Annotated in this window: 86 protein-coding genes (1 of these 86 running past the window's edge); 37 read left to right on the top strand and 49 right to left on the bottom strand. The window is 44.4% G+C overall.

The genetic code is table 11. The annotated features are described in order from the left end of the window. The 13 genes from D1614_RS17735 to D1614_RS17675 all read left to right on the top strand — a co-directional run. On the top strand, nt 1-274 hold the 3' portion of the coding sequence (locus D1614_RS17735) for a VWA domain-containing protein (protein WP_241558132.1). Its footprint begins 773 nt before the window's first position; the window shows 274 of its 1,047 coding nt (coding positions 774-1,047); its start codon lies off the left edge, out of view; the stop codon is at nt 272-274. A gap of 47 nt (nt 275-321) precedes the next feature. Beyond that, the gene (locus D1614_RS17730) at nt 322-1,122 is read left to right on the top strand and encodes a tetratricopeptide repeat protein (protein ID WP_119439340.1); all 801 of its coding nucleotides are present in this window, start codon (nt 322-324) and stop codon (nt 1,120-1,122) included. Nucleotides 1,123-1,279: 157 nt separating this feature from the next. Continuing rightward, nucleotides 1,280-3,112, top strand: a complete 1,833-nt coding sequence (locus D1614_RS17725; protein ID WP_119439309.1) for a BatD family protein — start codon at nt 1,280-1,282, stop codon at nt 3,110-3,112. Nucleotides 3,113-3,140: 28 nt separating this feature from the next. Continuing rightward, on the top strand, nt 3,141-3,896 hold the full coding sequence (locus D1614_RS17720; RefSeq protein WP_119439308.1) for a tetratricopeptide repeat protein: 756 nt from the start codon (nt 3,141-3,143) through the stop codon (nt 3,894-3,896). A 191-nt stretch (nt 3,897-4,087) separates the two neighbouring features. Further along, nucleotides 4,088-4,408: a hypothetical protein gene (locus D1614_RS17715; protein WP_119439307.1), complete on the top strand. Its 321-nt coding sequence runs from the start codon at nt 4,088-4,090 to the stop codon at nt 4,406-4,408. Between the two features lie 147 nt (nt 4,409-4,555). Next, nucleotides 4,556-5,701 (top strand): COG1470 family protein, encoded by a 1,146-nt coding sequence (locus tag D1614_RS17710; protein ID WP_119439306.1) that lies wholly within the window; start codon nt 4,556-4,558, stop codon nt 5,699-5,701. A gap of 3 nt (nt 5,702-5,704) precedes the next feature. Beyond that, the gene (locus D1614_RS17705) at nt 5,705-6,679 is read left to right on the top strand and encodes an ABC transporter ATP-binding protein (RefSeq protein WP_119439305.1); all 975 of its coding nucleotides are present in this window, start codon (nt 5,705-5,707) and stop codon (nt 6,677-6,679) included. Beyond that, nucleotides 6,669-7,634 carry an ABC transporter permease gene (locus D1614_RS17700; RefSeq protein WP_119439304.1) on the top strand — a complete coding sequence of 322 codons (966 nt, stop codon included), beginning with the start codon at nt 6,669-6,671 and terminating at the stop codon, nt 7,632-7,634. The genes D1614_RS17705 and D1614_RS17700 overlap by 11 nt, the downstream gene beginning before the upstream one ends. 583 nt (nt 7,635-8,217) lie before the next feature. Then, nucleotides 8,218-10,479, top strand: a complete 2,262-nt coding sequence (locus D1614_RS17695; RefSeq protein WP_119439303.1) for an aconitate hydratase — start codon at nt 8,218-8,220, stop codon at nt 10,477-10,479. 102 nt (nt 10,480-10,581) lie between these two features. After that, nucleotides 10,582-11,808 (top strand): isocitrate dehydrogenase (NADP(+)), encoded by a 1,227-nt coding sequence (locus D1614_RS17690; protein ID WP_119439302.1) that lies wholly within the window; start codon nt 10,582-10,584, stop codon nt 11,806-11,808. Nucleotides 11,809-11,885: 77 nt separating this feature from the next. Beyond that, complete coding sequence (locus tag D1614_RS17685; RefSeq protein WP_206610064.1) at nt 11,886-12,269, top strand: GxxExxY protein; 384 nt, start codon at nt 11,886-11,888, stop codon at nt 12,267-12,269. Between the two features lie 52 nt (nt 12,270-12,321). Beyond that, nucleotides 12,322-13,587 carry an NADP-dependent isocitrate dehydrogenase gene (gene icd / locus D1614_RS17680; protein ID WP_119439301.1) on the top strand — a complete coding sequence of 422 codons (1,266 nt, stop codon included), beginning with the start codon at nt 12,322-12,324 and terminating at the stop codon, nt 13,585-13,587. A gap of 31 nt (nt 13,588-13,618) precedes the next feature. Then, nucleotides 13,619-14,938 (top strand): citrate (Si)-synthase, encoded by a 1,320-nt coding sequence (locus D1614_RS17675; RefSeq protein ID WP_119439300.1) that lies wholly within the window; start codon nt 13,619-13,621, stop codon nt 14,936-14,938. A 129-nt stretch (nt 14,939-15,067) separates the two neighbouring features. Here D1614_RS17675 and D1614_RS17670 read toward each other — a convergent pair whose 3' ends face one another. From D1614_RS17670 to D1614_RS17655, 4 genes are all read right to left on the bottom strand, one after another. Next, on the bottom strand, nt 15,068-15,781 hold the full coding sequence (locus D1614_RS17670; protein ID WP_119439338.1) for a pirin family protein: 714 nt from the start codon (nt 15,779-15,781) through the stop codon (nt 15,068-15,070). Between the two features lie 188 nt (nt 15,782-15,969). Next, nucleotides 15,970-16,587 carry a YceI family protein gene (locus D1614_RS17665; RefSeq protein WP_119439299.1) on the bottom strand — a complete coding sequence of 206 codons (618 nt, stop codon included), beginning with the start codon at nt 16,585-16,587 and terminating at the stop codon, nt 15,970-15,972. Nucleotides 16,588-16,674: 87 nt separating this feature from the next. Next, the gene (locus D1614_RS17660; RefSeq protein WP_119439298.1) at nt 16,675-17,247 is read right to left on the bottom strand and encodes a Crp/Fnr family transcriptional regulator; all 573 of its coding nucleotides are present in this window, start codon (nt 17,245-17,247) and stop codon (nt 16,675-16,677) included. A gap of 240 nt (nt 17,248-17,487) precedes the next feature. Next, complete coding sequence (locus D1614_RS17655) at nt 17,488-18,363, bottom strand: creatininase family protein (protein WP_119439297.1); 876 nt, start codon at nt 18,361-18,363, stop codon at nt 17,488-17,490. A gap of 91 nt (nt 18,364-18,454) precedes the next feature. Here D1614_RS17655 and D1614_RS17650 point away from each other — a divergent pair, with 91 nt between their 5' ends. Further along, complete coding sequence (locus D1614_RS17650; protein WP_119439296.1) at nt 18,455-19,741, top strand: glycosyltransferase family protein; 1,287 nt, start codon at nt 18,455-18,457, stop codon at nt 19,739-19,741. Nucleotides 19,742-19,992: 251 nt separating this feature from the next. Beyond that, complete coding sequence (locus tag D1614_RS17645; protein ID WP_119439295.1) at nt 19,993-22,443, top strand: glycoside hydrolase family 9 protein; 2,451 nt, start codon at nt 19,993-19,995, stop codon at nt 22,441-22,443. 170 nt (nt 22,444-22,613) lie between these two features. On the opposite strand, the gene D1614_RS17640 is transcribed toward D1614_RS17645, so the two are convergent. The 3 genes from D1614_RS17640 to D1614_RS17630 form a co-directional block, all read right to left on the bottom strand. Further along, complete coding sequence (locus D1614_RS17640) at nt 22,614-24,284, bottom strand: ribulokinase (protein WP_119439294.1); 1,671 nt, start codon at nt 24,282-24,284, stop codon at nt 22,614-22,616. 54 nt (nt 24,285-24,338) lie between these two features. Next, nucleotides 24,339-25,022, bottom strand: a complete 684-nt coding sequence (locus tag D1614_RS17635) for an L-ribulose-5-phosphate 4-epimerase (RefSeq protein WP_119439293.1) — start codon at nt 25,020-25,022, stop codon at nt 24,339-24,341. Nucleotides 25,023-25,316: 294 nt separating this feature from the next. Continuing rightward, nucleotides 25,317-25,763, bottom strand: a complete 447-nt coding sequence (locus tag D1614_RS17630; protein ID WP_119439292.1) for an Hsp20/alpha crystallin family protein — start codon at nt 25,761-25,763, stop codon at nt 25,317-25,319. Between the two features lie 252 nt (nt 25,764-26,015). On the opposite strand from D1614_RS17630, the gene trmD reads away from it, so the two are divergent. Both trmD and D1614_RS17620 read left to right on the top strand, forming a co-directional pair. Further along, on the top strand, nt 26,016-26,705 hold the full coding sequence (gene trmD, locus D1614_RS17625; RefSeq protein WP_119439291.1) for a tRNA (guanosine(37)-N1)-methyltransferase TrmD: 690 nt from the start codon (nt 26,016-26,018) through the stop codon (nt 26,703-26,705). After that, nucleotides 26,698-27,348, top strand: coding sequence for a M14 family zinc carboxypeptidase (locus D1614_RS17620; protein ID WP_147384310.1), 651 nt, complete (start codon nt 26,698-26,700; stop codon nt 27,346-27,348). The genes trmD and D1614_RS17620 overlap by 8 nt, the downstream gene beginning before the upstream one ends. Nucleotides 27,349-27,495: 147 nt before the next feature. Here D1614_RS17620 and D1614_RS17615 read toward each other — a convergent pair whose 3' ends face one another. Continuing rightward, nucleotides 27,496-30,351, bottom strand: coding sequence for a PD-(D/E)XK nuclease family protein (locus D1614_RS17615; RefSeq protein ID WP_119439289.1), 2,856 nt, complete (start codon nt 30,349-30,351; stop codon nt 27,496-27,498). A gap of 114 nt (nt 30,352-30,465) precedes the next feature. On the opposite strand from D1614_RS17615, the gene ggt reads away from it, so the two are divergent. Then, nucleotides 30,466-32,157 carry a gamma-glutamyltransferase gene (gene ggt / locus D1614_RS17610; protein ID WP_119439288.1) on the top strand — a complete coding sequence of 564 codons (1,692 nt, stop codon included), beginning with the start codon at nt 30,466-30,468 and terminating at the stop codon, nt 32,155-32,157. A gap of 72 nt (nt 32,158-32,229) precedes the next feature. On the opposite strand, the gene D1614_RS17605 is transcribed toward ggt, so the two are convergent. The 4 genes from D1614_RS17605 to D1614_RS17590 form a co-directional block, all read right to left on the bottom strand. Then, complete coding sequence (locus D1614_RS17605) at nt 32,230-33,006, bottom strand: DUF5694 domain-containing protein (protein WP_147384308.1); 777 nt, start codon at nt 33,004-33,006, stop codon at nt 32,230-32,232. A gap of 172 nt (nt 33,007-33,178) precedes the next feature. After that, the gene (locus D1614_RS17600) at nt 33,179-33,886 is read right to left on the bottom strand and encodes a class I SAM-dependent methyltransferase (RefSeq protein WP_119439286.1); all 708 of its coding nucleotides are present in this window, start codon (nt 33,884-33,886) and stop codon (nt 33,179-33,181) included. Nucleotides 33,887-34,354: 468 nt separating this feature from the next. Further along, the gene (locus tag D1614_RS17595) at nt 34,355-34,966 is read right to left on the bottom strand and encodes a DUF4386 domain-containing protein (RefSeq protein WP_119439285.1); all 612 of its coding nucleotides are present in this window, start codon (nt 34,964-34,966) and stop codon (nt 34,355-34,357) included. A 254-nt stretch (nt 34,967-35,220) separates the two neighbouring features. Then, nucleotides 35,221-38,706, bottom strand: coding sequence for a PPi-type phosphoenolpyruvate carboxykinase family protein (locus D1614_RS17590; protein WP_119439284.1), 3,486 nt, complete (start codon nt 38,704-38,706; stop codon nt 35,221-35,223). A gap of 400 nt (nt 38,707-39,106) precedes the next feature. Between D1614_RS17590 and D1614_RS17585 the strand changes: the two genes are divergently transcribed. The 4 genes from D1614_RS17585 (at nt 39,107) to D1614_RS17570 (ending at nt 44,284) form a co-directional block, all read left to right on the top strand. Then, nucleotides 39,107-40,360: an OmpP1/FadL family transporter gene (locus tag D1614_RS17585; protein ID WP_119439283.1), complete on the top strand. Its 1,254-nt coding sequence runs from the start codon at nt 39,107-39,109 to the stop codon at nt 40,358-40,360. Between the two features lie 186 nt (nt 40,361-40,546). Next, nucleotides 40,547-41,419 carry a diacylglycerol/lipid kinase family protein gene (locus tag D1614_RS17580; RefSeq protein ID WP_119439282.1) on the top strand — a complete coding sequence of 291 codons (873 nt, stop codon included), beginning with the start codon at nt 40,547-40,549 and terminating at the stop codon, nt 41,417-41,419. Nucleotides 41,420-41,429: 10 nt separating this feature from the next. Continuing rightward, complete coding sequence (locus tag D1614_RS17575; RefSeq protein ID WP_119439281.1) at nt 41,430-43,415, top strand: LTA synthase family protein; 1,986 nt, start codon at nt 41,430-41,432, stop codon at nt 43,413-43,415. Between the two features lie 104 nt (nt 43,416-43,519). Then, complete coding sequence (locus D1614_RS17570) at nt 43,520-44,284, top strand: exodeoxyribonuclease III (RefSeq protein WP_119439280.1); 765 nt, start codon at nt 43,520-43,522, stop codon at nt 44,282-44,284. Between the two features lie 120 nt (nt 44,285-44,404). On the opposite strand, the gene D1614_RS17565 is transcribed toward D1614_RS17570, so the two are convergent. Continuing rightward, nucleotides 44,405-46,462, bottom strand: coding sequence for an acetate--CoA ligase family protein (locus D1614_RS17565; protein WP_119439337.1), 2,058 nt, complete (start codon nt 46,460-46,462; stop codon nt 44,405-44,407). Between the two features lie 159 nt (nt 46,463-46,621). Between D1614_RS17565 and D1614_RS17560 the strand changes: the two genes are divergently transcribed. Beyond that, nucleotides 46,622-47,431 (top strand): hypothetical protein, encoded by an 810-nt coding sequence (locus D1614_RS17560; RefSeq protein WP_119439279.1) that lies wholly within the window; start codon nt 46,622-46,624, stop codon nt 47,429-47,431. A 484-nt stretch (nt 47,432-47,915) separates the two neighbouring features. Next, nucleotides 47,916-48,893: a lipid A deacylase gene (locus D1614_RS17555; protein ID WP_119439278.1), complete on the top strand. Its 978-nt coding sequence runs from the start codon at nt 47,916-47,918 to the stop codon at nt 48,891-48,893. Between the two features lie 18 nt (nt 48,894-48,911). On the opposite strand, the gene D1614_RS17550 is transcribed toward D1614_RS17555, so the two are convergent. Together D1614_RS17550 and D1614_RS17545 are read right to left on the bottom strand one after the other, a co-directional pair. After that, complete coding sequence (locus D1614_RS17550; RefSeq protein ID WP_119439277.1) at nt 48,912-49,994, bottom strand: DUF4249 domain-containing protein; 1,083 nt, start codon at nt 49,992-49,994, stop codon at nt 48,912-48,914. A 4-nt stretch (nt 49,995-49,998) separates the two neighbouring features. Further along, complete coding sequence (locus D1614_RS17545) at nt 49,999-52,413, bottom strand: TonB-dependent receptor (protein ID WP_119439276.1); 2,415 nt, start codon at nt 52,411-52,413, stop codon at nt 49,999-50,001. Between the two features lie 909 nt (nt 52,414-53,322). On the opposite strand from D1614_RS17545, the gene D1614_RS17540 reads away from it, so the two are divergent. Together D1614_RS17540 and D1614_RS17535 are read left to right on the top strand one after the other, a co-directional pair. After that, a complete protein-coding gene (locus tag D1614_RS17540) occupies nt 53,323-53,595 on the top strand; it encodes a hypothetical protein (protein WP_119439275.1) in 273 nt (90 codons plus the stop codon). 301 nt (nt 53,596-53,896) lie between these two features. Further along, complete coding sequence (locus tag D1614_RS17535; RefSeq protein WP_119439274.1) at nt 53,897-54,613, top strand: hypothetical protein; 717 nt, start codon at nt 53,897-53,899, stop codon at nt 54,611-54,613. A gap of 183 nt (nt 54,614-54,796) precedes the next feature. Here the strand turns inward: D1614_RS17535 and D1614_RS17530 are convergent, their stop codons facing one another. The 4 genes from D1614_RS17530 to D1614_RS17515 all read right to left on the bottom strand — a co-directional run bounded on the left by D1614_RS17530 (nt 54,797) and on the right by D1614_RS17515 (nt 56,905). Then, nucleotides 54,797-55,279 carry a thioredoxin family protein gene (locus tag D1614_RS17530; RefSeq protein ID WP_119439273.1) on the bottom strand — a complete coding sequence of 161 codons (483 nt, stop codon included), beginning with the start codon at nt 55,277-55,279 and terminating at the stop codon, nt 54,797-54,799. Nucleotide 55,280: 1 nt separating this feature from the next. Beyond that, on the bottom strand, nt 55,281-56,306 hold the full coding sequence (locus D1614_RS17525; protein ID WP_119439272.1) for a permease: 1,026 nt from the start codon (nt 56,304-56,306) through the stop codon (nt 55,281-55,283). Continuing rightward, nucleotides 56,299-56,541: a thioredoxin family protein gene (locus D1614_RS17520; RefSeq protein ID WP_241558131.1), complete on the bottom strand. Its 243-nt coding sequence runs from the start codon at nt 56,539-56,541 to the stop codon at nt 56,299-56,301. Before D1614_RS17520 ends, D1614_RS17525 begins: the two co-directional genes overlap by 8 nt. A 67-nt stretch (nt 56,542-56,608) precedes the next feature. After that, nucleotides 56,609-56,905 (bottom strand): ArsR/SmtB family transcription factor, encoded by a 297-nt coding sequence (locus tag D1614_RS17515; RefSeq protein ID WP_119439271.1) that lies wholly within the window; start codon nt 56,903-56,905, stop codon nt 56,609-56,611. Nucleotides 56,906-57,097: 192 nt separating this feature from the next. On the opposite strand from D1614_RS17515, the gene D1614_RS17510 reads away from it, so the two are divergent. Continuing rightward, complete coding sequence (locus D1614_RS17510) at nt 57,098-57,580, top strand: glutathione peroxidase (RefSeq protein WP_119439270.1); 483 nt, start codon at nt 57,098-57,100, stop codon at nt 57,578-57,580. Nucleotides 57,581-57,601: 21 nt separating this feature from the next. On the opposite strand, the gene D1614_RS17505 is transcribed toward D1614_RS17510, so the two are convergent. The 3 genes from D1614_RS17505 to D1614_RS17495 all read right to left on the bottom strand — a co-directional run bounded on the left by D1614_RS17505 (nt 57,602) and on the right by D1614_RS17495 (nt 61,593). Continuing rightward, complete coding sequence (locus D1614_RS17505) at nt 57,602-58,825, bottom strand: class 1 isoprenoid biosynthesis enzyme (protein WP_119439269.1); 1,224 nt, start codon at nt 58,823-58,825, stop codon at nt 57,602-57,604. A gap of 370 nt (nt 58,826-59,195) precedes the next feature. Beyond that, nucleotides 59,196-59,906, bottom strand: coding sequence for a YebC/PmpR family DNA-binding transcriptional regulator (locus tag D1614_RS17500; protein ID WP_119439268.1), 711 nt, complete (start codon nt 59,904-59,906; stop codon nt 59,196-59,198). Between the two features lie 253 nt (nt 59,907-60,159). Next, on the bottom strand, nt 60,160-61,593 hold the full coding sequence (locus D1614_RS17495; RefSeq protein WP_241558130.1) for a RapZ C-terminal domain-containing protein: 1,434 nt from the start codon (nt 61,591-61,593) through the stop codon (nt 60,160-60,162). An 84-nt stretch (nt 61,594-61,677) separates the two neighbouring features. Here D1614_RS17495 and D1614_RS17490 point away from each other — a divergent pair, with 84 nt between their 5' ends. Next, nucleotides 61,678-62,367 (top strand): YdcF family protein, encoded by a 690-nt coding sequence (locus D1614_RS17490; protein WP_162304546.1) that lies wholly within the window; start codon nt 61,678-61,680, stop codon nt 62,365-62,367. A gap of 273 nt (nt 62,368-62,640) precedes the next feature. Here the strand turns inward: D1614_RS17490 and D1614_RS17485 are convergent, their stop codons facing one another. Continuing rightward, nucleotides 62,641-64,407, bottom strand: coding sequence for a M20/M25/M40 family metallo-hydrolase (locus tag D1614_RS17485; protein ID WP_119439266.1), 1,767 nt, complete (start codon nt 64,405-64,407; stop codon nt 62,641-62,643). Between the two features lie 274 nt (nt 64,408-64,681). On the opposite strand from D1614_RS17485, the gene D1614_RS17480 reads away from it, so the two are divergent. From D1614_RS17480 to D1614_RS17465, 4 genes are read left to right on the top strand one after another with little or no spacing between them, the layout of a single operon-like run. Beyond that, a complete protein-coding gene (locus D1614_RS17480) occupies nt 64,682-66,769 on the top strand; it encodes a hypothetical protein (protein ID WP_147384306.1) in 2,088 nt (695 codons plus the stop codon). Between the two features lie 26 nt (nt 66,770-66,795). Further along, complete coding sequence (locus tag D1614_RS17475) at nt 66,796-67,845, top strand: DUF6340 family protein (protein WP_147384304.1); 1,050 nt, start codon at nt 66,796-66,798, stop codon at nt 67,843-67,845. Beyond that, on the top strand, nt 67,845-68,864 hold the full coding sequence (locus D1614_RS17470; protein ID WP_119439263.1) for a DUF6340 family protein: 1,020 nt from the start codon (nt 67,845-67,847) through the stop codon (nt 68,862-68,864). Before D1614_RS17475 ends, D1614_RS17470 begins: the two co-directional genes overlap by 1 nt. A gap of 2 nt (nt 68,865-68,866) precedes the next feature. Further along, nucleotides 68,867-70,078, top strand: a complete 1,212-nt coding sequence (locus D1614_RS17465) for a DUF6340 family protein (RefSeq protein WP_147384302.1) — start codon at nt 68,867-68,869, stop codon at nt 70,076-70,078. Nucleotides 70,079-70,090: 12 nt separating this feature from the next. Here D1614_RS17465 and D1614_RS17460 read toward each other — a convergent pair whose 3' ends face one another. From D1614_RS17460 to D1614_RS17435, 6 genes are all read right to left on the bottom strand, one after another. Continuing rightward, the gene (locus D1614_RS17460) at nt 70,091-70,930 is read right to left on the bottom strand and encodes a CvfB family protein (RefSeq protein WP_119439261.1); all 840 of its coding nucleotides are present in this window, start codon (nt 70,928-70,930) and stop codon (nt 70,091-70,093) included. A 2-nt stretch (nt 70,931-70,932) separates the two neighbouring features. Beyond that, nucleotides 70,933-72,588: a DNA repair protein RecN gene (gene recN, locus D1614_RS17455; RefSeq protein ID WP_119439260.1), complete on the bottom strand. Its 1,656-nt coding sequence runs from the start codon at nt 72,586-72,588 to the stop codon at nt 70,933-70,935. 114 nt (nt 72,589-72,702) lie between these two features. Further along, the gene (gene porD / locus D1614_RS17450; RefSeq protein ID WP_119439259.1) at nt 72,703-73,614 is read right to left on the bottom strand and encodes a type IX secretion system protein PorD; all 912 of its coding nucleotides are present in this window, start codon (nt 73,612-73,614) and stop codon (nt 72,703-72,705) included. Between the two features lie 4 nt (nt 73,615-73,618). Continuing rightward, nucleotides 73,619-74,821: a bifunctional phosphopantothenoylcysteine decarboxylase/phosphopantothenate--cysteine ligase CoaBC gene (gene coaBC, locus D1614_RS17445; RefSeq protein WP_119439258.1), complete on the bottom strand. Its 1,203-nt coding sequence runs from the start codon at nt 74,819-74,821 to the stop codon at nt 73,619-73,621. Between the two features lie 12 nt (nt 74,822-74,833). Further along, nucleotides 74,834-75,169 (bottom strand): DNA-directed RNA polymerase subunit omega, encoded by a 336-nt coding sequence (locus D1614_RS17440; RefSeq protein WP_119439257.1) that lies wholly within the window; start codon nt 75,167-75,169, stop codon nt 74,834-74,836. Nucleotides 75,170-75,172: 3 nt separating this feature from the next. Continuing rightward, nucleotides 75,173-75,985 carry an outer membrane protein assembly factor BamD gene (locus D1614_RS17435; protein ID WP_119439334.1) on the bottom strand — a complete coding sequence of 271 codons (813 nt, stop codon included), beginning with the start codon at nt 75,983-75,985 and terminating at the stop codon, nt 75,173-75,175. Between the two features lie 269 nt (nt 75,986-76,254). Here D1614_RS17435 and D1614_RS17430 point away from each other — a divergent pair, with 269 nt between their 5' ends. Further along, nucleotides 76,255-77,517 carry an aminotransferase class I/II-fold pyridoxal phosphate-dependent enzyme gene (locus D1614_RS17430; RefSeq protein WP_119439256.1) on the top strand — a complete coding sequence of 421 codons (1,263 nt, stop codon included), beginning with the start codon at nt 76,255-76,257 and terminating at the stop codon, nt 77,515-77,517. A gap of 414 nt (nt 77,518-77,931) precedes the next feature. Here the strand turns inward: D1614_RS17430 and D1614_RS17420 are convergent, their stop codons facing one another. The 20 genes from D1614_RS17420 to D1614_RS17330 form a co-directional block, all read right to left on the bottom strand. Beyond that, complete coding sequence (locus D1614_RS17420; protein WP_119439254.1) at nt 77,932-78,648, bottom strand: 3-keto-disaccharide hydrolase; 717 nt, start codon at nt 78,646-78,648, stop codon at nt 77,932-77,934. Between the two features lie 29 nt (nt 78,649-78,677). Then, nucleotides 78,678-79,946 carry an alpha/beta hydrolase family protein gene (locus D1614_RS17415; RefSeq protein WP_175579291.1) on the bottom strand — a complete coding sequence of 423 codons (1,269 nt, stop codon included), beginning with the start codon at nt 79,944-79,946 and terminating at the stop codon, nt 78,678-78,680. A 102-nt stretch (nt 79,947-80,048) separates the two neighbouring features. Continuing rightward, the gene (locus D1614_RS17410; protein WP_119439332.1) at nt 80,049-81,377 is read right to left on the bottom strand and encodes an ATP-binding protein; all 1,329 of its coding nucleotides are present in this window, start codon (nt 81,375-81,377) and stop codon (nt 80,049-80,051) included. A gap of 27 nt (nt 81,378-81,404) precedes the next feature. Continuing rightward, nucleotides 81,405-82,268: a tetratricopeptide repeat protein gene (locus D1614_RS17405; protein WP_162304545.1), complete on the bottom strand. Its 864-nt coding sequence runs from the start codon at nt 82,266-82,268 to the stop codon at nt 81,405-81,407. A 10-nt stretch (nt 82,269-82,278) separates the two neighbouring features. Beyond that, on the bottom strand, nt 82,279-85,851 hold the full coding sequence (locus D1614_RS17400; protein ID WP_119439252.1) for an eCIS core domain-containing protein: 3,573 nt from the start codon (nt 85,849-85,851) through the stop codon (nt 82,279-82,281). 38 nt (nt 85,852-85,889) lie between these two features. Beyond that, nucleotides 85,890-87,794: an eCIS core domain-containing protein gene (locus tag D1614_RS17395; RefSeq protein ID WP_119439251.1), complete on the bottom strand. Its 1,905-nt coding sequence runs from the start codon at nt 87,792-87,794 to the stop codon at nt 85,890-85,892. Between the two features lie 3 nt (nt 87,795-87,797). Further along, nucleotides 87,798-89,348: a contractile injection system tape measure protein gene (locus D1614_RS17390; protein ID WP_119439250.1), complete on the bottom strand. Its 1,551-nt coding sequence runs from the start codon at nt 89,346-89,348 to the stop codon at nt 87,798-87,800. A 1-nt stretch (nt 89,349) separates the two neighbouring features. After that, complete coding sequence (locus D1614_RS26080; protein ID WP_206610063.1) at nt 89,350-93,573, bottom strand: PKD domain-containing protein; 4,224 nt, start codon at nt 93,571-93,573, stop codon at nt 89,350-89,352. Nucleotides 93,574-93,584: 11 nt separating this feature from the next. Then, entirely contained in the window at nt 93,585-96,338 is a 2,754-nt protein-coding gene (locus D1614_RS17380) for a baseplate wedge protein (RefSeq protein ID WP_119439249.1), read from the bottom strand. Continuing rightward, complete coding sequence (locus D1614_RS17375; protein WP_119439248.1) at nt 96,326-99,574, bottom strand: baseplate J/gp47 family protein; 3,249 nt, start codon at nt 99,572-99,574, stop codon at nt 96,326-96,328. Before D1614_RS17375 ends, D1614_RS17380 begins: the two co-directional genes overlap by 13 nt. Nucleotides 99,575-99,585: 11 nt before the next feature. Beyond that, on the bottom strand, nt 99,586-99,996 hold the full coding sequence (locus tag D1614_RS17370) for a GPW/gp25 family protein (RefSeq protein WP_119439330.1): 411 nt from the start codon (nt 99,994-99,996) through the stop codon (nt 99,586-99,588). Between the two features lie 2 nt (nt 99,997-99,998). After that, nucleotides 99,999-100,289 carry a PAAR domain-containing protein gene (locus D1614_RS17365; protein ID WP_119439247.1) on the bottom strand — a complete coding sequence of 97 codons (291 nt, stop codon included), beginning with the start codon at nt 100,287-100,289 and terminating at the stop codon, nt 99,999-100,001. Nucleotide 100,290: 1 nt separating this feature from the next. Continuing rightward, nucleotides 100,291-102,039 (bottom strand): type VI secretion system tip protein VgrG, encoded by a 1,749-nt coding sequence (gene vgrG, locus D1614_RS17360; RefSeq protein ID WP_119439246.1) that lies wholly within the window; start codon nt 102,037-102,039, stop codon nt 100,291-100,293. A gap of 1 nt (nt 102,040) precedes the next feature. Continuing rightward, nucleotides 102,041-102,760: a CIS tube protein gene (locus tag D1614_RS17355; protein ID WP_119439245.1), complete on the bottom strand. Its 720-nt coding sequence runs from the start codon at nt 102,758-102,760 to the stop codon at nt 102,041-102,043. Nucleotide 102,761: 1 nt separating this feature from the next. Then, complete coding sequence (locus tag D1614_RS25970; protein ID WP_175579290.1) at nt 102,762-102,920, bottom strand: DUF5908 family protein; 159 nt, start codon at nt 102,918-102,920, stop codon at nt 102,762-102,764. 2 nt (nt 102,921-102,922) lie between these two features. Beyond that, on the bottom strand, nt 102,923-103,363 hold the full coding sequence (locus D1614_RS17350) for a phage tail protein (protein ID WP_119439244.1): 441 nt from the start codon (nt 103,361-103,363) through the stop codon (nt 102,923-102,925). Next, a complete protein-coding gene (locus D1614_RS17345) occupies nt 103,360-103,806 on the bottom strand; it encodes a phage tail protein (protein WP_119439243.1) in 447 nt (148 codons plus the stop codon). The genes D1614_RS17350 and D1614_RS17345 overlap by 4 nt, the downstream gene beginning before the upstream one ends. A 29-nt stretch (nt 103,807-103,835) precedes the next feature. Further along, the gene (locus tag D1614_RS17340; RefSeq protein WP_119439242.1) at nt 103,836-105,767 is read right to left on the bottom strand and encodes a phage tail sheath C-terminal domain-containing protein; all 1,932 of its coding nucleotides are present in this window, start codon (nt 105,765-105,767) and stop codon (nt 103,836-103,838) included. Nucleotides 105,768-105,786: 19 nt separating this feature from the next. Beyond that, nucleotides 105,787-106,665, bottom strand: a complete 879-nt coding sequence (locus tag D1614_RS17335) for a hypothetical protein (RefSeq protein ID WP_119439241.1) — start codon at nt 106,663-106,665, stop codon at nt 105,787-105,789. A gap of 1 nt (nt 106,666) precedes the next feature. Further along, the gene (locus D1614_RS17330; RefSeq protein ID WP_119439240.1) at nt 106,667-107,260 is read right to left on the bottom strand and encodes a Pvc16 family protein; all 594 of its coding nucleotides are present in this window, start codon (nt 107,258-107,260) and stop codon (nt 106,667-106,669) included. Nucleotides 107,261-107,784: 524 nt separating this feature from the next. On the opposite strand from D1614_RS17330, the gene D1614_RS17325 reads away from it, so the two are divergent. The 4 genes from D1614_RS17325 to D1614_RS17310 all read left to right on the top strand — a co-directional run. Next, a complete protein-coding gene (locus D1614_RS17325; RefSeq protein WP_119439239.1) occupies nt 107,785-109,011 on the top strand; it encodes an ABC transporter substrate-binding protein in 1,227 nt (408 codons plus the stop codon). 34 nt (nt 109,012-109,045) lie between these two features. Further along, nucleotides 109,046-109,618: a phage tail protein gene (locus tag D1614_RS17320; protein ID WP_119439238.1), complete on the top strand. Its 573-nt coding sequence runs from the start codon at nt 109,046-109,048 to the stop codon at nt 109,616-109,618. A 79-nt stretch (nt 109,619-109,697) separates the two neighbouring features. Then, nucleotides 109,698-110,861, top strand: coding sequence for a type 1 periplasmic-binding domain-containing protein (locus D1614_RS17315; RefSeq protein WP_119439237.1), 1,164 nt, complete (start codon nt 109,698-109,700; stop codon nt 110,859-110,861). Nucleotides 110,862-110,880: 19 nt separating this feature from the next. Then, nucleotides 110,881-115,343: choice-of-anchor D domain-containing protein (locus D1614_RS17310; RefSeq protein ID WP_119439236.1), on the top strand; the 4,463-nt coding region annotated here is incomplete at its 3' end.

Raw genomic sequence — 115,343 nt, 5'->3', positions numbered from 1 at the left:
GAACGAACAGATGCTGGAGCAGATATCGGCAGCCGGCAGTGGAATTTACATCCGCGCCAACAATGCCCAGGTGGGTTTGAATACGCTTTTTGACGAGATCAATAAAATGGAAAAACAGGAAATGGAATCGCGTACCTACTCGGAATACGACGACCAGTTCCAGTTCTTTTTTGCGATAGGACTTTTCCTCCTGTTACTCGAATTTGTTATTCTGGAACGAAAAAACAAGTACCTGAAAAACATTCATTTATTCAAAGTAAAAGAGCAAAGGTAAAAGTGGGAAATGCGGTTTACCGCGTGAGAACAAAAGAAACGATAAAGATGAAACGAATATATCTCATACTACTGATTACGACAATTTCGCTTAGTGCATTTGCGCAAAACGAACGCAAATTTGTCCGCAACGGCAACAAGCTGTTTATGGAAGCTGTGCGGGATACTACCCAAATAGATTCGGTAAAATTCAGCAATGCCGAAACCGAATACCGCAAAGCGCTGAACAAACGCCCGAACGACCTGAAGTGGAACTACAACCTGGCAGATGCCATGTACAAACAACAGCGTTTTGAGGATGCCGAAGGGAAATTCAGCGAACTGGCCGAAAAAATGGAAGAGCCAATAGAACGAGCTTTTGCCAACCACAACCTGGGAAATACCCAGCTGATGCAAAACAAACTGGACGAAAGCATTGAATCGTACAAAAAAGCCCTGCGCGAAAATCCTTCCGACCTGGAAACAAAGTACAACCTTGCCTATGCGCAAATGCTGAAAAAACAACAGGAGCAGCAGCAACAACAAAATCAGCAAAACCAGGATCAGAACAAAGATCAAAACAAAGACCAGCAGGACCAGAACAAGGATCAGCAAAACAAAGATCAGAACAAGGATCAAAACAAAGATCAGCAGGATCAGAATAAAAACCAGGATCAAAACAAGCAGAACCAGGATCAGCAAAACAAAGATCAGCAACAGCAGCAACAACCGCAGCAAAACAAGATCTCGAAACAGGATGCTGAACAGCTGCTGCAGGCTTTGCAAAACGACGAACGCAAGATCCAAGACAAGGTAAAAAAAGAAAAAGCCGCCAAAGCCAAGCGGATGCAGACAGAGAAAGAGTGGTAGAAGAGAAAGGCGGAGGCTAAGGCAAAGGCTAAGGCTGAGGCGGAGGCGGAGGTTAGGAACGTAACGAAAATTGCGGCTGTATTAAATAAAAAAGCTCGTAGCTCATAGCTTGAGGCTCGTAGCTAAAAAATAATAATTTTGTAGGCTTTACAAGACAATGAGGACACTGATAACATACATTTTTCTGGTAAGCATACTTGGAATTGCCCATGCGCAGGACACCCGATTTACGATGTCGGCTCCGAATGCCGTGGAAAACGGACAGCAATTCAGATTAAGTTTTACACTCAACGACCGGGGCAACAAACTCCAGCTTCCCCCGGGATTAAGTGACAACTTTCAGATTCTGATGGGGCCCAGCACCGGGCAGTCGACCAGTATTCAAAGTATTAACGGGCGTACCACCTCTGAAACCACTTATTCGTACACCTACATTTTGCGCTCTAAAAAGGAAGGTACCTTTGAAATAAGGCCGGCCTCGATCGAAGTGGATGGCAAAGTAATTGAATCCAACTCACTAACAATCCAGGTGGTAAAATCGCAGTCGCAGCCTTCTCAGCAGCAGCAACAGCCAAGCGGAGGCGGACAGACACAGCAGGGCGCCACAGAAACGCTGAACCTCAGCAAAGACAACCTCTTTGTTCGTGTGGATTTAAGCAAAAGAAACGTGTTCCGTGGCGAACAAATCATTTCCACCGTAAAACTGTATGTGGATCCGAACATCCCGATCTACGGCTTTGACGAAGTAAACCTCCCTACTTACGAGGGATTTTACACCCAGGATATAGAGATTCCGCAGCAGATCAATTTCACCCGCGAAGTATACAACGACAAAATTTACCAGGTCGGCATCCTAAAAAAAACAATCCTGTTCCCGCAACAAAACGGGAGCATACAAATAAAGCCGTTTAGCTTGTCGCTGGTGGTTCGGCAGCGGGTAAAACCGCGTAGTTTCTTCGACGACTTTTTTGACAGCTACCGCAATGTGAAAGCAAACGTTACCAGCGACCAGGTTTCGGTAAATGTAAAAGACCTGCCTGCGGCCCCCAAAGATTTTATGGGCGGCGTAGGGAACTTCAGCGTCAGTTCACAAATCAGCAGCGAGAATGTAACCACCAACGATGCGGTAACCCTTACTTTAAAAATAAACGGCAACGGGAACATTCGCCTGGTGCGCACACCGGAGCTTCAGTTGCCCAGCGATTTTGAAGTTTACGACCCGCGTGCTACCGATAATGTAAAAGCAAGCGATAACGGCGTATCGGGTACCAAAACCATCGAGTACCTGTTCCAGCCGCGTTTCGAAGGCGATTATACCATTCCTTCGATTAAATTCTCGTGGTTCAATCCGTCATCGGGAAGGTACGAATCGGCTGCCACGCCCGAGTACACGCTGCATGTAACAAAAGGAACCGAAGAGCAATCTGCCACCGTGGTGAGCTCGCTGAGAAAAGAAGACCTGCAGCTGATTGGAAAAGACATTCGCTACATCCAACAGGGAAATCCTTCGTTGCGCGCCAAGGGAGATACCTTCTACGGAAGTGTATTGTTTTACCTTTTGTATGCAGGAAGTGCATTGCTGTTTGTGATCTTATACATCGTTTACCGGAAGAAAGCACGCGAAAATGCCAACATTGCCCTGATGCGTAACAAAAAGGCCAACCGTGTTGCTACAAAACGCCTGAAAGCAGCCGCCGGCTTTATGAAGCAAAATAACAACGAAGCTTTCCACGACGCCATTCTGAAAGCTTTCTGGGGATACCTGAGCGATAAACTGGGAATTCCGGTGGCCGACCTGAACCGGGAAAGTGCCGTGGCCGGACTGCACAGCAAAAATGTGGATCAGCAGGTGATCACCGACTTCGAAGATGTGATCGGTCAGTGTGAATTTGCCCGCTATGCACCTGCCGGAGGCTCCGAAGCGCGTCATGAGCTCTATAAAAAGGCTGAAGCAACCATGAGCCGCTTCGAGAAACAGATTAAGAAATAGTGTTCATTCACCGTTTACAACAGAAGAAATGAAGAAGTTATTTGCAATTATATTATTTGCCCTCCCCTTTTTCCTGAATGCCCAGGAAAACAATACCGCTTTGTGGGAGCAGGCCAACAACCACTATACGGCCGAAGAATACCAACAGGCCATTTCAGCTTACGAACAGATACTGACCAATGGGCAGGAATCGGCTAAACTGTATTTTAATTTGGGAAATGCGTATTACAAAGCCGGTGATGTTAACAATGCCATTCTGAATTACGAGCGGGCGCAAAAGCTGGCTCCGCAGGATGAAGACATCGCTTTTAACCTGCAAATTGCCAACCAGTTTGTCGTCACCAAAATCGAAGAATTGCCCAAACCTTTCTTTCTGCGCTGGAAAACATCGGTTATCAATAAATACCCAACCGATACCTGGGCAGCCATAAGTGTAGGCGCTTTTATTCTTTTCCTGCTGCTGCTGGGCTTGTTTTTATTTAGCAAGAACTCAACAGCCAAACGTTTTGCTTTCTGGTTTGGGATCCTCGCTGTTGTATTTTCAGGCTTCACTTTTTCGTGGGCGGCCCATCAGAAAGCGGTCATTAACAAACACGACCAGGCCATTGTATTTTGCCCGAGGGTAACCGTGAAGAGTTCGCCCGCAGAAACAGGCACCGATTTGTTTTTGATTTACGAAGGTGTAAAAGTGGATATAACCGACCGCCTCGACAGCTGGAGAGAAATCAGGTTGGCCGACGGAAACAAAGGCTGGTTACCCGATTCGTGCATTGTGACGATTTAGCATTGCCCAAAATTACCCGTAAACCATTTTCACCGTAGTTTTGAGATGCTTGTTTCTATTAAACATATTCAAGATTTTTTAACGCGCGTTAACTTTGTTTTACACTTTTCAGTATAAAATGTAAATAAATTTGTACCACTTCAAAAAGTTAATTATTACGTTCAACCGTGGATTTAATAAAGAGATTTTGAATGGAAAAACTGGTTTTAATATTTCTTGCTTTAGGCTTTCTGCTAAGGCCGGAGACAAACACCGGCACAATACTCAGGGATAACAGATCAGCAGTTTATGTAGGCATCTACACGGGTCATATTTTCTCCGACAACATTGATACTCCTACTTTCCGAAGCGATGATTACGATCATCCGGATATCGCACTTACCGAAAGTCCGGTAAAAAGATACACCGAAACCACAAAAAATGAATTAAAAGATACTGGTCCTGTTGACAAAACAAGGACAATGTACCACCTGTATATTTACGATCTTCCGCCTCCAAACAGTCACTGTTAAACATTTTCGATTACCTCCCTTCACCCAAAAATTCTAAAAACGAATTGCAATTTATTAACGCAGTAATACAGGTTGCTTGTAAGCAATTATCGGCCATCGGAAAACTATTATTGAATCAATAAATATGTAAAACTAAAAATCAGTGACATGAACAAATTACTACTTATCAAATCTTTTATTGTTACCACATTTCTGGTGTTGTTTTCGTTTAATCAAAGTAAGGCACAAACCGACAGCCTGGTTCTTTATACGCCTTACACAAAAGTTTCAGTCTCTCCAGGAAATTCGGTTAGCTACTCGATTGATGTGATCAACAAAGGATCAAAGATCCGGAACGAAGACATCTCGGCGAGTAACATTCCCCGTTCCTGGGATCACAGCATCACCGCCGGAGGTTACAACATCGACAAACTGGCTACTTTGCCGGGCGAAAAGAAAACACTCACGTTGAAAGTGGATGTTCCTTACCAGATAAAGAAAGGCAATTACACTTTTTATGCGAAAGCAGGCAGTGTTTCTTTGCCCTTAACCATCAATGTTTCATCGGCGGGTTCGAGCGTAACAGAATTTACCTGCGACCAGAAAAACATGGAGGGAACGTCGAGTTCGTCCTTTACATTTAACACCACACTCAAAAACAAAACCGCCACTAACCAGCAATATGCTTTAATGGCAGATGCACCGCGTGGCTGGAGTGTAGTTATAAAACCCAATTACAAGCAGGCCACCTCCACCGAGGTAGAGGCCAACGGTACCAAAAGCATCAGCTACGAAGTAAAACCGTCGCCCTCGGTAAAAGCCGGCACCTACAAAATTCCAGTAAAAGCGGTTTCGGGTTCCACCTCTGCCGACCTGGAGTTTGAAGTGGTGATCACCGGCACCTACGAAATGAGCCTGAGTACACCGTCGGGTTTATTAAGTACGCACATTACTGCAGGCTCGGAAAAGAAAATAGAACTGACGGTAAAAAACAGTGGCACAACCGATCTGGAAAATGTGGAACTGAAAGCATCGAAACCCAAAGACTGGAGCGTTACTTTTGAGCCAGCCAAAATCAGCAAAATCGGCCCCGGTCAAACCGAAACGGTTTATGCGACCATCACCGCTGCTAAAAAAGCTATTCCGGGCGATTATGTGGTTCAAATGGACGCCAAAACACCCGAAGTAAATTCATCCGCTTCATTCCGGCTTTCGGTCAGAACTCCCATAACCGTTGGATTGGTCGGAATTGTAATCGTGGTGCTGGTACTGCTGGGAATTGTTTTTCTGTTCAAAAAATACGGAAGGAGGTAAGCCGTGGCCGAACCAATTATCCAATTACAAAACATTAGCAAGAAATACGGCGACTTTACCGCAGTTGACGATCTCAGCCTGACCATCGAAAAAGGTGAAATATTTGGATTGCTCGGACCCAACGGTTCGGGAAAATCAACCACCATTTTGATGATGCTGGGATTGACCGAACCAAGCGCCGGCGAAGTGAAAGTGTGCGGGATCGATTCAACCAGTCACCCCATCGAAGTAAAAAGAAAAGTGGGTTATCTGGCCGAAGATGTTGGTTTTTATGATGATCAGACAGCACTCGAAAACCTGGTTTATTCAGCCATGTTAAATGGTATTCCCAAAAAAGAGGCCACCCAAAAAGCAGAAGACCTGATCGAGCGCGTAGGCTTAACCGGGGTTAAAAACAAAAAGACCGGGAAATTCTCGAAAGGAATGCGGCAACGACTGGGACTCGCCGATGTGCTGGTCAAAGATCCCGAAGTGATTATTCTGGATGAGCCTACTTCCGGCATCGACCCAAAGGGAGTACAGGACTTTTTAAACCTGATCATTGAACTTCGTGACGAACACGGGATCAGCATTCTCTTCTCTTCGCACGACCTGCAGCATGTGCAGCAGGTTTGCGACCGTATTGGCATTTTTTTGGAAGGAAAACTAATGGCTGTTGGCGACATTCGTTCACTATCGGCCAAACTTCTGACAAGCGGAAGATACCTGATCGAACTGGGAGCCGACAATTCATCCGAAGCGGGCAAAAAACTGACGCTCGGGTGGTTTCAAAAACTGGCCAGCAGCATGAACGAAATTGATTCGGTAAGCGAAGAAAATGGATTGTTTAAAGTTCTATCGTCACAAGATATTTCGCTCGTGCTTTCAAAAAAGATCATGGAAGAAGGCTACAACCTGAATTTTCTGAATAAAAAGGAATTTGGCATTGAAGCCATTTACAATCATTTAATGGAAGGAGGAACGGCTTATGCAAACTAACCATTCAATCGTTCATCCGTTCTGGGTGATCGTAAACAAAGAGATTTCTGACATCATTAAAAGCTGGCGGTTCATTATTATGCTGGCCATTGTGCTGCTTACCTGTACCGGCTCGCTTTACACTGCTTTTACAGGTTTTGCTACGGCCAAACCAACCAACGATCCCGAAGAATCCTTTTTCTTCCTGAAACTGTTTACGATTTCTGACGGGACACTTCCGCCATTTATCGTCTTTATCAGCTTTCTGGGACCTTTGCTCGGAATCAGTATGGGGTTTGACGCGATTAACTCAGAACAAAACAAGGGAACACTCAGCCGCGTTTTATCGCAGCCCATTTACCGCGATTATGTATTGAATGCCAAATTCCTGGCGTCTCTCATCGTGTTGAGCATCCTGTTTTTTTCGTTGAACCTTCTGGTGTTGGGATTCGGACTCGTCATCATAGGCATTCCGCCCACTGCCGAAGAAGTTCTCAGAATACTGATGTTCTCGGTTGTCAGCATTGTTTACGTCGCTTTCTGGCTAAACCTGTCTATCCTGTTTTCGGTCAGGTTCCGGCAGGCAACAACCTCTGCGTTGGCAGGCATTTCCATTTGGTTATTCTTCAGTATATTTTATAATATGATCGTCAACGTAATCGCCAAAGGAATTTCGCCCCGGCAAATGATAAGCGAATACCAGCTGGTTTCGTTGCAAAAACTGATTCAAAACATTATGCGCCTCAACCCGGGGCAGCTGTTCGACGATGCCACCACTACCCTGCTTGTTCCCAGTGTACGGAGTCTCGGCCCCCTTACCATGGAACAAATGAGTGGTGCCATTCCCAGTCCACTGCCACTGGGGCAAAGTATGATGCTGGTATGGCCACAGGTAACCGCCTTATTTGCAGGAACGCTGGTTTTCTTTGGGCTGGCCTATCTGTTGTTTATGCGTCGGGAAATACGCTCCAGATAACATCACCGGTTTCAAAATCCAGATTTTAAAAAACCAGAACTATTCTCCAAAGGCTGCCACTAGAATCGGCAGCCTTTTTCTTTCTGAAAGTCAATTTTTTAAAATATCCAACAAAATCCGGAAAATTGAATATTGGGAATTCTGCATAAAAAACAAATCCCAAATAGAAGTATCCATCTTAACTTTCATTTCTGTTGGTGATTCCCCGAAATCATGATGGTTTTACGCCAAACTTCTTTCCGCTAAAACTTTTCCCCTCCAATTTCACATTTCAACATCTCTTTCAAAACAACAGAACGCTTCAAAATTTAGTTTTGGATTGACTTCGCGAAAAGGGAAGAAATTAGTATATTAAAACCCTTTAAAGCTGAAAAGACAGCATACATAAAAAGCCGAAAAGAACTGTGACCAACATTACAAACCTTTGTTTACAAAACAACTTAATTTAAAGGGCCAGTCAATCGATTTAACTAAAATATTATAGTAAAATTCTATCGGTTTTTCATCAACATTTAAAGCGTATTGTTGTTAAGAAATTGCGACAGAATAATTCAAGGAAACATTCAAAAAAACTAAATATCTTATGTTTGATTCAGACCTTATCAAAAAAGTTTATTCAAAGCTACCGGAGAGAGTTCAGAAAGCAAAAGAATTATTAAACCGGCCCATGACCTATGCCGAGAAGATTTTATATGCGCATCTTTTTGAAACACAGGAACTGGCAGCCTTTGAAAGAGGTACAGACTACGTAGATTTTGCACCCGACAGAGTGGCCATGCAGGATGCAACTGCACAAATGGCGCTGCTTCAATTTATAAATTCAGGAAAGAAAAGAACTGCGGTTCCTTCTACGGTTCACTGCGATCACCTTATTCAGGCGCAGGTGGAAGGAAAAACCGACCTCTCGGTAGCCAAAGATACCAACAAGGAGGTTTTTGACTTTCTGGAATCGGTATCCAACAAATACGGAATCGGTTTCTGGAAACCGGGTGCCGGTATTATTCACCAGGTAGTACTGGAGAATTATGCTTTCCCGGGAGGAATGATGATCGGAACCGACTCACACACCGTAAATGCCGGTGGACTCGGAATGGTTGCCATTGGAGTTGGCGGTGCCGACGCGGTAGATGTGATGGCCGGAATGGCCTGGGAACTGAAAATGCCGAAAATGATCGGGGTGAAACTTACCGGCAAACTAAGCGGTTGGACTTCACCAAAAGACATTATATTAAAGGTAGCCGGAATTCTTACCGTAAAAGGAGGAACCGGAGCCATTATCGAATATTTCGGAGAAGGCGCCAAATCGCTTTCAGCAACCGGAAAAGGCACCATTTGTAACATGGGTGCCGAAGTGGGCGCTACCACCAGTATTTTTGCTTACGACGAAAGCATGGAGCGCTACCTGAATGCTACCGGAAGATCGGAAGTGGCAGAAATAGCCAACCAGATGAAAGACGTGCTGGATGCCGACCCGGAAGTATATGCAAATCCGGAAAAGTATTACGACCAGTTGATCGAGATCAACCTTTCGGAACTGGCGCCGCATTTGAACGGGCCGTTCACCCCTGACCGTGCAACACCGGTTTCGGAAATGAAAGAGGTGGCCAAAGAAAACGGCTGGCCGGTTGAAGTTTCGGTTGGTTTGATCGGAAGTTGTACCAACTCGTCGTATGAAGATATTTCAAGAGCAGCATCGATTGCCAAACAGGCCGAAGAAAAAGGTTTGATCACCAAAGCCGAATTTACGATCACTCCGGGTTCGGAGCAGGTCCGTTTTACCATCGAACGAGACGGATTTATCGATACGTTTGAAAAAATTGGCGGAAAAGTATTTGCCAACGCCTGTGGCCCGTGTATTGGTCAGTGGGCGCGCGAAGGAGCCGATAAGCAGGAAAAGAACACCATCGTTCACTCCTTTAACCGGAACTTCTCGAAACGTGCCGACGGCAATCCTAATACCCACGCTTTTGTTACCTCACCCGAGATGGTAACGGCGCTGGCTATTGCCGGTCGTCTCGACTTTAATCCGCAAACCGATACGTTGACCAACAAAAACGGTGAAGAGGTAAAACTGGATGAACCTACGGGTTTTGAACTTCCACCAAAAGGCTTTGATGTGGAAGACGCAGGATTTCAGGCTCCGGCAGAAGATGGTTCGCACGTGGTGGTAAACGTAGCGCTTGATTCAAACCGTCTTCAGTTGCTGTCGCCTTTCGAAGCATGGGACGGAAAAAACATTACAGGTGCCAAACTGCTGATCAAAGCATTTGGGAAATGTACCACCGACCATATTTCGATGGCAGGGCCCTGGTTGCGCTACCGCGGACACCTCGACAATATTTCGAATAATATGCTGATTGGTGCCGTCAATGCATTTAACGACGAAACCAACAAGGTAAAGAACCAGCTGACCGGTGCTTACGAAGAAGTTCCGAAAGTTCAGCGTCAGTACAAAGCTGCGGGTATTCCAACCGTTGTGATTGGCGACCAGAACTATGGTGAAGGATCTTCGCGCGAACACGCCGCGATGGAACCACGTCACCTGGGCGTTCGGGCAGTAATTGTGAAGTCTTTCGCTCGTATTCATGAAACCAACCTTAAAAAGCAGGGAATGCTCGGATTGACTTTCGCCAATGAGAACGATTACGATCTGATTCAGGAAGACGATACCTTCAACTTTGTTGATTTGGTTGATTTTGCTCCCGGTAAGCAGCTGACACTTGAAGTCGTTCACGCCGATGGTTCAAAAGACACCATCCAATTGAATCATACCTACAATCAGCAACAAATTGAATGGTTCAAAGCAGGATCAGCGCTTAACCTGATAAAACAACAAAACGCATAAAAATTTCTCGCTAAATCGCTAAGCCGCAAAATTTTACTCTTTGCGTCTTTGCGACTCTGCGAGAAGTTCAAAAATTAAATAACCAGTAAATTCAAAAGAAACATGCAAAAGATCAAGGTTCACAACCCGGTAGTAGAGCTCGACGGAGATGAAATGACCAGGGTTATTTGGGATTTCATCAAACAAAAATTAATTCTTCCCTATCTCGATATCGATTTAAAATATTACGACCTGGGAATTGAAAGTCGTGACGCTACCGACGACCAAATTACAGTGGATGCAGCCAATGCCATCAAAAAATACGGTGTGGGCGTAAAATGTGCCACCATTACACCCGATGAAGCCCGCGTGGACGAATTCGGGTTAAAGCACATGTGGAAATCGCCCAATGGCACCATTCGTAACATTTTGGGAGGAACCGTGTTTCGTGAACCGATTATGATCTCGAATATTCCGCGCCTGGTTCCGGGATGGAAACAGCCCATTTGCATCGGGCGTCACGCTTTTGGCGACCAGTACAAAGCCACTGATTTTGTAACAAAAGGAAGAGGTAAACTGACCATCACCTTTACGCCAGAAGACGGTGGTGAAACCGTTTCGCACGAGGTATATGATTTTGAAGGCGACGGAGTGGCCATGGCCATGTACAACACTGACGAATCGATTACCGGATTTGCCCGTTCGTGTATGAACCAGGCACTTGATAAAGGCTGGCCTTTGTACATGTCAACCAAAAACACCATCCTGAAAAAGTACGACGGTCGTTTTAAAGATATTTTCCAGAAAATTTACGAAGAGGAATTCAAAGATAAATTTGCTACGGCCGGAATTACCTACGAACATCGCTTGATCGACGACATGGTAGCTGCTGCATTGAAATGGGAAGGAGGCTTTGTTTGGGCCTGTAAAAATTACGACGGCGACGTACAAAGCGACACCGTTGCGCAGGGATTTGGATCGTTAGGTTTGATGACTTCGACTCTGGTTACTCCCGACGGGAAAACCATGGAAGCCGAAGCAGCTCACGGAACGGTTACACGCCACTACCGTCAGCACCAGCAGGGAAAACCAACTTCGACCAACCCGATTGCTTCAATCTTTGCATGGACACGTGGACTGGCCTTCCGTGGAAAGCTGGATGAAAACCAGCCATTGATCGATTTTGCGAATGCTTTGGAAGAAGTTTGTATTCAAACCGTGGAATCAGGAAAAATGACCAAGGACCTGGCATTGATCGTTCACGGTGCTGAATTAAAGTCGGAACACTATCTGACCACTGAACAATTCCTGGAAGCCCTGGATGAAAATCTCCGCGCTAAATTGAATTAGATAATTATGCACGCTGATTTTGCAGATATGCGCAGACTGGAACCTTGAGTATCTCGTAACTTAAATAAAAAGTAGTTATGGAAATTAGTGAAAATCAAATATCTTACGACATCAGAGGAGCAATATTTGAAGTTTACAATACACTTGGACCAGGTCTGTTGGAGTCGGTTTATGAGGCAGCTTTAATCTATGAACTTCAGGAAATGGGGTATAACATAGACAATCAGGTTGAAGTACCGGTGAACTATAAAGGTAAAAACCTGGAAAAAGGATATCGTATCGATATTTTGGTTGAGAACAAAGTAATAATTGAAATAAAATCGGTTGAAACGATGAACAAGCTGTACTTTAAACAAACAGTTTCGTACCTGAAATTAGCCGACAAAAAATTAGGCATATTGGTTAATTTCAACACCGAAAATATCTCAGGATCGATACAACGAATAGCTAACAATATATAAGTCTGCGTTTTTCTGTGTAATCTGCGTGAAAAAGTAATTTAAAAGAAATGAAATGACAAATAAAACCAAAATAATCAACGGGAAGCTTTTTGTGCCTGACCAGCCGGTGATTCCGTTTATTGAAGGAGACGGTATTGGCAAAGACATTACAGGCCCCTCGCAACGGGTACTGGATGCAGCGGTTGCCAAAGCCTATGGCGACGAAAAACGACTGATCTGGAAAGAGGTGCTGGCCGGCGAAAAAGCCTACAAGGAAACCGGAAATTATCTTCCGCAGGAAACACTAGATGCTTTTAAGGAGCACCTGGTTGGGATTAAAGGACCGCTTCAGACTCCGGTCGGAGAAGGAATTCGTTCGCTAAACGTTGCCCTTCGCCAAACACTGGATTTGTACGTTTGTCTGCGCCCCGTGCGTTGGTTCAAAGGCGTTCCCTCTCCCATTCGTTACCCGTCGATGGTTGACATGCATATTTTCCGTGAAAACACCGAGGATATTTATGCCGGTATCGAATATATGGCGGGAAACGATAAGAGCAAAAAATTTCGTGATTTCCTGATCAACGAAATGGGTGTGGACAAAATCCGTTTTCCTGAAAGTTCTTCTTTTGGGGTAAAACCTATCTCAAAAGACGGTTCGGTGCGTTTAACCAAAGCAGCCATAGAATACGCCATTCTGCGGAAACTGCCTTCGGTGACGATCGTTCACAAAGGAAACATTATGAAGTTTACGGAGGGAGCCTTCAAAAACTGGAGTTACGATTTGGCTGAAACGGAATTCAAATTACAGACTTTTACCTGGCGTCAGTACGAAAAGATCAGGGAAGAAAAAGGTCAGCTGGATGCCGACAAAGCGCTGGATGAAGCCAAGAAAGACGGAAAAGTAATCGTAAAAGATTGCATCACCGATGCCTTTTTGCAGGAGTCGTTGCTACATCCATGGGATCACTCGGTAATTGCCACCATGAACCTGAACGGAGATTATATTTCTGATCAGTTAGCTGCAATGGTAGGCGGCATCGGAATTTCTCCCGGTGCGAACATCAACTACCAAAGTGGATATGCCATTTTTGAAGCCACTCACGGAACAGCGCCCAATATCGCAGGTACAGGAAAAGCCAATCCCGGTTCGTTGATTCTTTCCGGAGTAATGATGTTGGAATACCTTGGCTGGGACGAAGCTGCCGAACATGTTTACGATGCCATGGAGCACGTGTTTGCCAAACGAAAGGTAACATCCGACCTGCATTCTCAGATGGAAGGAGCCACGCTGCTTACCACTTCCGAGTTTGCGGATGAAATCATTAAAAATATGCATTGATCAATAATAATCAAACAAATACAATAAACAGATGGAATACATTAAGTACAGATTTTACCAGAAAGCAAGCAAATGTTCCGCCGAGTTCCAACGCTTAAAAAAAGAACATGCCGATGTGGTGCTCGGTCAGGTTACGCTTGGCCAGGTATTGACAGGGATGAAAGGAATACCTCTGTTGGTAACCGACACATCGAAACTTGACCCGGAAGAAGGTATCCGTTTCAAAGGATACTCCATTCCTGAATTACAGCAGAAGCTGCCCAAAATCAATCCGGAAGGCGAACCACTACCCGAAGGCTTGTTTTACCTGATGTTGATTGGCGAAATTCCTTCGCAGGAAGATGCCCTCAACCTTTCGATCGACTGGGCAACCCGGGCACACGTGCCACAACACGTTTTCGACGTGATTGATGCGCTGCCTAAAACATCGAAACCGATGACCCAGTTCAGCGCCGCCATTTTATCGATGGCCACGGAATCTATTTTCCAGAAAGCTTACAGGGCCGGCGTAAACAAGAAATTTTACTGGGATGCCACTTACGAAGACGTGATGAACCTGATTGCCCGTCTTCCGCGTATTGCAGCCTACATTTACCGCCGCCAGTTCCATAACAGCGATCACATTGAACCCAACCCACGTCTCGACTGGGCAGGTAACCTGGCGCATATGATGGGATTTAACTCGGAGGATATTCGCCGCTTGTTCCGTCTGTATATGATCATTCATGCTGATCACGAAGGAGGAAACGTATCAGCACATACTGCACACCTGGTAGGGTCTGCACTTAGCAACCCGTATTATGCCTACGCAGCCGCAATGACCGGATTGGCCGGCCCCCTGCATGGTTTTGCCAACCAGGATGTGATTTTCTGGATTTTTGAAATGATTGAAGCTTTGGGTACCGATGCTCCTACCGATGAACAGGTTTCTGATTATTGCAAGAGAACGCTCGAAGAAGGCCGTGTAATTCCGGGATACGGACACGCTGTATTGCGTAAAACAGACCCGCGTTTTACCGCCCAGGAAGAATTTGCCAACAAGTACATCAAAAACGATCCGTTGGTAAACCTGGTCAACCAGTTGTACCGTGTGGTTCCGCCGATTCTCGGGTCAGTTGGAAAAATCAAAAATCCATGGCCAAATGTAGATGCTTACAGTGGCTCGCTGCTGTATCATTATGGTATTAAAGAATATACATTCTATACGGTAATGTTTGGAGTATCTCGTGCACTCGGAGTTTTGGCTTCGTTGGTTAACGACCGCATTTACGGTATGCCAATTGAGCGCCCGACTTCTCACCCGCTAAGCTGGTTCAAAGAGCAAGCTGAAGGAAAAGGAAGCGATTGTTAAAAGACATTGCACCATAAAAAAGAAAGCCGGTTTAAGCCGGCTTTCTTTTTGGATACAACCACTTTGTATCTTCACTGAAATTTGATTTCTTATGATTCCCGGATACTCCGGGGTTCACTCAAAGTACCTCTAATTTAGCATGGGTACCTCCATTAGCAAAACCCGTGCATCGGTGTCTGCCACTAATTCTAGTTCGCTTACCTCCCAGATTCCAAGTCCGTCTCTCCGGTTAAGAGCCTGCCCGTTGAGGGTAACATCTCCTTCAATTACAAAAGCATAAACTCCGTTTCCGTCTTTCTTTACTTGATAAGAAACGGTTTTACCTTTGTCAAAAGAACCAAGACTAAACCAGGCATCCTGGTGTATCCAAACTCCCTGGTCTTCTGAATCGGGAGACAGAACCTGGTAAAATTCGTTGCTTTTGAATATGTCACGAATCGAAATCTGATCGTAGCGCGGCTGAACGTTTTTCTTGTTGGGGAAAACCCAGATTTGCAGAAGTTCTACTTTTTTCTCCTGGCTGTGGTTGAATTCGCTGTGAAAAACGCCCGTTCCGGCACTCATTACCTGAACATCGCCTTCGCGAATTACCTCTTCGTTCCCCATATTGTCACGATGACGCAAATCGCCTTCGAGCGGAATGGTGATAATTTCCATGTTATCGTGCGGGTGCATGCCAAATCCACCACCACCAGCGATCGAATCATCGTTTAAAACTCTTAATGCACCAAAATGAACACGCTCCGGATCGTAGTAATTGGCAAAACTAAACGTATGGTACGTGTCCAACCAACCGTGATTGGCGCTTCCCCTCGTTTCTGCCTTGTGTAACATTGTTTTCATGATCTGTATTTTATGGCTTTTCTGTAACAATCCTTCTGCGAAATAAAAGTCGTTCCCTTTTGGTTTTCCTCGGCCGGTTTCGGCGATCGCTGCATTTGCGATCACCACTTACCGGTAAGGAACCATTTTCTAATCTGCATTCCCGGAAACCAACTGAGTCGCCGACTCAGAACATGGTTTCTGCTGAATTAAGGCTTGGAAATTTCTGCTGAAGAAGAAGCAACCAGTTCGAAACGAATGTCAAAAGTATCGTAGATCATTTTATCGCCCAAACCTTCGAAGAATTTACCCGAACCGTAACGAATGTCGTATTTGGTACGATCAACGGTAGCTGTTCCGTTGGCAGTAAGTTTATCTCCTTCCACTTTTACTTCAGCCGGGAACGAAATTTCGTGTTTGATACCTTTGATTGTCAAGTCTCCCACAACTTTATGCTGAGCTCCGTCTTTCGTTACCGATTTAATCGCAAAGGTTGCTTTCGGATGTTTTTCTACTGAAAAGAAGTCATCTGATTTCAGGTGGCCGATCAGTTTGTCTTTCCATTCACCTTCCAGGTCAGTACAGTCAATCGTGTTCATATCCAGGTTAATGCTTGCTCCTGTAATTTTCTCATCCTGTACATAAACAGTTCCGCCAGCAACCGAAAGAAGCCCTGAATGCTCACCTGTCACCTTCTTGGCATTCCAGTAAACCTTACTGGTTTTGGTATCTACTTTTAATGCTGACTGCGCAACAGCTTTCTGTCCTGTTACCGCCACTAAAACAATTACTAATGCTATTCCTAAAAGTCCACTAATTTTTTTCATTTTTCTTAAATTTTAGTTTCTAATTTCACTGCAAACATACTACCGGTGTTGGTGTAAAAAAATAAACTAGTTTAAGAAAAATACCTTTTAGTCTTTTTTTGATCGTTTTGCGAGTATTTTACTCAAAAAAACAGGTGTTACTCCCAGATAAGATGAAATTTGGTACTGCGGAAGACGTTGAATCAGCTCGGGATGTTCGTTCACCAGTTCTTCGTAATTCTCCTCCGCCGTTTTTGATAAAATGGAAACAAATCGCTTTTGCAGGAAAACATAGGATTTCCGGATATAATTGGCAAGGCTGATATACCTTTTGTACAGAATATGGAAATTGTCTTCGGAAATGGAATAAACCGTGCTGTTCTCCAGCGTTTCAATAAAATAGGGCGTTTCGGCAGGCGTTCCCAGGTCACCGATCCACTGACGTTCGCGGGCAAAAAGGATGTTGAATTCCTTCCCGCTCTGATCGATAATGTACATTCGCAACAGCCCCTTTTCGATGTAGTAATGCAGGGTATTGGCCTCCCCTGCCTTCATGATCATCGTTTTTTTCCGAAAAGTACTTTTTCTGAAAAAGCGGGTAATTTCCTCCCGTTCCTCCTCCATCAGAGGCTTTCGGTTGATGTGTTCGAAATAGGAATATAATATTGAATAATCTACCATTTATCAATCTCCTTCATGTGTAAAAGTAACAATTTCCCGTCACCGGAGAATGTAAATGTTATTGGTCGCTCTAAAAGCAGAAGAAAGCATAAGATCTCAAAACAATTAAACTTAAAGATCACTGATTATTAGCGTGCAGAATAATACTGTCATTGGCCAAATCAAATTCGATCAAATCTCAGAAATCTCTTCAGCCTACGCGTTAAGCTCATCGCCCACATTCCAAGCTTGCAGCTCCAATTACTGTTTTGTATCCAGCGGGTTCTCAGCTTTCCGGAAAAATTCCTGCTGTAAAGCGGGAACCACTGTGTCTGCTTTTACCAGCTGGATCATTTCCACCAGCTGTTTTACGGTTTCATCAACCAGCAATTCGCCGGCCTCGGCATTGGCTTTTGATCCGTCGCCGCCGTAATGGTTCGGATAGCTGGCATACCACCAAATTCCGGAGTAAACATATTGAAGGCTTTTCATCCGCTCAAGATTCGCACCCGACTGCTGCCCTGCCCTATTCGTATGGGTAAGCTGTGGTTGTGACGCCGCCATTTCGGATGTTTCACTGTTTCCGGCATGCGCATCAAAAGGATCATGTTGCGTTAAATCTGCTGCCTTCTTTTCTACTTCACGATTCGCCTCGGGACGAAACCAGTAAAGCGAGTAATTGCGTGGTTCTGAGAGCTGTGCCATTCCGAAAAAATTCAGAAACGCATTGTTGCCGCCATGCCCGTTTACGATGATGATTTTCTCGAAACCATTGCGATTTAACTCGTCCAGCGTTTCCTGAAGCATAAGCCAAATCAATTCGGGGGAATACGAAATCGTTCCCGGCTGATGGCGCGCTTCGTTTATCTGGCTGAAATAATACCAGGGAAAAACGACGGCATATTCTTTTTCAGCTGCCCGAAGAGCGTATTCGCGCGACAAAAAAAGATCGGTTCCCAATGGCAAATGCGGTCCGTGCTTTTCCATCACACCTATCGGAATGATACACGTTTTGGAGCTTTTTTCCACTGCTTTTATGAAATCCGGCGCGGTTAATTCTTCCAACCTGAAAGGAAGTTCTTGCGACGACCCACAAAATGATGAAAATAAAAAGACAATCAGGATTAGCTTTTTCATGGAAAGTAGGTTTTAGTTAAATCCGGATTAAAAATAAATTGTTTCTTTAACTTTAGCTACGAATTCATAATTTTAACTTCAAACAAACAGCATGCAGGTAGTCATTGCACACAGCCACCTCAACCCGGGCAGGGTTAGCAGAATCATCGCATCTCAAACAGAGGTACTTCGGGGAACTCCGGTAAAAATACTAACAGGCGCATGCCCTGATCCTGAAAGGTTTACCTCAAAAGGCGCAGAGCTGATGATCATCGGGGAGTTGAATTACCTGGAAAAGAAAAAATATGCAGCCTCCGAAGCTAAGCAATTGCTCGACCTGGTTTATCAAAAAATAAGGGAACATATTACGCCCGACACCGTTTTGCATTTTCACAATTTAAACCTGGGCAAAAACCCGGTTGTAACCTATGCCGTTTACCAGCTGGCAAAAGAAGGTGTAAAAGTTTTTAGCCATGTGCACGATTTCGCGGAAGACCGTCCTTCCTACCTTACTTTTTTGAAGGAAATTCTAACCGATATTTTTTTGCAGGATGTAAATGAGGTGCTTTACCCAAAGCTGCCTAATTACCAATTTGGAGTTCTCAATTCGGCCGATCTCGAACGGTTGGTTTCCTATGGAGCAGATCCGGAAAGAATTGTTTGGCTACCAAAACCGGTGAATGTAAAAACATCGCCTGAGAATCTGGATAAAGCAGAAGCCAAAAGCACCGTCTGCCAAACGCTGAAACGAGATGAAAGCAAGCTGCTGGTTACCTATCCGGTAAAAGTCATTCAGCGGAAAAATATTGGCGAGCTTATTTTGCTTTCCATTTTATTCGACCACATTGCCAGTTTTGTGGTAACACAGGCACCGCAAAATCCGGTAGAAATTGAAATGTATCAACAATGGGTGAAGTTTTGTTCCGATCATGAAATCGATGTGATTTTTGAAGCCGGAATGAAAACGGATTTTGAAACCCTGCTGACCGGAAGTGATTTTTGCATTACCACCAGTTACCGCGAAAGTTTCGGGATGGTGTACCTTGAGCCCTGGTTGCTCGACACCCCGATTGTTGGCCGCGATATAGATTACATAACCCGGGATTTTAAAGAAGATGGTTTTGAATTTCCGGCCTTGTACTACAAGCTGAATATTCCGGGTATCAAAGTAGATTTCAAAGACCTGAACATGAAAATGCAGATGGAAATTATTTCTGACCTGAAATCCGGAAGGTTATCCAAACAACAGGTGTTTGAACAAAACCCCATCCTCAATACCTTGTTTAAAAAAGTCGCGGACTCAGTGACGGAAAAAAACAAAACAATCATCCAGAATAACTATTCGCTAAAAGCGTATGGAAATAAACTTCAGGAGCAATATCGTAAGTTGATCGGATAAGCCGGGCAGCATTTATCCTCTCCAAATTAGCGCCAAAACTGAAAACAGAATCATTTCAGCCTGCAACAAAGGTCATCTTCTAGTAATTCAAACCACCAAAATCTTGCCGGGATTCTCTCATCCGGGATAATATTTTCCGGGGTGTTATCATTGCCCCACTGCTTAATTTTCTCAAAATGATGATCTTAAACATATACAAAACTTCAGCTTATTCGTAAATTTAGTTTCATCATAAATAAATCAGCTAAACCATGAATAAGCTTATTACCACCGCCGTTGTGTTTCTGATCCTGTTTCCTTCCTCTTTTGTTCTCGCTCAGGTTGACCAACAACTCAGGGAGGATATAATTAGCACAGGCTATGTACATCGTCCACTGCCTTTGGACTACAGTAAATCGTACGAATCGTTTGGCCTGACCAAAAAAGTGCTTCAATCCGATATGCTTTGCGATATGGAGAACCTTATTGGCTGGTCGCACAAAGGAATTGGCAATATGACGATTACAGACGAACGGTGTATTAACGGTACCCACAGCATGCACCTGGCTGCACCCACCACTTATCCGCAGTTTTTAGGCTGGGGACTTGGCTTTGGGACTTCGCTGGCCAGCTTTGATGTGGGAGGCGTTAACTGGGGAAAATACAACCGGATTAAGGTGTATGTTTACCCCGAATGCGAAGGTGCGCGAAGTATCTACCTGAATCTTTATGTTGAAAACGACGGCATGGTAAAAGTGCCCGATAAATACGGTCGTGAAGGCTACCATGAAATAAACCTGATTAACGGCCAGTGGAACGAGTGTTTTGTTGAAATGACCGAACTTCCCCGGGATAAAGTAACCAAGCTTTCGTTTGCGATCGAGGTATTTGGGAAAGAACGCACCATGGGCGATTCACTGAAATTTGACATTGATGCCGTTGCGCTTGAAACGGTTGAAAACCCGGAAGTGGTAAGTGGCTGGCAACCCGCTCCCAACAGAATCATCTTTTCCACCACCGGCTACCGTCCCGACAGCCGAAAAACCGCCATTTCAACTGTCCACAGCAACAACGGACGTTTTCAGCTTGTCGACTACCAAACATCAGGCGTTGTTTATAAAGGTGACATTCAAAAAGAAAAAACGAAAACCGGAGACTTTGAAACCCTTGATTTTAGCGACTTCAAACACACCGGCCGCTATTTTATCCGGATAGGAAATTCTGAGAGTCAGCCATTTTACATCGATCCGAACGTTTGGGAAGATTCGGCGTGGCGGGTGCTGAATTTTGTGTTTTGTGAACGCTGCGGCTACCCCGTTCCGGGGAAACACGGTGTTTGCCACACCGACCTGAACGGCACACACAATGGGCAACTCTTTGCCTTAAACGGCGGCTGGCACGATGCGGCTGATATGTCGCAACAGGTTTTACAGTCGGGAGAATTAGCATTGGCACTCATTGAAATGGCTCAAACTGCGAAAGAAAAAAACAATACCGATCTATACCTGCGCCTGATGGAAGAAGCCGAATGGGGAATAGATTTTATCCTCAAAACACGGTTGGGTGATGGTTACCGAGCACAAACCTGGGGAACCAATTTATGGACCGACGGTTTTATTAATACCAAAGACGATTCCACCAAACGCCGAAGGGTACGCGTGCACAACCGTGCCTTCGAGAACTTCCTTTTTTCGGGAATAGAGGCAGCTGCTGCAATGGCTATTAACGACGACCCGATGTTAAAACAACATCTCCGGAAAGTTGCCATTGAAGATTACGCGTTTGCCAAAAAACGTTTCGACGAACTGGGGTTTGACGAACTCAGCGGAGGTGGTGGCGGAGATCATGCAGCAATGGCTTCCAACAGCCAGTACATAGCCAATATTTCCTACACCGCCAGCCAGCTTTATCGCTTAACCGGTGATAAGCACTATGCCAACGAAGCCGCTAATTCCATTCAATACACTCTTGATTGCCAGCGGGTCATTCCGATTAATGACAAGGACAAACTGTGTGGATTCTTTTACCGCGACCTCAACAAAAAATCGATTGTGCATTACACCCATCAATCACGCGATCATGTTTACATGCAGGCGCTCACAACCCTTTGTGAAACGCAGCCCGATCATCCCGATTATCAAAAATGGAAACAGTCGATTGAGCTTTACGCCAATTACCTGAAAACCATCATGCAATATGTTGCCCCGTACGGAATGCTCCCAAGCGGCGTGTACCACATTGACGAAGTAAAAGATTCGCTTAATTTTTACAAGGTACAGGTTGGAATTTCGAAAGGAGCGGCAAAAGATTACAAAGAGCAACTCGAAAACGGGGTAAAACTGGACGAACAACATTATCTGCGAGCTTTTCCTGTATGGTTTTCGTTTAAAGGAAATGCTGCGGTTCACTTATCTACCGGCAAAGCAGCTGCCTTGTGTGGCCGATTTCTGAACGACCCGGAATTAATGGACATCGCCGAACAACAGTTGTTCTGGATTGTTGGCAAAAATCCCTTTGGGCAATCGCTTATCTGGGGCGAAGGCAGTAACTACCCGCAGCTTTATACCGCTTTGCCGGGTGAAACAGTAGGAGCCATTCCGGTGGGTATGCAATCGAAATTCAATGAGGACACTCCCTACTGGCCGCAATTTAATACGGCAACCTACAAAGAAGTCTGGAATTCTTCAGCCACCAAATGGCTGTCGTTAATAGCTGAATTTTGAATGAACAAAGAAGGGCTTGTCCAAAAAGTTGGTAAAATCAATTTCACGCAAAGGCACAAAAGAAGCGCAAAGGTCGCAGAATCCTCATAATCGGCTTCTCCTTTTGCGTACTTTTGAGTAAATCTTGGCGCGCTTTGCGTGACATTTACTTTCTGGACAGCCCCTTCTTTTTATGCTGTAAAATCGAACTCGATAAACTTTCCGAATTTCCTGTACTTTTCGTACAACACCTTGTACTTCTCTACATTTTCCGGAATAGGGTGATATTCTGTTTCAATTCCACCTCCCATTTTTTGCTGAGCTTCAGCCATACTGGGGTAAACACCGGCAACAACTGCGGCAGCCATAGCCGATCCCAATGCACAAGCCTGTTCCGAACGAGCCACCTTAATTGGCATGTTTAGTACATCGGCTACAATTTGCATCACCAGCGGCGATTTTTTAGCAACGCCCCCCAAAGCAATCACACCATCAATGCGAACTCCTTCCGAAATAAAGCGATCGTTGATTGCTTTTGAACCAAAAGCAGTCGCCTCCACAAGTGCCCTGAAAATGCGGGGTGCATCCGAACCGAGATTCAACCCGGCGATCGCTCCTTTCAATGCCTGGTTGGCATCCGGTGTACGACGGCCGTTCATCCAGTCGAGCGCCACAATACCACTTTCCGAAATAGGAACTTTTGCCGCTTCTTCGCTTAACTTGGCGATGATCTTATCCGAAGTCTCATCCAGCAGCTTTTGTTTGGTGGCTTCATCCACCAGCGAAGTTTCAGCCAGAATATTCTTCAGCGGCCACTCCAACACACGCTTAAACCAGGCATAAATATCCCCAAACGCCGATTGTCCGGCTTCCAGTCCCAGCATTCCGGGAACGATCGAACCATCCACCTGACCACAAATTCCGGCCACCACCTTGCTACCGACTTCATCCATGGGTGTAATCAACATATCACAGGTGGAAGTTCCCATCACTTTCGAGACGTAATAAGGTTCAATCTCAGCACCAACAGCACCCAGGTGTGCATCAAAAGCGCCAACACCGACTACAACATCGGTTGACAACCCAAGCTTTTCAGCCCATTCTTTGGTAAGTGTGCCCGCTGAAACATCGCAAGTAAATGTATCCTTGTACAGGCGGTCTCTTAAACCGGCCAGCATCGGGTCGAGCGCCACCAAAAACTCTTCCGATGGAAGTCCGCCAAAAGCCTCGTGCCACATGGCTTTGTGCCCTGCAGCACAACGACTCCGTTTCAATGTTTTGGGATGGGTATTGCCGGTTAACAGCGCCGGGATCCAATCGCAATGCTCCACCCAGGAATACGCTGCGCGGTAAACTCCGGCATCTTCGCGGATTACGTGCAACAGTTTCGCCCAAAACCATTCCGACGAATAGATTCCACCTTCATATTTGGTAAAGTCTACTTCCCATTCTTTTGCCAGTTTATTGATTTCATCGGCTTCTTTTACCGCTGTGTGGTCTTTCCAAAGCACAAACATGGCATTTGGATTTTCCTCAAAACCCGGAGTCAGGGAAAGTGGCGTTCCTTTTTCATCCACTGCCACCGGGGTAGATCCGGTTGTGTCAACCGAAATGCCCACAATGTTTTCGGCAACTCCCTGAGGCGCCTGTTTCAGGGCTTCCACAATTGTATATTCCAATCCTTCCAGGTAATCTTTCGGATGCTGACGGAAGCGGTTATCATGCGCATTGCAGTATTCCTGCTTTTGCCAGCGCGGATAATTAAAAACAACACTTGCCACTTCTTCTCCCGTTTCAACATTTACGATCAGCGATCGCACCGAGTCTGAGCCATAATCCAATCCAATAGTGTATTTTGCCATTGAGTTTTAATTTGATTTTATTATTGATTTTTTGTGTTTTAATTGAAGTCTCAGTCATTGTCCGTAATAAGCATCTTTTCCGTGCTTGCGAAGAAAATGTTTATCGAGCAATACCTGATCCATGGTAGTTTCCGGGTTAAGAACAAAACTACGGAAAGCCATTTTCGCGACCTCTTCCATTACTACCGCATTATGAACTGCGTTGTGCACATCGGCCCCCCAGGAGAAAGGCCCGTGATTATTCACCAACACTCCCGGAATGGAATCGGGATTAAGCCCTTTGAAACGTTCAACAATCACTTTCCCGGTTTCCAGTTCATATTCTTTTTCAATTTCTTCTTTTCTCATTTTGCGAGTGCAGGGAATTTCCCCGTCAAAATAATCGGCATGCGTTGTTCCAATCGCCGGAATGTCTTTCCCGGCCTGTGCCCAGCTGGTAGCCCATTCGGAATGCGTGTGCACTACCCCGCCAATATTCCCAAACTGACGATAAAGTACCAGGTGCGTCGGAGCATCGCTCGAAGCTTTGAATTTTCCCTCTATCACCTTGCCATACAAATTAAGGACGACCATATCTTTGGGTCTCATTTTTTCGTACGAAATGCCACTCGGTTTGATCACGACCAAGCCATTTTCACGGCTGATTCCGCTTGCATTTCCCCAGGTAAAAATCACCAATCCGTACTTCACCAGATCTAGATTTGCCTGAAACACTTCTTCTTTTAACTTTTCAAGCATATCAACTCCTTTTTATTTCCTGTCCGTTGCATTCCGCAACCGCTCTGAAAAACGCTTCCGTTTTGCTTCCTAAGATAACAGAAATCAGCAGGTAGTGAGCATTCATAACAGTTCAGTTTTATTCATCCATGTCGGTTGCCAGCCAACTTAAGCGTAAATATAACACTTAAGTATGAAGTATGAAATAAGTATGCAGCTAAGTATTCCAAGTAATTGTTTACGGGTTTAAAACAAAAAACCCGTTCATCGATGATGAACGGGCCTACTTAAATCAACCTATCCCAAATAAACCAATTATGAAATCTTAATTTCGATCGGAGCTTTTTCCAGCGCTTCTTCCTTTTTTGGAAGTCCAATTACTAAAATTCCGTTCTCGAAACGTGCCGCAATCTTTTCAGCATCAACCGATTTGGGCACACGGTACTGTTTCTCGAAATTGTAAACTCCGAATTCGCGGTGTGCGTATTTATACTCTTCCTTTGTTTCTTGTTCTTCCTTCTTCTCCACTTTAATGGATAAGAGGTTATTCTGATAGTTCAGTTGCAAATCTTCTTTTGAGAAGCCCGGTAACTGAATTTCAATTTTGAATTCTTTTTCCGTTTCAAAAACGTTGGTAGCTGGTGAAGCACAATTTTTCACATAGTTTTCGTGGTAATCGTTTTTGAAAAAATTATTGAACAACTCGTCAACCAATACTCTGTTTGTGCTGTAACGTGGGTTTTGAAATCTTACTAAATTCATGACTTACTCTCCTATTCTTTAAATTATTTTTTTGTTTTCCGTTCGATAACCGAATCTGCCCTATTTAAATCAACTCTTATTCCAAAGCCAATTTTCAAGTCAAATCCGACAAAATCATCAAAAAACAAATGACACATAGTCATCTTTAAGTAAAAACAAATGACTCATTGACATATTATCTAGTTTTCTGGATGTATCTATTAAGCGATTGAGACGCTGAATTTATTTTTACCTTTGGGCAAAATTTGAAAAATGCGTATCGACATTATAACCGTTTTGCCTGAAATTCTGGAAAGCCCCTTCAGCCATTCCATCATCAAAAGGGCTCAGGAAAAAGGACTGGCTGAAATACACCTGCACAACCTGCGGGATTACTCCGAGGATAAACACCGCCGGGTAGATGATTATTCGTTTGGGAAAGGTGCCGGAATGGTAATGGCCATTCAACCCATAGAAAAGGCAATTGAAACACTGAAGGCACAACGCGAATACGACGAGATCATTTTTACCACTCCCGACGGGAAGCTGTTTGACCAGCGCGAAGCCAATTCTCTCTCGCTTTACGAAAACATTATCATCCTTTGCGGGCACTACAAAGGAATTGACCAGCGTATCCGGGATACCTATGTTACCAAAGAAATTTCGGTAGGTGACTATGTGCTGACCGGCGGCGAACTGGCAGCGGCAATTATCACCGACAGCGTTGTTCGCCTGATTCCCGGCGTACTTTCGGACGAAACCTCTGCCCTCACCGATTCTTTCCAAGATTATTTGCTGAGTCCTCCCATTTATACCCGCCCGGCCGAATACAAGGGAATGAAAGTGCCCGAAATTCTGCTAAGCGGAAACGATCAGCTGGTGGATGACTGGAAACACGAGCAGGCAGTGGAGCGAACCAAAAAACTGCGACCCGATCTGTACAAAAAATATTTAGGTGAATAAACAGCACGCAAACATGGACGCAAATACCTATCCGGAAATCGAATGTATTGAACGATCAACGGAAAGCCTTCCATCAAAGAAAATTCTGATTATCGGTGTTTTCCACGGCGACGAACAACAGGGAGAATACATTATCAACCGCTATTTAGAAGAAGGCGATTTTAGTGAAATTAAGAATGCGCTTTATTTTATTCCTTGTTTGAATCATTCGGGAAAGAGCCTCAATACCCGCCAGAACATCAACAAAGTGGACCTAAACCGGAATTACCCGACTAAAAACTGGGAAAAAACCGAGCAAAACGAATATTTCTCTGGAGAAAGCGCGGCCAGCGAAGAGGAAACGCGCTACATGGTTCAAATCCTTGAACGCATCAAACCTGATGTGATTATGACCATCCATGCTCCTTTTAAAGTGGTAAACTACGATGGTCCGGCTCGGGAAATTGCCGAAAAGATTTCGGAACTCTGTGGCTATCCGGTTTTAGGTGATATTGGCTACCCTACTCCCGGCTCTTTTGGAACCTATTGCGGCGTGGAAAGAAACATTCCAACCATCACACTCGAGCTCGACGAAGAGGAAAGCAATGAAGAAGCCTATATTCGAACGCTCCCGGTATTGGAATACCTCGCCAACCTGACCTAGAACCTTTTAATTCACTTTTACCTTTTTGATGCAAGGTATTTTATCTTGATTCAGATTGAAGAGATTGAAGGGATTGTATCAATCCTCATCCATCTGTTTTCAATCTAATTTCAATCATTTATGCTTCTTAATGCTATATGCTAAGGGTTAATGCCGCCGGCAGATACCGTTATACGGACAATATTTGCATTTATCGGCGTGCTCTGTTTGGTAAAATACGTTCTTTTCCGAATAAATTTCTGTAACAAGATCCTGCAACTGCTCTTCAAACTCCTCTCTCAATTCATCAAAAGTAACTACCGCTTTGTCCTTTTTCAAGGTAATATCAGGAGAAAAGTTCTCTTCGAAAATCTTATGCAAACCGTATATGGCCGGATAGACTTCCTTATCAGCTCCATTTCCTTCCAGCCCCCACACGTAAACCAAAGCCTGAAGAATTGTTTTTTTAGGTTCTTTTGCATCGCGTTCAAAAAGCTCGTTCACATCGTTTAAAACCAGGTTTTCCACTTTCCCGGTTTTGTAATCGATCACCCGGTATTTACCCTTGAGCTGGTCTACCCGGTCGATGGTTCCACCTACCCAAACCGGCCTTCCCTGCACCTGAAGAGTTCGCTTATATTTGGTTTCAAGGCTGATAATCGTAAACGGAGCAATTTCCTTGTCGCGCTTTATTAACTGCCGCAAATAGGTCTTTATATTTTCGAAAATCAGCAAAGTGGCGCCTTCCAGTTTCACCGGTCCCTTCAGTGGCTCTTTTAATTTCAGGTAGTGAATAGCGATTTGGCGCGTAATTTCATTGTTAAGATTTACCTTGTCAGCCAGAATCCGGTCCAGATCCGGTTTATCTATCACCTTTCCGACAAACGGCGCATACAAAGCCTCCATGGTATCATGAAAAATGTTCCCAAAAACCACCCCGTCAATTTCTTCCTTCACCTCATCAGGCTCGGGCAGGCCAGCTACATAGCGGAAATAGAACTTTAACCGGCAATTCAAATAGGTGTTGATCGCACTTGGCGAAAGCGGATGATCCTCTGTATTCTTATCCAACAAACGTTGCGCAATTTCGGACGAGCTTTCCATCTGAATGCCTTCCACCGGATCGTTGGCAAAAGCAAAATCGAGGTTTAGCATTTCGGGTTTATGTACCGTATCGTATTGGAGCTGATATCCGTAACGACTGAGTTCTCCCGTATTAATCCCTTCTTTTACCACGCTATAGGTGGCCGTTACATTCTTCGCGCGTTGCACCAGCCGGTAGAAATAATAGGCATACATCGCATCCTGTTCGTCGATGCCGGGCAAGCCAAAACCAAGGCGAATATTGAAAGGGATAAACGAAGGAGCCGTAAATTTTCTCGGCCATTTGTTTTCGTTCAACCCAAGTATAATCAGGTTTTCAAAATCAAGACAGCGGGTTTCCAGAATTCCCATTACCTGAAGCCCACTCAGCGGCTCTCCTTCAAACGAAACCGAAACCTGCCCCAGATACTGCGAGAAAAGCCGAAAGTAAACTGCTTCGCTGATTTCGCGCTGTTGATTTTCGAGGGTACTTTTCACCACTGCACCCAGCTTTTCAATGGCCTGATAGATCGAATAAATCAACTCGAGCAGCATTGAATCTGCATTTTCAGCCTTTTTAAATTGCTGATAAAACATTCCCAATACCCCCAAAAAATAAGGGCTGTATTCGCTGGTCTTATTGGGCAGGGAAAATATCTCTTTGTGCAAAGGTGAAAAATCAATACCCGCCAGCTCCAGTGTAATCCGGTTCCTGAGCTTCAGATCGGCAACAAAAGCCTTTGCTTTGGCAGGCTCAGTCTCGCACAACAACTGGTGGTTCAGAATATCGGTGACATAACGATGATAAGCCGAAAATCCCTTCTCCCCTTTTCGTTTGTTCTTTAACAGGGCAACCAGGAGCATCAGAAAACCATACACTACCGAATTCCGCACCGGGTAGCCCATGGTAATGTTTACCTTCCCTATTTCGTCAGGAATAGCTCCGAGGGCCGAAAACAACAGCGATTCATCGGCCAGCACCACAGCAGTGTTGTCAAAAACCGGACGGTAATCGTTGGTAGTTTCTTTCAGAAAATTTGGAATTTGCTGCGACTGTCCGTATACCGAAGAAACAGCTACCAGTTTCATATTTTTGCGATGATTGAACAACTCCGGATTTAGCTCAAAATCTTCGGGCGCCGGAAATCGTCGTAGGTTTTCGCGCATAAAAAATCCGGCTTCGTTGTTTTCATCCTTTAAATAAGCATCGTCGTAATCCCACAAAAAAGCAGCCCTTCCTTGTTTTTGCAAATATGAAAAAAACTCGATCTCACATTTGTTCAGGGCATTCAATCCAACGATGTAATATTTTTGGAACGGGAATTCAAGTGTTTCCTCTTTTAAACGCTCCACCACTCTCCGGTCGATCATTCCGGGAAAAGCCAGCTGCTGTTTCTGCAATTCCTGTTTAAAACCGGCATACACCGGGTACAACTTATCCCATATAGAAATGTATTTTTCCTTAAAACCTTTTTTATCTGCCACGGCCATACTTCCCCAAAAATGCTCCAGCGCCTTTTTCTGCTCGGGCGTGAGATAGTCAAAAATCGATTCAATTTCTTTCAGGTCCGAAATGTTGGTAAACAGATCTTTGGCGTTTACCAGGTAGCGGTCGATGTCGTTAAAATCCGACAGCAGAATTTCGCCCCAGAAATAGAATTCATCAAAGGTTTCGGTGGTTTTCGTGTGTTTGCAAAACACATCATACAAGAGCGAAATCAATTGCAACTTGTCGCCGGTGTGCCATTCAGAGTACGTACCCATCCACTCGTTCACCGTAATTACTTTTGGTGCAATTACCGGAGTTTCGATACACTTCTGAAGATAGGCAGTAAAAAACACACCCGACCGGCGGTTCGGAAAAACCACACAAACCTCCTTTAATTCTTCAGAATGCTTTTTGTATATGTATTGCGCACATTGCGAGAGAAAACGTTCCATACGATAGTTAAGTGTTCAATGCTCAAAGTTCAAAGTTTCGGTCGAATTAACAAGAAATGGCTGCCAGATTTTTTCTACTTTTATTGATCCACGTGAATTATAAAATTCTATCCTATGAAAAAATATTTACTGATTCTTACGGGCCTTATCCTTTCTCATATTTCCTATTCACAAGACCGGATCACCGGCAAAACATTCGCTACCCGCAGCGAAGTAATTGCCCAACATGGAATGGCCTGTACCAGTCAGCCACTGGCGACACAGGCAGCGCTCGACATACTAAAAGCTGGCGGAAATGCCATTGATGCAGCCATTGCAGCCAACGCAGTTCTCGGACTAGTAGAACCCACTGGCAACGGAATGGGTGGCGATCTTTTTGCGATTGTGTGGGATGCCAAGACAAAAAAACTTTACGGATTAAATGCCAGTGGCCGCTCGCCCTACGACCTGACGCTTGACTATTTCAAGGAAAACGGCTACACGAAAATACCGGCGTTGGGGCCATTGCCGGTTTCGGTGCCCGGCTGTGTGGACGGCTGGTTCGAGCTCCACAACAAATTTGGCAAACTACCTATGAAAGAAGTACTGAATCCAGCCATTTCATATGCTGAAAACGGATTTCCATTAAGTGAGTTGATTGCCTATTACTGGGGCCGGAATGCGCAGAGCCTGAAAAAATATCCCGGGTTTGAAGAAATTTTCATGCCCGATGGCAAAGCGCCAGAGAAAGGTGAAATTTTTAAAAATCCGTACCTCGCCAATACGCTGAAGTTGCTTGCAGAAAAAGGCCGCGATGAGTTCTATAAAGGTGAAATCGCGCAAAAGATTGTAAGTTATATTCGTGAACAGGGTGGTTTTCTCAGCATGAGAGATTTTGAAGACCACCGTTCGGAATGGGTGGAACCGATTTCGGTGAATTACCGCGGTTACGATGTGTGGGAACTCCCGCCCAACGGACAGGGAACTGCCGCACTGGAAATGCTCAACATCCTGAAAAACTTCGATGTGCCTTCGATGGGCTTTGGTTCGCCTGAGTACATCCACTATTTTGTAGAAGCCAAAAAACTGGCATTTGAAGACCGTGCCCAATATTACTCCGATCCCGATTTCAACGACCTGCCCGTAGAAGAGCTGATCTCGGATGCATACGGAAAGAAACAGGCTTCCATGATCAATCCGAAGCGGGCTGCACGCAGCTATCCCGCGTGGGGCATGGAACATGGAAATACCATTTACCTGACCACTGCCGACGAAGAAGGAAACATGGTTTCGCTCATCCAAAGTAACTTCCGCGGAATGGGCTCGGGTATGACACCCGGTAAACTCGGTTTTATATTACAGGACCGCGGTGAGTTGTTTTCGCTCGAAGAAGGGCATATGAATGTTTACGAACCACACAAACGGCCGTTTCACACCATTATTCCGGCTTTTGTCACAAAAGACGGCGAGCCTTTCCTGAGTTTTGGAGTAATGGGCGGCGACATGCAACCGCAGGGCCATGTACAGATCATTTGCAACATCATCGATTTTGGGATGAACATACAGGAAGCCGGCGACGCACCACGCATCCAGCACACGGGCTCGAGCGATCCGACGGGAGGAGAACAGATGACCGACGGCGGGCAGCTAACACTCGAAAGCGGCATTCCTTACGAAACCATTCGAACACTGATGCAGATGGGCCATAAAATTGGTTTCGACTTTGGCCCTTACGGCGGCTACCAGGCCATTCTATGGGACAGCAAAAACCAGGTGTATTACGGCGCTTCCGAATCGCGAAAAGACGGACAGGCGGCGGGGTATTAGAAAAAGCGGGAAACAAGAACAAGGCGGAGGCGAAGGCTGAGGCGAAGATTGCAGCCAGTATAATTGCCGCTGCTATTTCAGATAGTCCAGGGTATTAGCCATCTCGAACTTGGGACTCCTTTTTATAAACTCCCGCAGAAAAGCGGTATGAGCAGCTCCCATCAGGATAAACACCCGGTCTTCCTTTGTCATGGGTATCCGGTTCAGGTTCGAATAAATCCGCATGTTTCGTTGGTAAAACAAAGCGGCATTATCCGCTCCTTCAAATCCATCATCTATTCCTACGTACAGCAATTTGTCAGCGTTGGTATTGATTGAATAATCCAGGTACAAAGGCTCATTTATCAGTTTTAATTTCTCCAGCAACGAAAGTTTGTCGTAATTTTTTTCGCGTTCCGCCATTTCAGGATAATCCTTAAACGGATCGTTGGTGAGCTGCAAATACGTTTCAGGGTCAATCGAGTTGGTATAATCGGGGCTGTTTTCGATAAAATCGCCAAGGCTGTAATTGTAGCCCATGTGATGATCGATCCCATAAAGTTTTTCAACCTTGCTCAATCGCGCCACGTCAAACGCAATCATGCTTATTTCTCCATCCTTGGTGCTTAACTCTGAAGGATTTTCCAGGAACGCCCGGTAAGCTGCATTCAGTTCATCATTTTTCTCCGGAAGTTTCTCCACACAAATGATGGTTGGACGGAATTTAGCGATCATCTCCGAAATTTCGCGCACCTCTTTTTGGGCTTCTTTGCTCTCTTCATCAAACTCGGTTTTGTGTGCATCAGATGTATAGCCAAAGTGAAAAATACCCATATTGAGTACCTTAATTTTATCACACTTTGTTTCCACGGTTTCTTCTTTACCGGGCTGCGTTTCTTTTGTTTGAACGGAACACGCGGAAAATAATAGGAATAAAAGGAAAAGTATTTGCTTCATTGTATGCTCTCGAATTAGTTATTGCAAATTTTACCGAACAACCGATTGGCTTTCCATTCACAGTCTGAGGAGTCAAGTAACACCATTACTTGATTCCGCCAAATGCACCAAAGCACAAGTTTTTATGCAAAATTTCAACCTTTCTGAATCCAACTTGCTTCATAAGATCTAATTGATAGTTCATTGACCTCGGAGAGTCTTCTTTCTCAACATAGTCCAAAACCTTTTCCCGGTAGTCTTTTCCACCCGCCGACTCTAAATAATCGCCGTATTTTTCCCATGTATAGTTATTCAGAACTTCGGTGTCCTGAGCAATCAGGTCCGAAATCATTAAGCAACCACCTGGTTTGAGTACCTTAAACAGTTTTGCAAAAGTTGTTTCCCAGTCTTTATCATCCCGCAAATGGTGTAAAACGGCTCCGGCCAAAATAATATCAAAATGATTTTCGGGCAGCTCAACATCCCGTATATCGCCTTGCAGAATTGTAACTTCGTTATCCGTTTGCTGCAACACCCTTTCATATGCCTTGTCGAGCATCGTTTTACTCAAATCAACCAAGGTACAGTTTAGCCTTGCCATTTTTTCGAGCATCATCAAGGTATAGTTTCCTCCGCCGCAACCAACGTCCAATAAATTTTCGGCATTAGGCACTATTCGCTTCGAAGCTTCTGTAATAAGCTCCAACGAAATTTTTGCATCTATGGTCGAGACCTGTCCTGTATCAAGGTTTGAGAACCTTTCCACATCGTTATCGAAACGCTGTTTGATTTCTTCTACTGTCGATTTCTTCATTGGACCATCTGTTATTTTAATCACACTGAAATTCTGTTATCCGATTCAAAGCCACCTCGTTTACACGAAATGCAAAGTCACCGGCCGGGTGTTTCTATCTGTTTATTGGATTAAACTAAAGTTCTTCGTTTAACATTCAAGTCTTACAACAGATTGCATCTCTCTTTGTTTCAAAGAACAGCGTGAAACATTGTAAGAATATATGCAATGTCTCTGGAAAAGTAGCCAAGGCGCTTCCTCTTTCTAGCTCGGGTTCTGAACTATTGACGTTGATGAATTTCTGTTGCAATAAGGCCTGGGCTCTTATGTGTTTTTTAAAAATCACCAGATATTACGGTTTAGTTAGTGGAGTGCAATAAAACGAGAGTCTGAGTATCCGACCTAAACTGAAGATTCGACTTGTTAAATCTGCGCAAACCCAACCACAACCTATACCCGGTATGCCTATTGCATAACACAACCACGACTTCATTCCTTCCCCCCTTTTACCAGCAACCAAACCGTGAACGCCATTTCACCCAAAATACTGGGAACGGCTACCAGAGCCAAGAAAATTCCGGCCAAACGGTCATACTCGGGCAATACAAAATGGGCGGTGGTATCCACCATGTACATGATTCCGGATACCAGCAGGAAAAAGGCGATCCATTTGGGTTTCGGAATGATGGCAGACAGCAGGATCAGATGAACGCCAAAGAAAAACAATCCGATCAGCCAGATGATGTTGAAAGTATCCACATGGCTTGCGATCTCGGGTGCAGAGTCCGAACTCAGCGTAAGTACCAGCGAAAAAACAGCGCCTCCCATAAGTACTGCGTGGAGTATCCTGAAATAAGTGCTTAGGCGGGTAAGCTGATGTTTGCTGTACAATTCGAAAAGCCCCCAGGCCACTACCACATCAAATACAGCAGTTATTAAAAAGGCCATGATCCCCCAGCGCACCATCATGTTTTGCTCCGCGATGGTTTCCAGCGGGTTTTGTTTGAGCGATTCGAGCACAAAGAAATTGGCAAAAATAGCGGCAAAAAATATGATCAGGTAGCTGGCACCCGTAATGATGGAGATACGTCTTACATTCATAATAAAAAGGTTTTTCTGTTACGTTTTAATGGAATACATAACCCGATTTTGCCCTGTTTTGTTTACCTGACCACGTGCAGGTTATCAATGGAGAATGAATTGGAGGAGGTTGATTACCTGCAGAAATAAGCGCTTAGCGGCATCCTTCCGCTAAGCGCATAAAAATCAGGGACAGACCACATCCCCTAAAAAGAAAAAGTTCCATCTGTCATCCGACAAATGGAACCTTTCTGTATTCGTTAAATAAAATCTTGCTATTTCCTAAACAGCGGATCGGCACCGATCGTCCCCACCAGCTCGGCAAGGTATTGTTCCGATTCGGCATGCGCCAGCATCTGCTCGGCATACTTCAAGCGTGCCGCAACATTCAATTCGTCTACGAGCTGTGCATTTTGCTCGTCTGCAATAAATTCTTTCAGGTATTCGATCTGCGACCGGTGGAAAGCCACGTCCTTTTGCTGTTTTAGCGCCAAACGCTCCTTGTACCAGTCAGCTTTCAGCACTTCTTCGCGCTCAAATAACTTCCGCAGTTCCGGATCGTTCATATCCTTTCCTTCGTAATTACCGTAGGCCATTACATGCAACAGTACTTTTAACGGCGGAATAGCCGCGTCCACACTTCCGTCTTCGAAATACGGAAGCGCTGCACGCTGCATGGCTTCAGTAATGTTGTTAATACCGTCTACATATTCATCCATTCCCTGTAATTCGGGTTTCAGCATGCGCTCGTTGAATACTGCCAGCGGCTCGTCGAACAAACGGTTCATACAGCGGAAAGCAAAATTTGGCGTAATACGGTAGCCCAAACGACTGGCCAGCACTTTTTTCCCGTTGTACTCAAAATCTTCGAGTTTTTCCAGACAGCCATTCTCAATCAGTTTCTTCGGATCGCGGTCTTCGGGTACCAAACGTGCCCAAATCTCCGGGATCAGGATACTGATGTCGTGGTCGAAGCGGTTTTCGGTGCCAATGTAACCGGCAGCCGAGCTAAAACCATTGTATTCGGTCAGAATATAGGAAAGCAAAGCGTTGTTCAAATCGGTAGTGGGTACCAGCATATTAAACGGCCCCTTGGTAAGGGCTCCTTCCAAACCTGCGCCGGTTGTTGAAGGCGACTTTCCGGTAATGCTGGCGATAAAATCCATAAACAACTCGGGCAACTCCTGATAGTGAATCGGGTTGTACACGGCAAGCGGGCGGATACCCGAAACTTTATCAGCAGGATTGTTTCTTCTCCCCGGCAAAACAGCGTTCACCGGCCAATGTACCGGGTCCTGCGGCTGAATCTTGCGGAACAAACGAACGCCGATATCGGCCAGGTACGAATCCTGTGTTTCTTCCTTGAAAATATTCCGTTGCAGGTAACGCGGGTTGTTGGTGGGTACACCATCCACAATGCGCGTATGAGAAGGTGTAACAAAATAGTGGCTGCTATCGCTGTTGGCCACCGATGTAATAAACTCCTTCACCGGATCGGTATATTTTTCAAAGCTGATGGCGTTATCGATCAGTTCCTGTGCATTCTGACGGGTAAGCGGCTCGTAGTTGGTCAGGAAAGTATTGTTGTCCACAATTTCCCGCTCGGCTTCTTTGTCGTACCCCCGAATAACCGCCTCATCCGGGCGCTGGAACAGGTAACTTTCGCAGTTGGCTACCAGTTTCACACTGTGGTTCGAATATTCCTTGTTCAGGTTACTCAACCGCCCGGCCGGAACGGTAATCGTAGCCGAAATATCGTCTTCGGTCTGAATTTTCATCGACGGAACAAAGTCGGAACGCAGTTTATGCAAGTACCATCTTCCTTCGGGATTAAAACCAATGCGAACGTAACTGGCGGTAATGGGGTTGTGTTTGTAACGCAACACATTGCCCGGGCGCCCGTTCACAATTTCTACGTTAAACAACTCGCGCCATTTAATATCCCGTTCTTCGTTTCCGCGGTAATGCCTTTTTACAAAGAAGGCTAAAGTACGCACGTGTTCGGGTATTTCAGTCAGAAAACGATTGTACTCGTCGCTATACTGATCCGACGGGGTAAGCAGTTTCACTGCCGATCCCAGGGTCCGCTCCTTGCTGAGGAAAGATCTGGAAGGTGCGGCATCCGGACGAATATTTTCCCAGCGGTTGGAATAGTTATAGTTGATGATTTCATCCACTTTGTCTTCAGCTTCCTCCAGGTTATCGATGTAGAAAGATCCAAATTTAATCGCATTTTGCATCGATTTGGAAATCTCGGATTTTCCGCCACCCGAAACCGTGCTGGGCTTGTGGCAGAACACTCCTTCAGGGGCTGTGTCGATAATGCGCCACAGGGCCTGGGTTGGGTGTTTTACCAGCTGGAATTTATGCCCGGTTGGATGCACATATACTTTTCCCGGAGAAAGTTTTAAACTGTAATCCTGGTTTTTGTAGCTCCAACTCACCGAACTTTTTTCCACTTCTATATCCGCATTCTCCGGAATGTAAACAATATCGGGGTATTTTTTATCAATGGCGTAGTTGCCCTTTTGCAGGTCGATTCTCTCAGCCAGCAGTTTTTTTACCTCATCAAACGAATAAGGCTGATCGAATTTTTTGGTGAAATTAGTTCCAAACACGCTGTCGCTCATGTTTCCACGCGGGAAAGCAATGGCGCCACCTGCATGTTCTTCTTCCACCAAGCCGAAAAGGTTGGCCGAGTAGCTGATCTGTGTTTTGATCTCCTTCTTGGAATATCCGTAATAGTTATCGGCAATCAGCGTAATCACCACCCCGCGGTCGTCGCGGCAGGTAATTTTAAACGCTCCCCCGTCGTTGTAAAGTTCGTTCTCCTCTTTCCAGCACATGCCTTCCCGGCGTTGGCGCGCCGAAGCATCGTCGTAATGCGGCAGTCCCACATCTTTCTTCTTCAGTGTGATAAGCTGCGGAGCCAGAATAATACAACCGGTGGTTCCGGTCCAGTGCTCCACATCCAAAGCTGCATCGTTTACTGCCAGGTTGTGGTCGCCGGCATTGCCAAAAATCGTTTCCACAAAGTCGAGGTTACTCACCAGGCTACCCGGGGCAAAAAAACGAATCTCCATGCTTTTCCGGCTGATCACCCCTTTTACTTCGGGACAAACCACCGGGCGCAGCAACAGCGACACCATTACTTTCGCCTGTTTTTCCTGGCTCGAAGTAAAAGGCAGCACCTTCAATTCGTCCGAAGGGTTCAAAGCTGCGTGCAACAAATGCGCGAACGTAATTTTTGGAACTTCTTTCTTATCGAGCGGAACAGGCAGGCCACCTCTTACAATGTGAAAAGTACCTTTGGTAGTACGTTTGTCGTGCGCCGGGTTGTTCAGAATCCCCTGTTTCAAACGGTACGAGCTCAAAAGGCTGCTTTTGAATTCCTCGCCATCAGGCGGCAAACTTAACTCGCGCGCCATTCCCTTTTGGTTCAGCACCAGCGTATCGTTGGGTAAACGGTTGTTTTTATTGAAATCCACCTCTTTCAGGTAATCATCAATAAAATTCTGAATCCGGGTATCAACCGGAGAAAGATGCCCGCTCAGCAATCTCGATTTTTGACGAAAGCTGTTGATCAATCCTTCGGTAAGTCCCAGGAACTTGGCGTTGGCATATTTTTTATCCGAGTCTGAGTCGTCGTTAAACACCGGCTGTCCGAGCGAAGCCAGTTGCAGATTGATGAACTGAATCATGTCGCGCCTGTCGCGAAGAATCTGCTTCCGTGATTTATTTAAAAACTGAGAATTTTCCATATTTCTAATTTTACATTTATCCTAACTGTTTATTGTCTCCTTTTAACCAGGCTACTTACAATTTCCGTTGGCGAACGGGGAACATGTTCTTCTGATTATTCACTCTGTTGAAATTCATGTTTTTCTGTCTATCTGCTACTTCCTGGCTTAAAGGAAAAGAACACTTTTATCTGCTTCAAAAACCCGTTACAGGATAAGCTTTGTTCTTTAAACACTAAAATTACACAATTCAGAACGATTATAGATAAAAGCAAATGCCCGTAATTAAAGATTTAACGGAATCTTCTTTAGTGATATTATCTAGCTATTGACATATATCAATAAATTTAACCGATTGATTAAAAAACTTTTTGACTTCTTTTTCTACTTTAGCAAGCCGAAAAACCATAATAAATTAACTATGAAAAAAGCAACTTACAGGCTATTCAGCCTTCTTCTCGTATTTCAGCTTGTGGCACTATATTCTTCTGCAACCGACGGTTATTTTTCAACCGGGTACGGAACCATCAACAAAGGTTTTGCGGGAGCAGGTGTTGCCTTTTACCAGGGATCTTTGATTAACGGCAACCCGGCTGCAACCGTTTTCCTGGGGCAACAATACCAGGTTGGAATCGATTTTTTTAACCCCAACAGACAATATACAATTGGAGGAAGCCCTGCGGCAGATGCCATGTTTCCCCTGGCTCCGGGAACGATTAAAAGCGACAGTAAATTGTTTTTACTTCCTTCGGCAGGTGCCAACTGGATGTTAAATGAGAAATCAAGTATTTCAGCGGCATTGTTTGGCAACGGTGGAATGAATACCGATTATCCCACAATGACTTTTGGCGATCCGTCATCCAAATCTACAGGTGTTAACCTGGCTCAGTTATTTGGAAACATTACCTATTCTCATAAGTTGGGAGAAAAACACAGCATTGGTGTAACCGGAGTTATTTCGTACCAGTATTTTGAAGCAAAAGGCCTGGCTTCGTTTGCCGGATTTTCATCGGATGCAAGCGCACTGTCAGGAAACGGTAAAGACAACGGATTTGGTTATGGATTCAAAATTGGCTACCTCGGACATTTAACCGAAAACTTTGCCATCGGTCTTACTTACCAGTCGAAAGAGTACATGAGCGAATTTAAAGACTACGCCGGTTTGTTTGCCGAACAAGGCGATTTCGACATTCCGTCGAGCTGGACAGCCGGTATTTCATGGGAATTTGTCTCGGATCTGACCTTGATAGCCGATGCGAAAGCCATTCATTACAACGAAGTAAAATCGATTGGCAACCCCATGCTTCCCAACCTGATGCAAGGTCCTTTGGGTGGCGATGCAGGTGCCGGTTTTGGATGGGAAAACATTATGGTTTATAAAGTGGGGCTGAACTATGCCGGACTGGACACATGGGAATTCAGGTGTGGAGCTTCTTTTGGTAAGAACCCTGTTCCTGAATCGGAAGTGTTGTTTAACATTCTGGCCCCGGGAGTAATTGAAAATCAGCTTGCCCTTGGTCTTTCCAAAGCGGTTGGCAGCAAAGGAAACAAAATTCATTTCGCTGTTAACTATGCCATGAACAGCAGTGTAAAAGGAGACAATCCCATGGCTCAGGGGCAAACCATTGAAGTGGAGATGAATCAGCTGGAACTGGAACTCGGATTTTCGTTTTAGACTACGTACTTGAGAAATACGACTACAGTGAAAACTGTAAAAAGAAAGCCCGGGCATTGGTCCGGGTTTTTATTTGAACTATTTACCGCATCAGTCGTTAATGATCTGATTCAAATTCAAAAGGGATGAATCGTTTTTGTAAAAAAAGTTTTGTCATCTTTGCGCAAATTTTTCGGGACAAGGGAAATGTCATTCAATTCTGACCAAATTATATTTCTTATCAATCCGTCATCCGGGAATGGGGATTATCTCAGAATTATCAAAGCCATTCAGCAGTGCGATGATGCGATAGACCATTTTATAACCGGAAGCAAGGAAGAAACGAAAACCTTTCTGGAAACCATCGACCCAAAATACAAGGTACTGGTAATTTGCGGAGGAGACGGTACCATAAACAGTGTACTTAACTACGCGGTAAAATCGAAGCTTGTATTTGCCGTATTACCCAATGGTTCGGGAAACGGGTTTGCACGCGAACTGGGCTACCGAAAGGATGTTGCTTTCACGATCGACCGGATAAAAAAAGGCAATACGCACGAAATTGATGTGCTAAAAGTGAACGACAATTATTGCTGCAATGTGGCCGGTATTGGCTTCGACAGTTTTATTGCCAAACAATTTGAAGAGAATTCAAAACGAGGCCTGCTAACCTATGTCGTTGAAACCATCAAAGGGTTTAGGAACTATCAGGGAATAGATGCTTCTTTAACCATTAATAATACTACCGAAGAAGGCAGCTATTTTATGATCTGTTTTGCCAACACAAGGCAATTTGGCAACAACACAGTAATAGCTCCCAATGCCGATCCGCACGACGGGTTGATCGATGTTGTGCTCATCCGGAAATTTCACAAGGCATTGATACCGTTCATAGCCCTTAAATTGCTTTCAAGGAAAGGCAAAAACTCCAAATACATTCGGTATTACAAAACCGACACGATCAAGGTTGACACCCGGTATTCTCTTTTCCACACCGACGGAGAGCCGCTGGTTAAGACAGGCACGATTCTGAATGTAAAAATTTCGGACACGATCCAACTAATACAAACACAAAATTAAAACAACGAAGATGGGGGAAAATAAAATTAAAACACTGATAAACAACCGATATGCACTTGGCTTTGCATTTATTGCCATTTATTTGAGTATTTCATTTATCACCCGAAGTATCTTTTACATTTTATCGGTGCACAACATCGACTTTTCGCTTGTTAACCTGCTGAAAATATATGCTTTCGGGTTGTTCTTTGACCTGGGAACCGCCTCCTTTTTTATTTTTCCTTACATTTTGTATGTTCTGTTTGTTCCCCAGAAATTAGTCGGCTCGACACCGGATAAAGTGCTGACTTATTTTATTTTATCCCTCACCATTTTTCTTTCATTGTTTGGCTTTCTGGGCGAATTTCCTTTTTGGGAAGAATTCAATACTCGTTACAATTTTATCGCTGTTGACTACCTCATTTATACCTATGAAGTGGTGGAAAATATTAATCAGTCTTATCCCCTTCCCTTGCTGATAAGCGGATTGGTGTTATTGTCGGCTTCCCTGTTCTTTTTGTTTCACAAACTGGGAGCCATCAAGGCAGCCTTTTCGGGGCAAACTGCGTTTAAAGCAAGACTGGCTTACTTTAGCCTGTTCCTGGTTATTCCGCTTTTTTTCACCGGATTTATCACCAACAAACAGGCAGAGTTTAGCGACAACACCTATGTCAACGAATTGTCGAAAAACGGGGTTTATTCGCTATTTGCAGCCTATCGGTCCAACGAACTGGATTACGATCGTTTTTACAAAACACGGCCGGTAAACGAATCATTTGAAACCATTAAAAGTGAACTGCGACAAGACAACCAGACATTTGATGAGCCTGCCAATACCTACAGTCTGGAACGCAATACACTTTCAAGTGGTCAGGAACAAGAACCAAACATAATACTGGTATGTGTGGAAAGTTTGAGTGCTGATTTCCTGGGGATTTTTGGAAATAAAAAGCAACTTACGCCCAACATTGACCAAATCAGTCAGCAAAGTGTTTTGTTTACCGAAATGTACGCTACCGGAACACGCACTGTCAGAGGAATGGAAGCCCTGGTCCTGAGTGTACCGCCCACTCCCGGTCACAGCATTGTGCGCAGGCTTAACAACCAGCACCTGAGTTCTATTGCTAGTATTTTAAGGCAGAAAGACTACGAGCTCAACTTTTTTTATGGCGGCGATGGCTACTTCGACAATATGAACAGCTTTTTTGGAGGCCAGGGATTTAATATTTACGACCGTAACCGCGGAAATCTACTGTCAGATAAAATTGAAACCACCCGTAACAATATTGCGGACGACGAAGTGAGTTTTGAAAATGCCTGGGGAGTTTGCGATGGCGATATGTACAACAAATTGATGAAAGTAGCCGATGAAAATTATGAGAAAGGGAAACGGACTTTCTCGTTCCTGATGACCACTTCGAACCATCGTCCCTATTCATTTCCGGAAGGAAAAATTGATTTGCCCAACGGAACCCGCGAAGCAGCCGTTACTTATACCGATTACGCATTGGGAGAATTCATAAAACAAGCCCAAAGCAAACCGTGGTTTGACAACACTGTTTTTGTGCTGGTGGCCGACCATTGCGCCAGTAGTGCAGGGAAATGGGAAATTACGGTGGATAAACACCACATTCCGGCGCTGATCTACAACCTGCCCCATGTGGCACCTCAAAAAGTGGACAAGCTGTGCTCGCAAATCGATGTAATGCCCACTCTCTTTGGCTATCTGAACTGGGATTACAGCACATCGCTTTACGGGAAAGACATTGCGAAAATGACCCCTGAAGAGGAAAGATCGCTGATTGGAAACTACCGCACCGTTGGCTTATTAAAGGGCGCTGTTTTTACCGAACTTACCGACAAAAAGAACGCGAATCAGTATTCGTGGTTAGCCGATAAAAAGGAGATGAGCAAATTAAAGAATCAGGATACAAAACTGGTTGATTTAACAATAGCCTATTACGAAAGTGCTGCCTACCGTTACAAAGAAGGTTTAATGAAGGAACAAATTCAGTAAAACCCTCAAAACTTTTTTTATTTATTTACATTTGTTTTTACCGACCGGCAGTCAACATCCGTTCATGTTTTCTGTTGTAATAACATTGTTTTAGAAATAGCACTATGAAGATTATCTCCTGGAATGTAAACGGCATCAGAGCCGTAGCTCAGAAAAACTTTTTCAACGATCTCCGGCTTATGAATCCTGACATATTGTGTCTTCAGGAAACCAAAGCACAAGACGACCAGGTAGCTGAAACCCTGGCCGGAATCAACGATTACCACATTTATTCCAATTCGGCCGAAAAGAAAGGCTATTCAGGAACAGCCATTTTGAGCAAAACAGAACCAATTGCCGTAACCCGCGATATGGGAATCGACGATCACGACCAGGAAGGCAGAATTCTTTGCCTGGAATACGAAAAATTCTATATGGTAACTGTTTATGTTCCCAACTCGGGCAGCGAATTAAAACGACTGGATTACCGGCAGGATTGGGACAAAGCGTTTTTTGATTACCTGAAGAACCTGGAGAAAACAAAGCCGGTAGTTGTTTGCGGCGATTTTAACGTGGCGCACAAAGCTGTTGACCTGGCCCGCCCAAAACAAAACTACAACAAATCGGCCGGCTACATGCAGGAAGAAATCGACGGAATGGACCGTTTTACACAAGGCGGACTGACCGATACTTTCCGGCATTTTTACCCCGATGTTACCGATAAATATTCGTGGTGGAGTTACCGCGCCGGAGCACGTGGCAAGAACATCGGCTGGAGAATCGATTACTTTTTGGTAAGCGAAAGTTTCCTTCCCGAAGTAAAAGACGCCTTCATCCTCGACCAGGTTATGGGCTCGGACCATTGCCCCGTAGGAATTGAGCTGGTGTAAAAATCCGGAATTCATCAATAAGAAATTCACACAAAGACCGCAAAGTCTAAATTTGCGGTCTTTGTGCTACTTTGTTGCTTTGCGAGAACTTTGACAGTTCTATTGAAATAGCTTTTCTTCTTATTTCTCAACACGAATACGTGCATCCACCGCCAGAATCTCACTGGCATTTCCGAGTAAGGGATTGATGTCGATTTCCTTGATTTCGGTGGCATACCGAAGCAACCACGACAAGCGGACAATAATTTCGGCATAACGGTCGATGTCAATTCCCGGCTGTTTCCGATAGCCTTTCAGCAATTTGTACGACTTCAGACTCCGGATCATCGAATGCGCTTCGGAAAGTGTTAAGGGCGCCAGCCCCGAAGCAACATCTTTCATTACTTCCACATAAATTCCGCCCATACCGCAAAGAATCACGTGCCCGAATGTATCTTCGTAAGTAGCCCCCAGGAAAAGTTCCATTCCCGATGCCATTTGTGCAATCAACACTCCTTCTGCGCCCTCTATTCCGGCCAGATGATGAAACTCTTTTCGCACATCGCCCACATTCCGGATGTTTAAAACCACTCCTCCAACTTCGGTTTTATGCACCGGTCCAACCACTTTCATTACCACCGGGAAACCAATATTCATGGCCGCCAGCACTGCTTCGGTTTCGTTGGTGGCCACCAGTTCTTTCACGCGCGGAATTCCGGCCAGGTCGAACAAATTATGAATCACTTCGGGCGCCTGGTAGCCGTTGTGTGTTTGCGCAATTATTTCCCTGACTTTGGCCGGATCAACATAAGGATTTGTAGCAGAAACTAAAGCCGGAGGAGAAGTGTGCATCACTTTGGTGAGTGCCCGCCCCAGCAAAACTTCATCGGGAAAATTCACGTTACCGCGTGCAATAAAATGCGCCACGTCTTCTTTCACATTAATGATGGAAGGCAAAATCGGATAGATCGGCTTTTGGCAAACCTTCATTTTTTCAGACAGCAAATCGTACACATCACCTATCGGAAACAAACCCGGGCTACCAAAAATAACGGCCATCCCGTCCACATCAAAGTCATTTTCGCAGGCGTCGATGATTTCGCCCAGCTGTTCGGCGGTTCCGGTTGCCAGAAAGTCGATGGGGTTCTCGACCGAAGAGCCCGGGAAAAGCTTCTGCAACAAAGCGTCTTTGGTGGGCGAATCTTCAATGGCCGGAATTTTCAAACCTCCGTCCTCCAGCGCATCAGTCAGCATTACGCCCGGTCCGCCGGCATGTGTAACAATCGCCAGTTTTCTGCCGGTCAGCGGTTTGCACATAAAAACACTGGCCACGGTGGTTAGTTCCTCGCGGCCATAACACCTTACAATCCCGGCTTTTCGGAAAAGCGCGTCCACAGCGGCATCGGAGCTGGTCAGTGCACCCGTGTGCGACGAAGCAGCCCGGCTTCCGGCATCGGAACTACCGGCTTTTATGGCCGCTATTTTGCAGCCTTTGTTGATCAGCGACGAGGCGTGAAACAACAATTTATCGGGATCATTGATATTTTCGACATACAATAATTTCACTTTCGAACTTACGCCTTCCTCGTAATTTTCATCGAGATAAGCCAGCACATCTTCCACACCGGTTTGGGCACTGTTTCCCACCGAGAAAATATTGGCAAAACGAAGGCCTTTCGGAATACCGGATTCGATAATAAAAACCGCCGTGGCTCCCGAACCCGAAATAAAATCGCAGCCCTCGGGCGTTAGCGGAGGAACCGGCGTGGTAAATACACTCGCATGATAAGGCGTCATCACCCCAATACAGTTAGGGCCAATCAAACACGCCCCGTTTTTATTCACCACCTCCACAATCTGCTTTTCCAGCTCTTTGCCTTTGGCGTCCTGTTCACCAAAACCGGCAGAAATAATGATGAAGGCTTTGGTATCGTGTTCTTCGGCAAGTTCAGTAACGGCATCGAGGCAGAACCGCGCAGGAATGGCCAAAATAGCCAGGTCGATATCCGGCAAGTCGGATACATCTGTAAACGAAGGAATCCCCTGAATACTGTTTTCTTTGGGATTAACGGCAAACAGGTCGCCTTTGTATTGATGATCAAGCAGGTTTTTTATGACCTTACCGCCCGGTTTGGTTACATTGTTTGAAGCTCCCACCACAACAATACTTCGGGGTCTCAACAGTTTCTCATGAATCATTTTCAATGTTTTAATTTTGACCGTTTCCCTTCGCTCAAAGGAATTCGAGTTACAGATTTATTCGATAAAAGTAGGTAAAAGCCCTTGAATGGTTCCTGATTTTTTTCAACATCTACCGCTTCTGCACCACGAAATTTTTACATTTGAAACAAAAACCGCATGCCGGAACACAAGGAACAGAAAATTATCGCTTTGCTGGAGTTAAATGCCAACGATCAGGCACTGATCCGGCACAGCCTTAAAATTGCCTATATTTTTAAGAAGGAGTTGTGCCTCACATTTAACGCTCCGAAAAGAAGCAACCACCAGGCTGCACACCGCGAAAAAATAAGTGATTATGCGCGGGTGGTAAAACAGGAACTCCCGGGTATGAAAGTTTCAACGCTGCTCCTTTCTGAAAATACATCCCGACTACCCGATGTGCTGGCTGAAAACCACGAAGGCATTATCATTGTAGCCAATTCGGAAAAGTTCCGGAAACATTCGGGTTCGGTGACCGAAAGCTCCATCCCGTGGTTGTTTATTCACCCTGAATCTACGATTGAAGATTATAACAGGATTGTTCAAACCCTTGACCTGCGCAAAGAAAACAGCGACAACTCGCTTTGGTGTTCGTATTTCGGACGTTTTAACCAGGCCCAGATTGTTGCGGTTGCCGCCAACGATTCGTCAAAAGAAGGCAAAACAAATGTAGCCCGGAATGTAAAGCTGAGCACCAAACTTTACCGCGAATTTGGCATTGTGCATAAAATTTACAAAGGCGGCAGATCCAGTTTACGCAATGTATTTGAAGCGCTCGAAATGGCCCTTGTATCCGACTGTAACCTGTTTGTAATGCTTGGGAGTTCGAGCATTACACCGCTTGACTATTTGATCGGCCTTCCTGAAAAAAAGATCATAAAACAGGCCGGCAAATTACCGGTAATGGTGATCAACCCGCGAAGGGACAATTATATTTTGTGTGACTAAGAGCCAAATGGTCAGATTGAAAAACGGATAAATTGCAGATGATTAATTGCGGCAAGTTGCAGCCACTTGCGCTCGTCCGAAATAGCACTATCTGCTCAATATTCTGGTTCATTGCTGCTGGTGAAAAACTAACTATCCGACAATTAAATTTATTTCGCTGCGCTGCAGCTTATCGGTTTTTCATATCCCTCTGCCTATAAATATTATGCTGCTCCGCAGCTTTTTTTTTTGAGCAACAGCGTTGCGATAATATCTATAGAAAATTCTCTGGATGAGAAAAAATAAGCCCCTTCGGGGCGGAACATTCAGGAATAACGAGATCAGTTCGACTTCATAATTTCAGTTCACTATCACTCCTGAAATCAGAGTCTCACTGATTTAACCCGACAGTAGTGATTTTGCTTATCAAAAAACATAGGTAAAAACGATATCCGGCCACATCCCTCTGAACTATTTGCTATTTTTGAGACGAAATACCAATCGTATGAAGAAGACACTAACATTGATTTTGCTCCTTTTTGCCGTAATTGTAAAAGCCCAGGATTTTGAATACCAGGTTCTTTTTGAAGGAATTGGCGACAACCGCGAATTCACGCAGCCTTATGCCAACCCGCAAACCATTATCGGAACGAGGGGGGCCTTCGAACTGGGTGTTTCGATGGACAATCACCGTTTGCGCGGCGGGTTAAGCCACTTGTTTGAATTTGGGAGCGAAATAGATGCGCAAAAACCCAAACTTACCCTGTACTACCAATACCTCGACGACCGGACAGAATTTGTGTTTGGAGCTTTTCCCCGCCGTGATAAAATTGACTTTCCGCTGGCCATGTTGAGCGACACGCTTTTGTATTACCGCCCCAACGTGGAAGGCCTGTTTGGAAACGTAAAGTGGGATTGGGGGCACCAAAACGGCTTTGTAGATTGGGTGGGTCGTCAAACCGAAACCCAACGCGAGCAATTTATGGCGGGCTTTTCGGGCGAAATCTTTCATAAAAACCTGTTTTTACAGAATTACATGCTGATGTTTCACAATGCGCACACCCTGCACAACACCCCGCCCCTGCACATTAAAGACTACCTGGGCTTTGCGGTTCAGGCAGGACTGCGAACAGCAGAAACAGCCACCGTTACAGGCTATATTAAAGCCGGTGTATTAAATTCGACCTACCGCGAGCGCGGTGTTACCGATGGCTACGACACAAGTACCAGCTTTTTTGCCGAAGCTAAGGGACGCTACCGGAATTTTGGCGTAAAATCGGTTTTGAATGCGGGCGGAGGTCATAAATTTGCGATGGGCGACAGCTATTACCGGGCAGAAAACTACTGGCGTACCGACCTGATCTGGTATTTTATCAATTACAAAAACGTTCGCGGCACCTTCAATATTTCCATGCATGTGGCCGACTGGGATACCTTCGACAACCAGCAACAGCTATCACTCATCTATGTTTTTGGGAAGTAGTCAATTTATCACGAGTCCTTAATATCCGTAACCATAACCGCCGTACCTGTAGTCTTTTACATAAACCTTTCCTTCCATTGGGTAAGTTCCGGATATAAAGGAACAACTTACCGAGTCTAGTGCTGCAAATACCCCCATTCCTCCACGAACATTCGAGTAAACAGGCACCGGTTCAGAAAAATAATCATCAGCGTAATAAAAATGATTGGTAGCCGATTTTAGGTATTCATAATATTCGGGGCTTAAGGCGTAGAAAACGATTTTTCGTTCAAGAAAGTTACCGTTGTCTTCATCTAAAGGATATGGACGATAAGGATTATAATTATGAGGTAACCCCACTTTTACGGTATATTCTCTTCCGCCAATTTGCGTATCGTCAAAAAGTGCATATTCATTGTCGGGCGTTCCGGTAACTATTTCATTCGCTTCATCAGTACTGCCAAAAACCGGATCAACCAAATCGAGATACAATGCAAGTTGTTCTCCCAATATTATGGTATCCGAATTTTCCTTTTCTCCCAGATAATGGTTTTTGTTCACACCGGTAATCTGATCAACCTGTACCCGGTAAAAATTCTCGTTCTCTGCGTTATCGTTAAATTTGATTTTTATCGCCCATAATTCCTGCGTTCCATGATTTACGGGGATTAATTCTGTCGCTGTATCAACCGCTAGCAACTCTACTTCATCCGGTACAGTAGTTTCGCAACTAACGGATTGCAATCCTTCACGGGCAACCTCCAAACGGTACGTTTTCCCGTTTTCGGCAATAGTTTGCCCCCGAAAGGCCCATTCACTATAATCAGGATAATAATGACTGATAATTTCAGAGCTTTCAACTTCCACAAGGTCCAGTGTTTCGGCAAACTCTCCGTCAACATACAAATCAACTTTGGCATCGGTTAAAACTTCAAAAAGATAGGCATCCGCTAAAAAGCTCTGGCTTTTGGTTACGCTTACCTCTACAGGTTTTCCGGGAACTACCAGCCCGTTAACAACAATCATTGGAGCAGTACCATCACCCTTAAAATCAATGGTTTTTTCGCAGGCAGAAAGCAACGCTGCACAAAGTACTGTAAATAGTAAAATATGTTTTTGCATGGGTTTAGAATTTATACGTGTAACTAATGGAAGGAATCACGGGAAAAAGGCTCACCTGTTTTAAGGCGGGTTTGGAAGTTTGGTAATATTTCCCGTTCTGGTCGTAGGCCCCTACGCTTTCGCTGCCCCAATACAGGTAGAATGGGTTTTGCCGGCTGTAGGCATTGTACAGAGAAACCGACCAGGTTCGAATACCGTGTTTCTTTTGTTTATGAAAATTCATGCTCAAATCCATCCGGTGGTAAGAAGGCATCCGGTAACTATTCCGTTCACCGTAATAAACAATATCGTAATCACTGTACCCATACCCGCCCCGTGCCGGCAGCATTGCTTCGTAACGTTGCTTACCAATTGTTGCTGCATTCCCGGTACCGTAAACCCACACCATTCCGATGTCGAATTTCTTCGAAAATTCGTGGGTCAATACTAAACTAACGTCGTGCCGGCGATCGTATTTTGCCGGGAATTTCTTTCCAAAATTCAGGTTATCAAATTTGCGGTCGGCCCACGAAAGTGTGTAGCCAAGCCAGCCCGTAGTTTTGCCGGTTTTCTTTTCAAGCATTACTTCGGCCCCATACGACCATCCCTTCCCCATTTCAATTTTCGATTCCCAGTCTTTGCTAACGCCGGTGAACGAAGCGCCTTCTTTGTATTCAATCAGGTTATCCATTGTTTTATAGAATCCCTCAATTGTCAGGTCATAACCCTTGCCTGTTTTTAAGGCAGCCCCCAAAGCTATCTGATGCGATTTTTGCGGCTTCACATCTTTGGTTACCGGAAGCCACAAATCGGTTGGCAAACTAATGGTGGAAGAGCTCAGTAAATGAATGTACTGACTCATTTTTGTATAGGACGCTTTTAACGAAAGGTTATCCGAGAGAAGATACCTCAACGACAAACGCGGCTCCAGCGAGGTATAGGTTGTATTTTGAACATTAAACAACGAAAAATGTACCCCTAGATTGGCCCGTAACCTGGAAGTAATGTCGTAATTATCTTCAACAAAGGCGCTGAATTCTACTGCAGAAACATTCTTGTTCCCATAAATCGTATCATTTTTTTCAGAAGGAGTTTCCGAATAATCTCCCACTGTGCGTTCGTGATTCACCCCGGGTTTAAATTTATGCCAGATATTGGAGGCCCCAAATTTAATGGAGTGCCCGCCTCCCGGGTAATAATCGAAATCGACTTTGGCCGTTAAATCGTTTATGCCCGAATAGTAGCGAAAATAATCTTCGTCGTAAGTATTGTCTTTGTTATTGGTTCGTTTGTATTCTTCACTTACATCAAACTTGTAATCGCTGTAGGTAAGCGTAACATTGCTAAACAACTTGGGGTTGTACACATAGTTCCACCGAAGCGCCGAGGTAATATTTCCCCATTCGATCCCCATGTTATTGCTATCGGTGTAACGCACTCCATAATCACGATTGTAATGCTCTTTGTCGCGCCCGTATGCTTTGTCGCGCCCCGCATAGGTAGAAAGAAACAACCTGCTTTTGTCTGAAAACTTATGGTTGATTTTTGCATTCAAATCATAGAAATAATATCCGGCGCTTGTCTTTACATCATTATCTCTGTTATTGGCCATAACAATAAAAGGTTGAGCCAACACATCGGCATACGTTCTTCTTCCGGAGAAAATAAACGATGTTTTGTCTTTCTTGATCGGTCCTTCGATGGAAAAGCGCGAAGAAATCAGTCCGATGGAAAATTCACCTTTAAACTCCTGGTCGTTTCCTTCTTTCATACGGATGTCGACCACCGAAGAAAGCCGCCCCCCGAAACGTGCCGGGAAACCACCTTTGTACAACGTAACCGTTTTAACGGCTGCCGGGTTGAAAACCGAAAAGAAACCAAACAAATGACTTGCATTGTAAACCGGCACACCGTCCAACAAAAAGAGGTTCTGATCGGGTCCTCCTCCCCTCACGTAAATGCCGCTCGTTCCTTCGGCTCCCGACTGCACCCCCGGCAATAACTGAATCACTTTCAGCACATCGGGTTCGCCCAACATCAACGGCAGCTTATCCAGTTTTTCGGTGGGTAATTCCACCATGCTCATCTGGCTGCGTTCCACGTTCGATTTGTTGGCCCGCACCGTCACTTCGTCCAGCTCGCCCATCAATTTCAGTTTTATGTTTATTACCGTGTCTTTTTTCAGGTCCAGTTCCAGCACTTGTTTTTCGTATCCCACAAATGAATACTGAATCTGCGCTTTCCCGGCAGGCACCGTTAAACTGTAAAAGCCATAAACATTGCTGACATTCCCCGTTTCTTTTTGAAGGTCGTAAACATTGGCATTAATCAGACCTTCTCCGGTTGAGAGGTCTGTTACATAACCACTGATCGTAACTTTTTGCGCATTTGATAAAAAGAAAAAAAACACAAATGCGTTACAGAGGTAAAACTGTTTCATAGATTTTTTTGAGTTGTTTTATGGATCAAGGTTCAACTTACTGGGGGCAAAAATAGAGACTTATTATGTTAGCAATCATTAACAGTGGTGAACAATTACTAACAAAACTTAATGAAACTTTATTTACGTCAGTACCTACCCCTTCGGTTGAACTTATAGGCATCTTTGCAAGGCAGAGGGAGTGATCAGTTGAAGGACTGAAGGATGGAAGGATTGAATGCAAGAATAAGCTGCAAGCCACGAGCCACGAGCTACGAGTACAAAACTGCAACACAGCAACGCAGCAACACAGAACTTCAGGCTATTGCTAAATTGAGAAACGGTTAAATTGCAAAACGAGCTGCGAGCTGTGAGCTGCAAGCTTCGAGCTTCGAGTTTTTCCCACGTACTATCCTTTAACTGAATACTGCGACTGTAAACTGCGACTGCAGCACCCCCTCCGTCATTCCGTCGTCAAAGCCTTCGGAATTCCTCGTCCCCCTGAATGGGGACAAAATGGTAGAGTTGCGAGCTGTGCTAAATTGTAAAACTGCAAAACTGTTAAATTGCAAAGGGCATGGAGCATGGAGCGAAGGGCGAAGAGCTCAACTCTGAACACTGAACATTGAACTCTGAACTACTAGCTTCGAGCAAGATACAGCATCACAGCAATACGGCAACACTGAACCCTGAACTCTGAACTCTGAACTACAAGCTTCGAGTAAAATACAGCAGCGGTGCATCACCGAATTTTACAGCGAATACGAATGGGCCCGAACAATTGTGGATTAATGCCACGAAAACAAAAACCTCACGGCCGGAAACAAATCCGGCTGCGGGGATTTTTTACCCAGCAAGCGTGAAAAGCAGGTAGCAATTACCGGAAAGTAAAACAAAGGTTGTGAAAACTTGAACAGGAGCAGCGAAAACATGACGAGCATTCGTGAAAACATCCAGGGGATGAGCGAAAAAAACACCGTGGTTTGTGAAAACATGATGATCCTTACTGAAATCGACATTAAATGCAAAGAAAACATCACCGGATGCAGTGAAATAAACTCCGAAGACAGCGAATACATCTTCACGATGAGTGAAAAGGTGTCCGGAAGCAATGAAAACATAAAACAAGGTAGTGAAAACAACTTCGCACTCAATGGAAAGAACACCCACAGAGCAAGTTACAACCGCATAACAGCGGGCTAAAAAACAGCACTAAAGAGGACCACGTATCCGTATTATGTTTATATTTATTGAGCTAAAAACCAAAACCTTTTGACTACACACCCGCAAATAAAGCCCATACAGGAACAACACCGCCAGCCGTGCAATCAGTTGCCCATGCATAGTTGTGACCCCCGCTTTTCGGAACAGGGAACCAGCTTACGATATATGCACGCGTTACCGGGGCATAAACCGGGCAAAAGCACCGAAAAAAATGAGATAATGAAAATAACATGACTAGTGATGTTATACGCTAGTTACCAACCATATTGAAAAAGACAAAATGAAATTATTCGATAAAATAATATTTGCCTCATTTATCGTTAATCTGATTTTTATAATTTCAATATTATTTCTACCAGCATTTGCAATTCTCTCACCTGAAATTTTTGATAAAATATTTTTTAGTGATGATAGAGCGATGTTTAATTTAATTGCGATGCCTTTGAATTTTATAATCGTATTCTTCTGGGGATATTGTATTTGGTTCTTGTTTAAATATGACAAATATTCAAAATCTATATTTCCACTATTCTTTTTCAATATGTTTTATGCGCCTATTTATTATTACAGGGTGAAAATTAAAAAGAGACCATTAAGAAATACAATTAACAAACCTGAAAGCAAAACTCCTTCAGCTAATTTAATTGAAGAAAGCGATTTCGAAAAAATGACAAGAGAAAGCATCATGGGGATTCTTGAATTATGGTCTTCGAAAGTTGAACAAATTAAATATCAAGAATCTCAAGCAGATATCAATGTTACGGAGGAACTCTTCCAGCAATGGAATGATTTGTTTATTGTTGACTCAAAAGAAATTCGAGAAACTTTCTCAAATCAAGAATTTGCATTACTAGTTCAATTTGATAAGCAGATTCATGACAATTATGAAAAGCTCAATCAGAACTTTATTGAATTAAATGACTTTGTAGAAACTGACGAGTGGAAAGAGTTGAATTTATTAGCGACAAAAATATTTAAAGAATTAAATGAAAAATGAAAATACGGTTGGTAACAAATTGCAAATTGCATTGCGGGTGCAGTGGTGTGCGTTGTCTCTGCTCCTTTCTTGACCGTCATGTACTGCCGGAAAAAAACGCCCGCCTGAACGCTCCCTCTTCGTTACTGAAAACGTTACACGAATAAGCTCATTTGCGCGAACCAAGCATTGCAATCTTCCCCGTCAATTGGTATCACTTCCTTTATTTTCCTGAAAACGGGATTTCAGGTCATTGACCGAAATAAAGCCATAGTTGCGTGAAAATTCCTCTCCGTTTTTATTGAGTAAAATGTGCATCGGAACCGCCGAAACACCAAAATATTTCATCATTTCCTGGCTGTCGGGATTCATAATTTGAATAAGCTGAACGTTCACTTTTGCCCCGTTCCAATTCCTTATTTCATCCAAAACAGGCTCCATCTGTTTACAAATGGCACAGCCGGACGATTTAAACTGAAGCAGCGTGAACTCAAAATCCTTTCCGTTTTCAGCGTAGTTGTAGTTCGATTCCACAAATTGTTTGGCCACAAAGTTTTCCTGCTCCGAGTTCTGCTGCTGCATCTGCCCCGAGATATAGTCATACAGCTTGTCTCTGTTGAAAAGCAGGATCAAAAGAGCCCCCACCAACAGGATCAGGATAACGAGAAAACCGTTCTTTTTAACCATTTTACAGCTGCAAGAAATTAAATAAAAATCCTACGATCGTAATTCCAGTGGCTACAATCGAAACAAAAATGACAATAAATTGCCACTTCAGCACCTTCTTCAGGATAATTATTTCTGGAAGAGACAAGCCGATTACCGACATCATAAACGCCAGTGCCGTGCCCAGGCTAACTCCCTTTTCCATTAAAACCGCCACAATGGGAATAATCCCGGCAGCGTTGGAATAAAGCGGAATACCCATTGCAATTGCCAGCGGAACCGCGTACCAGCTTCCGTCTCCCATTATCCGGGCGAGGTAATCTTCCGGAACGTAACCGTGAGCGCCTGCTCCAACCGCAATTCCAATCAACACATAAATCCAGATCTTTCCGACAATTTCTTTTACAGTGTCGAAACCGGTCTGAATCCGGTCAGCCAAAGTCAGTTTCTGTTCCTCTACCGAAGCCTGGTTGGCTTTTACCTGGAACACCCAGTCGGCCACGTATTTTTGCAGCTTTAGCTTTTCAATCAAAAAGCCCGAAATGGTAGCAATTACCAAACCGGTAACCACATAAATCACGGCCACTTTCCAGCCAAACAAGCCTGCCAAAAGGATAAGCGCCACTTCGTTGATCAGAGGCGCCGCTATTAAAAACGAAAAGGTAACACCAATCGGAATACCGGCTTCCACAAAGCCCAAAAACAGGGGAATGGCAGAACACGAGCAAAACGGGGTCAGAATTCCCAGCCCCGATGCCATTACATTGCCGGCAAACAGTGATTTTCCTTCGAGTGCTTTTCGTGTTTTCTCGGGTGAGAACCAACTCCGGATCACTCCTACCAAAAACACAATTAAAACAAGGAGGAGCAGTACCTTGGGAACTTCAAAAATGAAAAACCAAATGGATTCGGCCAGATGTGTCCCCTCTTTCAATCCGATCAGCCGGTAAACAACCAGGTCGGCCATTTCGTGCAGGTTGTTGTAAAGCAGCAGCCACACGAGCAAAAGCACCAACGGCCGGACCAGTATTTTTAAACGATCACGCATTCTCCAGCAATTCTTTTATTTCGCTTGTTTTCGGCAGTCTTCCCGACATCACCACTTTTCCGTTCACCACCAGCCCCGGAGTGCGCATTACCCCAAACTGCATAATTTTGTAAATGTCTTCCACTTTTTCGATGGTAGCCTTAATTCCGAGCTCCGAAACCGCATCGCGGGTAAGCTGCTCCAGTTTTTTACATTTAGGACAACCGGTACCCAATACTTTTATTTCCATTGTCATTTGTATTGTTAATTTTTAATTGTGATTCGTAAAAGCACGAACAATCCGTCTAAATTTTTTTGAAGATTCAGATTCTAAAAAATGTTTTGAATAATTCCTGTGCTTCGCTCCAGTTCTCTTTGTTTACACAGTATTTAATCCGGGGAGCTTCAATTTCGCCCTGTATCAATCCCGCGTCTTTCAATTCTTTCAGATGTTGCGAAAGGGTTGATTTGGCAATGGGCAACTCTTCGCTCAAATCGCCACTGTAGCAGCACGACTGCTGCCCCAGCAACTGCATAACATACACACGCACCGGATGTCCCAACGCCTTGGCATAACGTGCCAGCTTCTGTTGTTCGTCCGACATGATTTTTACTTCCATAATCTTCTATCGTTCGTTGTTCGCAAAAATACGAACAATTTTGAATTTGTATTCGGTATCCTGCATATTTTTAACGATCAATTATTCATCAAGATGTATCAACATCGGGTTGTATCGAACACGACATAAAATAAATCCGTTATACTTGCATCGTGTGCAATATAGTCTGCAAAAACATAACGCAGTTCAACAATGGAAAACAACTTTTATCAGTTCAGCGCTATAAGTATTCAGGGCAAAGAAGTTTCGATGGAAGATTTTAAAGGGAAAATCATTTTAGTAGTCAATACCGCCAGCAAGTGTGGTTTTACTCCACAATACGCTGGTTTGGAAGATTTGTACCGCAAATACAGCGATGCCGGACTGGTAATTCTCGGCTTTCCCTGTAACCAGTTTGGGAATCAGGAACCGGGAGATGAAAAATCAATATCAGAAGCTTGTCAGATTAACTATGGTGTTTCTTTTCCGATGTTCTCAAAAGTTGAGGTAAACGGAGAACAAGCCCATCCTATTTTTAAATACCTTAAAAAGCAACTAAGCGGTTTGCTCGGCAGTAAAATCAAATGGAATTTTACCAAGTTTTTAATCGACAAACACGGGAAACCGGTCAAACGCTTTGCTCCCATTACAAGACCAGAGAAGCTGGAACCTTATATCGAAAAACTGATAAAGTAGTGAGGTTGAAGCCATCAGGCACTAAACTGCGGCAGGCCTGGCCGACTCAAAATATTTTTGAAACAGGGCGAAGCGTTGCGATTTGGACTGGGCTCTTTTTTCGCGAACAAAGCCAAAATGCAAGGGAGAATAACGCTCCAGTTCATTCAGGTATTCCGGTGTAAACGAGCCGTTGTTGAGGCCAGCAGATTCAATGATCATGGTTTCGATGCTGTGATTCATCAGGTCGATAAAATCATCGTTCTCCATACCCGGGAAACATTTCATTTCCTCCATCGAAGTTCGGCCAAAGTGAACGGTTTTGTTGACAAAAATCCCAAGGTCGTTTTCGGGGAGACAGGAAAAAAGAGTTTTCGTAGATGCCTGCGCATCTTCCTTTACATCCTGAATATCGTCGAGCAACTGCAGGTAAACACCGTAGCCAAACAAGGCCTGTTCCTGCTCCTGAGTTAACCTGCCCGCCACCAAATAGCCATCCGCTAAAACCGAAGCACCGCCTTTTTCAAAGCAAATTTCCAGTATCTGCTTGTCCGACAAACCACTTTCAGTACACATTTTTAAGCTGTTGGTTTGCCCTTGCTGAATGGCATACAAACTTTCGTAAACCAGCGGGAAATCAGTTCTCGGAAACTCGGACTCAAACATTTCCACCAGCCTGAACAACTGGCTTTCGGTAAAAGAGACCGGCTGAACCTCCTCTCCGTGCAAACGGCGGTTAAAACGCTCTGAAAACTCCTCTTTTTCGCGGTCGCTTATTGCCGGGTCGTCCAACAGGTTATCGCTGTACGGATAGATCATCGAATAGGCAAACACCGACGGGGTGATCTTTACCGGCAGTTTCATCATCAGCTGCAGCCCGTTCATGATCCACACATTGCGCATTCCCTGGTAAATATCGCTTGGCTTCAACTCCGGACCAAACTCGCGGGCTTTGTAAAAAAAGTCTTTTGAAACATTTTTGAACTCATCCGACAAAATCACTTTCAAATGATCTTTCTCGAAATCAAAAACCGTTTCCAGAAAGGCTTTGAACATGGGAAAGAAAGAAGCGCCCGGATCGCTTTTGATTGCCTTTATCTCCTTTCGGTTTTGCAGCGATTTTATCTTCTCCTGGAAAAGCTCGTAATTGGCTTCCCGGCTCCGTTTTTCCTGGGTTGAATATTCTTTTGAAAAGGCGGGAAAATCACTGGGGCTGTTTTCCCATATTTCGGCAAAATGTTGGATGTAATTCCGGACAGGTAGCATAAGATAAGTTTTTCCCGAATATAGGATAAAAGAAAAACTGTGCTGCCATTTATTAGATGAGTGAAGTGTTTTTTGGGGTTAATACAGCAAATCGGGTGATAAAACAAAAACCCAAATGCTTTCCGAAAAGCACCAACAAGAATAAGAAATCAGGAAAATTTGGCTCAACTTAATCAGTTTTCGACACTTTTTATTTGTTATTCCTTATTATCTGTTTCTTACTTTTTTCTGGTTCACATTTGTGTTTAAAGAGTAGTTGCTCGCAGGGAAGGTCTGGAGGATGGGTACAGGCTAAACTATTAAAACAAAAAAACGCACTCAATCAGATGAATGCGTTTTCTAAATATCATTGAAATATTGGAATCAACTACTAGGCAATGTTGGTATAAACTGCCTGAACATCGTCGTCCTCTTCCAGTTTATCCAGCATTTTTTCAATTTCTTCGAGTTGCTCTTCGGTAAATTCAACCGGCGTGGTTGGAATACGTCTCAGTTCAGCTTTAGTGGGCTCGATATTAAGCCGCTCAAAAGCCGAAGCCAAATCGCCAAAACTGGTGTAATCGCCCGATGCATAATATTTGCCTTCGTTTTCCTCGATTTCGTCCAAACCGGCGTCGATCAGTTCCAGTTCCATTTCTTCCAACTCCATTCCTTCGGGCAGGTCGAATTCGAAAACAGCTTTACGCGAAAACATAAATTCCAGCGAACCGTTGGGCACCTGGCCGCCACCGGCTTTATTAAAATAGCTTTTTACGTTGGCAACCGTACGCGTTGTATTATCGGTGGCACATTCCACAAACACCAGCACTCCGTGCGGGCCTTTTCCTTCGTAACTCACCTCAATGTAATCAGCAGCATCTTTGCCTGAGGCACGTTTAATCGCCGAATCGATGTTGGCTTTCGGCATATTCTCGTGCTTCGCATTTAAAATGGCTGTTCGCAAGGCCGGGTTCATATCCGGGTCAGCCCCTCCTTCTTTAGCTGCAATTGTGATTTTTTTCGAAAGTTTCGGAAAAACCCTCGACATCTTATCCCAGCGTTTTTCTTTCGCTGCCCTGCGGTATTCAAATGCTCTTCCCATGGATGATTTTAAATTTTGAAATTTGCTGCGAAAATAAAAACTCGGCTTTTAATAACCAAGTTATGAAATGCAAAACTGCTACATTTTTGATTTTTGCCACTTACCTGATCCCCAATAATGAAGAATAGTCATCAGCTAATCTTTTTGGGCTTACAAACCCTGTCTTCTTTTTTTACTTTGGCTCCGCATTTTTTACACTCAAAACGCGGGTCGTTTTTATCTTCAAAATCCTTTTTTTTACATGCTTTTTTGCTCATCGCCAATTATCCCTTTCACGGTGAACAACAACAACATTCACCGGATAATTGTTCTGAAGAAACTCTGCCAGTTTATCCGCCGAATAAACCGACCGGTGTTGTCCGCCCGTGCAGCCAAAGCTTACCGACAAATCAGTAAACCCTCGCTCAAGGTACACCTTCACCGACTGTTCCACCAGGTTTTTAGCAGATTCAAGGAAAAGCCCCATTTCTGATTTTTGTTCCAGAAACTCCTGAACCGCCACATCTTTCCCGCTCAGCTTTTTGTATTCCTCATATCTTCCGGGGTTATGAATGGCCCGGCAGTCGAAAACATAACCACCGCCATTCCCCGAAGGATCTTCCGGAATACCTTTTTTGTAAGAGAAACTTGTAATCCGGATCGTCAGATCAGATTTTGATTGACCGATCTCTTTCAGAACTTCAGATTTGCTCAGTTGCTTCAAAACATTTACCAACTCGGGCAATTCTACCGGAAGTTTCAGGTCTTTCAACAACAACTCCAGGTTTTTGAGCGCAAACGGAATGCTTTTCAGGAAATGTTCCTTTTTCTCGTAAAAGCCCCGGAAACCGTAGGCTCCCATTGCCTGCATAATCCGAATCAGGACAAAACCTTTGAAGTAGGCGGTGAATCGTTCCTCGTCTACTTTCATGTATTTTTTAAGCTCGCTGATGTAAAAATCGAACAGCTGCTGCCGAACGCTTTCCGGAATGTCCGCCTTTCCATCGTAAAGCAGCGATGCCAAATCGTATTGCAAAGCGCCCAAACGTCCGCCCTGATAATCGATAAAATAAACATCGTCGTCTTTCAACATCACATTGCGCGACTGAAAATCGCGGTACAGGAAGTATTTGGAACTGGCACTCAACAAATAGTTACTAAACTGCTGGAAATCATCTTCCAGCGCCTGCTCGTCAAACGAAATCTTGGCCAGTTTCAGAAAATAATACTTGAAATAATTCAGGTCCCACATCATCGACTGCTTATCGAAAGCTTCGCGCGGATAGCAAACCGAATAATCGATGTCTTTTCCGGCAATGATCTGGATCTTTGGCAAAGCGCTCAGCACTTTTTTATACTGGCTGATGATGTTTTCAGAGAAACCTTCTTTTTCCCTGACTTGAGTGAGGTAGCCAAACAGAGTTGTATCTCCCAGGTCCTGTACCAGGTATTTCTTTAAGTCAGAACTTACGGCGTAAACCTTCGGAACTTTTATCCCTTTGTTGTACAAATGATTGGAGAACGAAAGAAAAGCCGTGTTCTCTTTCACGTCGTTGTTGAAAGCCCCAATCACTGTCCGGGTTGCATTTCCCATTCGCGCATATTCGCGGTAAGAACCGGATTGCGGCAACATCTCAAATCGTTCAACTTTCTCACTGAACTGATGCTCAAAAAGTTCTATCAGCTCGTTTTTAACTGTTGTATTCAAAAGTCAGCGTATTTATTTTTAATGTAATTTTACTTCTCAATTTCGATGGTTATGATGAAAACCAAAGTCAAAAGTATCTTTTTTTTGAGACTCCTGCGAACGATCCTGATGTTCACCGGCATATTTTTCCTGCTTTGTGTGCTTACCGCGCTCACTTCTGCACCATTTTGGGCTTATCACTGGCTTGGAACCAGTAAATCGGAACTGGAGCAAAAGCCACAGTACATCGTGCTTCTAGGTGGTGGTGGCATGCCCAGCCAGTCGAACCTGATGCGCAGTTGGTACACTGCCCATGCAGCCAAAAGTTTTCCGGATGCCAAGATAATCATTGCCATGCCCGGTGAATTGGACGACAGTCTGAGCACTCCGCAAAAAATGAAAGCGGAACTGGAAGTAAGAAATATTCCCGCAGAACAAATTCTTTTTGAAGCTGAAGGCACCAACACCCGCTCACAGGCTTTGAATTGTGCCGGCTTAATTGCTTACAAAACCTCGGTGCTTCTCGTAACTTCACCGGAACACATGCGAAGAGCAGTTCTGTGTTTTCAGAAAGTGGGTTTTGAAAAAGTAAATGCTTTGCCGGCTTTTGAAAATGCAGCCGAAGCCGACTTTTCTTTCAAAGACGACGAGCTGGGGGGAAACAAAGTGCTACTGCCCGATGTAGGTCAAAACATCAACATGCGTTACCAGCTGTGGAACCATCTGAAATACGAGATCCTGGTTGCGCGCGAAATGTTTGCGCTGACGTATTACAAACTACGGGGATGGATATAAAAACACACAGTAGTGTCTACTAAATCCGAACAGATTCCTCACTACGTTCGGAATGACAGCACTTTTAAGAATATCTGCAAATAGAAGGCTTGTTTTTATTTTTTAATGCAGAATATCCAATGCAGAATTCCCAATATCCAATTTCCCGGATTTTGTTGGATATTTTACGTTCAAAATTGAGAATTGGATATTTTTTAAATTGACTTTCAAAAAAACAGGGATGTACTCCATTTCAAAACGGCATCCCTGGTTATAAAAAAACTATTACGCTTGCTACAATTGAACGATAAGTACCGTCTCTTTATTGTCGCGAATGATATCAACTGAAATTCTTTGTCCGGCTTCGAGCGTTTGCAGGCGGCTCATGTAATCGTAAATATTGCTTACTTTTTTGCCTTCAATTGCCGTAATAATATCGCCCCGCTGCATACCCGCCTTGTCTGCCGGTTTTCCTTTTGTAACAGCATCAATACGCATTCCGCGTTTTTCGAGCCCGGCATAATCCGGCATAATTCCGAAAGTAACTTTGAAACGTCCTCCCCTGCTCCGCTGAAATTTACTACCGGCTTCCTGAAAGGTAAGTTTCCGGTCGCGGTTGGTTACTTCTGCTATCACTTTTACAGCATAATCGAGCACCTTTTTCTCGCCTTCGTAATTGATCAGCTCTGCATCGTCTTTTGGGGTATGATAATCAGGGTGCGCCCCGGTTGAAAAGAAAAATACGGGGACGTTCTGTAAATAAAACGAAGCGTGGTCCGACGGGCCAATTCCTTCTTCAGAAAAAGCCAATTCAAAATCCGTATTCAGATTGTTTAGTATCTCCTCCGTTTCTTTCGATGTTTTTGTTCCGCTGATGCTAAGTGCATTTGTAGTGGTATCCAAACGGCCCACCATGTCGAAATTAAACATGACTACCATCTTTTCAGTGGCAACCGGGGGATCGTTTACAAATGCCTTGGAGCCTATCAATCCCATTTCTTCGGCTCCAAAAGCAACAAAAATCAAGCTTCGCTTATTTGCTTTTTCAACGGCCAGTTTCTCTGCAAGCTGAATAACTGCCGCTACACCCGATGCATTGTCATCGGCCCCGTTATGAACAGCTGTTGTATCCACGGCGCGCGAATCCGAGCCGGGACCACCCATCCCCAAATGATCGTAATGAGCGCCGATCACTACGGCCTCGTCCTTCAATGTTTCATCCAGACCGGGCAGCATCGCCACCACATTTCGGGTTTCCTTCTCTTTTAGCTGAACATTCACCGTAGCTTTTACCGAAGTAGTAACTTCCAGGTTAAATCCACGGTGTTCTTCCTTCATCCTATTTTCGAGCGATTCAATGGTTTCACCGGCTCCGGCAAGCATTTCATCGGCTACTTTCCGCGTAACCTGCAGAACGGGCATATCAAAACGGCTGCTGTTTTTATCAAAAAAGAGCGAAGAAAGTTCATCTTTCTCATTAAAATCAGGACCAGCTACCAGAATGATTCCGGCTGCATTTTTATCGGAAGCAGTAAGCGCTTTAGCACGTTCGGTTGAGAATTCGAGATAAGGGCTGTTGGGATTCTCCAAATCAGGATCGCCCTGAAGCACCAACATCCATTTTCCGGCAACATCCACTCCCTCAAAATCGTTCCATTTCAACGAATCGCGGTCAACTTCCATTCCGTAACCTGCAAAAACAAGCGTTGCTTCAACCGTAGAATTGGCAGAAAAAGCGTAGGGTAGAAAATCTGTTTTAGCTTCGAATGATTTGTTTCCCACGGAGAGTGAGTTTCCCTCTCCCAGCTCAGCGTCAGCAACCAGGCTAAACGGCTGAAAACCGCTATCGTACAACAATTGCAAGCCAGCAGTTTCAAACTTCTGCCGGATGTATTCAGCAGCCAGCAAGCCGCCCGGCTCGCCTGATTTTCGTCCCTGCAACGAATCGGAAGCCAGGTAATAAATATTTTCTTTCAGATCGTCAACTGTAATTTCGGGATTGAATTTCGGGCCGCAGGCTGTCAGCGCCAAAACCCAAAGAAGCAGTATCGTATTTTTCATAAGAATATAGTTTGGTCAATATTTTCGGTTTAGCTTGACAAAAGATTCCTGCAAAAATACTCCGTTTCTGAAATGGAATCCGCTCTCTTTCAGGCGGCACCCCTGAACTCCTTTCGTTTCTCTGCTTCTCCCCTCTTAAAACAGCTAATCTACCTCTTATTCCAATGCTCCAGTCAGGTTCACCGCAACCTTCGTTTACTATGTAATAATACTCATAAATCCTTATTTTAAAAAAGGAGTTACGTATATTTACGACTTTCAAAATTCAATCGATTTGATCTCATTCGGAACAAAATATTGGTTTATCCTCTTGCTCGCAGTTGTGGTGGCTGCGCTGGGCATTGTAATTTTACTGTATTTCAGAAACAAGGCAAACAGCGAACTCAGCAAAACGCAGGTCAGAATATTAACGGCACTTCGCTTTGTTTCGTTTTTTCTGATGGCCGTATTGCTTTTGTCGCCCTTTTTGCGCAACCTGAAAAAAATTACACAAAACCCGCTGATCATCGCTGCCTGGGATAATTCATCATCAATGATATCAGGCCCCGATTCCACTGCGCTTGCCACACAGTTAAGACAGCTAAAAAAAGAGCTGAATGAAGCACTGGGGGCCGACTTTGAAGTTGTGAATTACCAGTTCGGGGAAGAGACCAGCGTTGGTGATGAGCTTTCATTTACGGCCAAACGATCGGATTACAATGATGTACTGACAACGGTCAGCAACAATCATTTTAACCAGAACATAGGCGCGCTGATTCTTGTGGGCGATGGAATTTACAACCAGGGAAGAAATCCGGTAAATCAACTCAGCGACATTAACTTTCCTGTTTATTCCGTTGGGTTTGGAGATACCACCATTGTGGCGGACTCAAGGATCCAAAACATCCGTGTGAACCGCACCGCCTTCTCCGGCAATAAATTCCCGGTAGAAGTGGATGTGCACTTTTCAAAGGTAAAAGGCAAAGCGCTGAAATTATCGATTGTAAAAGATGGTGAAGAACTTCAAAGTATCATGATCACACCACCCAACGACAATTATTTTGTAAGCCGCGAATTTATTCTGGATGCCGAAAAAACAGGCCTGCAACATTACACTGCTCGTATTGAAACCGTTGAAAATGAACGAAACACCAAAAACAACACGTCCGGTTTTGTGATCAACGTACTGGAAAACAAACAAAAAATATTGATTCTTTCCGATGGTTCGCATCCCGATATCGGAGCCATAAAAAACACGCTGGAAGATCAAAAAACATACGATGTAAGCGTATTTACTGAAGAACCGTACCCAGCCAACCTGAACGACTATAACCTGATTATTCTGAACCAACTGCCGACGTCAGGAAAATCGATGGCGAAGGTGATCGAGAAAGCCCAGGCCGGAAGACTGCCGGTTCTTTTTATTGTGGGCAGCGAAACTTTTCTGCCGCAGCTAAACACTTTCGACCAGGGTGCTCAGATAACACCGCTCGCAGGTTCGGGAGAAGAAGCCCAGCCTGTAATCAACCCGGTTTATGCGACTTTCCGCTTATCGGAAGATTTTGTGGAGGCCCTGCCAAAATTTCCTCCGCTAAATGTCGCTTTTGCCGATTATGAGTTAGATGCTGAATTTACTCCTCTCCTGTATCAAAAACTAAAAAACATTGAAACCGGGAAACCGCTGCTGGCCACCGGAAAAAAGAACGGTCGTAAAGTCGGCTTTATTTTAGGTGAAGGAATCTGGCGGTGGCGGCTTTTCGACTATTACCAGCACCAAAGCCACGACCGCTTTAACGAGCTTATCAACCAGCTGATTCAATACCTTGCCTTGCGCGAAAACGAAGATAATTTTATTGTAGAATTTACCCCGGTTTACTCCGAAACCGACGATGTGATCCTGAATGCAGAAGTGTACAACGATGCCTTTGAAAGGATTACAACAGGCGAAGTAAACATCGCACTCAAAAACTCGAACGACGAAGATTTTAACTTTACGTTTGACGTTCAGGGAGAAGATTATTATTTGAATGCAGGCCACCTGCCGCTGGGAGATTACACATTCGAGGCAAAGGTAAATATCGGTTCCGAAGAATACACCGAAACCGGAAGTTTCACGGTTGTGCCGGTGAACCTGGAAAATGTGGTTACCCGGGCCGACCACCAAACACTTTATCAGCTGGCTTCGCTTAGTGGAGGTACGTTTTACCTGCCGGTCAATGCCAATCAGTTGATTGATGAACTCAAAACCGGGAACAAACCCAAGGCTGTAAACTATTACCAGGAAATGGTGAATGAATTGCTCAACCTTAAATGGCTGTTTTTTGTTTTGTTGTTGCTGTTGAGTGTGGAATGGTTTTTGAGAAAATACTGGGGAATTTATTAAATTGGGGTGTAACTGAAACGCGCTGTATGAATACCAACTTCAGAAAATTTATATGGTTTTTACCGCTGATCCTTTTAACGGCTGTATCTTGTTCTTCGTCGAAGTACATTACCATTGAGATACCGCGCAAAGCCAGGCAGGAACTCCCCGAAAGGATACAAAGCCTGGTGTTGGTAAACCGAACTGTTGACGACTCGTACACCGACACTCCGTCGGACACACTTCAGAATATATTTTTCAAAAAAGCGTTTGACGTAGATACCGTCATTCACGACCTGCAATCGGCCGACACCATGTTGCAGGCGCTGGGTAAATTGCTGTTTGAATCGGGCAGGTACGACTATGTAATTCCTGAAAACCGTTTTATTGATCACAAAGAAAATTCGTTTCTAAGCGAAACCATGCAGTGGGACGAGGTAAAAGACCTCTGTGAAACCTTTCAAACCGATGCTGTTTTGTCGGTTGATATGTTTCAGACCAGCGTGGTTACCAAATACCAGAGAGAAAGTTATTACAACCCGGCTGACGATGCTTTTTACGAAATTGCAAGAGCGCAAATGGCGGTTGTTTACGAAGCGCTTTTCCGGATTTATGACCCGTTGGAGGAAAAGGTGATCATGCGCGAGTTTATGCGCGATACTATTTACTGGGAAGACGGAGCTGGATCGGCCCGCGAATTATTTTCGCATTTCACAACGGTAAAACAAGGCCTTTCGGAAGCTGGAATTGCCCTTGCCCTTGATTTCTCGGAAAAAATAAGCACGGTATGGAACCGCGAACAACGGCTTATTCTAAGTGATAAGGACGACCGGATGACACAAGCTGAAAACCTGGTGAACGAAAACGACTGGGCCTCTGCCATGGAGCTGTGGAAAAAAGTTGCCGCAGAAAGCAGTTCAAAGGCAACCAAAAGCAAAGCTGCCTTTAACCTGGCAGTGGGGTACGAACTTCAGGGAAATGTTGACGAGGCGATAAAATGGGGGCTGGAGTCGTACAACACCATGTTCAGACAAACAACTTACGATTACCTGGAGCGTCTGAAACTGCGAAGACAGGAACTTGAAAAACTAAAATAATGAACCGCATCCTAACACTGGCGGTCTTACTGGCACTGTTCAGTTCGTGCACCGTCTACAAAGAATACCAGATTGAGGTATATCAACCCGGCAAAATTGCTGTGCCTTCCGAAACCAAAAACGCAGCCATTGTATACCGGAACTTCAAGTACACCAACGATACCCTCCTTCACTATTACAAAGATGACTACAGGTTGAAAAAAGCAAAAGATGATCCGGCCAACCTCGATTCGGTGCTGGTTAACCTGACCATGCAGGAGCTGGCAGGCAATCTCAAAAGTCATCAAACTTTTGAAACCATTCATATTTTTCCAGAACTGTTTAAAACGCACAGGGGAGACAAACTTCCGGCACTTGATTTTGATCTGATCCGGAACATCACCGAAAAGACACAAAGCGATCTGCTTATATCGCTGGAAACCTACTCCTGTTTCTACAACGAATATTCGTCAACTGCCGAAATGCCCACCAAATCGAACGAAGTAATAACCGCAGCAGTATGGGCCGTATACAATCCTGTGGAAGAAAAAATCATCGACCGCAAAACCATGATTGATACCATTTTCTGGAATGGTTACGACGACCAGGGAAACTACCAGCGCAAAACACTGCTTCCGCCACGAATAACGGCTTTAAAAATTGCCTCTCAAATGGCAGGTGAAAACTATGCCAAACGTTTCTTTGCATCGTGGCAAAATGTTAACCGTATGTATTCGGTACCTCCCCTCCCCGATTTTGCTTCTGCCGAAACCTTTCTTCAAAAAGGGGAATGGGATAACGCCATCTTACTTTGGAAACGCTATGTGGGAGATGATAACGGTAAGATCGCCATTCAGGCGCGGTACAACATGGCTTTGGCTTATGAAATGAAAGATGACCTTGATACCGCTTACAAATGGCTCTCGGCAGCCATGCAACTTGCTACAAAATACCGCAGCAAGGAAGATATCAAACGAATCATGCATTACCAAAATGCGCTTCGAAAACGGATGAAGGACATTACCCTACTAAACCAATAACAATGAGCCGTTTCCCTCTTATCCTCTTTCTAAGCCTGTTCATACCAGTGCTTTTCCAGGGGTGCAGCACTTTTTACAATGTAAGCTTGGTGAAAATTGAAGTCATTCAACCTTCGGAAATCATTCTTCCAAGCGAATACCGCAAGCTGGCCGTACGTTACAACAATACGAATATTGCCTTTAATCAGGAACTTATTAACTACAACGTTCTGGGGAAAGCCGTGAGCGATACCAGTAATCTCGACAGTGTTGCCTCCAGAATCTATTACGAGTATTTTCTGGCAGCACTTCGTGATCAGGATTTTTTGGATACAATTATTGAACTCCGGGCTGCCGACTATTCAGAAACCAGCATAAAAGATACGCTTTCATTTTCCCATGCCTCCGAAATAGACACTTCTGACTACGATTCCTATGTGGGGGTTGTTAATTCCTACGTGCTTTCGCAGTACTTAAAAATGTATCCCACCGCAACCAAAAACAAAACTTCGGAAAAGATACTTGATACCGAATTCGGGCTTTATACAGCTGCAGAACTCAAAGCAATTGCTGATTCAACCGGAGCCGATTTTCTTTTGTCGCTGGATCATTTTTATACCCGCAATGAAATTGACACCAATGAGATATTTGCCGAACGCTATTACATTGCAACAGAGCTGGCAGAAGTAAATGCCCTTTGGAATATCTATGATTTAAATAAAAACCTCTTCCATTATCATTATTTACATAAGAATCCAATTACCTGGGAAGGAGAATGCATCCTTCCGGAGAAAGCATTAAAGGTTGTTCCGCCACGCAGAGATGCGGTGTTGAATTCGGCTGATATTTCCGGTACTGAATTCGCGCACATGCTGATTCCGCATTGGATGGAAGTGGAGCGGATGTACTATAAATCGGGTCACGTAGACCTGAAACAGACCAACGAGCTTATAAAAGATGGCCAGTGGCTAGAAGCTGCCAAACACTGGAAAAAGAACATCAGCAATCCCAATAAGCGCATTGCTGCCAAGTGTATGTTCAATATGGCGCTGGTTTGTGAGATGCAGAACGATATTGAAGCAGCCATCGATTGGGTGGTTCAGTCGTATCACGTATTTAAAGAAAAGGACGAAATGCATGCCTACAACTGCAAAAGCTACCTGAATATTTTAGCTGCGCGGAAATTGGATTTCAAAATATTGGACAAACAGATGCAGCTTGTAGAACAGCAATAACCCAAAAGACGCTTATTCGTCTTCCAGTAAACGAATTCCGTCGGATTCAAAAGATATAAGCCGCTTTTTGTACAGTCCGCCAATAGCCTGTTTAAACGTTTTCTTGCTGATTCCGAACAAGGCCTGAATCATATCGGGCGACGACTTATCAGACACCGCCAGAAACCCCCGGTTATTTTTCAGTTCCTTTAAAATTTTATCCGAAACAGGATCGACTTTGGCATACCCGGGTTTGTCCAGAATTAGATCGATCTTTTCATCTTTTCTTACCTTGGTAATGAAGCCCCTGGTTTTATCGCCAATCTTCAGCTCACGAAATATTTGGTTTTTGTACAACATTCCGGAGTGTTCGCGATTTACAATGGCTTTATACCCCAGTTCTGTTTCATCAAAAACAATCAGGTCCACTTCCTGCCCAGGCTTGTAATCGGGAGGTGTGTTGTCAAGGTACTTCTGGAATTTTGTGGTTGCCGCTACCCGGTTCGAAAGCAGATCGAGAAATACATACACCCAGTAACTTTTCCCCACCTCCATTCTTTCTCTTTGTTCGCGATAAGGCACCAGCAGGTCTTTGGGAAGCCCCCAATCAAGAAAAGCTCCCACCTGGGTTACCTCTTTTACTTCAAGGCACGCAAAGTCACCCACCTTGGCAAGCGGCTTTTCGGTGGTTGCCACCAGGCGGTCTTCCGAGTCGGTGTAAACAAAAACTTCGGCCTCTTCAGCCGCTTTCATTTCGGGTGTTACAAACTTTTGGGGCATCAGGATTTCGCCATGATCACCACCGTCAAGATATACTCCGTTGGCTGTTTCGCGAACAATGCCAAGCGTATTTATTTTTCCTATTTCTGCCATAATTAATTTGCTAAAAGTTCGCGAGCTGCACTAATGGTTGTATCAGTGAGTTTATCGCCACCTACCATTTTTGCCAGTTCTTCTATACGTTCGTTTTCAGTAAGTTGTTTGATGGACGTGATCGTCCGGTCGTTTTCTTCGAGTTTATAAACCCTGAAATGGGCATCGCCACGCGCCGCAATTTGCGGGAGATGCGTGATGTTAATGATTTGTGTTGTTGAAGAGAAGGATTTGATAATAGTTCCCATTTTCATAGCCACTTCCCCGGAAATTCCGGAGTCTATCTCGTCAAAAATAATGGTTGGCAATGCTTTGGAACTGCGTAACAGGTTTTTAATGGCCAGCATAAGCCGCGACATTTCTCCTCCTGATGCGATGCGGGATATCTCATCGGGCGCCGAGTCAGCATTGGCACTGAACAAAAAAGCAACTTCGTCTTTTCCTTCTGAACCAAAATCGGCCATCAGGCTGTGTTCCACTACAAAACGGATTTTGCTCATTCCCAGTTGCTGCAAATCCTCTACCACCGATTTTTCGATCACCGGAAATGCCTTTTTACGAATGGAACTAAGCATGGCTGCCTTTTCTTCCAGAATTTTGCTATGCCCGGCCAATTCGTTTTCCTTTCCACGAATTTCGTCGTCGTAACCGGTTACTTTGCTGATTTTCTGATCCAGCTCGTTACGCAGCTCAATCAGGGCAGCCACATTATCGGCATTGTGTTTTTGCAGCAAACTGTAAATCAGGTTCAGCCGATCGTTTACTTCCTGAATACGTGCCGGATCATGCTCGATCTTTTCGGCCAAGGTATCCGCTTCGTCAGCGATATCGCGCAGTTCCAGCATGACACTCTCCAGCCGGCTTTCCAAACCCGCCGCTTCGGCCATGTAGTTTCTTATTTTCTCCAGCGCTTTTCTGCCGTCTTTTACATTCTGAATCACCGAAAAACGTTCATCGTCCAAAAGCTGAACAACCGTTGTAAAACCTGTTTTTATTTCTTCGGCATGTGTTAAACGCTCCAGTTCTTCTTCCAGTTCTTCCTGTTCGTTCTCTTTCAGTGCCGCTTCTTCCAGCTGGTTAAACTGAAACTGGTAGTAATCCAGGTCAGCCTGTTCTTTTTCAGCCTGTTCTTTTAAGGCTGCCAGTTCTTTGGCCGTTTTCCGGTACAAACGAAACTGCTTTTTATAGGCTTCCAGCGCCTCGCCTGCCCCTGCGACTGCATCCACCAAATCAAGCTGAAATTTCTGGTTCCCCAGCTCCAGGTTTTGATGCTGTGAATGAATATCAATTAATTTCAATCCCAGATCCCGCAGCGTTTTCAGGTTTACGGGCGTGTCGTTTATAAAAGCTCTCGATTTTCCGGCCGGCGTTATTTCTCTTCTCAGAATAGTAAGATCGTCGTAGTCCAGGTCGTTCTCCTCAAAAAAAGCCTTCAGCTGGTAGTTCTTCACTTCAAACTGCCCTTCCACCACGCACTTCTCTTCCTTTTCCTTTAAAACCGACAGGTCGGCCCGGTTGCCAATAATCAATCCAAGTGCGCCCAAAATAATGGATTTACCGGCACCGGTTTCCCCGGTAACGGTATTCAGGTTTCGGCTAAAATCAACCTGTAATTCCTGTATCAAAGCATAATTGGATATGTATAACCTGGCAAGCATGTTCAAATCGTATTTCGGAATAAAAATACCAAAAATAGGACAACTGACTTTTTCTTTTCAGTTATTTCAAAAAAGAATTACAAACGTAAAGAATTAAAGGGTACTTCAGCCAAATCAAAGCTCTTCGCTTTCTTTGATCTTTTCGTACTTACTGCCGTTCGAAGGGTCCACCTCGTTTAAGATAGCCAGCACACGACTACGTTCGTCGGGAAACGACTTGGAAAAAACATTCACCAGTTCATCGGCTTTGGCGTCAAAAAATATCTGCAGGATATAAGTAGACGGGCGACGGCGAAACACTTTCTGAATATCGCGCAAGGAATTGGCAATGTTGGCACGTCCTTCTTCTACCCTGTCCGACATGATATCGAGTCCCGTGCGGTGATAATTGTACATGCAACTACGGAACGAAGAATACGATTTGTTCAGAATATTCTCGGTCAACCAATAGCGGTTGCGCTCACTTTCAAACGATTTCCAGCCTCTTTCTCGCGCATTTTGCGAGTTATTGACGATCGACTGTGCTTTCTGAAAATATTCATTTCCGCCTTCCGGGGAAAACGTATCGTAGTCAAAACCAAGAATGATATAAGCGTAATACGCCAAAATATTGGTCAGGTTGTCGCGGTTCGATGTTTCATTAAATTCAAGTGGCTGAAACTCCACATAATTACAATGAAAATCGTTGTCTTTGATATTCAATACGGTGGAAGTATAACTCGAATTAAATACCGGCCGGGTTAGCTGAACCTGAATGGATCCTTTAAACTCGTCAGCAGAAACTTGTTCGTCCAGCCGGATAAGAATGTTGCAGCGGATTTTTTCGTCGTAACCATACACATGCTCCGTCCATTTACGGTTGTTCATAAAATCGTAAATATCCGATTGCATGGTCCGGAAAAGGTTTTGGTTGGCCCCCTGAATTCCACGAGCAGAGACCGTAACATTACAACGCAGTTCCTGCGCAAAGGCAGTGAACACCACAAAAGCTGTAATCAATAAGGTACTTGCAATTTTTCTGATCATGTTATCAAGCTTTCAATTCAATAATTTTGTTAACAATATCGCGGGCAACTTCTTTCTTAGACTTTAACTCAAAAACCTGTGGTTTATTGTCTTTGGTTACCAAGGTAATTTTATTGGTATCCACACCAAAGCCGGCACCCGAATCGTTCAGAGAATTCAACACAATAAAATCAAGATTCTTTTTATCCAGCTTTTTCTGCGCATTTTCCAACTCGTCATTGGTTTCGAGCGCAAAGCCCACCAGCAGTTGGTTGCCTTTTTTGAGTTTTCCAAGTTCGGCGGCAATGTCTTTTGTTGGTTCCAACTCGATAGACCAGTTTTCCTTCCCTCTTTTTGTCTTCTGGGCAGCTTTATCTACCGGCGTAAAATCAGCCACGGCAGCACACATCACAGCACCATCGCAAGTGGCAAACCGCGAAACACACTGTTCGTACATTTCCTGTGCCGACTCCACTTCTACCACGTTTATATGCCTGTTGGAAGTGGAAACAGATACAGGTCCGGACACGAGCGTGACTTCGGCTCCCTGATCAGCCAGTTCTTCGGCAATGGCATAACCCATTTTGCCTGAAGAGTAATTACCAATAAAGCGAACGGGATCAATTTTTTCGAAAGTAGGCCCGGCAGTTACCAGGAACTTATGATTCAGAAGTTTTTTTTTTGCTGAAAAGTGTTCCACCACCAGCTCCAGAATTTTTTCGGGTTCTTCCATTCTGCCTTTTCCTTCCAGGCCACTGGCCAACTCTCCGGAAGCGGGTTCAACAATACTGTTTCCGTATTCTTTGAGAATGGAAAGATTGCGTTGCGTAGAAGGATGGGCAAACATATCGAGGTCCATTGCCGGAGCGATAAATACCGGGCACTTGGCCGACAGATAAGTAGTTACCAACATGTTGTCAGCAATCCCGTTGGCCATTTTCCCCAAAGTTGAGGCGGTTGCCGGTGCCACCAGCATAAGATCGGCCCACAAGCCAAGATCTACATGGCTGTTCCACGAACCATCGTTGGCACCAAAGAACTCGCTCACTACCGGTTTATTCGACAATGCTGATAAAGTAACCGGGGTAATAAACTCTTTCCCGGCCGGGGTAATCACGACCTGAACCTCGGCTCCTTCCTTTATTAAAAGCCGAAGAAGTATTGCTGCCTTGTAAGCTGCAATACTTCCCGTAATTCCAAGTATAATATTTTTGCCTTTCAGCCGCATAAGGGCGTGAAATTAGATTCTCTGTTTGTTCTCCCGTGCAGGGTTGCGGTGGTAGATTTCATTGTTTTTCAGTTCTTCGAAAGCGATCAATGTTGGTTTTGGCAAACGCTCGTAGAACTTCGAAATTTCAATCTGCTCACGGTTCTCAAAAATCTCCTCCAGATTATCAGTGTAAGAAGCAAACTCCTGAAGTTTTTGGTTCAACTCCTCTTTTAATTCCGAAGAAATCTGGTTTGCTCTTTTAGCCAATACCATCACTGTTTCGTAAATGTTACCTGTTTCCTGTGTCAACACGTCAAGGTCACGCGAAATAGTCGACGGTGCAGCTTTTGTTTTTTTGTAATCCATTTTCTAATTGATATTAGTTTCTTGTTCTTTATAATTTAACACTTCAGATGCTTTTTCGTAGAATTTATCTACTTCTTTTCGGTATTTACTTTCCGGATACTCGTCGATAAAAGAGAAGTACTCATCCAATGCGTTGGAATAGCGTTCCTCTTGTTTATCGACCACACTTTTGTAGGCCAGTAAATACTTCGATTTTAAAAGCATGTATTTTAATTCTTCGCGGTACTTGCTGTCAGGAAATTTTTCCAGACTGTTGTTAAGCGCTACAACCGCGGCTTTGTAAATTTCAAAATCGTAGTACAATTTAGCATTTAAATACGACTTGTAGGTCAATTTATCGGTCAGTTCGTCAATTAAACGGTTTGCCTCTGCCACCCGGTCGCTGTACGGATACAGGTTGATGTACAGTTGCAAGGCATCGATTGCCTCGAGTGTAACCTGCTGGTCAAGCCTTGCCTTTGGCGACATCAGGTACGAGCAGTAACCGATCATAAACTGCGATTCCTCGGAGTATTCGCTCATCGGAAACTCTTTTACCAACGATTTAAAATAGTGTCCCGCCATCAGGTAATCTTTTTGCCCAATCATACACTTGGCATAATAATAGTAAATTTTATCCGCACGGCTTGTCCCGCGGTAAATATTTACCAACTCCCTGAAAAGCGTTCCGGCCCTTACATACTCACCATCGTCGTAATACTCAACGGCCTTCTTATATTTAAATTCGTAATCGGTACTTTTTACAATCTTGTTGTAATCTCCGCAAGATGTCAGCAACAGGGTTGCCAATACCAATGATACCCACAAAAATCTCATTTTCATAAACATGGCGCAAAAATATACTTTTTTTAATTAACTGGAACTAAAAGAATATCAAATTTTTATTGTTTGTAACTAATTGAAGCTCACATCTACCCTCTTCATTTTTAATACGATAGAAGTTTAGCTTCGTATTTAGTTTGCGCTAATTTAACATTGTATTGAATGTGGAAGCTAAGCGCTTAGAATTATTTAACACATTTGCTGAGATTTTAAAAAAGTTTACATTTGCACCCTTGTAATCGAACTTTTAATAACGAATTATCATGGATATTTTCGCAAAATTCAGAAACAATAAAGGTGACATTGGTAAGTGGATGGACCAAATTCACGGTTATTTTGCTTTCCCAAAGCTGGAAGGTGAAATCGCAGCCAGAATGAACTTCCGGGGAAAAGAAGTTTTAACCTGGAGTTTGAACAACTACCTGGGACTGGCGAACCACCCTGAAGTAAGAAAAGCGGATGCCGAAGCTGCTGCCCAATATGGGATGGCGTACCCGATGGGAGCTCGAATGATGTCGGGGCAAACCGTTAAACACGAGCAGTTGGAACGTGAATTGGCCGCATTTGTTGGAAAACCGGATGCCTTCCTTTTGAACTACGGTTACCAGGGAATGGTTTCTGCCATTGATGTCCTTGCCAGCCGAAAAGACGTGATCGTTTACGATTCGGAGTCACACGCCTGTATTATGGATGGTGTTTTTCTGCACAAAGCAAAAGGCGGAAAAAGCTTTGTTTACCAGCACAACAATATGGAGAAGCTGCGTAAAATGCTGAATTTTGCCACTAAACGTGCAGCAGAATCAGGCGGCGGTATCCTGGTTATTACCGAAGGTGTGTTTGGGATGACCGGACAGGTTGGTAAACTCGACGAAATTGTAGCCCTGAAAAAAGAGTTCGATTTCCGTTTGTTTGTTGACGATGCACACGGTTTTGGAACAATGGGACCGACAGGTGCCGGTTCGGGCGAACATTTTGGCGTACAGGATGGTATCGACCTTTATTTCGGAACCTTTGCCAAAGCGATGGCTGGTATTGGCGGCTTTATTGCCTGCGAAACCGACATTTGCTACATTTTACGTTACAACATGCGTTCGCAAACTTTTGCCAAGTCGTTACCAATGGCTATGACAATGGGTGCACTGAAACGTTTGGATATGATCCGTACCATGCCTGAGTTGCGCGAAAAACTGTGGACAGTTGTGAACGCACTGCAAAACGGATTAAAAGAAGCCGGTTTCGATTTGGGCAAAACTAATACCCAGGTTACCCCGGTTTATATGAAAGGTGGCGAGGAAGAAGCTACTCAAATGATCTACGACCTGCGTGAGAATTACGGAATTTTCTGCTCAATTGTAGTTTACCCGGTAATTCCTAAAGGCGAGATCTTGCTGCGTTTAATTCCAACAGCTATGCATACGCTCGAAGATGTTGAAATGACTCTGGCAGCTTTCAAAGAAACCAGAAAGAAATTGTTGGCAGGCGAATACCGCACCGGTAAAATTGCCAAAGTGGAAGTTGATATGTAATCAATCAATACAACAACATACAAAAGGGAGCTCATGGCTCCCTTTTTTTATAAGAGTCAAATCCGTTCCTGAATATATTGATCCCCATCTTCATTTCCTTCCCTGCGAGCGACTCACCTCTATACACATCTTTTCCTTTCTGGAATCTGAAGAAAATAGGAACGATTTTTAATAAAAAACATGAAATAAGGAATAAGAAAATATTGGTTCAAATTATTTCGTTTTCGATATTTTTTATTCATTATTCCTTATTCGCTGTTTCTTATTTTCCAGCTTTTTTCAATTTGGGCATAAAGGCTACTCGGCACAGGAAAATCCGCCCTGACGACCTGGTCGGACGTGGACAGGAGAAAGGCTAACAAGCTGTTATAAATCAACATCCCTTCTATTAATCATTCCTAAAAAATCATGAATCTATAGTTGTATCGGCGTGGTTTTCTCTATCGGTTTTAAATCTATTTTCCGGAATTCCACTTCCGATCCTTCGGCCTGAACAGCGATTTGTCCTTTTTGTGCGGTACAGTTGTAACCGTAATTCACCAGGTCGTCGTTCACCCAAACCTTGATAGTATCTGCCACACATTCAATTACCATGTGGTTCCATTCGCCTACCGGGTTTTCAGAGCCATCCGTAAGATTCAAAATCCGCCGTTTTTTACCTTCGGTTATTCCCCAGCTTTCTTCGGAGCCGCGTCGTTCAACCATGTCGGGAACGGTAATATCTTCTACAATGCACCAAAAGTCGCCTGCCTGACCATCCTGCATTTGCACTTCCAGCGATTTAGGAAACATCTGGTACAGAGCCCGCGGTGTTGATGCATGCACCAAAACGCCGCAGTTCCCGGGCGTTCCGGCAAAACGGTATTCCACATCCAGCCGGTAATTACTGTAAACTGAATCGGTGATCAAATGTCCGCGCGGGTCGCCCATACTCACTAACAATGAATCCCGAACAATAAAGGATTTCACAGTATCCGGATTTTGGTCGGCAGCCGGAACATCGGCGTGCCATCCCGAAAGATCGTTCCCGTTAAAAAGGTGAACGATTGGATCTTTAGGTTCCGATTTTTTCGAAAGATTACATGCCGTAAACAAAACGGCTATCAGGAAAAATAAAAAAGGTGCTCTCATAATATGTAGGTGTTAAGTTATGATCGGTGTTATTTCACAAACATGTCGGCCCAGCGAATGTACTGTTCCCAGTCGTAGTCCTTTACATTGTGCTCCCCGGTTCGGATATGATAGGAAACGGTATTCAAAAGAGGCTGATTTACCGGCGGCATTTCCTGCTGCGAAATTCCTTTTTTTCCGTACAATTCAAACACGGGTGTGGCATAAAGCGCAGAAAGAAATTCGCCCTTCGGATCGGCCCATCGGTCTTCTTCGGCACTGGCCACATACACCGGACGGGGAGCGATCAAGGCAATCAACTCGTGCTGGTCAACCGGCAAAGTTTGTTCGTTGTTACTATAATTCTTGAAGTTGTTACAAAACCAATGCGGAAAACTGCGGTTAATACGGGCAATGGTTTCTCCAAACCGGCGTTTGGAAAGAGCTGCTCCACCACAACCCGAGTTATTGGAAATAACAGCGGCAAAACGCTGGTCGGTAGCCCCTGCCCACAAAGCGGTTTTTCCCAAACGCGAATGCCCAAACACAATCACTTTCGAAGCATCAACGTCTGCATCTGTTTCCAAATAATCCAGGGCTCTTCCCAGTCCCCAAGACCAGGCGGCAATTGCCCCCCATTCGTTATTGGCAGGCTGTTCCTGATCGTCGACATAAAAGAATGGGTGAATACCATCAGTCATATCGTTTTTATCGGGATCCACTTCGCCGTAATAAATCACCGCAAGCCCGTAACCGGCTTCCACGATTTTTTCGACCGGCCAACGGTCGCAACGCACTCCCCTCGACTGCTCCGTCAACTGGTTGTTGATAATTCCCAGCGAAGGTTTATCGGCCACCCAGGCTTCCGAAATAACAATCTCCGGGTCTTTGGTGATGGTATGATTTCCCAAAAAATCGTATGCTAAAAACAGCGGAGCTTTTTCTACATTTTTGGGTAAATAAATGAGCATCGTGTAATCGAGTGTATGATTGTCCTTTTTAAAGGATAGCACCACCTGTTTGCGGTGCGCTTTACCATTCAATGCGTTTTCACTTTCTTCAATCAAATGAACATCATCGATTTTGAGTTCCCCGGGAACTTCTCCATAAAAATTTTCGGTAAAAAAATGGAGCAACTCGGGCCGTCGCTTCTTTTCCCATTGTTTTACATTTTTGATTTTTTTCCCGTTGAAGGTCACCAAAGGATCGGGCAACTTGAACTCGGGAACTTTGCTTTCGTCATAATTGGCCTCCGCTTGTGCCATGCTCCAAACCGGAAACAAAAGAATTAAAACAAACGCTGAAATCAGGATCTTCATTTTTGAGTATTTAATTGGTCGTAGTTGGCTAAAATACTTCTTTATGTTTATTTCAACAAATGACCAAAAGATACATTGAAAGCGAGAATGAAAATGAGAGCCTCAGTTCTTTCTGAGCATTTTTCCTTCTTTCAGATATTCTTTCTCCACCCCTTTCAGGAGATCCTCCAGCTGAAGCTGCCGCTTGTCTTTTTGCAGGGTTTGAAGTCCGGCGTATTGAATAACATTGACGATATTGGCACCCGATAATTCATAAAGACGAGCTAGCTCTTTCGCCTGAATTTCTTTTCCCAGCTTTTTCGAATCCGGAAGATAGGTTTCCCACAAACGGCGACGCTCTTCGACTCCGGGATTATCGAACTCCACAAAGGTATTAAAACGGCGGGTAAACGAGGGATCGATATTGGCTTTCATATTGGTAGCCAGAATAACCAGCCCCTCGTGCGATTCGATTCGCTGCAATAAATACGAAACCTCCTGGTTGGCATATTTATCGTGCGCATCCCGCACATTGGTACGTTTCCCGAAAATCGAATCGGCCTCATCAAAAAACAGAATCCAGTCTTTGTTGGCTGCCTTGTCGAACAACTTCGAAAGGTTTTTTTCGGTTTCGCCAATGTACTTCGACACCACCATCGACAGGTCGATTCGGAAAACATCCCGCCCCGTATATTTTCCAAGCAGGCAGGCTGTCATTGTTTTTCCGGTTCCGGGCGGTCCGTGAAACAAAACCCGGTAGCCGGGCTTTACCTTTCCGTGAAGTTTCCAGTCCTGCATCAGCCGGGCATTGAACTTTAGCCAGGTTTCGATCTCCCGAATATCCTCAATTGTTTTTTCATGCAAAACCAAGTCGTTCCATTCCAAATCTGTAGTAATCAACTGTGCCGGAAAATCGCTGCTCAGTTTTGGTTTCGAAATTTTGCCTGCAATAAAAAGATCGACGTATTCTTCATCCATAATCAGACGGCCACTCATTTTGGGCTCTCCCAACGGAACCTGATCCAGAAAAAGTACGTTCTTCCGCGAAAACAGGTGATCCTCTTCAAACATCCGGATCATTGCTGCTCTTTTTGCCAGGTCTTTTCCGGCCAGCAGGTAAAGAACCGTTTCACCGGTTGGAATGATTCCCCGGTGATTTTTGCCTTTCACGCCGCCAAACTCCGGAAATTCGCCACCGTTGGGAAGGTACGCCCCTACTACACCCGAAATAAATCCGGGCGACAAATGCGGCATGAGCGCCATGCACAGACAAAAAATTTCTTCGCTGCTTAACTTATTTTCAGCAATGAACTTTCCCAAAGTTGTATCCGCTGAAAACGAGAAATCCGGGATGACAGAACTTGAATTGGGTTCCTTTTTGAAATCCTGGTTTAGCCGGTGCTGAATTCCCTGCCGGACAAAAGCAAACACTTGCTGGTAAATACTTTCCATCTTATTTGTTGCCGATACATGCATACTCTATTTTTCCTCACCGTTTATCAAAGTAAGATATTTATCCGCCTTTTTATTTCCGGGGTCCCGTTGCAAAACCTGATCGATCAACTCTTTTGCTTCTCCGGTTCGCTGAAGCGCCAACAACACCGATGCCTTGTCCAAACGAAATTTTATACTTTCAGGTTCCATTTTCAGAAGAAAGTCGAATTCATCCAAAGCCTTTTCATACTCTCCGGCCGACAGCAAGGTCACCGCCAGGTAATGACGTGTGGCCAGATTATCGGGAGAGAGCCCAAGACTGTTTCGAAAAGCCAGCAACGCGAGCCCGTAATTCCTTAAATTCAACTCGCAAACACCGATCTGGAGATAAACCACCGCAGCGTCTTTCTGGTCTGTCAGATTTGAAAGAATGGCCAATGCTTCTTCAAACTGCCCCATTGCCATTTTGTTTCCGGCCAGATTTATTTTGTATTCGGTTTCATTGGTTTGCATGATCAGGCTGAACCAAACATCAGCGGCTTTCGAAAACAATCGTTGCGCTTCGTAAAAACGAGCCAGACTAATTCTAGCTTTCACGTTTTTGGGATCCAGCTCACAGGCTTTGATATAATTTTTTTCAGCCGTTGCCCATTTTTTCAGGAATACCTGCACATTCGCAAGGTTGAGAAAATAGGAAGGTCTTGGATTGGCTTCAATCGCCTCTTCAAAGCTTTTCTCAGCATTGTCATAATGCTTTTGCTGATGATACAACAATCCCAGGTTGTTCAATGCCGTTGCATTGTGTGCATCCATTTCCAACACTTGATTATACGAATCTTCCGCTTCCTTAAACCGCTGATTCAGAAAATGTGTAACTCCCTGGTTATTTAGTTCAATCAATTTGTTCATGTCAAAATTATTAATCAAAAATGTCATCTTTTACGTCGCGTGCCAATCCTTTGGCCATGTCAATCACATCCAAATCCGGATAGATCACTTCAATATCGTCAAATGAAATATCAAAAGGCTGATCTTCCTGGTAATGAACCGGGAACACCAATCCAAACTGAATATCGGGTCCCCAGCTAAACGAGGCCAGGTTGTACCTCCATGTTTCTGAAATCGAGAACCAGCCAATGCCAAGGCTCGCACGGGCAAAGGCATTGACGTCGAACACAAATTTTGGGTTCACCGTGATTCGTCCTTCTGCATCGAGCACCACTCCTGTTTGCGGGCTCCACGATAAATCAACCATGGCCGATGCTTCGCCTTCCAGACCAAGCGTTCCGGCCAGTTCGATACCGCCAGACAAACTGGCGATGGCAATGCTAACTCCCAGTCCGAGATCGCCGCGGAGTGTAAGTCCGGCATCTGCAGGGATCGCAAATTCACCGTGACCATGAATTTCTGTTTCATCTTCCCGGTCCGGATTGTAGGTAACCTCGGCGTACACTTCGCGCAACTGCCCCGGACCAAAACCAGCGGAGAAATCGAGTCCGCCACTTATTTGTGCTACCAAACCAATACTGCGAGGTCCGAGCGGAATGGCAAAAATCGGAATCTCGACTGTTGGCACTGTAAACAGGCTTCTGCGGAATTCGCGCCGGTCAAAAACATCCACCGCACTGGGCAAACCAATTCGGCCGGTCACTTCCATCTCGCCGTTGGGCAAAAACTGAACACCTGCCGTTGCTTCCAGCCAAGGTGTAAGTTGCAGCGTGAGATCGCCGCCACCGTAAACCCTCATGGTATCATCGGGCTCTCCTGTAGGCTGACCGTCTTCGCCGATGGTGCGGTTGGTGGCCCCCACGCGTACATTTCCGCTGAGCATTCCGCGTTCGTAGGCTGCCTGTCCTTCAATGGTAAGTGCACCATTCTCGTAACTAACGGTCAGCGTTGAGTCGATTCCGGGAATATCCGGCTGAGCTGTGCCGGAAATCATAATATCATAACCTTCTGCACCTTCCTGTTTGCCAACGCGTGCAGACACTGTACCGCCCTGTATGCCGGGGATTTCAGAACTCAGGTTAAAATCGCCGGAAATCGAAAAGCCTTCATCTCCATAGTTGATCGACAAAGTTCCCTGGTCAATTCCCGGAATATCAAGTTCGGCATCGCCTGAGGCAGATAACCCCGATTCTTCTGAAAAATCAACACTTATAGTGGCTGTTTTTACTCCCGGCACTTTGTTTCGGGGAATCGTTAAGGTACCGCCAATACTCCACAAACCATTTTCATAAGCCATTCTGGCACTCGCCTCACTCCGCCCAAAAAGTCGTTCATCAAATGTAATATCGCCTCGTAATCTCAGTCCATTCTCCTGGTTAAACCCGGCTTCAATGGCGCCACTTCCGATCGGGTCCATCTGAAACTCAATGTTTCCATCTACTCCAAATCCGTCAACGGTACTATACCCAACCGATAAACTTGAACTGTCAATGGTTAATCCCGGCACCGGTATATTCAGATCAGAAGGAGAATATTCGGCTGCAAAATAGGCTTCAGTACCCCGCACTCCAACCACCAATGCGGCTCCCCGCAAAAATTCTACAGAAGGAGTCAGTCTTCCTTCAGCAAAAAAGCCGTCCTCGTTAATTCCAAATTCACCGGACAATTCGATGGGGCTCAGGTACTCAAAATCCATCCCCATTGATGGTACGTCTCCCACTTTTCCGGCATACTGGCTAATCGACTTTTTTACAGGAATTGTAAACGGTCCTTCCGGGGCATTAAAATCGGATGGAAGATCCCAATTTGCGGTAATTTGCCCCATGGGCAGATCGGCAGCAACTGAATCATAACCGGAATTGAGTGAAATATTGGAGATTTTCATACCGGCCACCGCTTTGCTTTTGGCATTATCGGGTCCCAGTTGAATCGACAAACTATTTTCTTCGTGCGGAAATAATTCCATTAAGTAACCGTCGTCGGGTGTCATCAAGGCAAATTCAGTGGGCGATCCCGGTTCGCCGATATTTCCCAGATCCTCCAAATCGTTCAAATGCAAGCCCTGTTCAATTTCTTCCCGGGTCCAATACTGACTCTCCCCTCTTTGTCCTGCAAAATCACCTTGACCAAGCTCCACCTGTTCAAAATTAATGGTATTGGCCGCCATATAGGTTTCTGCATCGGATTGAGTATTCGATTCGCCGGAAGCTTCCAGATAATTTCGGACAATAGCCACAATGTTCGATTTGGTTTTGGCCCCTGCAGTGGCATTGGAGCTTTTGTCGAGCAGCTCCATGTTTTCAATTTCGTTGGGCGTGGTAGAATTGGGCCAGCCTCCGGTTTGAAGTTCAATAATGTGATCGACTTCCATGGTATTATCTAGTACGCGGCCACGTTTGTCCCAATTGGCGATGGTGAGCTTTTTTAACAAAGTCGCCCGCCGTCCCCGTATTTCTTTATCGCCCGGAGTTTTTATCTTTTTAACGCCCGAAAATTCTTCGTGAAGCCCGAGTCTTTCGGTATTTTGCATTTTATCCCAAAAATGATTTTTCCAAACACTGATTTGATTTGGTCTTCCCCGGCTGTAGCCCTGAAAACGCTTCAATTTTCCCTGTGATGCCCAGGTTTGATAGAGCGATAAATGTCGGGCTTTTACTGCCGGGAGATAAAATTTCTTTAGTATATCTTCCGGGTTTTCAGCTGTTGTATCATTTTCCTGCTTCTGGATCATTTTACGCTGGACTGAAGCTCCCTGCTGAACCGTGTGCGTCAGCTCGTGCGCCAGCAAATGTTTTCCCGATTCGGTTCCCGGGTTATAGTTTCCTTCGTTGAAATAAATATCGTTGCCGTGTGTAAAGGCCTGTGCATTGAGGTTTTCACTCATTTGCACCGCATCGCTTCCGGTGTGAATTCGGACACTGCCAAAATCCGCCCCGAAACCCGATTCCATCTCACTTTTTGTATCGCCGCTCATCGGACTTCCACCGCCTTTAGAACTCTCAAGAGATGACTCTACCGAACTGGCATTGTTGGGAGAATCCGACTTGGTTTGTAATTCCGGTTCTTCTTCGGGGATATCCGTACTTCTTTGAACCAGTGATTCAGTTTGAAGAACCTCTTCCTCTTCCGGTTCGTTTACTTGCTCTTCCTCTGCCGAACCGATTGAACTGGCCTGTAACGCGGGAATGGATGAAACAACATCGTTGTCAACTGAGTTCTGAACCAGCAAATCGTTTTGCCTGTCTTCGGCTTTCATTTGCACCTCTTCTTCTTCCGATTTTTCAGCACTTGTTCCCGCACCAAAAAATCCCCCGGAGGAATTCAACGACTTGGCATTTACGCTATCGGATACAGAAAAAAATGTGTCTTGGGAGGTATTTTGTGCCCTGCCTTGCTGTACAATCTGATCGGCCATCTGATCAGCTTCCACCTCGTATTTGTCGCCCGGTTGTCCAACCTTTAAACTGGGCTGGATAAAAGGCTCGTTCCGGTTTGCAGCGGAAGAGTGAGTACTACTTTTTTGTGCCGATTTTGATTCGTACATAAATCATTGGTTCCTTTTATCAATTCAAAATTTGCCGTTTATATCGTAAAGTTGTTCAGCGTCCTAAAAATAAATGCTCCTGCTTTGGCCACCATAAAACTGCCTCCCGGGGTTACGAAGAACGACTGTGTTACATTGGTAAAAAGCCTTCCCTGAGCATCCGATTCTCCGTCAATCTTGTATTTGTTTGGAATCACCCATTCGTGATACCCCCTGCTGAACGGTGGATTCCCTCCTCTCCAGGCCGCCTCATCGGTTAGCCCGGTATTCATGTCATCAAATGGTAAATAATCCGGGTTTGGGTCGTGGTGAAGATCTGCCGCTGAAAACTGGTTAAAATAGCCGCTTACACTTGTTGCCGGACCGGGCTCCTCGAACCACTGTGTGCGGCCAAAGTTTACGTTTAACGGATGAACGGTAATAGCAGCTTCCATTGCTGCGCCAAGCGTTCCGGCGGGTATGGGTAGAATTGCCGACCGTTCTAAGGTAATTGAGTCGGGTGCTTTGGTTGACATGATCATGGATGCTAAACCTGCCTGATTGGTAAGTGTAATGATGCTGACCATCGGAACAGGCGGAGCTTCCCACACCATGTTCTGTCCCGTATTTAATCCGATAATCCTTCCTCCGGTGACCGTCCAGGTGCCTTCCGTATTTCCGGTAAAGCGAACAAATTCCCCCACTCCCACCAAGGTACGTTCATCGGCTGTTCCGTCGGGTGCAATGCTGATCGTTGAAGAAGTGATGGAAGGAGCTTCTGTGGCCGGAGTTCCGGTGGGCAAAGTTGGCGCGCCCCACGAGAATAATCCGTCGAGCGAGGCCATGGTCCGGGCATCAATTATTCCCGTTACCGGTAAAGAAGACGAACGCTGAAAACTTTCCACAGCAGCTTTGGTTTCATTTTTAAAAATCCCGTCAACGCCATACACTGGCAATGGAAATCCGGCATCCACCAAAGCCTGTTGTATCAACGAAACCGGCCGGCCAGTGCTTCCATAGCCAAGCGTTCGTTCTCCATCCAAACAGGCTTCCAAGCGTAAATTACCACTAAACCGATCCGAAACAAGGTCCCGGTTATCGTCCATCGTGGTCTGCACATCGGCCTTTACAAATCCTTTTTGCTGAATGGTATGTGTAAGTTCGTGCGCCAGCAAGTGCTTTCCTTTTTCCGAGTTTGGATCGTATTTTCCTTCGTTAAAATAAATATCGTTACCATGTGCAAAAGCCTGTGCTCCCATTTGGCGGTTCATGTTTACAGCGTCGTGCCCGGTGTGAATCCGAACCTGGCTAAAATCGGCTCCAAAGCCGCTTTCCATTTCCGAACGAATGTTGTTGTCCATTTTTGATCCGCTTCCCGGACTCGAAGCCAAAGTGCTTTCCACACTTGATGCAGGTTGAGCACTTCCCTCGGCTTTTGGCATTATTTCTTCTTCCTCTTCCTCCGCTTGCATTTGCAACTCCTCCTCTTCTTCCTCAGCCTTACCTTGTATTGCCTCTTCTTCCTCCTGCATCTGCAATTCTTCGCCTTCCTCTTTGGCCTGAACCGGTTCCTCCTCTTCTTCTGCCTGCGCTTGAACCGGCTCCTCCTCTTCCTGCAGTTTTGGTTGTGCGATTTCCTCCTCTTCTTCCTTTGGCTGGCGTTGTGCAATGCCAACTTCTTCCATTTCCTGCTGAACAAGCGGTGTTATTCCTTCTGAAATACTTTCTCCGGTATTCCTGAATCCATTGCTATCCAATCCGTTTAACGAGCTATCCGGTGCATTTTGATTAACGACCGCATCTGCCGCACGATCCGCTTCCTGTTCAAAACGATCTCCTGGCTGGCCTACCGTAAGTTTGGCCTGTGCCGGAAAAAAAGATGACTCCCCGGATTGTGAAAACAGCGGCGAATGATTTCTTCGGCCACTGTAATTCGATCTGTAAATTCTGTTTCCTCGTCTCATCGCTTACCATTCAACAAATAACAATTGCTCTCTCCACGGTAATTTAATGATGGACACGCCCCAGGGCAACTTGTCCAGCAAAATATCCTGTGCTTTGCGTTCCACAATCAGTTTGAAATGCTGATCCGTCCGAACCAGTTTCCCATCCCGCTGAAAAAACATCTCGCGCATTCCCTCCACCGAAGTATTTTTTAGTGCTTTCCAGTTGTCAACTACCTGTTGCAACATCTCGTTGGCTTCGCTTTTAATTTCCGGCGTTAGCAAACTATAAGCAGGAACGGGTGTTTCCAGCGAAACTCCGCAAAGAAACTTCTCCAGTATCATTTCTTCTTCCCATAAAGTTTCTGCGCCGGTCGCACAAAAATGTACCGCCTGCAAAGCCAGCATCCGGTATTCCTCTTTGATTTTGTTTTCTTCGTTTAGCCACTCAAAGTGTTCAAAAAAGTAAAGCAAAAAAGGATGAAAAAGAACCTGGCCTGCATTTCGAACGGTGATTTCACCAGCGTCATTTTCGAAAAACAGCGGTTCCTTTTCATTTTCAGTATGCACTGATCCTTTTGAAATAACGGTTGGGTCATTTTCAACGATTGACCCCTTGCCTTGAGTAGACCCCCTTTTTGTGTGTTCGAACGGGTGATGCCCTTCAAACATCACAGTTTCCTTAAGTTCTTCCTTCCCAATTTGAAAATGCCGATGAACAACATTGTCCTTCAAGTATTTCCCGATTTTTTTATGAAATTCTTTATTTATATCATCTGAATTTTCTGAAACAGAAATTATTCCCTCTTTCCAAAAAGTACGTAACAGCTGCAAAAACCTACTTCCGGAAATTTCTTTTCCGGAGGACACCGAAATCCGCAGTAAATACTCGATGAGTAATCTTTGACTTGCTGTGGAAAGTGTTTGCAGAAACTTCTCAAACCCGGTACGATTAGTAAAAACAGGATTAACGCCATCTATAACAGAGAGAACCTGCGAATGCGAAAACTGAAAAACGAAGCGTTTTAATGCACTGTCCATATTCATAAAAAGTGAAATCAGCTGAACAGAAAAAGAATTGTCACTTACCAGTTTCTCCCATGCCTTTTCCTCCAGTAGTTCCTCCAAATTCGGTCGTTTCCCGTACCAGGGTAAATAGCCATGCTCCAGAAAAAACAGGAGCGTTTTGCGATTTTTCTGTTCAGGACTTACAAATTCACCGTGCAAACCGGCGTGGGCAATTTTACCGGTCCCATCCAGTCGCCACCGTTCCCCTTTTGCAGGGACCTTTATTCCCAACGACTCAACAATGTTTTGCCGAAGTTTTTGCACCAGCTCTTTTTTGACCCGATGACGTTGCTCCCAATTCTCGATTTTCAGGTCAAAAACAAGTTGGTTGTATCGAACGATCTGATTTCCTGCATTCAATTCATCCAACAGACTTTCCAACTCAGGAAATACTTCGTTTTGCAAGAATCCACTGATGTCATCTTTAATCTGATGGGCTGTCTTTTCGTTCTGAAGATTTACGTCCACCAAGACCCTGTTTATAATATGGTTGCCAAATGTTGCCAAATCAGATTAATACATTATCGACTATAAATTTTGTCTGCTCGGCCAGGAAAAGCCGGTCGGCGACTTTTTCTGCATAGTTTTTTATAAAAGCTTTCATTGTTTCACTGAATGAAATCTTACGTTCCTTCAGTTCTTTAAAGTATTTTACCAGCTGGGAGAGTAAGTTGTTCAGAATATCGCCAAACGCTTTGAGCGCTTCGTTGCTCTGACAACCCATTACATTGTAGAACAGCCGGATCTGAAGTTCGAACAAGATCATCAGTAGTTTCTGAATTTCGGGCTGCGTGCTTGTTTTAATGATCATGTTGAATGTTTCAAACCAAAGTTTTTCAAACATAACCTGAACCTCGCTGTTGGCTTTTCCGCTCAGAAAATCATCGATCCGGTCGATTACTCCTTTGTTAAAACCACTTGTACCACCATAAATACTTTGTGTTTGAACCAGAATGTTTCCAATCACTCCGGCTTCGTCAGGCTTCGTCGCCAACAGAATTTTCAAATCCCTGAGAATCGCTGTTTTGGCTTCATCCACACAGTTGCTTACCGGCGGCTCTTCCACATATTTGGTAGTTATTCCAACAGAAGTCCTGCTCACCGGGCAAACCGCTGCCCCCGTTGCTACCTGTGTTATTCGCCATTCAGTAGGACTGTTTGGAGTAAGGTTGATCACAATCGGATTAAGATTCGTGGTGGTTTGCGGTGTACCATTGATCGACCAGTCGAACTTGTTCGCGTTCTTCGAAGTATTGGAAATAACCAATTGATTGCCGACCTGTTTTGGCGAAATACCGGCCACAGGAGGGGCGAATAATGTAACATTAAAACCGGCGTCTTCCCCGTTTACCAGGAACCCAAAGGTTCCGACGGTAGCCGCAGCCGGGATAAAACTAAATCCTCCGGCATTGTTTGGGATCACACCCGGCCCGGAGATTACAACCTGGGCATTTTCGGGACTTACCGCAAATGCGTATTCGTTTTTATCGTTGGCACAATACTCGGTAGTATCCAACTGAACGGTCGGCTTAATTTCCACAAAGGCGATATCGTGCTCAACAGTATATTTGCAAATTCCGTTTGAAGCCGTAACAGTGAGGCTAACGGTCACTTTGTTTTCTGCGTTTACCGGCAATTTGTAGGTATGCGAAGGTGTAGTTTCGTTAGAGGTAGCTCCGTCTCCGAATTCCCATAAATAGGATGCACCTTCGAGGTTCTCACCCGTGGCAACAAAACGGTGCGTTGCCTGGTTGGTGGGTTCCTGAGGCACCGAAAAGTCGGCCTTTATTCCGGGATAAACCGTAAGAACGGCATCGGTTACCTGGTTATCAACGGTAAATTTAATGGGGACACCTATTTGAGTTGCGGGGAATGCATCGGAAAGGATGACAATTTTGCCGTTTTCAACACTCACTCCATCTACTGCCGGATTGGGTGCCACTGTTCCATCTGCCGGGCTGACTTCGTACAAAATCGGCTCCGTATCGGTTAGCAGGCAATATTTATCCCGCTCCAGGCGAAGCGTTGCCGGTTGTTTGGCAATGATGAAATTCACCGGAGCACAATCAGAGCAACACATGTAAGGCAAAGCAAAATCAGCCACCACGGTGTTGTCAGGAACCGAAGAAGGTACAATCAGTCGATTTAACGACTGAATATCTTTGATCCGGTCAATATAACTTTCGTAATTCAATATCTCCGTGGCACTTTTCAGGACGGTCGATCTCTCTGCAAAAGTCAATTTTTCAGCGTTCAATAACTGACTGGAGAGTAAAGATTTTGAAGCGGACAAATCCACTTTTGAAAAGATGTTTGCATCCGAAACACGATCGATTACAGAACCGGTATCAGTGCTTACTTCTGCATTTTTATATACCAAAACAAAAGTACCACCGGGTTCCACACCAGCTTTGTGCTCCAGTCCCGGATGCTGCTCAATAAATTTTGAAAGTTGCAGGCGAAGTAAGATCTGTTCTTTGCGGTTATTGATCTCATCCAAAAGCACTTCCATTTTTTTGCCCGAACAGCAAACCGTAGAAAGCTGGTTAATGAGCAAGCCAATAAAAGCACGAAGTCCCACCGATAAAGACGTGGATTGGTACCCGGCTTTTAATTTCTGAACCAGCGCACATAACTGCGTAAGCGAAAGTTTATAGTCGCGTACCTTAACGGTATCGACCAAATGAACCGCCAACGGCATCCGTTGCGTAATAATGTAGGTATGCGCCATTAGTTCCACCGACTTGTTGGCAACAAAATCCTTTAAATCGGGCACGGCATTCCACTCTTCGGTATTTATTTTTTCCTGAAGTTTGTTTTTTGCACTGGCGATAATATCGTTGGCAGAACCACCTTTGTTTTCATCGATGGCCGCTTTTAGTTCAACACCCAGGGTATCTTCCACGCTACTCATATTGTCCGAAATCACAGAACTTCCGGCAACTGCCTGATAAAGCAGTTTTGTTTTGCTCACCGTAGCCTCTTTCAGATAGGTTGTATTGTAATCTGTACTTCTGTAGTTAGAAGAAATGGAGCCGACTTTCAGATTTGATTTGAGATCGAGTTCCGCCTCTTTTATGTTGGCTCCCGGAACCCGGGTGCTAAAGCCCGAAAAGAAACTGGATACCTGCGCCAAAATACAATCCTGTTCCGAAGTCCAGGCTTTTAACATCACTTTCAGGTCCTCGAACTCACATTCATAATCGTCGATGTCGAGGGTTTCGGTATTGATATTTACAGAAAGTGCCTTTACGTCAAACGATAGTCCGTATTCTTTTTTCAGGTCATCCAACTCTTCCAGCACATCGCGGTAATCTTTTCCCTGGTGCCCTTCAATTCTTAGAAAATCAGAAGAATCGGTATTAAAAGCAAGCGGATTCTGAATTTGCGGAGCTGTAGAAAGGTTCTCGCTGCGATAACTCAGGTTAAATTTCTCCCGGAATATTTTCGTTTTGGAAAAATCCCAGCTTTTCAGAAAAGCCGTTTCCACGTTGTAATAAAACGGGATACTTCTTTTGCCCAGTTCAGGTAATTTATTCGAAGGAGTTATTTTTATTTCACCGACCTTGATTCCGTAATTTTTGATCTGTTCCAACAGGCGAAGCACCAGCGACTTTACCTTTTCCAGCTTATCGCAGCTGCTTAAAGCCGGCGAGCGGTAAAAACTGTGTCGCAGGTGCTTGGGAACAATGTTTATTTCCGAAAGCAATCCCAGCAATAAATGTTTCGGAAAAGCATTCACATCGGGCGAACAAATTTCTTTCAGGCTCAGTAATTCCTGCCTGATTTCATCGTACGTATCCACCAGGTCTTTTAAATAATCGTAGCGATACTGAATATCGAAAGGCGTTTTGTAAGCCGCGAATGTAAACTGCGCCTTCAAACTGTTTAAAGTTGAATTGAGTGCAGCCGGACTGATTCCGAGTTGCAAAAGTCCGCCAAAATTCTTCACGATTAAACTGATACCATTACTTAGGTTTTTCAGCAAATCGTCGCTGTTGATGGCCGTATGATAGGCGCGTTTCAGTTCTTCGTATTTCGATGTATTGATCTGGTTCAGTACAACACGTCGAACTGCCACTGAAGGAAGATCAAAATACTGATCGATTTTATTGTGTGCTGAAAATATGGAATCGTTGGCAGCTATGTATTCTGCATCGGCTTTGGACACCAGTAACACCCGCAGGCGATTGATCTGTGCAATTCCCTGGTTATCGCAATCAATGGCTGTACAGAGATCGCCATCGTCGGCGTATGATTCAAGGTAAAGCAAAACCGCCATTTCGTTCAGGTTGGGCAGTTCACTCAAAGGCGAAGAATTTTCAACCGCTGTGGGTAGAATCTCATAAAGATCCATCACAGCAGTGGTAAGTTCCTCGCTACCAACCAGTTTTCGGAAAGGAGCATAAGCGGCTTCGTTATCGTCAAACTTTTTATAATGGGAATAAGTAACTGAATTCTTTACCAGCTTTTTAGGCGAGACTCCCTCCTCTTTCAGTTGCAGCAAGTCGCCATCGGTGGTAATTCCAACGCCCTGTGTCAGCACAATGTTGGTGCCCGACCTTGAAACCTCAAAACCACAAACGGTGCCCACACCGATCAAAAATGCCCGGGTCAGCCGGTCCTGATCATCGAAATATTCGATAAACTCGTTTAACTGTTCATCCGTGAGTACCTGGTTTTCAACAAATGTATGGTACTTGGTAGTAATTTCTGTTAGTTTCGGTGTCATTGCTTCTGTAATTAAAGGTTTCCAATGTTTGTTCTCCCCAATATGATCCGGCCTTGCAGTGAATCTTCCTCATCGTCGCAATCGATTAGCCTGCCGGATGGATAAATGGTGTTTAATTCGGTGATTGACTTTATCAAATTCTTCAATGCTGTTTTGTCCTGTGCCTGCCCGATGTTTGTTTTTGCCAGCAAAAAGGCTTTGTAATCTTTTTCGAAATGAAGCATGTCATTCTTCTCTTCTTCAACGCTGCCTTTGCGGTCGCCAATCCAGCAAATACGGGCAAGAATATGTGCCGGAAGTTCGCGGCGGATAAGCTCTTCCATAAAATTCCGGAAATCCATGTTGCTGAAACGGTAAGTCCAGCCCGGCAACACAACAGTTACCCGGTACGAATACGGATCAATGGGTTCGCAATTCTCGCAGTTGTCGGTGCAAACCGGCATAAATTCGTCCATTAAGCCTTCTTCCGCGGTGACATCCGGACGCAAAAGAATGTGCTCAACGATATACATCCCCTCATCCGTGAAATCATTTCTCAGGAAGTTGATCAGGCTAATAATGGCATCTTTCAGTTCCTCCTGTGTTTCGTAGTACAAAAACTGACGGGCGATAATCCGGTCCACGCTGTTGGGATCGGCCTCGGTGTTGATCACGTCAAACGAATACATTCCGCTTTCTGCTTTTTGTATTTCAAAATTCCCTACCTCGTACTCATCACCGATTTCATTCTGAAAAGCTTCTTGGATGGTTTCAGGTGAAGTTTCGATCACTTTCAGAATCGAGAAATACATCTCGTCTTCCGCATACCGGGGCGATTTGTAGTTGACCGTAGCCGACAAAGCCGGGGTTCCGGTTGTATCTTTGATCCGCCATCGATATACTTTTTCTCCCTCGGAATCGATCAAATCGTACACTTCAACAAACGATTCAGAGAGATTGCGGCGGCTGTAATCTTTCATTCCACACAAACGGGCCATTCGTTTTTGAACTCCGGCCACATTTTCGGTATCCCAAAGATCCTCGTTCGCCTGTTCAAAATAGTTAAAAGCACTTCCGCGCCAGTTACTGATTCCCTTGTTTTCGATGTTGTTGTCAGCATCCGTGATTTCGCCGTATTCTGACAGGAAAAGTTGCTTGGTATCCACAATCGACTGATCGGCAAATTTTCCATACAAAGTTTTCATCAGAAAAGCATATTCACTGAATCGCTCGGCAAAACGGGCCAGCAGGTGATCGAGTAAGCGGTTCTTTCGCGCAATATTATCGTCCAGGTCAGCCAACAATTGTTCTGTCAGCAAATCGTCATCCTCCAGGGGATAATCCTGAACGATTTCATGGAAGTTTTTTATGTCGCTAACGGCCTGTGTGAAGTAAGTTTTTGAAAGTTCGTTGTTTACCGACAGCAAATCTTTCACCTTACTCAGGTGAGCAAAATAACTGGCAAAAACCTGGTCAAAAAACAGCAAATAAGCTTTCAGTTGTTTGGCATGTGCCTTCCGGGCAACGGTGGAACGTTTGGGCAAACCAACCGGCCCAATTCCGTAGGTTTCAGGAAAATCATTCTGAATGGTGGTTGTCTCCCCGGTTTGCAGGTACTCACCTTCAGGTACAAGAATCTCTTTTCCGATTTTGGCCTCTTCCTGCAGGGCTTTTTCCTCTTCCTCAAACGTTGCGAGATAGGCATTAACCGCCTTCTTATTTATGTTGACCGGAAGAACGCCTTTGTAATAAGAAAAAGCACTGAGATGACAACGAACCGGCTTTTTATCATCCGGAACACAAACGAGCCAGACATCTTTGTCGCTCGTGGGATTTGCACAATCGTTGACCGACATATCTTTTATCAGTTTCACCCCTTCGATGTTCATCACCAGCTGCATCAAATCCGAAAGCCTGACTTCTTTTCTCAGCCGGGCCTTTTCCAGTTCCTGCGAATCGATAAAACCACTCTCCAGAACCGGGCCGTCAAAAATCTGATCCGAAGTATATCCCTTGTCAAACATTTGCTGCAGGGAATAAAACCAGATATCGGGCGACAAATATTTATCGATGGCACGTAAAATCTGTGCATGCACCTTTTCTTCATCTACCTCTGGTTCCACTTCAATGCTGGCGCAAACCTGCACCGGAAAGGTTGTTACCTCTTCCACTTCCACCAGATCCTCGCATAAATTACGGTTTTTATGATAAGCGTCGATGATCTGCTTTTTGATCTCCTCTTTTTTCGCTTCTTCATCTTCAAACGCACTCAAAAACTGCTCGTCAAAATCCACGATAATCCGGTACAATCCATTCAGGATAAATTCATTTTTGTTGTGTTTTTCAAGCCCCGAAAAATCATCCGGATCATACGAGAGCAGATCGTGTTTACAATCCACATAAACTGTTTTCTCGTATTTCTTCAGCCAGCAATTCTTAACGCCTTCAATGTCGATAAAAAGCTTGCGATAGTCGGCTTCCGTAACGGGTTTCGACGGCAGTATCTGAGTGGCTTTAAAAAATTGATCACCAATAAATCCGCTTCCTGCCGGAGGAGTAAGAATGTTCTCGAGCGGCATACTGATGCGCGCACCAAGATCAGTTATCGCATAACACAGCACCTCCATGATACTGATGCCCGGATCGTGTTCGTTGTAATCCGTCCATACTTTTCCGGAAAGCTGTTCGATGTACTCCTGCCCTTTCTGACGCAGGAATGCATAGTCCTGATCATCGCGCGATGCAAGGTCTTTGGGTATGGTAATATGTTTTGTTAGCTCTGACATTTTTCTGCTGGTTCAATTTCGTTTTTGGAACAGTCGTTTATCAGGTCATCCACAACATGTGCTTTTGAGGACACCAAGATTGTCTCGGGGCTTGACGGAACAGCAACTTTTACTTCTTCTTCCGTTCCGGCAATTTTCTGAAACAGTTTTACGTCGCTTACAAAATCCACATAAGCCAGTTTTTCCACGTAATTGATCACCACGCTTTTGTGCAGCGACAAACCAAAACGAATCTTTGCTGTAGTATCAAACGCCCACGGCGACAACAGTTTGGTTAAATCCTCTTTCAGTATCTTTTTATAATAGACATTATCAAAACCGGTATTAAACTGAACCTTTAACACCACTTTTACTTCCTCGTATTCGGGATTGATCACCACGGTATTAATCAAAGGAGAGTTGAGCTTCTTAAGGTAGTTTTCAATGTTATTTAAAGTGGCTTTGCTCACGCGCGGCTGATAAATGTCGAACACATTTTTATTGACGATGTCAGGAACCACAACGACCACAACACTTCCCGGCGCCAGGTAACGTGTTTTTCGCTGCTTGTTTACAATTTTGGAACAGGTGTGATTCAGGCATTTTACTTTATGAATTTCGGGGAAATTCTGTAGTACCAGGTGTTCGTAATCCCACAATGAAATCGCCCTGTTTTTATGCCGCAACCTTTCGCTAACGCGCCGGTAATAATCTGCATCACTTTCTTCGGGTGTGCCTTCAAACGAGCTGTAAGGCTGCGACAAGCTTTTTACCTTCGGAATTCGAAAGATCATTTTCGAAATGGTATCTCCCGGCAAACCGTTTTTCAGGTGCGCAAGATCGTTTCCGTTATCTGAAAACGCAGCAACTACTGCCTGCGCATGAATTCCGATCGCTTTCGAAACCGCATTGTATTTTTTATGAATCCGGGCTTTCAACCACATGTAGCCAGCAGGAAGCAAAGTATTGTCATTGGTTGCCTCTTTTGGAACCGTGAATTTCAAAATCCCCGATTTCAGCAAATTGTCTGTTTCGTTGGCAATAATAGCAGTTGTATCGAGCTGTTTCCAGTCGTTGTTACACAACATCCACCATTCCACCTTTTGCTTGCCAACAAAAGATTCTGCCTCCGGGTTTTCACTTCCCTCCAAAACCTGGATCAGCAACGAAACAATCTGCTGTTTTTGAGCATTTTCCAGGCCAATGTACAATTCCCCACCTTTGCAATAATTCGGAACCGCGCGCAATTTGGAGGCTTCCTGTTTTGCCATTATTTTATTGGATAACTTGCCGGTGATCGATTCTTTTGCCTGCCCGAACGGATGCTCGTGAAACAGGTCAAAATCTTCGATATCGTAGCTTTCTCCGCTGGGTTTCAGTTCGGCCTTAGCCGTGTAATTAAGCGTTATTTTTTCAACAAAAGGCGTATAAGGTTCATTCGGGATCAGTATGTTTTTATCTTCACTGCTCATGGCCACCGCATACAGTCGTGGGAACATATCGTGAAGGAAGGGCTGAATCAATGACAAGCGGATGGGGCCGGTTTTATCATCATCTGATTCCGGGTTGGAAACATCAAAATTCATCGAAAAAGCTCCGTCGTCTTCCTTCGTATCAAACAGGGGTATTTCCTTTTTATCGGCTACAAATTCCCAGTCTTCGTTCTGAAAAATCTCAACTGCAGCCGTAAAATCTTCATCCGAAGAAATGATCAGGTTGCTGAAATTGAATTTAGCCATTCCGACTACCTTACCTATTCCGACGGGTGTAGGAGCAATCAGTGAATCGATGTAAGCTTTACTAAAAATCTGATTGCTATAATCGAGCGAGGTCATCTGAAATTTGAAACTCTTCCGATAGGCAGCATACCATTCTTTAAAAGCATCCGGTGTGTTTTTCCAGTCGATTTTCACATGAAGATCTCCCCATTTCTTTTTGAATAGTTCGGGATAGTTGATGTTGAATTTCGATTTTTTGACAGGTTGAGTTGTAAAAGGATAAAAAGGCTTGGCGGCATTAATGTCTCCAAAATCGTTTGATAACGAAAGGCTTTCGATGCCCTTTACATAAACGCTGACACTCGCCGAAATCAGTTCTTTTGTAATCAGTTCACGGTAAAGTTGATGTGCATCCGGATCAGCTGTTCTGAAAAGCACACGACAAACCGGGAAACTGGCATTGAAATGCTCTGCATGTACTTTTGCATCGTATTTCACCACCGCTTCTTCCTCTTTCGGAACCCTGAACAAAATATTCAGTGTCTTCAGGTCGCCGCTTTTTACTCCGGAACTGAAAGACACCGGATCTTCGTCCTCTCCCCCCGATTGCTCGAGGATTTCCAAAGGTCCGATCCAGCCTTTTTCTCCGGTACAAAACACCTCAAGGTTGGCTTCCAGTTCATCGCGGGAAATACTTGCGGGGAGGTTGGTATCGAATTTAAACTGAATTAGCACATCACGTTCGCCTTCCTGTAATTCGAGTATTTCACCCGAAACCGCGAAACCAACTTTTGCATCCGCCAATTCAGGATATTCTCGCAGATCGGGATCACCGTCTTTTGGAGCAGGCTCGAAATAACCAAAAGGCCACCATTTTATTTCTTTATTCGGAAAATCTTCGCCCAAACCATCAAACGAATTGGCCACTTCCGCCGCTTTTATTTTGCTGAATTCATGATCGTTGTATACACTTTTCAGCTGTGCCACAACAGTTTGATTTGCAATCAGCTCTTCTTTGGTTCGATAGATCAGTTTCTTTCCGGTTGCATCTTTTCCTGCATCCAGTTGTGTTTTTGCTGCAATCTTTTCGTCCACGGCATTTTTAGCCAGTTCAAAAAGAATATGAACCTGATCGCCAACAGCGGCCTGTTTTTCAATTTTCAGTACCCGGTTGAAATAAAAATCGAGGTGACTTTGAGTAAGACTGTTAAAATGTTTTTGCGTAACCTCCAGCAATTTTACAAAGGTTACAAACAAAGCCAGGTGAGGTGTAATTTCCTGTCCATCTTCCACTTTTTTCAGGAAAGTTTCCAATTCCTCTTTCGTGAAAAAGAAATCCTGCCAGTTTCCGGAAGACACCTTGTCGTCGTCCACCCCGTAATATTGAAGATGAGCTGCAAAATTCCAGGCAAACTTCATCCACTCGTTCAACCCAAAATTATTGAGCTTAACCCACGAAGGATCGAGCATTTCGCTGAAACGTTGTGTTTGCTCCGTTCCTTCCCGCGTTAATAATATGTCTTTTCCGCAACCTGCCATTTAGTGTGTTTTTATAGTTCGGTACCCTCGGTTTTGTAAAACGGGAAAACCATATTTCGTCTTGAATTGGTTGTTCGGATCGTGTAATCGATGTTGATCAGCAGCTGCCCTTCCAATTCATTCACCGGATCAATCGCAATCTTGTTGACATCAATTCGTGGTTCGTGGTAAAGAATAGCCCGTTTTATCAAGTCGATCACGTATGTCTTCACCGTCAGGTTCAATGGTTTAAACAGCAACTCATCGAGGTTACAACCGTAATCAGGCACCATAATGCGCTCGCCCAAACGGGTCGTCAATAAAATGTGCAGACTACTGTTGATGTCTTCCTCGTCCTGAAGCATTTTAACTGCTTTGTTTTCTTTTTGAAATTCAGGCGGAAAACTCCATCCTGTTCCTAAAAATGAATGTTGTTTTTCCATTTTCATCCTCCGATCATTACGGTTCCAAATCCGCTTACAATTGTTCCACCATGTGCTGTTGTATCTCCCAGTCTTGCTGCGGGCATTCCGCCGATCATTACGGTTCCCGATCCTGTCAGAATTGAATCTGGAGGCCCGGTGCAAGTGGCCAAGTCTCCTACCCGCGCTGCCGGTTGTCCGCCAATCAGCACTGTCGGGCAGCCCGGGGGAAGTATCGGACCTCCCACATGCGGAACGGTTCCGGTTACCATCGGGCAAACATGCATATCGGTTATTCTTGCTGCTGGTGGCATATCAGTTAATTTTTATCATTGATCCTTTTATTTCAGTAATTGCAGAAGATTCCAGGCTGCTGCCTGCTCCTCCTTCGGCTTTGAATTGCGCACCCGCCGATAATTCGAGATTGACATCGCTTTCAATTACCGTATTGGCTGAAGATTTACAATTCAAGTCCTTCGCACTTTCGATCTTAATTCCGTTTGCATCCATCTGTATCAGGTTGCCGTTTTCATCCTCCAGTTTAATTCCACCATCCGCATCACTGATCACCATTTTATTTCCGTTGGGTGTTTCCATGGTCACGCTCACATCGTCGTCATTAAAAATGAAGCGGATTTCGCTACGTGTCACAAAACCTTTTTCGTTGTTGGCATCTTCCGGCTCCAGCGGAGCAGGATTGGCACTGCTGTTCAGCATTCCGAGAATTACAGGGTCGTTCGGACTTCCATTCAGAAAACCGATAATTACCTCATCGTCAATTTCAGGTCTGAAAAATGAGCCGCGGTTATTACCCGCATCAAGTGTCGCCACCCGTGCCCATACGCCTTGTTCGTCGTTGTTGATCAGCGGCATCCGCACCAACACCCGGTATTCTCCGTCGGGATCGTCCTGTAACTGTGTTACTTTTCCAATTTGCAGTCCATGTACAGCGCCGAGCAAGCCCGACGCCGGAAGCTCGTTGATATCCGATTTATCGGTAAACCATTTTGAATCGATACCAAACTGGGCATCAATCGTCCAGTTTCCCTCGGTTATGTGATGACGAACGGCCGACACATAGGTTTTCCCATTAAAGCGATCGCCAACTCCTGTCAACGCAATGGTTGTGTTCGGTTTCACATCAGCGACTCCCTGAAAACGGACACTTCCCCGGCATTTTGAAAGCTGGTTAAACAGGTTCCGGGCATCGGCCCAAGCCTGTAAGCCGGCATCGGTAAGCCCGCTGCCATCTTTTAATTCCAGTTTTTCCAAATCAATCACCGATGCCAGTTCATCCGCCGAAATATTTCCGTTTAACTCAACATTCAATGCTGCGGCTTCCCGCTCCCAAACTTCCTGATTTGCCACATCCCAACCAAAAGAAGTGATGTTTCCAAACTGATTCCGCGCGTCAATCTCCGCATCAAAATGAAGAATGGTAGCACCGTAAACCAAGGTCAGCTTTTCTTCCTGGCTGTAATCAGGTGTCACTACCGAAACCTTTCCATCGTCCACAACACAAACCTTACTGTTGGCTTGCGCACGTGCGATCATAAAATCCCAGTCACTCACCCGGTATTGAACCATTTCTGGATAATCCACCGACGTTGCTTCCACATCTGCCTCCAGGTCGTAGGTACCAATGATTTCTTCCAGAATATCGCTGTCTTTGCTTTCGTAGAAATATTTGCTTTTCCGGCCGATCGTCATTTTCACCGCTTTATCCCTGCACTCGATCACCAACTGTGCCTTGTCGGACCTGATCGATAAATTATGACGAATAACAATGCCCTTAAAAACCGTTTCCTCATCGGAATGATAACCAACCTTTATTTCGATCTCCTTTCCCGGAACAAAAAATGATTCATTGCTTAATGCAAAATCCTGTGCTGACGGGTCACCATCCAGCAAAACGATCTTCGCCCATGGAATCCGGTTGATCTCCTTTTCAACGGCAATACTCAGTACCTGATAGGTTGAAGACAATTCCTCGCCTTCAATCAGTATTTTCCAGGTAACCAGGTCGGTCGACCGCTGTGTTGGTATAACTCTTTGTTCAGGCATATTACGAGACTTTTTCTATGGGTGGAAAGAAAATTTGCTGACCAACTTTCAGTTTCCTGAAATTGGTGATCTTGTTCACTTTGGCCACCTCCAGGTAATATTTTGAATCACCGTAAATCCGGTATGTCATCAGGGGCAGTGTATCGCCTTCCGTTACAATTCTCACGTGAGTTAAATCGGGAGAAGTATTGTTCTCCAGCGCCACCCTGAGATTATCCTCAATAAACCCCTTGAACTTGGCTGTAGCTGTTGCGCGCAGCGGCGTTCCGTCGGATTTAAACAACTTAAAAGTGATATCCATTTCGGTGAGCACACCTTTAAACAAAAGTGCTCCCCAGGTGATGATCAGGTAATTCGGACGGTGCTCGTCGCCGTTGTAATCGAAAACCACGCGTTTGAACTGATCCACATCGTCGGCAATCCCCACTCCCTCGTCAACCGATAGATGATCGTCGGAAGCTGTGGATGGATCGCCGTAATTTAAAAGAACACCTGTTCGGTCGAAAATAAACTCCAGATCCAGGTCTTCGGGCGGTGTGCGGTTATAACGCGGCGCCGACGAACTCGTCCCTGAGGCCTGCTGACTATTCTGTTCCACCTTGTATTTAAAGACGTACTTCTCAGGATTCAACAGGGTACGAAATTCGCCATTGGCTACCTCGTTATTAAACTGCTCATCGCTGTATGCTTTTATCTGAAGTTTTACCAGTTCTCCTGACATCTTACCGCTCCTCCTTTCTATCCAGAATATCCATTATCTGTTCCACACAGGCTTCAATAATTTCCTCTTTTGAATGGGCAGGCGCTGCAGAAGTTGCAGGTTGGCCGGCATCGTTCGACACATTGATTCGAATGTGTAGTTCTTTTATTTCGATCGGCATGATTAGATCACTTTAAAGTAGTTGTAGGTTAATTCCAGCGTTTCAATGGCCAGTTTACTTTCTTCGGCATTCAGGTCTACAAGACTCCATTTTACGGGATAAGCATGAACGATGCTCCAGCTAACCAGTGGTTCGTGTTTCTCGTTCAACAGTTTTACAATGATCCCGGTGGGTTTGAACTGAAAGTTCTCCACAGCGTCGCGGCACCACTTTATCACTTCCGAATCGACCAACAAACCACGCTTTAACACCAGGTTTGGATATTTGGTACGAACCGGGATTTTGTGTTTAAACCGGTTTTCGCCGCCTTCCGCAACTTCTTCCGTATCTATATCAACCGATAAGCCGGTAACCGACTGGAACTGCTGATCGTTGCCGCTGGAAGAAATCTCCGGAAACTCAACGCTGAAATGAAATCCTATGGGTGGATAATAGCCTGTCATTCGATCATGGTCAGTTTTTCATGCACAAATTCTGCTGTTTCAATCGCAATCTCGTTTCCGTCTGCCTTTAAATCAGTAGATTGAATTTTTGTGATGTAGGCATTGATCGCCTTCCAGCTCACCACAGGCTCGTGGCTTTCGTTCAAAAGGCTGATCACCAGATCGCCCCTGAACTGCTCGCCCTTTTCCTGGAAATAGACAGTTTTAATCCATTTCTCGTAGAACTCGCGCCCTTTATCAACAAAAGTGCCCCGTTTTAAAGTAATATTACTGTATTTGGAAAGACCGGGCTGTTTGGTTTTGTGGTACTCGGCATCGGCGCCCGAACGGTATTCGATCACCTCGGCTTCGAAATCGAGGCCTGAAACCTCGGTGCAATTAAATTCAGTGTCACCAAAGCTAACTTTAAAATGAAACTTTGGAATTGGATATGATGTTGCCATAACTATAACATTTAAAGATTATTCGATTATTAAGCTTCCTGCATTTTGTGAGAAAATTTCAGAACGATGAATTCTGCCGGTCTGACAGCTGCCATTCCGATTTCAACGATCATGTAACCGTCCAGAATATCCTGGGCCGTCATGGTTTCACCCAAACCAACTTTTACGAAATAAGCTTTTTCGGGTGTTGGGCCTGCAAGTGCACCAGCCTTCCATTGCTTGTTCAGAAAATTATCGATCATCGCCTTTACCTTTACCCAGGTATTGGCGTCGTTGGGTTCAAACACAAAAACACCGGTGGCTTTTTTAACCGATTCTTCCACCATGTTAAAAAACCTGCGAACCGAAATGTACCGCCATTCGTTGTCGTTTCCGGCCAGTGTGCGCGCCCCCCAAATCAAGGTGCCTTTTCCGGTAAATGCGCGAATGGCATTTACAGATTTACCAGCATCCGTATCAATGTTCAGGCTTTCCTGCTCTTCAGAAGTAATATTAACAGCAGGTCCTTTAACTGCCGAGATACTGACATTGGCCGGAGCCTTCCAAACTCCCCGGTTTTCGTCAACAGCCGCATAAATTCCAACAACTGCTCCACTTGGTGGCAATACCACGCCTTTTTGCTGAATAGCCGCAACAATACCCGAGTAAACCGGATCAATCTGCTGCAGAGTTTCTGTACGAAACTTCCGTGTGGCGGTCAGCTCAGCGTAAAAACTGTTGATCAAAGCATTCAGTTTGTCATATACCGCAATGAAATAAGGCGCTGCATTTAATGCCGTACTTGTTGCGGTATAAATATCATTGGCATCTGTAGTAGGCGCTGCAAAAGTATACGCCGGAAAGTCAGTACCGAAGTCTGCTAATGTTAAAATCGGATCGTCCCAGGTCCCAGCCGGTGAACTTCCGTTATCGGCATCACTGAAATAAACGTATTCGTAGAAAAGTTTTACCAGTTTCTGAAAAGGAGTGTCTGTTGCAATCGTTTTTGTGTGTTGGCTGGCGGCCGATTTTGGATCATTGGTATCGTTATCGGTAAACGTTAAGTCGTGGAATGCTTTAAACCGCGCATAAATTACCCCGGCCTGTGTCACCAGCTGCGGGCGCGTGGTTATTGCAGTTAATGCGGTGGCTGCAACTTTTGCTGCAATATCCGTATCCAGCTGATCAATTATACCCACCAAACCGCTATTAAAGACTGTTTTTACCGGGAAATTATTGTCGGCCCCCTTTTTATAGGTTCCGTTAACAATCGCATCGTAATCAATTTTAAACGGCAAAGTCGTTTTAATCCAGGGATAGTAGGCTGCACCGTATTTCAGGTAATTCATCCCCACATTGTTTCTGAATTTCAACACCGGATCAGCGGTTGGAGTCGCTTCCTTGTCTCCATTTACAATATCCAAAACAGAGAAACGATCCTGCAATTTGTTGCACTGCATCAGCATGGCAGCATGCACTTCACCGGCACCTGCCTCCGAAAGATGAACGGTTTCCGGAATCACCAGCAGTGTCGGAAGGTCTTCTTTTTCAAGTGTTGCCAATCCGTTTAACAGCGCCGTTTTTGTATTTGAAATATTTGCCGGGGCAAACGGATCGGAAGCGTAACTTCCTACCGAAACGATGAAACAATCGCCACCGCCGTTGGCAAAAAACATACGTAGTGAATCGTATAAAAGGAAATCACCATTTACAACCACCGACTTCACCGAGTTATCTGTTTTCAATTCGATGTTAATGGTTGTCGGATCGGGAGCACCTCCAAAAAAGAACTCGTATTCTTTTAACGAGCCAATTTTTATGGGTTTGAGAATACTTTCGGAATGAAAGTCAACGCCATCAATTACAGCCGATTGGGTGTAGCCGATAAAGGCGGGGATTGCGGTCTCTACCTGAGCGACCGATGGCGGGAATATGGATATCTCTTCCACATAAACGCCGGGTGTTTTGTACGTTGTTGCCATAACTGTTTAATTTTGATTGTTACATATATATTTCTGAGTATATCTTATTGTCGATGGAATTGGGCTTTACCAACTGTGCGTCAGGGTTTGGCAGTTCGTCCCCGTCTAGTTCGATGGATACAAAACCTTTTTCCGTCAACGGCTGAAAATCTTTGGTTATCAACTGTCTTGCGCTGCCGTTTTCTTTTTTTACATCGTCTTTGTTTTTTACCTGCTGATCGCTTTCAAAAATGTAGCGCCATACTGTTTTCCGGTTTTCGAAAAGGACTTCAAATACGGGAACAGAGGTCTTGATTTCGTCGGGACTTACAGTGACGTTTAATGGAGCCAAATCCGCTTTCATTCGTATTTTTATGAGTCCGAAAATATTTTTATTCTGCTCGGCCTGAGTGAGTTCAGACAGAATATCTTTCTGTCCGTCAGCAGTTGGAATAAAATTTTCAGAAACGGGCAGATGATCATCCAGGAGTTTAATAAGAGGAAAAGAAACGGGTTCTGAATCAGGCCTGGTATTGCTAAAGAAAAACAACTTGCCGGCGCTCGAAAACGTGAGATTGGTATAGTTAATGAATGTGTGATTTAATGGTTGCAACAAAAAGGTAAGCTCCAATGCATCGTCCAACGAAATCAGTGGAACAACATCATTTTCATCGCTTACCTGTACCCAAATCATGAAGCCGGTATTCGTCAACGAGAAAACCAAATGCTGACCGGCCAGTAAGTTGCGGCTTTTTGCTGTAGGAACGACCAAAAAGAATTTTGAGACTTTGTAGCCGGCAAGCTGTTTTTCTTTATCCGCTTCGCTCATTGAGAAAAAGTCACTCGTTCCCTTGTTCAGGAAATATTGGTGAAAAATCCTCACCTCAAAAAGCGGTTTGTATTTTATTGAAAATGTCATTTTACTGTAGATTTTCGAGGGTTCCTCCAATGTGTGTGATCACTTCGCCAGTCGACAGCTTTTTATCCCGGTCGATCTGTAAAATCTGTATTTTGTACAGAACCGACGGTAACTGCCGGCCTCCCAGCGTTCCCCAAATATGATTGACCACTTCAAATCCGGGGGTGTACAGATCAACAATGAATTTGAAATAATCCAACACATCAAAAGACACATTTGCCCGGTTGTAAATGGTATTGGATGACGTAAAAATTCGCTTCCCCTGGAAAAATTCAATGGTTCGGGAAACACTGCGTAAAGAATAATCATAGCTATTACAATTGGCACTAACCAGCAAGTAGATATTCAGATTAACAGGTGGATTCCTGTATTCCGTTTTGTTATTCACAACACGGGTGACAGCAATGTTTTTCATCGTCACCTCTTCTTCAATATTAAGAAGGGTCAGAATCACTTTGCCATCCAATTTGTCGGCATCTTTAGAACCCGATTCCCATAAGGCAACGTTATCCAGAATAAGCGATACGTTTAGGCCTACTTCGTCAAAATATTTTTCAAGCTGTTCTTTTAGAATCTGCAAGGTTTCGTATATCATTATTTATACACGTTAGGGTTTGTAAATTGTAAAACCGAAACACACTAATACTATGTATCCCACAAGGGTTACGTGTAAAATTCTAATGATAAAAGGGCTTTGGCGTCTATCTTCTGTACTAAAATGAATTCTAAAATGAATTCAAGTGATTTAACAGTTGATGCAATTTACGACAATATCATACACCAGTCAATACTCATATTGATTCTAAATAGCATACACACCACAAACAACTGAAATACAACACTTTAAAATCCACAAAATTTACTAAAATCAAAATTATTTATACAAAAATCAGCAAACGTCTTTGAAAAACAGATCCTGGAATACCTACATCCAACACCGTAAAACACGGCTTGAGAATTTGATCAGAACAAGGTCTATTTTGACAACATTACTCTTTTCACCACAAAAACCTACCCCACATAAAGATTATCTATTAAACAATATATAGATAGGCTTTCATTTAAGATATTATTGTCTTAAATTGTATAGATTTTTAATTTTCAATACCACAAATCTTCATGAATAGTAGAAGAAACTTCTTAAAATATGCAGGTCTGGCTTTGGGTACAGCTGCTACAAATGTTCCTTTTTCAGTAAAAGCTTCCAATACAAGAACTAATTCTTTCAAAGCGGGAATTTTATTACCCACTTCGTTAACGCATGCCGAATATCCCGAATCGTTTATGAACGGTATAAACCTGGCACTGAATAGTTTTCCTGCCGAAGGTTGCCGAATTGAGCTGATTACTGAATCGGTAAAATTTGGTTATTCTTCTCAGGCAATAAAGAGAGTGCATAAACTAGTAAATGAAAACGAGGTTGACTTAATTGTAGGGCTTTTGAATACGAAAGTGGCCCAAAGTATCAGTGAGATCACCTCACCAGCCCAAATACCAACCATTATAACCAACGCCGGAGAAAACTATCCAAACAGTGAAATGATCCGCAATCCATACCTGGTTTTTAACACATTAGATCTTTGCCGCAATTCGGCACTTGCCGGTAAATTTATGGTAGAGAATTTTGGAAAGAAACTGGCTGTTGTTTCAGGTTTGTATGACAGTGGTTATGACGCCATATATTCGTTCCAACATGCCGTTAAAGAGTCAGGCGGAATTATTACAAATGTTTTTATAAACAAACAGGATAAAAAGCAATTTTACGCCCACACTACAAAGCAACTGAAGGAAGAGAAAACTGAGGGTATATTTCTTCTGATGAACGGAGAGGAAGCCAACACTTTTTTGCAGGCTTATTCCCGTGAAAAATTAACACTTCCGGTGATGACCACTTCATTTGTTGCCGAAGAGAAAGAATTGCGGCATGGGGGAAATACACTCAATAACATTTATCACCTAAGTTCGTGGGTTAAAGGCCTGGACAATAGGGAAAACCAACGCTTTGTATCCGCTTACATTGAAAAATACGGTGTTGATCCCGATCAGTTTAGTTTATTGGGCTATCAAACAGGACTGATTGCAGAGAGACTCCAAAACAACAAAAGCGAAAATATCACTTCTGCTGATTTCTCTATTGATTCTCCGGTCGGTCAATTAAAAATGGATCCCCAAACCGGGATGATTGAAGGCCCGGCCTATTTATGCAAGACATCGCAAGGAATCTTCTCTATTCCCGAAAACTTTATACTCGAAAAAATCGAAACGAAAGACGCTTTCGCAAACAATAACAATCATACTCAAGAAAACATTCATTCAGGCTGGCTTAATCCTTACCTGTTTGTCTAATAAATTAAATATTCACCATTAAATCTTTAAAATTATGGATCCCTTATTAGGAACAATTCAAGCATTTGGATTCAATTTCGCACCACGTGGCTGGAATTTTTGCGGCGGACAGCTTATTTCAATCTCTCAAAACACAGCATTGTTTTCGTTACTGGGGACAATGTTCGGCGGCGACGGACGTACAACGTTTGCGCTCCCTGATTTAAGGGGGCGTGTTATGGTAGGTTATGGAGATGGCCCCGGGCTCACCTCAATGAGGATGGGAGATAAAGGCGGAAGTGAAAACACTACATTAACCGCTCTCAACCTTCCTTCGCACACGCATACAGCGAATTTAACCGGTTCGTCGGTAACCATAAAAGCCAGTTCAGCGGCAGGAACCAGTCCGGCTCCTTCGTCCCGCAGCAACGTACTGAGTGCTGCAACTTCGGGAAATATTTATACCAACAATACCCCCGATGTGAATTTGAATGTGGGGAACGATGTTTCTTCAGGAAATATTACCATCGGCAACACCGGAGGAAGTATTCCATTCAACAATATGCAACCGTACCAGGTGGTAAATTTATGTATTGCAATGGTAGGAATTTTCCCTTCACGAAATTAAATACCCGACTAATAAGTTGAGCATTATCGCCTAAGCACAAAGCTTCGCGATAAGGCTCAATTTTTAGATTTCACGACACATGAACAAGACAATAAAAATTGGCTTTCTTTTTCCGTATTCATCCATATTTCCGAATATGTCGCAGGATATTATTGATGGCATTTTATCGGTTTTCCCGGCGACGCTAAGAAACCGTATACAGTTTTATCCTGAATATATTGACCTGGGACAGACCGAAAACATAAAGACTGCCTTTCAAAAACTGCTGGCCTTTCATCGCGTCGATATCATGTCGGGGATCATCAGTTATAAATTGTTACCCGAAATTGGCCAGTTTTTGGGCGACCGTCAAAAGCCGGGGATTTTCTTCGATATGGGCGAGAATATCCCCCCTGCCGAATCACTTCCGGCACCGGTTTTTGCAAATAGCCTTGCGCTCTGGAAGCATGAGTTTGCATTGGGCAACTGGGCACAAAAAAACTTTGGAGGAAAAGGAGCCATACTCATGTCAACCTATGATGCCGGGTACCAGCTACACACTTCATTTTGGCAAGGTGCCATAGAAGCAGGAGCCGAAGAAATTGATATGCACACACTCCCCTATTTTGATGATGTTTCGAAATCCATCAGCGCCATTTTGCCTTCATTTTTCGAAAAAATTGAAAAAGCAAAAGTCAATTTCCTGCATGCACTACTTTGTGGAAGTGAAACCTTCGAATTTTACAAGGCATTCCGGAATTCGTCGCTTTATAAAAAAGTCCCTTTGATCGTTTCGCCGCCCATGGCAACAAAGGAAGTACTGGCGAATATTGAAATGCTGAATATTTCGTGTTACACCACTTCTGGCTGGGATTTTTTGTCAGGAACTGTTTCGCAACAACCGCTGATAATAAACTATAAAAACACTTACGGAAGACCTGCTTCGGTATTTGCTGTATTGGGCATAGAAGCAGGGATCGCCATCAAAGAAATACTCCCCGAACTGGAAAGAGGCGATACCGGAACGGCCCTTAAAATATTGCGGGACAACACCTTTAAAGGCCCCCGGGGAAACAAAAGTTTTAAGCTGAATAATATTTCAGAAAATAACGTGATAACGATTGAGAAGCACTCATCCCAAAATCGGGGATCAAACCAATTAACAGTTGGAGAATTTCAATTACAAACAATCAATCCTCTTGCAATAAATACGTTCCATGCTGAATCTGAGTCGGGATGGAAAAACCCTTACTTATGTGTTTGACAACTAAAAGCATTTTAATATGAAAACATTTTTACCTCGTTTCACAAAACAATTACTGGCACTATTTTCTTTTGCGCTTATTGTGCATTCGGGATTTGCCACCGATTTAATTGTTAGCGGAATAACAAGCCCGTCTGATGCCAATGGGACTTACGTGCCCAACGGAACTTTAAACGGTAAGGATTCGTGGAAACACGAAACCCTGAACTACTACATTTACTATGATGTATATTCCGGAGATGGAAATAATTACTGGAATATTGACGTTGATACTGACGACGAGAACACCGCTTTGTTTTATACCGAGCCGAACCCTCCGTCTGATTCTCCCGTAAATGCCACGTCCTGGTCGCCTGATGCCGGAACAGGGTCACCATTCGTAGGTATTTCAAGCGCGTTTCCCGAGATAAATGTTAAAGGGAATGGAATAAACATTGTAAATACCAGTACAGCTATTTCTTTTAACAATCATACTAAATTTGGATCGGCTGATATTTCTGGTGGAACAATCGTACGAACCTTTACTATCGAAAACCAGGGAAGTGTTGATTTAAATATCACCAGCGCAACAATAAGTGGTACCAACGCAGCCGATTTTAGTGTAACAACTGCCCCATCATCAACAGTAGCCTCGCTCGGCAACACAACGTTTAGTGTAACTTTCGATCCTTCGGCCGAAGGATACCGATACGCGACCATTTCGATTGCAAACGACGATACAGACGAAAATCCTTACACCTTCGATATTCGCGGACGGGGATTTGTACCCGGCGACCTCGTTGTGTCGGGCATAACCACACCTGCCGATGCCAATGGAAACTATATTCACCAGGGGGTTATTAATAATTTTGAATACTGGAAACACGAAACAAACAGCTACTATTTGTTTAACGACGAATACAGCGGGGCTCAATACTGGAATTTTGATATTGACACGGATGACACGGATAATGACTTTCTGTTTTATATTGTGTCGGAACAAGGAACTCCCGCGGGATTAAGCAGCTGGGATAAAAACACAAACATTACAGTTGAAGGTGACCCGGTGATTACCGAAGCTATTTCAGCCCCAAATATAAATGTAAAGGCGAATGGCCTTTCGATAGCTGACGATGACGTAACACCAACTTATACCGACCATACCAATTTTAACTCGGTTGAAGTATCTTCAGGTAATAGAACCCGCACTTTTACCATAGAAAATACCGGCGGTGCTCAGTTAGATATTTCTTCAGTAAACATTACTGGAACAAATGCTGGTGATTTTTCACTTACAAGCCCACCCTCTGCAACAGTTGCGGCGTTCGGATCTACTTCCTTTGAAATTACCTTTGATCCTTCGGCAGCAGGTATACGCGAAGCCGAGATTTCAATTAGCAATAATGACGCGGATGAAAATCCATATAATTTTAAAATCAGCGGACACGGGATGGTTCCGACAAATATTCTTGTTTCAGACATTTTAACTCCCGCCGATGCCAACGGAACTTATACCTACCAGGGAATTATGTTTGAATATCCGTATTGGATGAATACATCGGGCTATTACATTTACAATGATATATGGACAGATGACAAGCGCTACTGGGAAATTGACAATGACACCGATGATGCAACCGCACTTTTCTTTTCCTCTGTTTTTAATGATAACGATCCTTCACCGTTAAATGTTAGCAGCTGGGGACTTGGTACGGGAACTGGAATACCAAATTTAACCTCCCGTCCAGGCTTTTCTACAGATGGCCCTTCAATAGTAGAGGGTAACAGTGGAAGCACCACCCTCGCTTTTACGGTCTTTCTTTCTCTGCCTGCACCGGCAGGAGGTGCCACAGTTGATTACGCAACTTCTGACGGAACTGCGACAGCTGGAACTGATTATACGTCAGTATCAGGAACTTTGTCTTTTGCTGCCGGTGAAACAAGTAAAACGGTTGATATAACCGTTACCGGCGATAATATGCTGGAAGCCGACGAAACCTTTACATTAACACTTTCGAATGCCACTGGAACCGATGTGGTTATTACCGACGCAACCGGAACAGGAACCATTACCAACGACGATGCAGCTGCAGTTACCATTGCCGATGTAAGCAGTAACGAAGACGATGGAGCAATCACCGTAACCGCCACGCTGGATAACGCTGTACAGGGAGGATTCCAGGTGAATGTAAACACTACCGACGGAACCGCAACAACAGCTGATAATGATTACACCGCAGTTTCAGGACATACATTGACTTTTGCAGGAACAGCTGGAGAAATGCAAACTTTCACTGTTACACCAAACACCGACACCAAACTGGAAGCAAACGAAACGGCAACAGTCAGTATGTCGAACCTGGCAGCAACCACTCTTGGAGTAGTGATTACCGACAATGCAACAGTAACTTTTAACAACGATGATGCAGCTGCGGTAACCATAGCCAATGCAAGCGGCAACGAAGATGACGGGGCAATTACCCTAACCGCCACACTCGATAATGCTGTACAGGGAGGATTCCAGGTAGATGTAAGTACTTCCGATGGAACTGCAACAACAGCGGATAATGACTACACGGCTATTTCGGGGCAAACACTCACATTTGCAGGTAATTCAGGAGAAACGCAGACATTTACCGTAACTCCAACAAGTGACAGTAAAGTAGAGTCGGACGAAACAATTACGATCAGTCAATCGAACCTGACAACCACAACATTAGCAGTTGATATTTCGGATGATGCAAGCATTACGATAAACAACGATGATCTTCCGGCAAGTGTTACCAATGTAAACAGTTCAACAGCAAATGGAACTTACAAGATTGGAGATATAATCAGTGTTTCCATTACGTTCAGCAGAACAGTAACGGTTACCGGCACTCCTCAACTTCTGCTTGAGACCGGGACAACAGATCAAAATGCCAATTACGCATCAGGATCAGGGACTACTGTTCTAACTTTCAGCTACACCGTGCAATCGGGCGACGAAACAGCCGACCTCGATTATACTACAACCTCGGCATTAATGCTGAATGCCGGAACCATTAACGACCAATTTGGAACACCTGCCGATTTAACGTTGATTTCGCCCGGAGCAGCCGGCTCACTAGGAGCGAATAAAGCAATTGTGATTGATGGAGTTGCTCCGGCAGCACCGTCAATCCCCGATTTAACTGCTTCTACCGATTTGGGAGTCTCATCAAGCGATAATATAACCGCTGCCACCAAGCCTGATTTCCAGGGAACTGCCGAAGCAAACAGCACCGTTACGCTTATTTCTTCGCTCGATGGCACGCTGGGAACTACCACCGCCGACGGAAGTGGAAATTGGTTCTTCCATTCAAGTACTTCCGTTTCGTATGGTACACATAGTATTACAGCAACAGCTACCGATACCGTAGGAAATACGGGAAGTGCTTCAGCCGGGCTATCGGTTACAATTGATGCAAATTCTGGTTCACCAATTGATGCAAAATTTGTAATGTCTCCGCAAAACGGATGCACAGTTCCCCATACGGTTTTCTTTACCGATCAGTCCACATTACCGGATACCTGGCACTGGGACTTTGGAAACGGGAACACTTCTAGTGCGCAAAATCCAATTCACTCTTATACCAATGTTGGCCATTTCATTATTACGTTAACGATTACCGATACAATTCTTGGAGTTACTGACACCTACCAGGATTCACTAAACGTTTCCATACCATCAGCAGAATTTACCGGAAACAGTTTATTTGGCTGTGGGCCACTGACAGTTGATTTTACCGACAACTCGATAGTTAATGGTCCGGATACAATTACCGCATGGAGCTGGGACTTTGGCGATGGAGGAACATCGACAGAGCAACACCCATCTTACTCCTACGAAACAGCTGGAGTTTATACCGTAAAATTGACCATCACCGCATCAAACGGATGCAGCAGTACCAAAACACAAACAAACTACATTCAGGTTAATGGCCCCGATGCTGACTTCAATACCAACTCTGTGACAGTTGGCTGCCCGCCTTTAGAGGTCATTTTTACAAATGAAACGACTTCCGGGGCTCCGATCGTCAGCTGGAATTGGGATTTTGGAGACGGCTCTACCGGCAATATTCAAAACCCAACTCATACTTTTACTGCATTTGACACCTTTGACATTAGTCTGACAGTAACAGATTTGGACGGATGCTCTAAGACTATTATCATGAACAATTTAATCAATACACTGGATACGGTTTCTCCTACGGCCATCTGTCAGAATACAGAAATTTATCTGGATGATTCCGGAATAGGCAGTCTTACCGTTTCCGATATAGATAACGGTTCTTCCGATAATTGTTCCATTGATTCACTCTGGCTTAGTAAAGATGAATTTAGTTGTTCCGAATTGGGGGCTCATACAATTATTCTTTATGCTAGCGACGCAAGTGGCAACATAGACTTTTGCGAGGCAATTGTTACTGTTACCGATACTACAGCCCCGGTTTATATTGGCAAAGAATTACTAACCTATTA

The sequence above is a fragment of the Maribellus luteus genome (assembly GCF_003576475.1).
In the GTDB taxonomy this organism is placed as follows: Bacteria; Bacteroidota; Bacteroidia; order Bacteroidales; family Prolixibacteraceae; genus Draconibacterium; species Draconibacterium luteum.
Note: the sequence above shows the minus strand (reverse complement) of the source record. Positions and strands in the feature narration are given on the sequence as shown.

Coding starts and splice junctions, on each gene's coding strand:
- D1614_RS17575 (WP_119439281.1), top strand. CDS start 41,430: ATGGGGGAAAATAAAATTAAAACACTGATAAACAACCGATATGCACTT.
- D1614_RS17630 (WP_119439292.1), bottom strand. CDS start 25,763: ATGAATTTAGTAAGATTTCAAAACCCACGTTACAGCACAAACAGAGTA.
- D1614_RS17655 (WP_119439297.1), bottom strand. CDS start 18,363: ATGAAAAAGCTAATCCTGATTGTCTTTTTATTTTCATCATTTTGTGGG.
- D1614_RS17525 (WP_119439272.1), bottom strand. CDS start 56,306: ATGCGTGATCGTTTAAAAATACTGGTCCGGCCGTTGGTGCTTTTGCTC.
- D1614_RS17335 (WP_119439241.1), bottom strand. CDS start 106,665: ATGACATTTTCAATAAAATACAAACCGCTTTTTGAGGTGAGGATTTTT.
- D1614_RS17675 (WP_119439300.1), top strand. CDS start 13,619: ATGGAATACATTAAGTACAGATTTTACCAGAAAGCAAGCAAATGTTCC.
- D1614_RS17720 (WP_119439308.1), top strand. CDS start 3,141: ATGAAGAAGTTATTTGCAATTATATTATTTGCCCTCCCCTTTTTCCTG.
- D1614_RS17435 (WP_119439334.1), bottom strand. CDS start 75,985: ATGAGATTTTTGTGGGTATCATTGGTATTGGCAACCCTGTTGCTGACA.
- D1614_RS17550 (WP_119439277.1), bottom strand. CDS start 49,994: ATGCAAAAACATATTTTACTATTTACAGTACTTTGTGCAGCGTTGCTT.
- D1614_RS17730 (WP_119439340.1), top strand. CDS start 322: ATGAAACGAATATATCTCATACTACTGATTACGACAATTTCGCTTAGT.
- D1614_RS17460 (WP_119439261.1), bottom strand. CDS start 70,930: ATGGCAGAAATAGGAAAAATAAATACGCTTGGCATTGTTCGCGAAACA.
- D1614_RS17485 (WP_119439266.1), bottom strand. CDS start 64,407: ATGAAAAATACGATACTGCTTCTTTGGGTTTTGGCGCTGACAGCCTGC.
- porD (WP_119439259.1), bottom strand. CDS start 73,614: ATGATCAGAAAAATTGCAAGTACCTTATTGATTACAGCTTTTGTGGTG.
- D1614_RS17545 (WP_119439276.1), bottom strand. CDS start 52,413: ATGAAACAGTTTTACCTCTGTAACGCATTTGTGTTTTTTTTCTTTTTA.
- coaBC (WP_119439258.1), bottom strand. CDS start 74,821: ATGCGGCTGAAAGGCAAAAATATTATACTTGGAATTACGGGAAGTATT.
- D1614_RS17420 (WP_119439254.1), bottom strand. CDS start 78,648: ATGAGAGCACCTTTTTTATTTTTCCTGATAGCCGTTTTGTTTACGGCA.
- D1614_RS17320 (WP_119439238.1), top strand. CDS start 109,046: ATGGATCCCTTATTAGGAACAATTCAAGCATTTGGATTCAATTTCGCA.
- D1614_RS17540 (WP_119439275.1), top strand. CDS start 53,323: ATGACGAGCATTCGTGAAAACATCCAGGGGATGAGCGAAAAAAACACC.
- D1614_RS17475 (WP_147384304.1), top strand. CDS start 66,796: ATGAATACCAACTTCAGAAAATTTATATGGTTTTTACCGCTGATCCTT.
- D1614_RS17470 (WP_119439263.1), top strand. CDS start 67,845: ATGAACCGCATCCTAACACTGGCGGTCTTACTGGCACTGTTCAGTTCG.
- D1614_RS25970 (WP_175579290.1), bottom strand. CDS start 102,920: ATGCCGATCGAAATAAAAGAACTACACATTCGAATCAATGTGTCGAAC.
- icd (WP_119439301.1), top strand. CDS start 12,322: ATGACAAATAAAACCAAAATAATCAACGGGAAGCTTTTTGTGCCTGAC.
- D1614_RS17710 (WP_119439306.1), top strand. CDS start 4,556: ATGAACAAATTACTACTTATCAAATCTTTTATTGTTACCACATTTCTG.
- D1614_RS17370 (WP_119439330.1), bottom strand. CDS start 99,996: ATGGAAAAACAACATTCATTTTTAGGAACAGGATGGAGTTTTCCGCCT.
- D1614_RS17410 (WP_119439332.1), bottom strand. CDS start 81,377: ATGGAAAGTATTTACCAGCAAGTGTTTGCTTTTGTCCGGCAGGGAATT.
- recN (WP_119439260.1), bottom strand. CDS start 72,588: ATGCTTGCCAGGTTATACATATCCAATTATGCTTTGATACAGGAATTA.
- D1614_RS17635 (WP_119439293.1), bottom strand. CDS start 25,022: ATGCTTGAAAAGTTAAAAGAAGAAGTGTTTCAGGCAAATCTAGATCTG.
- D1614_RS17585 (WP_119439283.1), top strand. CDS start 39,107: ATGAAAAAAGCAACTTACAGGCTATTCAGCCTTCTTCTCGTATTTCAG.
- D1614_RS17570 (WP_119439280.1), top strand. CDS start 43,520: ATGAAGATTATCTCCTGGAATGTAAACGGCATCAGAGCCGTAGCTCAG.
- D1614_RS17520 (WP_241558131.1), bottom strand. CDS start 56,541: ATGACAATGGAAATAAAAGTATTGGGTACCGGTTGTCCTAAATGTAAA.
- D1614_RS17725 (WP_119439309.1), top strand. CDS start 1,280: ATGAGGACACTGATAACATACATTTTTCTGGTAAGCATACTTGGAATT.
- D1614_RS17500 (WP_119439268.1), bottom strand. CDS start 59,906: ATGGGAAGAGCATTTGAATACCGCAGGGCAGCGAAAGAAAAACGCTGG.
- vgrG (WP_119439246.1), bottom strand. CDS start 102,039: ATGCCTGAACAAAGAGTTATACCAACACAGCGGTCGACCGACCTGGTT.
- trmD (WP_119439291.1), top strand. CDS start 26,016: ATGCGTATCGACATTATAACCGTTTTGCCTGAAATTCTGGAAAGCCCC.
- D1614_RS17330 (WP_119439240.1), bottom strand. CDS start 107,260: ATGATATACGAAACCTTGCAGATTCTAAAAGAACAGCTTGAAAAATAT.
- D1614_RS17670 (WP_119439338.1), bottom strand. CDS start 15,781: ATGAAAACAATGTTACACAAGGCAGAAACGAGGGGAAGCGCCAATCAC.
- D1614_RS17640 (WP_119439294.1), bottom strand. CDS start 24,284: ATGGCAAAATACACTATTGGATTGGATTATGGCTCAGACTCGGTGCGA.
- D1614_RS17345 (WP_119439243.1), bottom strand. CDS start 103,806: ATGGCAACATCATATCCAATTCCAAAGTTTCATTTTAAAGTTAGCTTT.
- D1614_RS17650 (WP_119439296.1), top strand. CDS start 18,455: ATGCAGGTAGTCATTGCACACAGCCACCTCAACCCGGGCAGGGTTAGC.
- D1614_RS17565 (WP_119439337.1), bottom strand. CDS start 46,462: ATGATTCATGAGAAACTGTTGAGACCCCGAAGTATTGTTGTGGTGGGA.
- D1614_RS17600 (WP_119439286.1), bottom strand. CDS start 33,886: ATGAAGAAATCGACAGTAGAAGAAATCAAACAGCGTTTCGATAACGAT.
- ggt (WP_119439288.1), top strand. CDS start 30,466: ATGAAAAAATATTTACTGATTCTTACGGGCCTTATCCTTTCTCATATT.
- D1614_RS17695 (WP_119439303.1), top strand. CDS start 8,218: ATGTTTGATTCAGACCTTATCAAAAAAGTTTATTCAAAGCTACCGGAG.
- D1614_RS17700 (WP_119439304.1), top strand. CDS start 6,669: ATGCAAACTAACCATTCAATCGTTCATCCGTTCTGGGTGATCGTAAAC.
- D1614_RS17440 (WP_119439257.1), bottom strand. CDS start 75,169: ATGGATTACAAAAAAACAAAAGCTGCACCGTCGACTATTTCGCGTGAC.
- D1614_RS17350 (WP_119439244.1), bottom strand. CDS start 103,363: ATGACAGGCTATTATCCACCCATAGGATTTCATTTCAGCGTTGAGTTT.
- D1614_RS17465 (WP_147384302.1), top strand. CDS start 68,867: ATGAGCCGTTTCCCTCTTATCCTCTTTCTAAGCCTGTTCATACCAGTG.
- D1614_RS17430 (WP_119439256.1), top strand. CDS start 76,255: ATGGATATTTTCGCAAAATTCAGAAACAATAAAGGTGACATTGGTAAG.
- D1614_RS17615 (WP_119439289.1), bottom strand. CDS start 30,351: ATGGAACGTTTTCTCTCGCAATGTGCGCAATACATATACAAAAAGCAT.
- D1614_RS17530 (WP_119439273.1), bottom strand. CDS start 55,279: ATGGTTAAAAAGAACGGTTTTCTCGTTATCCTGATCCTGTTGGTGGGG.
- D1614_RS17560 (WP_119439279.1), top strand. CDS start 46,622: ATGCCGGAACACAAGGAACAGAAAATTATCGCTTTGCTGGAGTTAAAT.
- D1614_RS17315 (WP_119439237.1), top strand. CDS start 109,698: ATGAACAAGACAATAAAAATTGGCTTTCTTTTTCCGTATTCATCCATA.
- D1614_RS17645 (WP_119439295.1), top strand. CDS start 19,993: ATGAATAAGCTTATTACCACCGCCGTTGTGTTTCTGATCCTGTTTCCT.
- D1614_RS17580 (WP_119439282.1), top strand. CDS start 40,547: ATGTCATTCAATTCTGACCAAATTATATTTCTTATCAATCCGTCATCC.
- D1614_RS17395 (WP_119439251.1), bottom strand. CDS start 87,794: ATGAGACGAGGAAACAGAATTTACAGATCGAATTACAGTGGCCGAAGA.
- D1614_RS17535 (WP_119439274.1), top strand. CDS start 53,897: ATGAAATTATTCGATAAAATAATATTTGCCTCATTTATCGTTAATCTG.
- D1614_RS26080 (WP_206610063.1), bottom strand. CDS start 93,573: ATGACACCGAAACTAACAGAAATTACTACCAAGTACCATACATTTGTT.
- D1614_RS17400 (WP_119439252.1), bottom strand. CDS start 85,851: ATGTACGAATCAAAATCGGCACAAAAAAGTAGTACTCACTCTTCCGCT.
- D1614_RS17375 (WP_119439248.1), bottom strand. CDS start 99,574: ATGGCAGGTTGCGGAAAAGACATATTATTAACGCGGGAAGGAACGGAG.
- D1614_RS17665 (WP_119439299.1), bottom strand. CDS start 16,587: ATGAAAAAAATTAGTGGACTTTTAGGAATAGCATTAGTAATTGTTTTA.
- D1614_RS17380 (WP_119439249.1), bottom strand. CDS start 96,338: ATGTCAGAGCTAACAAAACATATTACCATACCCAAAGACCTTGCATCG.
- D1614_RS17325 (WP_119439239.1), top strand. CDS start 107,785: ATGAATAGTAGAAGAAACTTCTTAAAATATGCAGGTCTGGCTTTGGGT.
- D1614_RS17715 (WP_119439307.1), top strand. CDS start 4,088: ATGGAAAAACTGGTTTTAATATTTCTTGCTTTAGGCTTTCTGCTAAGG.
- D1614_RS17510 (WP_119439270.1), top strand. CDS start 57,098: ATGGAAAACAACTTTTATCAGTTCAGCGCTATAAGTATTCAGGGCAAA.
- D1614_RS17660 (WP_119439298.1), bottom strand. CDS start 17,247: ATGGTAGATTATTCAATATTATATTCCTATTTCGAACACATCAACCGA.
- D1614_RS17415 (WP_175579291.1), bottom strand. CDS start 79,946: ATGAAGATCCTGATTTCAGCGTTTGTTTTAATTCTTTTGTTTCCGGTT.
- D1614_RS17595 (WP_119439285.1), bottom strand. CDS start 34,966: ATGAATGTAAGACGTATCTCCATCATTACGGGTGCCAGCTACCTGATC.
- D1614_RS17685 (WP_206610064.1), top strand. CDS start 11,886: ATGGAAATTAGTGAAAATCAAATATCTTACGACATCAGAGGAGCAATA.
- D1614_RS17590 (WP_119439284.1), bottom strand. CDS start 38,706: ATGGAAAATTCTCAGTTTTTAAATAAATCACGGAAGCAGATTCTTCGC.
- D1614_RS17355 (WP_119439245.1), bottom strand. CDS start 102,760: ATGTCAGGAGAACTGGTAAAACTTCAGATAAAAGCATACAGCGATGAG.
- D1614_RS17555 (WP_119439278.1), top strand. CDS start 47,916: ATGAAGAAGACACTAACATTGATTTTGCTCCTTTTTGCCGTAATTGTA.
- D1614_RS17365 (WP_119439247.1), bottom strand. CDS start 100,289: ATGCCACCAGCAGCAAGAATAACCGATATGCATGTTTGCCCGATGGTA.
- D1614_RS17515 (WP_119439271.1), bottom strand. CDS start 56,905: ATGGAAGTAAAAATCATGTCGGACGAACAACAGAAGCTGGCACGTTAT.
- D1614_RS17405 (WP_162304545.1), bottom strand. CDS start 82,268: ATGAACAAATTGATTGAACTAAATAACCAGGGAGTTACACATTTTCTG.
- D1614_RS17340 (WP_119439242.1), bottom strand. CDS start 105,767: ATGGCAACAACGTACAAAACACCCGGCGTTTATGTGGAAGAGATATCC.
- D1614_RS17505 (WP_119439269.1), bottom strand. CDS start 58,825: ATGCTACCTGTCCGGAATTACATCCAACATTTTGCCGAAATATGGGAA.
- D1614_RS17690 (WP_119439302.1), top strand. CDS start 10,582: ATGCAAAAGATCAAGGTTCACAACCCGGTAGTAGAGCTCGACGGAGAT.